Below are 113,024 nucleotides of genomic sequence, written 5' to 3'. Positions count from 1 at the left end.
GAGAACGGCAAGGAATTCGCCGCCCGGTACGCCGAGGCGGTGTTCACCGCGCAGCAGACCTTCGAGGAGGCCCTCGCCTTCTACCAGGACCTCAAGGCGCGCGTGCGGAGTGCCGGCCGCGACCCGGGCAGGGTGCTGATCCTGCCCGGCATCGTGCCGGTGATCGGCGACACCGAGGCCGAAGCCCTGGAGCTGGAGGCCGGACTGGAGCGGCTGATCCTCCCCGAGTACGCCAGGCAGCAGCTGGCGAGGTTCCTCGGCCTCGATCCCGAACAGCTCGACCTGGACGCCGAGTTGCCGCCGAACCTGCCCGGCGAGGACGAGATCGAGGACTCCAAGAGCCGTTTCACCCTGATCGTGGAACTGGCCCGGCGCGAGAAGCTGACCGTTCGCCGGCTGATCGGACGGCTCGGCGGTGGACGCGGCCATCGGACCTTCGCCGGTACGGCGGTTCAGGTCGCGGACACCATCGAGCACTGGTTCACCAACGGCGCGGCGGACGGCTTCAACATCATGCCGGCCGTGCTGCCGTCCGGCCTCGAAGTGTTCGTCGACCGGGTGGTGCCGATCCTCCAGGAGCGCGGGCTGTTCCGCACCGAGTACACCGGCCGCACCCTGCGCGAGCACTACGGCCTGCCCCGGCCGGAGAACCGGATCACCGCCGCCGCACGGCAGCCGGCGGTCTCCCGGTGACGACTCCCCCGCTGCCGGCAGGGGCCTGACGGCCGCACCGGACGGCCCTGCCCGGGTGGCCGTCCTGCCCGGGTGGCCGTCCGGTGCCGCCGGAATCTCCGTCCGCCGTCCTGCCACGACAGATGGCCCGAAGCCGGCCGGGTTCCTGCCAAGCGGTGCCGATCCGCGTCTGCCTCGTGCGGGAAGACCGCCCGGCCACCTCCCGTGCCGCACCCGGTGGGCCGAGGCCCGCACATCCGGTCAGGCCGTCGTCATGGCGGATTCGATGCTGCGGTGCCGGGCGGCGCCGTGCGCGAAATCGGGTACCGCTGACGTGCCCTCGCGCAGGTCGTCCAGGAACTGCTGGTAGGCGTGAGCGACCGCGTAGACCGGCGCGTCGGCTCGGGGGTCCAGTTGCGGGACGCGAACGTACGATTCCGGCACCGTCAGGGGGGCGAGTCCGGGGGACGTTCCGCGGCCGCCTTCGAGGGTGACCGGGCTGAGCTGGAGATGACCGACCGGGGCGGTGAGGACGAGGTCGCCCTCGGTGCCGTTGATCTCCCAGCGGAAGTTGGTGCCCCGCGACATGCCTCCGCGGTAGTGGAAGGTGACCACCGCGCCGCCCGGCAGCCGTCCCGAGGCCACCACCTGGTCCGCGGCGGTCATGGGCACGGGCTGTCCGCTCTCGGTGTCCACGGCCGACGTACGCCGCGACGCCAGGTGGATCCGCAGTTCCTCGGGCTCTCCCAGGACGGACGCGAGACCGTCGAGGGTATGGCTGAAGGGAATGGTCAGCAGTGTCGCGCCGCTGGCGGCGTCGAGCACATAGTGATCACCGGGGCCGACGGTGGCGCCCCAGGCACCGCCGGAACCGACGACCGTCGTGGACAGCACCTCCCCCACGTAGCCGTCGGCCACGAGATCCCGTGCACGGGCGAGGGCCGGGTGCGACCGCGCCTGGAGTCCGACGACGGTCGGCACGGCGCGGCGGCGCGCTTGCCGCGCCATGTCCTCGGCCTCCGCGAGCCCGTTGCCCAGCGGCCACTCGCACAGCACGCTCTTGCCCGCGCTCAGCGCCGCCCGCACCAGTTCCCGGTGGTGCGGCACCTTCACCGCCACGACCACGAGGTCCACCTCGTCGCAGGCGGCCAGTTCGGCCGCCGTCCCGAAGGTGCGAGAGACACCGTGCCTCTGCCCGGAGAGCTCCGCCGACTCTTTCGAACTCGTGCTCAGGGCCTTCAACTCGTAACCCGCGACGGCGCGCAGAGCCGGCAGGTGAGATCGCTCGGCCCAACTACCGTGCGCCCCGAGTCCGATGATCCCCACTCCGATCGGCTTCTCGGACCGGACCAGCTCGGTGAGCAGTGATGTGGATGTGTTCACGATTTTCAGCCTGTCCTCTGTGCAGATGGAACCGGCGCCCCTCACAGGGGCAGGAGACCCGCGCCCGGTGGGTGCGGGATCGGAGTGCGTGGGATCGGAGTGCGTGGGATCGCAGTGCGTGGGCCGGCGGGTGACGCCGCAGATGGGCGTGAGGGACACGGTGGTGTCGCAGGCGCCCCGGAACTTCTGGCCCGTTTCACCGGGCATGCCGACGGAGACCATGTCGGTGGAGGCCGCGAAGTCCGGCCGGCCGTCGGCGGTCAGTTCCGTGCGCTGACAGACGGATTCGGGGCGCGCTCGCTGTCCAGCAGAGCCATCAGGGGTGCGGCGTAGCGGGTTCCAGCCACTGCATCGGCCGGGACGGCCTCGTCGATCGTGCGGAGGTCCGCGTCGGTCAGGGCGACGTCGGCCGCGGCCAGGGCCTCCGCGATGCGGTGGGGTCGGCGGGCGCCCAGGATGCCCACGATGGTGCCGCGCTCACGGCTCTGGGCGATGACCCAGGCGGTGGCGAGTTGCGCCACGCTGATGCCGCGCGCGTCGGCGAGCGGTCGCAGCCGTTCGACGAGGGTGAGGTTCGTGGCGAGGTTGTCGGGGTGGAAGCGGGGCAGCCAGTGGGCGCGCGGGTCGTCTCCGGCGGGTTGCCGGTGGGCGCCGGTGAGCAGGCCGTGTGCGAGGATCCCGTAGGCGGTGACGCCGATCCCCAGCTCGCGGCAGGTGTCCAGGATGCCGTTGGCCTCGGGATCACGGCTGAACAGGGAGTATTCGATCTGCACATCGCAGATCGGGTGCACGGCGTGGGCACGGCGGATGGTCTCAGGCCCCACCTCGGAGAGCCCGACGTGCCGCACGTACCCGGCCTGGACCAGCTCGGAGATGGCGCCGACCGTGTCCTCGATCGGGGTGTCGGGGGCGAGGCGGGCGGGGCGGTAGATGTCGACGTGGTCGGTGCCGAGGCGGCGCAGCGAGTAGGCGAGCGCGTTCTTCACGTGGGCGGGGCGGCCCTCGATGCCGACGAAGGATCCGTCGGGGCCGCGCAGACCGCCGAACTTGACACTCAGCAGCGCCTTTTCGCGATCGCCGGCGCGCAGGGCGCGGCGGATGAGGTCCTCGTTGTGACCCATGCCGTAGAAGTCGGCGGTGTCGAGGAGGGTGACGCCCGCGTCGAGGGCCGCGTGGATCGTGGCGATGGCGTCGGCATCGTCGGCGGGGGCGGTGTGGTCGGACATGCCGGCGCAGCCCAGCGCGAGAGTGGGGACCTGCGGGCCGCCGGTTCCGAGGGGTCGGGTTTGCACGGTGCCTCCTGCGGGGCGAGATGGGTGGACGCGACCGACAGGGGGCTGCTGAGGGCGCATCCACCTGTTAGCGTTGACATCTCAACACTAAGAAGAGGCGCGTTGATATGTCAACATCCAATGGAGGGGCCGCCGCACCGGACGAGGCCGTGACCGACGCCGCGTACGAGCCCGTCGACTTCTGGAGCGCCTTCAAGCGCGCCCACGAGGTCGTCCGAGCCCGCGTGATCGCGGACACCGCCGAGGCGGCGGGCCTGTCCGAACCGGACCTGACGATCCTCGCCAACCTCAACAAGGCGGGAGGCAGCCTGCGCCAGAGCGAGCTCGCCGCGTCACTCGGCTGGGACCGCACCCGCATCTCCCACCAGCTCACCCGCATGGGCAAGCGCGGACTCGTCGCCCGCGAACGCGCCGGCGGTGTCACCGTCACCCTCACCGACACCGGACGCGCGGCCATCACCGCCGTACACCCCGGCCTGGACACCGCCGTACGCCGCCACCTCACCGACAGGCTCTCCGCGCAGGAGATCGAAACGCTGAGTTCCCTGTTCCGCCGGCTGTAGGCGCCGGAACAGGGCCGGCCCGGCCAACGGCTCCGTCTCACATGCGCCGGCGACGGAGGGCACGTCAGCCGCGCGTGGACGTCGTGATCCGGTCGGCATCCCGTGGACGGTCGACGACCTGCCGCGAACCGCCGTGCCCGCCGCCGGTCCCGCTCCCGCAGAGTCCCGGCCGCACTGTCGGGACGGCGCTGTCGGGACGGCATGTCAGAATCCCGCGTGTGGTCGAGAACACGGGGATGAACACCTATCAGCGGTTGGCCGTCCGGCTGCACGAGCTCGGCATGATCACCCGTCGGAAGGCGGACGAGGCGGTCACGTGCACCGCCGACTGGGGCGAGCCCCGACCGGACCGGCGCAGCGAGGGGCTGGCCGGGGTACTCGAGGTGTGCGAGGTGGCCCTGCAGGTCCACGGCGAGGACGTCGACTTCGCGGAGGACGCCTACACCGGTATCCTCGAAAGCGCGGAGCGGATGACCGGCGGTGCGGTGACCGTCACAGACGTGGGGCTGGTCGGTGCGATCGGCTCGCCCCGGACCCTCGGCTTCAAGGTCAACGGCGAGCCGAAGTCCTGGTGGATCGAGCAGGAGTCCGACGACTACCTCGACCTGGACGCCGTTCGGGAGGGCATCCGCGACCTCGTCCCGGGCGGTGGCGACCCCCGGGTCTTCCACCGCGTCCCCGGCAGGGGCGTCTGCGCCGACGACCACTACCTGCTGGCCACCCCCGGGCAGGCGGCGGCGCTGCGCGACGCGGAAGATTTCAAGTCCAGTGAGACGGTCGTGAGGCTATGAGGTTTGTGGTGCGGGCTCGCGGCGCTTGGCGGGGTCGTTGATCCACGCCGTCGGCGGGATCTCGGGTGGTCTGGGGCGGCGGCCGAAGCGTTCGGGGTGGTGTGCGTAGGCCTGGGCGAGGGTGACGGCCCGCTGGTCGCGGATCTCCTCGGCGGTGCCGAAGTGGACGCTGGCGGGCGTGTGAAGTGCGATGCCCGAGTGCCGGTGTTCGTGGTTGTAGTACGAGATGAAGGCGTCGAACCATTCGCGGGCGTGGGCCAGGGAGTCGAACCGCTCGGGATAGTCGGCCATGTACTTGGTGGTCTTGAACTGTGCCTCGCTGTAGGGGTTGTCGTTGGAGACCCTGGGGCGTGAGTGGCTCCGGGTGACGCCGAGATCGATCAGCAGCTGGGAGACCTTCTTGGAGGTCATGGAGGTGCCGCGGTCGGCGTGCACGGTCTCGGGGACGATGCCGTTGCGCGCGATGGTCTCGCGGATCAGCTCCTCGGCCCGTTCGGCTGATTCGGCCGCCTCGACGGTGTGGCCGACGATGTAGCGGCTGAAGATGTCGATGATGACGTAGGCGTGGTACCAGATGCCCTTGCCGGGGCCGGCTGCTTTGGTGATGTCCCAGGTGAACACCTGGGATGGGCCGTCGGCGACGAGTTCGGGCACTGTCTTGGCCGGGTGGGTGGCCTGGCGGCGGCGCTCACCGGACTGCCCCCGTTCGCGCAGGATCCGGTACATCGTGGAGACCGAGCAGTGGTAGCGCCCGGTGTCCAGTTCACGGGCCCAGATCTGCGCGGGCGGCAGCTCGGCGTACTCGGGGCTGTTCATCAACGCCAGTACCGCATCACGCTCTTCGGCTGTCAGGGCCGACGGCTGGACCTGCGGGGACCTGGGCTGGCGCGCGGGCGGCGGCTTCAGCCTGCGGTAGTGGGTGGCCCGGGAGCGGCCGGTCAGCCGGCACGCTGCCGTGATGCCCAGCTCGTGTTCGACGGCGGTGAAGGCCTCGTCCACGACGGGATCGGCGGCGTGCCTCAGTCCGCGCTCTCGGAGATCATTTCCAAGAGCGCCGACGCTTTTCCCAGGACCTCCAATGCGGCCTTGTTCCGGGCGAGTTCCTTCTCCAGCCGTTCCACCTGCCGGCGCAGTTTCTCGTTCTCGGCCTCGGCGGCGGACTTCTTCGGGCGGACCGGGCTCGTGCGGCGGTCGGCCAGGTTTTCCAGGGCGCCGGCATCGCGCGCGGCCCGCCATTCGGTGACGTGGGAGTGGTACAGGCGCTCGCGGCGCAGGACCGCACCCTTCTCACCCTCGGGCGCGGCGTCGTACTCGGCGACGATCCGCAGCTTGTACTCGGGGCTGAACGTGCGGCGCTTCGGCTTGGGAGCCGGGCTGGCAGCGGACGGATTGGTGCTGGTCATCAGGGGTGGAACTCCTACTCGGGGCCCTCTCAGGCTAACCCGACAAAGCGGGATGTCTCACCCAAGGCTGACAGAGAGGGACGGGTTCGGCCTGCGCATCGAGGTCCGCGGCCCGGACGGGCTGCCCGTCCACGAGCGGTAGCCCTGCCAGGTCCGGGCCGCGGCGGAGCGGGTGGTCAGCACGACGGAGTCGGCGGCGTTACCGGTGGCGCAGATCTCGGCCCGGCCGGCACGGCGTACTCCCGTCGGCCCGCTGCCCGTCCGCTCGCTGCTCACCACTGCCGCACCTGGTGCACGATGCCGACCGCGGCGGCGGTGAGCGGGACGGCGAGCAGTGTGCCGAGCAGCCCGCCGAGCGAGGCACCCGTCACGATGGCCAGCAGCACCACCGCCGGGTGCAGCCGCACCGTCCGGCTCTGGACCGCCGGCTGCAGCACCGCCCCCTCCACGGCCTGCACGGCCAGCACGATCACGAACGCCCACAGCGCCTCCGCCAGGCCCCCGTCCGCGAACGCCACCACCACCGCGGTCAGCCCCGACAGGAACGCGCCCGCGTACGGCACGTACGCCCCGACGAACACCAGCGCGCCCAGACCCAGCGCGTGCGGCACCCCGAGGATCGTCAGGCCCACCACGATGAACACCGCGTCGATACCCGCGATGATCGTCGTCCCGCGCATGAAACCGGACATCGCGCCGTACCCGGTCCGGGCCACCGCGACCACCCGCTCCCCCTGGCCCGCAGGCGCCGCCCGCCGCAGACCCTCCACCAGCAGCGGACGGTCCCGCAGCAGGAAGAACGCCAGCGCCAGCGTCAACACCCCGCACGCCAGCACCTGCGCGGCCAGACCCACCCCGCTCAGCACGCCCGACACGATCCCCTTGCCCAGGCTCTCCCCGAGCTGCTCCACCCCGCTCGCGGCCCCCCGGACCGCCTGCGCCAGCGGATCCGTCCCGGACGCCCGGTCCGCGGCCGCCCGCAACGAGGCGGTCAGTCCTGACGCCGCGTCCGAGATCAACCGCACCACCACCCACAGCGCGGCCCCCACCACCACGACCAGCACCAGGCACCCGGCCGCCGCCGCGGCGGCCCGCGGCAGCCCGCGCACCGTCAGCCGCCGACTGATCGGCTCCACCAGCGCGGTGATCAGCACCGCGATCAGCAGTGGCAGCACCGCCGCCCGCAGCAGCACGCACAGCGCGACGACCAGCGCCACCACCGCGGCCGCCACCAGCACCGCCGTCCCCCACCGCGAAGCGGCCCCCAGCCGCGGCCCCTCCTCGGCACCTTCCCGGTCGAAGTCCATCCAGGTCCGCCCTTCCCCACGCGACAGCGCGGCAGCGCGACAGCGCACGTTGCGGCAATCCTCCCCCGCCACCGTCCGCCCGAGGCCGCCCTGCAGCCCCGCCCGCCCCGATTCACCTGCTCGGCGCACCCCCCGACGGCACGGACACCGCCACCGGCCGCACCGCCGTCCTCGACCGCGCCCTCGTAACCCGGTCCCCAGGCCGTGGTCCACGACATCTGCCGGCAGTTCGGACTCCCCGCCGAGCGGAAGGACCTGCTCCACGCCGCGTTCGAGACCCGTGGAAGCACCTCTGTTCGGCCGTGGACACCGACGGCGACGGCGCCGTGGACTGCACCGGGTCCGACTCCGTGCCTGCGGGCTTCGACTTGTTCGCGTGCGCTCCCGCTCCCCGGGAAACGTCACACCCCGTCAAGACCGGCAGCCGCCGGGCCGCTTTTCAGGAGCAGCTCTCGCACGGCCGTGCCGAACGGTGCGCGGACAGGGCCGCAGGCGATCCCGTCGGATCCACCCGGGCCCCGGCAGGTCACCGCCCACCACCGGCACGGCCGCCCAGCCGGACGACCGTGAGATCGAACTGGCCGTACCCGTCCTCCCAGCCCGCGACCGGTTCACACCCCGCGTCCTTCGGGCCGCCCGCCATGGCATCGCCGGAGAGCGGCATCAGGCCCTCGTCGCCGTCGGTGCAGAAGTACCCGATGTGGGTGCGGAGTCCGGTGTGGCCGATGACGGCCAGCGCCTCCTCCCACTCCTCGCCGGGCTGCGCCGTGAAGGGCACCAGGTTCTCGGGTCCGTGGCCGGTGTCGAGAGCGGTCCGCAGGGCGTCGAGGAGGGTGCCGTCGGAGGCGAGCCGGGGGCAGTACACGCTCCACGTCCCGGCCAGGGCGGGAGCGGCGAGATCGACGCCGTACCGCGCCACCAGCGGAGCGAGATCGGCGCCCCGGACGAGCCCCCGCCCGGAGCCGACGGCGTCGAGGGCGGCGGCGAAGTCCCGGGGAAGCGCCGCACCCGCGCCCTCGGGCGGCGGGAACTCGAAGAGCGATCCGCGCGCGTCGAAGACCGGGGTCCGGTCGGACTCGTCGAACAGGCAGCAGTCCCAGACGACCGGTTCGGCGCCGCTCAGGGCGGCCGGGCTCACCCAGAGGGCATCCTGCCGGAAGCCGGTCTCGTACAGCAGATTGCCGCCGACGCAGGCGGCGTAGACCGCGTCGGGGTCGTACTCCCGCAGGGGGCGGCCGAGCAGAACGGCGAAGGCGTCGGCCAGCTGCCGGTTCCAGTCGCCCTCCCCGGACGTCCGGGGCCCCGAAGGGGAGGACCGCGCGTCCGGGGGGACAGAGGGGCCGTGTGACATGGCGTCACTGTAGTACCGCCCTCCGACGGCCCGACCGGGCAACCGGACCGAACCGGAGCAGGCCCGGATCCGGGGCCGCGAAGCAGAAATCCCAGGCCGGCAACCCCGAACCGCACCGCACCGGTCAAAGATCAAGCTGGAGCCGGCGATACTTCGGGCCCTTGTACTTCGGGTCCTTGTACTTCGGGTCCTCCGGGAAGGGCACACGAACGTACTTGCCCCGCTGAGGCGCACAGGCGCCGATCGTCGCGTAGTTGCGCTGTGCCTCGGCAAGGCTCAGCGGCCCGTTCGGACCTCGTCACGGTCGTGCTCGTCCTGCCCGTCGTCCTCCCAACAGCACACCGGGCACGTCTCGTTCACCCCGCGTGTTTCCAAGGTCGGGCAGCCGCAGCACGGGCAGGCGTACGGGCCGTTCTCCGGCCCGAGCACGATGTCGAACCTCTGCGGGTCAGCGCCCTTGTCGTCGCTGGTCACGCCGCCACAGGCAGCAGCACTCACTGACAACCAGCACGGTCGGAGGTTAACGCCAGGCCAGCCGGGTCATGAGATGCGCCTTGGAGTAGTAACCAACTAGCTTTCCTGGCAGTTCTGTTGCTCTTCCAGGAACAACGCCTGCCTCTCATGCTGCACCCGGTGGGCCGCGATCAGGTCCCGGTACCACCCGTACGACGCCTTCGGCGTCCGGCGCTGCGTCTCGAAGTCGACGTGCACCAGGCCGAAGCGCTGGCTGAAGCCCTCGGCCCATTCGTAGTTGTCGAGGAGCGACCAGGTGCAGTACCCGCGGACGTCGACGCCTTCGGCAGCGGCTGCGGCGAGGGCGTCGAGGTGGCCGGCGAGGTAGGCAATCCGGTCCGGGTCGTCGACGGTGCCGTCCGGGCCGACCTCGTCGGCGACGGAACAGCCGTTCTCGGTGATGGTGATCGGCGGAAGTGCGGTGCCATAGCGGTCGCGGAGACCGACGAGGAGTTCGCGCAGGCCGTCGGGGACGACCGGCCAGCCGAACGCGGTGCGGGGGACGCCCTCGATCTCGGCCTCGGCGAACGGGAGACCGGGCTCGGTCGGGGCGGCGATGCGGGTGGGGTTGTAGTAGTTGACGCCGAGGCCGTCGAGGCCGGGGCCGGCGATGAGGTCGAGGTCGCCCGGGTGCACCGTGCCGCCGAGGTCGGCCGTGAGGCCGAAGGCCGACAGGTCGGGGTAGCGGCCGAGGAGGATCGGGTCGGTGAACAGGCGGTTGTGCAGGGCGTCGTAGGCCTCGGCGGCGGCGAGGTCCGCGGGCGCCTCGGTGGCCGGCCGGACGGGGGTCAGGTTGTTCGCGATCATCACGTCCAGGCCGCGCTCGCGCAGCACCGCGGCCGCCAGCCCGTGGCCGAGCAACTGGTGGTGGGCGGCCGGCAGGGCGTCCAGCATGAGGACACGGCCGGGTGCGTGGATGCCGAGGGCGTAGCCGTACACCATGTGCACGAAGGGCTCGTTGAGGGTGATCCAGGCGGGCACGCGGTCGCCGAGCCGGTCCGCTACCACCTCGGTGTACTCGGCGAACCGGTACGCCGTGTCGCGGTTCAGCCAGCCGCCGCCCGCGTCGGAGCCGCCGGTCGACGGGGCTTCCAGGGCCTGCGGGAGGTCCCAGTGGAAGAGGGTGGGCAGCGGGGTGATCCCGGCCGCCAGGAGGTCGTCCACCAGCCGGTCGTAGAAGGCGAGTCCGGCCGGGTTGACCGGTCCGGTGCCGGTGGGCCGGATGCGGGGCCAGGCGATGGAGAAGCGGTAGGTGTCGAGGCCGAGGCCGCGCATCAGCGCGATGTCCTCGGGGTGGCGGTGGTAGTGGTCGCAGGCCACTGCTCCGGTGTCGCCGTCGCGGACGGTGCCGGGGCGGGCCGCGAACACGTCCCACACGGAGGGCCCGCGCCCGTCCTCGTCCACCGCGCCCTCGATCTGGTAGGCGGCAGTGGAGACTCCCCAGCGGAATCCCACCGGGAGGTCGAGTCGGTTCGGCATGGTCTGACTCCCTGCTCACGACGGTGATGAATGAGAGCGCGAAAACCCGAGGAGGGCTCATATTAGTGCGCTGCCGTCGAAACACCAGGTGCAGGCCCTCGCCCCCTGGCGGATGCCGAAAGACGATCACCCTCCACGAGGGGCGGCTTCGATCGGACGGGCCACCGTCGCACCGGGCCGGGCCCGCCAAAGCTCTGCGCCAGGCCAGTTATTGGAGCAGGCGGCGAGGTCTGCGAGCGGCAGCGCCCGGCGCCCCTCCCGGAGAAGGAAGGGCCGGGGGGTGCCGTCGTCAGTGGAACTCGACGAAGGGCCGCTCCGCGAAGTCGGCGATACCGACCTCGAACCCGGGGCCGGCCAGTACCCGGTGAACGAACTCGGTGGACGAACTCGGTGGACGAACTCGGTGGACGAACTCGGTGGACGAACTCGGTGGACGAACTCGGTGGACGAACTCGGTGGACGACATCCGGACCTCCTGCCGGCCCTCCCCCTCCGGGCGGAGGGCGATCGGCCACCGCGCCGGATCACCACCGCCGGATCACCATCGCCGGCGAGCCGGAAGCACCCGCTCGCCGTGGTGGTGTCGCCCCACGGGAACAGCCCCTTCCCCCGGGACGTACAGCGCGTACGACCCGATGTCCGCCGGACACGGGGAGATCACCGTGATGCGGCGGCCCCGCCGCGCAACCGACGGGACATCGGGGGCGACAGGAATCTGACGTACCGTCAACTTCGTTTTCACCAGCGGCCATGACGCCGGCCACGGCACTGCTCTCCGGCCTCAAGGACCGCCACCCCTGGCGGAGTTCACGTGATCACGAATCGGTCGCCGCGACGGTGAGCCGTGCACGGTTGCCGGATTCCGTGCGGGCGGCGACGCGCATCCGATGATCCGTGGACGATTCGTCGCCGCCCGGGTGACGGAGGTGCGCGCCGGGCGGTGGGCGCCTGCCGGAGAGCGGCGCCGCCGGGGCGGCCGAGGGCGTCGTACCGCCCTGGCATGTCCAGGGTGGAACCGAGGCGCAGCGGCCCGGCAAACCATTGACGCTCCCGGTGACACGCCGTAGGGTCGCGGCCCAGTGGACGCCGGTCGGTGATCCCGGACGGGGCGGAACGCCGCCGAACTCCGGGTCGCCGTCCCTCGCCGGGCAGTCCACGGGGGTGTCATCTGCCGTGTCCGTGTGCCGGGTTCACCGGTCCGTGACGGCTGCCGCGTCTCCCTCCACGCCGTCCGCCACCTAGCGGATCCCTCGGCGTAGTCCGGCGTCCCATGAGCAAACCCACTCAGCAAGGGATGTACCGGTGACCCGATTCTCGCGGCCCACGGCTGTTGCCGTGGGCGTGGTCTGTGCAGTGCTGCTCTCCGGTTGCGGGTCGGGCTTCCTGGGGTCCGGATCGACTCTCACGGTCGTCATCGGCGTGGACGGGCCGCTGACCGGCAAGCTCGCCGACCTCGGCCTCGGCATCCGCAACTCCGCCGAGCTCGCGGTCGCCAAGGCCAACGCCAAGAAGACCGTGCCGGGCGTGACGTTCGTGCTGGACGCGAAGGACGACCAGGCCGACGAGGCGACCGCGCTCGCCAACGGTCAGGCGTTCGTCGCCGACGGCCGGGTGATGGGCGTCGTCGGGCCGCTGACCTCGTCCGGCGCCCTCGCGATGGCCCCGGTGCTCTCCAGAGCCGGCCTCGCCGTGATCTCCCCGTCCAACACCTCGCCCGCGCTGACCTGGGGCGCCGACTACCGCGCCAACGGGAAGAAGCGCCAGTACGCCACCTACTTCCGCACGGTCACCACCGACGCCGTCCAGGGCCCGCTGCTCGCCCGGTACGCGTACAAGCGGCTGGAGGCCCGTCGCGCGGCCGTCATCAGCGACAAGAAGGCCTACGGCAGCAACCTCGCCGCGGAGTTCGCGACGGCCTTCGAGGAGGTCGGCGGCAACGTGGCGTTCCGGACCACCGTGCAGTCCGGCACCACGGACTTCACGAAGCTGGCCACGCAGGTCGCGGCGGCCCATCCCGACATCGTGTACTACGGCGGCGAGCACCCCGAGGGCGGACCGCTGTCCGCGGCGCTCAAGGCGGCCGGTGTGAAGGTGCCGCTGGCAGGTGGGGACGGCCTGCACACCGACGGGTACGTCAAGGCCGCCGGTGCGTCGTCCGAGGGCGACATCGCCAGCCAGCCCGGCATCTCGGTCGAGGGCCTCGCCTCCGCCTTCGCCTACCTCGACGCCTACGGCCAGGCCGGTCTCAAGGAGGAACCGGGCCCGTTCGGCCCGTACGCCTACGACTCCACCTGGGCGCTGATCCAGGCGGTCGGCCGTGTCAGGCAGGCGCAGCCGGACCTGTCGGGGCCGGAGTTGCGCACCGCCGTGGCGGACGCCCTCCAGCAGGTGTCCTTCTTCGGGGTCACCGGCGACGTGGCCTTCGACGAGTACGGTGACACCCGCAACCAGGTCGCCTCGATCTACCAGGTCAAGAAGGGCGCCTGGTCGGCCGTCGTCCCGTTCGGCCGGCTCCGCGACTTCTGACCGGGCGGACCGCTCGCGGCGGGCTGCGACGGCGGGCACGCGGCACGGCACTGGCCGCTCCCCCGCGGATCACCGGGACGGGGACGGGCGGCGGCCGTCCCCGTCCCGGTGATTCGCGCCGCGAACTCCGGATGGGGCAGAGTGAGGTCATGAACGCGCAGACGGGGAGCGGTGGTCGGCGCCCGCACGGCCCGGCCCGTCGCATGCCCGTGCAGCAGCGGAGCCAGGAGCGGTACGAGCGGCTGCTGGACGCGTGCGCGGGTCTGCTCGACGAGGCGGGCCCGGCCGCGCTCACGACGAAGGAGGTCGCGCAGCGCGCGCACGTGCCGATCGGCACCCTCTACCAGTTCTTCTCCGGCAAGGAGAGCCTCTTCTCGGCGCTCGCCGAGCGGAACCTCACGCACTACCTCGACCGGCTCGCCGTGCACCTCGACGCGGCGGCGCCGGTCGGCGTGCCGGCCTTCGTCGAGCTGGCCGTGGAGGAGTTCGTCGCCATGAAGCGCGACGTGCCCGGCTTCGGGCAGATCGACTTCGGCCTGGTGACGGCGGCCCCCGCGGTCCTGGACGACCGCCCGGACGCACCGCCCGGCGAGGAGCACGGCGAGGAGCCCCGCGAGGAGCCCGACGGCCTGCACCTGCTGGACCGGCGGCTCGACAACAACGCGGCGGTGGCCGTGCGGATCAGCGCCCTGGGCGGCGACCTCTTCGCCCGGCCCGGGTGGGGACTCGCCCTGCGGGTGGCGCTGGAGTCGGCGGACGCCGTGCTGAAGCTGGCCTTCCGGGCCGACCCGGCGGGAGACCCGGCGCTGATCGCGGAGTGCAAGCGCCTGCTGTGCGGCTACCTCGCCGAACACCCGGCATCCTGACCTCCCACGGACACCCCGGGCCCGCACCGCCCGACGCACCCCGGCCCCACGCACCGGGTCGGACGCACACCACTGCACGCACCCCGCCCGACGCACCGGGCAGGACGCACCCAGCCGCACGCACCGGGCAGGACAAAAGCGGGCCGCACAAAGGCGGATGCCCACCCCGCGGCTGCGGGGTGGGCATCCTTCCGGGTCCTCGGTGTCAGGAGGCGAAGACCTGGAACTCGGAGAGCTGACCGGCAGGCCAGCCCGTGTTACCGGTGAAGCTCAGCCGCACGAAGCGGGTGGGGGTCGCCGGCAGGGTGATGGTCACCGTGTTGCCGGTGGCCGGGTTGAAGGTGTAGCCGGCCGAGCCGACGAGGGTGGAGAAGGTGTTGCCGTCCGTGGAGCCCTGCACCGCGAGGGTCTCGGTGCGGGTGGCCCAGGAGCTCGCCGGGGGGAGCTTCAGGGTGACCTTGGAGAGCGGCAGCGCGCAGCCGAGGTCGACCTGCAGGGTCTGCGGGAAGGCGTTGTTGGCGCTCTCCCAGTAGGTGTCGGCGTTGCCGTCGACGACGTTGCCCGCACCGTAGTTCTGGGTGGAGCTGGAGGAGGTCGCCGGCTTGCCCTGGGCGATGTTGCCGGTGCCCGGGTTGCAGGTGGGGGTGGTGGTGGGGCTGGGGCTCGGGGTCGGCGAGCTGGTGCTGCCGGCGCCGAGGAAGACCTGCAGCTCGGAGAACTGCGCGGCGGGCCAGGCGGTGTTGCCGGTCACGCTGATCCGCAGGTAGCGGGTCGAGTTGGTCGGCAGGGTGATGGTGGCGGTGTTGCCGGTGGCCGGGTCGAAGGTGTAACCGGCCGAGCCGACGAGGGTGGAGAAGGTGTTGCCGTCCGTGGAGCCCTGCACCGCGAGGGTCTCGGTGCGGGTGTTCCACGCCGTGGCCGGCGGGAGCTTCAGGGTGACCTTGGAGAGGCTCACCGCGCAGCCGAGGTCGACCTGTGCCCACTGCGGGAAGGCGTTGTTGGCGCTCTCCCAGTAGGTGTCGGCGTTGCCGTCGACGAGGTTGGCCGCGGTGTAGCTCTGGTTGGAGCTGGAGGAGGTCGCCGTGCGGCCCTGTGCGACGTTGCCGGTGCCGGTGGGGCAGGTGGGCGTGGGCGAGCCGGACGGGGAGGGCGACGGGGAGGGCGAGGAGGACTGCGACGGGCTCGGCGAGGGGCTGGAGGTGCCCGGGTTCGACGGCACGCCGTTGTAGGTCCAGATCGGGTTCGGCCAGGTGCCGGAGCAGGTCGAGCCGGTGAGGCCGGAGTTGCCGCCGCCGTCGGTGATGACGAAGCCGCTGCCCACGCAGTTGTGGATCGGGGTGGCGGACTGGCCGATGTTGGTGGCCTTCACGTTGGTGAACTTCATGGTGGCGGCGGCCTGGGCCTGGACGGCGTAGGTGCCGGCACCGTTGATGTTCACGTTGGTGAAGTTGATGCCGCTGGCCGGGCCCTCGATCGTCTGGATGGCCTCGTAGGAGGAGTCCAGGATGTCGGTGTCGGTGATGTTGATCGTGGCGCCGGAGATGGCCTCGTTCAGACCGGAGAACCAGACGGCGCCGACGCCGAACTGCCAGTTGAAGTCGGAGTTTCCGGTGCGGATCAGGGTGTTGCGGGCGGCGGTGATGGTGCCGGCGACGGCGGTGCCGCTGCCGGAGTTGACGCCCGGGTAGCGGTTGGCGATGTGCAGGCCGCCGCCGTTGGAGATGGTGTCCGACATGACGTTGTCGGAGATGGTGAAGTCGCGGCCGCCGTAGGTGACGATGTTGTTCGCCAGGATGGGCAGGACGACGGTGTTGTGGGTGAAGCTGTCGTTGGTGTTCGGCTTGTTCTCGGGCCAGGAGGCGAGGCCGTCGTCACCGGTGTTGCGGACGAAGGTGTTGGTGACCGTCGAGTTGGTGACGCCGGTGTGGAAGTTCACACCGTCCGCGGTCTGGTCGAGGATCCGGCTGTTCTTGATGGTGAGGCGGTCCATCGGACCGTCCATCCAGGCGCCGACCTTGGTGTGCTGCAGCCACAGGTTGTCGATGGTGGAGTTGGACATGGCGCCGCCGATGGCGTTGACCTGGTCCTCGTCGACGCGCTCGCGGATGTCGCCGATGATGGCGAAGTCCTTGAGGTTGACGTTGGTGCTGCCGCCGTTGTTGACGTACTTGCCGTAGATGCCGGCCGCGTTGGCGCGGTTGTTCGGGTCGCGGCCGCCGAGCACGGAGTACCAGGGGCCGGCGCCGACGAGGGTGACCTTGTCGACGACGACGTGGCTGTACAGGGTGAAGTTGCCCTGCGGGATGTAGACGGTCTTGCCCTGCGCCGCACCGGCGTTGACCGCCGCCTGGAACTTCGCGGTGGAGTCGGTGGCGCCGGTGGGGTCGGCCCCGAAGTCGGCGACCACGTCGAGCGCGCCGGCCGGCTTGGCGATCGGTGCGGCGACGTTCTCGAAGTCGGCCAGGTCGATGGTGAAGGTCGGCGACTGCGAGGTCGAGGAGACCTGGAGGCGGATCTTGGTGCCGGCCGGGTAGGTCTGGCCGAGCAGCGTGCGGGTCTCGTCGTAGAAGTGGTGCGGGTTGTTGTCGCCCGGGTTGTTGTTGAACGGGTAACCACCGTAGTACCAGCTGTACTTCGAGGTGACCGGCACGCTCTTGACCGTGCTGCCGTTGACCTGCAGGTCGATCGAGGCGTCGCGGCCCTTGCCGTCCGGGGAGTCCGGCAGGCTGTACCGGAAGTCGACGGAGTTGGCGGGCTGCGTCAGCGTGAACTCGACGTACTGGCCCGTGCCGCTGAGGGCGACGGCCTGGCGGCCGGACGCCTCGGAGGGCAGGTTGCCGTACTTGCGGTCCGGCCCGATGACGGTGCCGTTGGTGGCGGCGTACTCCGCCTCCTGCTCCACGAACGGCACGGTGGCGCCGCGGCCGGGAACGCTGAGCGGGGAGAGTGCGGGGACGCCCGCGGCGTGCGCGGCGCCGGCGTTGGCGAGCACGGCGGTCAGCAGGCCGACGGTGCCCAGGGCGGTCGCGGTCAGGGCCGCGACGGTACGGGTACCACGCGTGGTGGGGGGTCGTTGCATCTGCGGATGCACATCCTTGCCGGGTCGTGGGGGTGGCTCCGGGGTGGAGGAAGTGCCCGGCACGGGTGTTGCGCTGACGCTTCGCCAGAGTGACGCGCAGGTTTCCGTCGGGCGTGGTGAGACTACGAGGACGGGTCGCACGAAGTCCATACCCCTGCGCAAAATCCGTATTGAAACCTGCAAGTTATCGTCGACATCGAAGTAACAAGACGATCACTGGCCCCCCATTGCGCCCGCCCCGGGCACACCGCAGAGTGGAAGCACAGCTCAGCGCCGGACTCCCCCCGAGGAGCGTGATCATGCAGGCCACCGTAGGCGACCAGCTCCACATCCACGGCAAGACCGTCGGCATGGTGGACCGCAAGGGCGAGATCGTCGAGGTGCGCGGCACCGACGGCCAGCCGCCCTACCTGGTCCACTTCGAGGACGGCCACGAAGGGCTGGTCTATCCCGGCCCGGACTGCGTCGTCGAGCACCAGCAGGAACGCCGCTGAGGTAGGTGCCACCGCTGCCGGGCCCCCTGGCCCACCTGTCCCCACTGCTGGACGACTACGGCTACCCGGCCGTGGGTCTGCTCGTGCTGCTCGACAGCGGCGGCATCCCCGTGCCCGGCCAGACCATCCTGGTGCTGGCCGCCGTCTACGCGGGCACCGGCCGGATGTCGATCACGGGCGTCGTCGCCGTGGCGGTCGTCGCCGCGGTCGTCGGCGACTGCCTGGGCTACCTCGTGGGCCGGACCGGCGGCCGTTCCTTCGTCGACCGTTGGGGCCGCTACGCGGGCCTCACGCCCGCCCGCGCGGAGCGCGCCGAGGGCTTCTTCACCCGCAACGGCGGCAAGGTCGTGACCGTCGCCCGCTTCGTCGACGGGCTCCGCCAGACCAACGGCATCATCGCGGGCACCACCGGCATGCCGTGGCGACGCTTCATGCCCGCCAACATCGCGGGGGCCGTGCTCTGGGTGGGCGTCTGGGCGGCCCTCGGGTACGTCCTGGGCGACAACATCGGGCCGCTGTACGAGCGGGCGGTGCGCTACCAGGTCTACCTGCTGGCCGCGCTCGCCGCGCTGGTCGCGGCGCTGGTGGTGCGGGCCGTCGCGCGACGGCGCCGCACCCTCCGGGACGGTCACCTCCGGGACGGTCAGCGCAGCGGCACGACCTCGAAGGAGGACGCGTAGCGCGTGCCGAGGCGCTCGCCGGCCATCCGGCCGAAGGTGCCCAGGAAGCCCGCGGCGTCCGCCATGTCGCCGCCGAGCCCGTCGAGGTAGGCGCGGTGCGCCTTCAGGGAGGCCACTCCGGCGTCGAAGAAGTCCGTGGTGTCGACCGCGTGGGCGGCGTCCGGCGAGCCCGCCGCCCAGACCGCGCGGACGCCGTCCCACGGCTCGTGGCCCTCCTCGGTGAGCTCCCGGAAGACCCAGCGGTTGCCCGCGTCGCGGACGGCGTCCAGGGTGGCCCGGCCGACCGCGATGTGATCGGCCTGGTTGGGCCAACTCCCGCCGTACGTCTCACGGAAGTTGGTCGTGATCACGATCTCCGGCCGGTGCCGGCGGACGGCCCTGGCGATGTCGCGGCGCAGCGGCAGGCCGTACTCCACGACGCCGTCCGGGTGGCCGAGGAACTCGACGGTGTCGACGCCGACCAGGGCCGCGGAGGTGATCTGCTCCTCCTCGCGGACGCGCCGGCACGTCTCGGGGTCGATCCCGTCGATGCCGGCCTCGCCGCTGGTGGCCATCACGTAGACGATCCGCTTGCCCTGGGACGTCCAGCGGGCGACGGCCGCGGCGGCGCCGTACTCCATGTCGTCGGGGTGGGCCACGACGGCGAGGGCGGTCAGCCAGTCCTCGCCGAGCGGTTCGTACGGGGTCGGTGCCTGGTCCGCCATGATCAGTCAGCGCTCCGGATCGAGTAGTTGAAGTCGGTGTGGCCGTAGTGCCCCATCAGTTTCAGCCAGAACGGCATCAGCATCTCGGTGCCACGCGCGGCGTCGATCCCGCCGAGGTCGAGAACGTCCGCGGACGCCCAGCCGAACTGCTCCAGCACGCCGCGCACCAGGGTCTTCGCCCCGTGGTCGTCGCCGGCGACGAACAGCTGGTGCGGGCCGGGCACCCGGCCGGGGTCGACCATCAGCGGGGCGGAGAGGGTGTTGAGCGCCTTGACCACCCTGGCCTCGGGGAACTCCCGCTGGATCTGCTCGCCGATGCTGTCGGTGTTGACCGGGCTGAGGCTGACGTCGCCGGTCGCGGAGAACACCAGCGGGTTGGAGACGTCGACGACGACCTTGCCCGCCAGGTTGTCGGCACCCGCGAGTCGCAGGGCCTGGAGGGAGACGGTGCCACCGGTGGCGTTGACGATCACCTCGCCGAAGGCGGCGGCCTCCTCGAAGGTGCCGGCGTGGCCCTGCGGTCCGGCCTGCTCGGCCCAGGAGAGGGCCGCCGGGTTGTCCCTGGTGCGTGAGCCCAGGGTGACCTCGTGCCCCACGGCGACGAGTTTCGTCGCCAGGGTGCGGCCGACGGTGCCTGTGCCGATGATCCCGAATCGCATCGTTCTTCTCCCGTTCAGGAATCGCTGCCGGATGTGTCCGCGCTGGTGCGGGGGGCCTCGCTCGCGGCGCCGGGCCGGCCGAGCACGCAGAACTCGTTGCCCTCCGGGTCGGCCAGGACGACCCACCCGGCGGCCCGCTGGCCGACGTCGGCCCGGCGGGCGCCGAGTGCCAGCAGGCGGTCGACCTCGGCCTGCTGGTCGTCGGGGCGGAAGTCCAGGTGGAGGCGGTTCTTGAGCTGTTTGCGCTCCGGCACGAAGACGAAGAGCAGGCCGGGCGTGCGGTCCGGGGCGGAACGGATCTCGGCCTCGTCGACGTCCACGTCGACGACCGTCCAGCCCAGCGCCGCGGCCCACCATCGGGCGAGTGCCTCCGGATCGGCGGCGTCCACGACGACCTGCTCCCATTCCAGTGCCATGATCGCACCCTACCTCCGGGGAGCTGACGGGACATCACCTCGGTGGGCGCCTCTCGCGGCCGGTCCGGGCCGCCGGTCACGGACGGGCTCCGCCCCGCGGTCCGTCGCCGCCGGAACAGGGCGGCGGTGACGGACGGCGGGGCGGGACGGCAGGGGCGCGGCTACTCGACGGTGACGCTCTTGGCGAGGTTGCGCGGCTTGTCGACGTCGCGGCCGAGGGCGACCGCGGCGTGGTAGGCGAGCAGTTGCAGCGGGATGTTGAGGAGCAGCGGGTCGAGCTCGGGCTCGCTCTTCGGCACGAGGATGCAGTGGTCGGCGAGCTTGGCGTCGGGTGCCCGGTGGGCGATGGCGAGGACGCGGCCGGAGCGGGCCTTGATCTCGCCGAGGGTGGTGAGGTTCTTGTCGAGGAGTTCGTCGTCGGGCACGAGGGCGACGGTCGGCAGCTCGGGGCTGATCAGTGCGAGCGGGCCGTGCTTGAGCTCGCTGGCGGGGTACGCCTCGGCGTGGACGTAGCTGATCTCCTTGAGCTTCTGGGCGCCCTCGCGGGCGACCGGGTAGCCGCGGACGCGTCCGATGAACATCATGCCGGTGTTGTCGGCGTACTCGGCGGCGAGCTTCGCGATCTCGTCCTGCTGTTCGAGGATCTGCCGGATGTGGCCGGGCAGTGCCTTGAGGGCGGCGACGATGCGGCGGCCGTCGGCGGGCGAGAGGTCGTGGATGCGGCCGAAGTGCAGGGCCAGCAGGGCGAAGGCGATCACGGTGGAGGTGAAGGCCTTGGTGGAGGCGACCGAGATCTCGGGGCCGGCGTGCAGGTACATGCCGCCGTCGCACTCGCGGGCGATGGCGCTGCCGACGGTGTTCACGACGCCGAGGACGCGGCCGCCCTTGCGCTTGATCTCCTGGACGGCGGCCAGGGTGTCGTAGGTCTCGCCGGACTGGCTGACCGCGATGTAGAGGGTGTCGGCCTCGATGACCGGGTTGCGGTAGCGGAACTCGGAGGCGGGCTCGCTGTGTGCGGGGATGCGGGCGAGCTCCTCGATCAGCTGGGCGCCCATCTCGCCGGCGTAGTAGGCGGAGCCGCAGCCGAGGATCTTGACGCGGCGGATCTCGCGCAGCTCGCGGGCGTCGAGGTTGAGGCCGCCGAGGTGGGCGGTGGCGAAGCGCTCGTCGAGCCGGCCGGAGAGGGTGCGCTCGACGGCGGCGGGCTGCTCGTGGATCTCCTTGAGCAGGTAGTGCTCGTAGCCGCCGGTGTCGTACGCGCCGACCTCCCAGTCGACGGTGGACGGCTGGCGGGTGACGGTGCGGGCGTCCTCGGTGAAGGTGCTGAAGCCGTCGGCGCGGACGACGGCGAGCTCGCCGTCCTCCAGGTGGACGACCTGGCGGGTGTAGCGCACCAGCGCGGAGACGTCGGAGGCGGCGAACATCTCCTTCTCGCCGAGGCCGAGCACGATCGGGCTGCCGTTGCGGGCGACGACGATGCGGTCGGGCTGGCGGGCGTCGACGACGGCGATGCCGTAGGTGCCGACGATGTGCTTGAGGGCGGCGCGGACGGCGTCCTCCAGCTCGACGCCGTCGACGGCGTGCGCGGAGACGAGGTGGGCGAGCACCTCGGTGTCGGTCTCGGAGGTGAAGACGGCGCCCTCGGCGGTGAGCTTGGCGCGCAGCTCGTCGGCGTTCTCGATGATGCCGTTGTGGACGACGGCGATGCCGCCGGCGTTGTCCGTGTGCGGGTGGGCGTTGGCGTCGCTGGGCTCGCCGTGGGTCGCCCAGCGGGTGTGGCCGATGCCGGTGGTGCCCTTGAAGCGGGCGGGCACGGCGGCCGCGAGGTCGGCCACGCGGCCCTTGACCTTGCAGACCTTCAGTGCGCCCGGCTTGCCGGTGACGGCGACGCCGGCCGAGTCGTAGCCGCGGTACTCCAGTCGCTGCAGGCCTTCCAGGAGGAAGGCGGTGGCGTCCTTGGGGCCGATGTAGGCCACGATTCCGCACATAGGGGTGGGACTCCTTCGGTTGCGCGCTGCGGGTGGGCCGCCTCAGCCGTACACGATGCGGCGCAGCTGCCGGGTGGACAGCTCGGGTGCCGCGACGCGCCGGGACGCCAGTTCGGCGCCGAGGCGGGCGAAGATCCGCTCGTTGGTCAGGCCGCGTGCCTGCAGCTCGCCGTGGCGGCGGCGGACGTACTCCTCGGTGGTCTCCGAGAAGTACGCGAGCACCTCCGCCACGACCCGCGCGGCCTCGCCCGGCCCGAGCGGGCTGGTGCGGGTGAGGTGCGCGAGGAGGTCTTCGTGAGGGTGGGGTGAGGCAGGCACGAGTGGGGAGCCTATGCGCGGGTCGGCCGGAAACCCAAGATTCCTGCCCGAAATCGGGCAGGTGATCCGGCATTCGGCGCACCGGCGGCGCGGGGGCACGGACGCGCGGGGCCGGGCGGCGGCGTTGCGGCGGCCCGCGGGCGGTCGGCGGACGCGGTGTGAGACGGTGGGGCCGGCGTGTCGGCGCGGGGGGCCGTTCCGCCGTCCGGGTGCCGCGTGCGTCCGGCGGCGCCGACACATCACCGTTCGGCGGCAGCCGGTCCGTGCATTCGGCCGTGCCGCCGTCAGGATGGGTGGAGCCACCCGTCCGTCGCCGACCACCGGGGGATTCACGCATGCAACCGCGGCTCTTCGCGATCGTCACCGCCGTCCTGCTCGCCGTGCTCGGCCTGGGAGCGGTCTCGGTGACCGAGTGGACGCCCCCGGGGGCGGCCGCCGCGGTCGGCGCCCCGGCGACGACCCAGGCCGCTCCCGGCGCGGCGGCCGCCGTCTCCGCCTCCCCCACCGGTGATCCCGCGGTCTGGACGCGCTCCACGCTGCGCAACAAGCTGATGGCCGAGATGGACGCCACCGACCCCGGCATCGCCCTGGCGGACCTGGACAGGATCAGCAAGGACAAGCCGTACACCGTGCGGTTCTGCCACCCGATCGCGCACGAGCTCGGCCACGCGGCGGTCAAGCGCTACCACGAGGACTTCCAGAAGGTCATCTCGTTCCCGCACGAGACCTGCGCCGCGGGCTACCTGCACGGCGCGGTCGAGGAGATGCTCGCGGCGTCGAAGAAGCCGAAGGAGGACATCCTCACGCTGTGCGCCCCGGCCAACAAGGGCCCGTGCATCCACGGCGTCGGGCACGGCATCATGTTCGTCACCAAGCAGGACATCCCGGCCGCCCGCGACCTGTGCAGCAAGTTCCCCACCACCAGCCGCCGGATCACCTGCTCCGAGGGCGTGTTCATGCAGCTCTTCGCGCCGGACGAGGAGGACGAGAAGGCCAAGGCGAACCTGCCCGCCGACAAGCTCGCCGCCGACCCCCTCTACCCGTGCCCCGAGCAGCCGGCGCTCTTCCAGTCCGCCTGCTTCTTCTACGCGCCGACCTTCTACCTGAGCTCGCACGACTACGCCCACCACCCGGAGGCCTTCGCGGGCGCCCTGAAGTGGTGCCTCAACGCCCAGGCGAGCGGCGGCGGGCCCGACTGCAGCCGCGGCGCCGGCTCCCGGATCATGAAGTACAACCTCGACCGCCCCGACTGGGCCGCCCAGCAGTGCGCCACCGCCGCCGACGTCTGGCAGCGCAAGGCGTGCGCCCAGGGACTGGTGAGCTACTGGACGGTCAACTACACCGAGTCCGGTGCCGCCGCGAAGCTCTGCAAGCAGATCACCGACGCCGAGATCGCCGGGTACTGCCGGTCCGCGGGCGGCCTGTCCGCCACCCTGGACTAGACGGGCCCGCGGACCGGCCGGGGGGACCGGAGGCGTACGATCTGCACGCAGGTGCGCCGAGGACGTCGTGCCCGGTCTCCCCCGTCACTCCGCTGGAGCGCTCCACCATGACGTCCGACGACTTCCGTACCGCCGCCCGCGCCACCGCCGACCTGGTCGCCGACTACCTCGACGGGCTGCCCGGCCGGCCGGTCTGGCAGCCGATGCCGGTCGCCGACCGGCAGGCCCTGCTCGACCTGCCGCTGCCCGAGGAGGGCGCCCCGCTGGACGCCCTGCTGAAGACCATCGGCGAGCAGGTCATGCCCGCCCCGATGGGCAACGGCAACCCGCGCTTCTTCGGCTGGGTCAACTCCGCCCCGCAGCCCGCCGGGGTGCTCGCCACCCTCGCCGCCGCGGCGATGAACCCCAGCTCGGCCGGCGGCGACCACGCCGACGTGCACCTGGAGCGGGCCGTGGTCCGCTGGATCGCCGAGCTCGTCGGCTTCCCCCACCCGGCCGGCGGCGGCCTGCTCACCTCCGGCACCTCGATGGCCACCATCGTCTGCGTCGCCGCCGCCCGGAACCGCGCGGCCCGCCGCGCCGGCGTCGACGTCCGCACGGAGGGCGTCGCCGCGCTGCCGCCGATGGTCGGCTACGTCACCGGCGAGACCCACTCCTGCGTCCGCAAGGCCTGGGAGCTGCTCGGCCTGGGCAGCCGGCACCTGCGCACCGTCGCCGCCGACGGCGAGGGCCGCCTCGACCTCGGCGCCCTGGCGGACGCCGTCGCCGAGGACCGCGCCGCCGGGCGGCTGCCGTTCCTCGTCGTCGCCTCCGCCGGCACCGTCGGCACCGGCGCCGTCGACCCGTTCGGCCCGATCGCCGACCTCGCCGGACGCGAGGGCCTGTGGCTGCACGTCGACGGCGCGTACGGCGCCTTCGGCGTGCTCGACCCGGCCATCGCCCACCGGTACGCGGGCATGGACCGCGCCGACTCGCTCGCCCTCGACCCGCACAAGTGGCTCGGCGTGCCGGTCGACTGCGGCTGCGCGCTCGTCCGCGACACCGAGGAGCTGCGCGGCACGTTCAGCCTCGTCCCCTCCTACCTGCGCGACGAGGCGGCCGGGTCGCTCGGCTGGTTCTCCGAGTACGGCACCGAGCAGACCCGGCCCTTCCGCTCGCTGAAGGTGTGGGCGTCGATCGCGCACCGCGGCCGGGCCGGGGTCGCCGCCGACATCGCGCACACCACGGCGCTCGCCCGCCGGCTCGGCGAGCTCGTCGACGCCGCCCCCGACCTGGAGCTGCTCGCCCCGGTGGAGACCTCCATCGTGGCGTTCCGCTACCGCCCGGCCGGGCTGGACGCGGCCGGGACCGACCGCGTCAACCGCGAGCTGCCCGTCGCCGTGCAGCTGCGCGGACGGGTGTTCGTCACCGGCGCGGTGCTCCGCGGACACGAGATGCTCCGCGCCTGCCTCCTGAACGCCACCACCACCGAGGACGACGTCCGCCTGCTGCTGGACGAAGTGCGCGCGGCCGGAGCGGAGCTGACGGACCGTCCGGGCACCGACCGCCGGGACTGACCTGCCCTGATCATGTCAGGTCCCGGAATGCGGAGACATTTACCGACAGGTCACGGGAGATTCGTGATCGCGAAACACCGGCACGACACGATGTGTGCATGGACGATCTCACAGTCACCACGACCACCGGCCCCTCCCGCGCCCAGCGGCGCGCCGTCCGCACCCACCGCTGGCGCCGGGAGACCGTCGAACTCGCGGCGGTCTTCCTCGCCGTCGCCACCGCCGACCTCGTCGCCAACGTCGTCGTGCACGGCCACGACGGCCCGGTGGTGCTCGTCGTGTCCGCCGTCGCACTGTTCGCCACCGCGGTGTTCCACGGATGGTGGGCACACCGGCGGCCGCACGGACCTCCCGCCCCCGGCACGCACGCCCCACCCGGCGAGGAGCCCGTGAGCGGCCCCCTCGACGGACTGGAGGCGACCGTCCTGTGGCGGGTGCGCACCACCGTCGAGGACTCCCCCGGCAGCCTGGCCCGGGTCTGCACGGCGCTGGCCGGGCTGCGGGTCAACATCATCTCGATGCAGTCGCACCCGCTGCCGTCCGGCGCCGTCGACGAGTTCTTCGTCCGCGCACCGGAGGCCCTCGACCGGGCCGAGCTGACCCGCGCGGTCGCCGCCGCCGGCGGCCACGACATCTGGACCGACCGGGCCGACGCCCACGAACTCGTCGACGCGCCCACGCACGTCCTCGCCCTCGCCACCCGCACCGCCCTGGACGCCGCCGAGCTGCCCGTCGCCCTGCGGCAGCTCTTCGGCCGCTGCACGATCCGGCAGTACCCGGACCGCGGCCGCTCCACCCCGGCCGGCGTCGACGGCCACGTCATGCGCCTGCCCGTCCCCGGCGGTGACCTCGTCGAACTCACCCGGCCGCACCTGCCCTTCACGCCGACCGAGTTCGCCCGCGGCCAGGCCCTCGTCGAACTCGACAGCCTGCTCGGCCCCCGGGTGCCCAAGGTCGAGGCCCGGCTGGCCCGGTCCGCCGGCGCCGACCTGACCGTGCGCCGCGCCGAGCCCGCCGACCGGCAGGCCGCCCTGGAGATGCACCACCGCTGCTCCCCCGAGACCCTGCGCAAGCGCTACCACGGTCCCGTCGGCGACGCCGACCGGTACCTCCACCACCTGCTCGACCCCCGGCACGGCCAGACCCTCGCCGTCGAGGCCGCCGACGGGCGGATCGTCGCCCTCGCCCACCTCATGTGGGACGACGAGGGCGCCGAGGTGGCGCTGCTCGTCGAGGACGCCTGGCAGCGCCAGGGCCTCGGCGTCGACCTGCTGCGCCGGATGGCCGCGCTCGCCCTGGAGTCGCAGGTGCAGACGGTCTACGCCGTCACGCACTCCTCCAACACCGGGCTGATCTCGACCATGCGCAAGCTCTCCGCCCCCCTCGACTACCAGGTCGAGGACGGCACCCTGGTGATCACCGCGCACCTCGCGGAGGCGGCCGACAAGCTGCCGACCCCCTGGACCACCCGCCCCGGCCGCTGACCGCACCCGGCCCGCACCCCCGGACCCGCGCGCTCCGCCCCACCGCGCTCCGGGCCCGCACCCCGACCTCAGCCGACCGACCGTCGCCGGCCCGGCCGCTCCCCGAGCGGCCGGGCCGGTGGCGTGCGTCACGGACGGACCGTCACCGCCCGGCCGACGACCCGCCCCGGGACCGGGGAGGGCCCCGAACGGCCCCCGTGCGGCGGGTTCCGGCAGGCGGCGCGGGGGTCCGGCGCTCAAAGCGTGCACAAGGAGTGGGTAGGCTGGCCCACGTCCCCGCCGTCCGAAGGTCACCACAACCCGGGCGGTGCCGCAGCAAGGAGGAACCACTGAGCATGGCAGGCACCGATTCGGAAGCCACGGCCGCACGCGACGCCTCGCTGCCCGCCCGCGCCAAGATCGCCGTGACGGCCGGGAAGATGGCCGCCGCGCTCTCCCAGAAGGCCGGCCGGGGCAGCGGCTCGGTGATCGGCGGCAAGATCGCGCTCAAGCTCGACCCCGATCTGCTCGCCACGCTCTCCGAGCACCTCGACGTCGTGCTCGTCAGCGCCACCAACGGCAAGACCACCACGACCCGCCTGATCGCCGAGGCGCTGCGCGCCGTCGGCCCGGTCGTGTCGAACGCCCTGGGCGCCAACATGCCGGCCGGCATCACCGCCGCCCTGGCCGGCGGCTCCGACGCCCGTTTCGGCGTCATCGAGGTCGACGAGAAGTACCTCGCGATGGTCGCCCGGGACACCCGCCCGAAGGCCATAGCGCTGCTGAACCTCTCGCGCGACCAGCTGGACCGCGCCGCCGAGACCCGCATGATGGCCGAGAAGTGGCGCGAGGGCCTGAAGGACAGCGACGCCGTGATCGTGGCCAACGCCGACGACCCGCTGGTGACCTGGGCCGCCTCCTCCTGCAAGAAGGTGGTCTGGGTGGCCGCCGGGCAGGCGTGGAAGGAGGACGCCTGGTCGTGCCCGTCCTGCGGCGGCGTGATGCAGCGGCCCGGCGACGACTGGTTCTGCTCGCAGTGCGGCTTCCGCCGTCCGAACCCGCACTGGGCGCTCCAGGGCACCCACGTCATCGACCCGCACCGCGGCGCCTGGCCCATCCAGCTGCAGCTGCCCGGCCGCGCCAACCTCGCCAACGCCACCAGCTCCGCCGCGGTCGCCGCGGTCTTCGGGGTCGCCCCGCAGGTCGCCCTCCAGCGGATGCAGACCGTCGCCGCCGTCGCCGGCCGCTACGACGTGGTGCAGTACCGCGGCCGGGAGGTCCGCCTGCTGCTCGCCAAGAACCCCGCGGGCTGGCTGGAGACCTTCACCCTCATCGACGGTCCGCCCGCACCGGTCATCCTCTCCGTCAACGCGCTCGACGCGGACGGCACCGACACCTCCTGGCTGTGGGACGTCGACTACGAGCGCCTCGCCGGCCACCCGATCTTCGTGATGGGCCAGCGCAAGCTCGACCTCGCGGTGCGCCTGGAGGTCGCCGGGCTGCAGTTCCAGGTGGTCGACACGCTGGAGCAGGCCGTCCTGGCCGCGCCCCCGGGCCGGATCGAGGCCATCGCGAACTACACCGCGTTCCAGCAGCTGCGCAAGGCGGTGACCGTCTGATGGCGCAGCCCACCGAGCCGCAGCCCCCGCAGCAGCAGTCGTACGGAAGGCCTTCGAGGATGAGTGAGAGCAGCCTGCGCCTGGTGTGGGTCTACCCCGACCTGCTGAGCACCTACGGTGACCGCGGCAACGCGCTCGTCGTCGAGCGCCGGGCCCGCCAGCGCGGCCTCGGGGTCACCCGGATCGACGTCCGCTCCGACCAGGCGGTGCCGACCAGCGGCGACATCTACCTGATCGGCGGCGGCGAGGACCGTCCGCAGCGCCTGGCCGCGGAGCGGCTGCGCAACGACGGCGGGCTCGTCCGGGCCTCCGAGAACGGCGCGATCATCTTCTCGGTCTGCGCCGGCTACCAGATCCTCGGGCACGAGTTCATCAACGACCTCGGCGAGCGCGAGGCGGGCCTCGGCCTGCTCGACGTCCGGACGGTCCGCGGCGAGGGCGCCCGCTGCGTCGGCGACGTGCTCGCCGACGTCGACCCGCAGCTCGGCCTGCCGCAGCTGACCGGGTTCGAGAACCACCAGGGCGTGACGGAGCTCGGCGCGGGCGTGAAGCCGTTCGCGAGCGTGAAGGTCGGGCGCGGCAACGGTACCGGTGACGGCACCGAGGGCGCGTACCGCGACACCGTCTTCGGCACCTACCTGCACGGCCCGGTGATGGCCCGCAACCCCGCGGTCGCCGACATGCTGCTCAAGCTGGCGCTCGACGTGAACGCGCTGCCGCCGGCCGACACCACGTGGTACGACGCGCTCCGTGCGGAGCGGATCGCCGCCACCAGCCAGCCCGCCTGACCACCCGAGGGTGCCGGGCTGACCACCGCGAGGGTGCCCGGCTGACCGCATGGCGGTCAGCCGGTGCCCCGCGGGCGGATTGCATAAGAGAATAGGAACGCTGGACGCACCACCCTCCTCGGCGTCCGGCTGCAGTTTTGCGCGGACGCGTCGACGATGCCGCTCCCGCTCGGCTCCTGCCCGGCCGGACGCAGGGACCGTATGCTGTGCCTCAGGTCGCCCCAGGTCGATGACGTCCGACGGCGACCGGCCCGCGGTGGCGACACCGCGGTGGTAGTCCGGCCTCCGGTTCTTCCCCCCAGCCTGGCGGCTGGGAGGTGCCCCCAGGGGAGTTGCAAAGCAATGCGTATTGGTGTCCTGACCAGCGGCGGTGACTGCCCCGGCCTGAACGCGGTGATCCGTTCCGTGGTCCACCGGGGGGTGGTCGACCACGGCGACGAGATCATCGGTTTCCAGGACGGCTGGCGCGGCCTCCTCGAAGGCGCGCACCGCCCGCTCACCCTCGACTCGGTGAGCGGCATCCTCGCTCAGGGCGGCACGATCCTCGGTTCCTCGCGCGTGCAGCCGAGCCACCTGCGGGACGGCGTGGAACGCGCCAAGCAGCACTGCAAGGACCTCGGCATCGACGCGATCATCCCGATCGGCGGCGAGGGCACGCTCAAGGCGGCCAAGCTGATGAGCGACGGCGGCCTGCCGGTCGTCGGTGTGCCGAAGACCATCGACAACGACATCGCGTGCACCGACGTCACCTTCGGCTTCGACACCGCCGTCTCGGTGGCCACCGACGCGCTCGACCGCCTGAAGACGACCGCCGAGTCGCACCAGCGGGTCATGGTCGTCGAGGTCATGGGCCGCCACACCGGCTGGATCGCGCTGAACGCGGGCATGGCCGCCGGCGCCCACGCCATCGTGGTGCCGGAGCGCCCGTTCCACATCGACAAGCTGACCGAGGTCGTGCGCGAGCGCTTCGACCGCCACAAGAAGTTCGCCATCGTCGTCTGCGCCGAAGGTGCCAAGCCCGAGCCCGGCAGCATGCCGTGGGAGGAGGGCACCAAGGACATGTACGGCCACGAGCGGTTCACCGGCATCGCCACCCAGCTCTCCCGCGAGCTGGAGCACCGCCTCGGCAAGGAGGCGCGTCCGGTGATCCTGGGCCACACCCAGCGCGGCGGCACCCCGACCGCGTACGACCGGGTGCTGGCCACCCGCTTCGGCTGGCACGCGGTGGAGGCGGCGCACAAGGGTGCGTTCGGGCACATCACCGCGCTGCAGGGCACGGACATCAAGCTGGTGCCGCTGGCCGAGGCCGTGGCCGAGCTGAAGACGGTGCCGCAGGAGCGCTACGTCGAGGCCGAGACGGTCATCTGAGCGCCGCCGTACGACAGGACCCCGTCCGCGCTGCCGTGGACGGGGTTCTTTTCGCCCGCCTTTCTTGACCGATCGATCCAGATAGAGGTACGGTCTTCCCATGGCAAGGACCAAGGAGTTCGATCCGGACGCGGCGCTGCAGGCAGCCGTCGAGCTGTTCTGGGAGCGCGGCTACGAGGCGACCTCGATGGCCGACCTCACGGAGCGCCTCGGCCTCGGGCGCGCCAGCCTCTACGCCACCTTCGGCAGCAAGCACGAACTGTTCCTGCGGTCGCTCGACCGCTACCGCGAGAACACCGACGCCACCCTGCTCACCGAGCTGTCGCAGCCCGGCCCGGCCCTGGCCGCCGTACGGGGCGTGGTGCGGCGCTTCGCCGACGAAGCACTGCGCGAGCAGCGGCTGCGCGGCTGCCTGGTCACCAACACCGCCACCGAACTCGCCGCGCACGACAGGGACGCCGCCCGACGGGTCCGCGCCAGCTGGGACTACCTGGAGACGCTCACCGCCGGCGCGCTCACCCGGGCCCAGGCCCAGGGCGAACTGGGCCCCGAGAAGGAGCCGCAGGCCCTCGCCCGGCTGCTGCTCACGGTGATGCAGGGCATCCGGGTGGTCGGCAAGGCCGGCGACGACCCGCGGCGGATCACCGACGCCACCCGGCTCGCCCTGTCCCTGCTGGACTGAGCGGCGCCGCCGCACCGCCCGCGCGACCGCCCCGGCGGTCCTCGCGAAAATCCCTGCGCGGATCCTCGCATGACCATATAATGGAACGAACGGTACAGAAAGAGGGGGACCATCATGACCGCCAACGCCATCGCTCCGACGTCCACCGCCCGCCCGCCACGCACCACCGCCGGCTTCGCCCTGCTGGGGACCGTCCAGGCGACCCTGATCTTCACCCTGATGGCGATCTCCGTACCGCTGCCCGACATCGGCCGCGAGTTCGGCCTCGACCACAGCGACCTCGTCCTCCTCAACGCCGCCTACGGACTCTCCTTCGCCGCCCTCCTCCTGCTCGGCGGCCGCCTCACCGACCGCTACGGCGGCCGCCGCGTGCTCACCGGCGGACTCGTCGTGCTCGGCCTCGCCTCCGCCGCCGCCCCCTTCGCCCCCGGCTTCACCGCCCTGCTGCTCCTGCGGTTCCTGCAGGGCGTCGGCGCGGCCCTCGTCGCCCCGGCCGGCATGGCCGTGCTGCGGGCCCTGCTGCCCAGCGCCGCCGAGTACGGCCGGGCCATGGCCACCTGGGGCGGGCTCTCCGTGCTCGGCGCCACCACCGGCAACCTCGCCTCCGGTGCCGTCGCCGACTGGCTCTCCTGGCGGTGGATGTTCGTCGTGCCGGTGATCGTCACCGCCGCCGCCCTCGTCCTCGCCCCGCGCCTCCTGCCCGCCGACCCGCCCCGCGAGCGGCGCCCCGCCCTCGACCTGCCCGGCGCCGTGCTCGCCACCGCCGGCACCGTGCTCGTCAGCTACGGCCTGGTGCTGACCGAGACCGGCGGCTGGGTGCCGCCGTTCGCCGCCGGCCTCCTGCTGCTCGTCGCCTTCGTCCTGCGGGAGCGCCGCGCCGCCGAACCGCTGCTGCCCCTCGGCTTCCTCCGCGGCGGCCGCCGCCTCCTCGGCCTCGGCGCCACCCTGCTCAGCGCCGGCGGCACCGCCACCGTCTTCCTGCTCATGACCCTGCACCTCCAGCAGGACCTCGGCTGGACCCCCCTCGCCACCTCCGGCGCCTTCCTCCCGTACGCCGCCGCCCTGCTCGCCGGCGGCCGGTTCGCCGGGCCGCTCGTCGGCCGGTTCGGCCCGCGGACCGTCACCGTCGCCGGGCTCGCCACCGGCGCGGCCGGCCTCCTCGCCCTCGCCGGCCTCGACACCCACACCGCCTACCTGCCGGGCCTGCTGCCCGGGCTGCTCCTGCTGCCCTTCGGCGCCGCCCTCGCCTTCGCCGGTGCGGCCGTGCTCGCCACCGACGGCGTGCCCGAGGCGCAGATCGGCCTGGCCGGCGGCGTCCTCAACACCGCGATGGAGCTCGGCCCGACCGTGCTCCTCACCGCCCTGCTCACGGTCGGGTCCGGCGGATCCGCCCTCGGCGCGGCCGCGGCCCTCTTCGCCCTCACCGCCCTGGCCGGCGGCCTCACCGCCCGCCGCGGCTGACCCGCCCGGGCGGCGGGGCACCCGGACCACCCGGGCACCCCGCCGCCCGACCCCGCGGCACACCCGCGGGCCGACCCCGCAGCCCACCGCCCGCAGCCCACTCCCACAGCCCCGTCCACGAAGTCACAGCGCCACCCGCACCGAGCACAGGAGCACCACCATGACGTCCCAGCGCTTCGCCGGCCGCACCGCCCTCGTCACCGGGGGCGGCAGCGGCCTCGGCCGTGCCATCGCCCTGGCCTTCGCCGCCGAAGGAGCCGCGGTCGCCGTGGCCGGACGCACCCCGGCCACCCTCGCCGAGACCGCCGCGATGATCCGGGCGGCCGGGGGCACGGCGGAGGCGATCGCCACGGACACCACGGACGCCGTGCGCACCACCGCGCTCGTCGCCGACACGGTCGGCCGGCTCGGCGCCCTGGACGTCGCCGTCAACAACGCCGGCATCCTGCGCGGCGGCCGCCCGTTCGCCGACCAGAACCCCGACGACTGGCGGGCCCTGCTGGAGACCAACGTGCTCGGCACCGTCCTCGCCATGCAGGCGCAGATCTCCCACATGCGGGCGCACGGCGGCGGCGCGATCGTCAACGTCTCGTCCAACATCGGCGCCCACACCCGGCTCCCCGGCCTGGCGGGCTACGCCGCGAGCAAGGCCGCCGTCTCCGCCCTCACCCGGGCCGCCGCACTCGACCACATCCGCGACGGCGTGCGGATCAACGCCGTCAGCCCCGGCGCCTCCGACACCGCGATGTCGCTGCGGCCCGGCGAGGGCCCCACCGAGCGCGCCGCCCGCATGAAGGAGCAGTCGCCGCTCGGCCGGGTCTCCAGCACCGCCGAGGTCGCCGCCGCCGTGCTCTACCTCGCCTCCGCCGACGCGGCGTCGGTGGTGGGCACCGACCTCGTCGTCGACGGCGGCGCCTCCGCCTGACACGCCGTCCGCCGGCGCCCCTGCGCGGCGGGCCCCGGGCATACCGTACGGAGGTGGCCCGGGGCACGCCCGGACCGGTGAACGTGCGAGCAGGAGGGAGCACCCGATGGAGATCCTCGCCTACGGCGTGCAGGCCGACGAGCGACCGATGCTGAGCGAGGCCTTCGAGGGCCGACACGACCTCCGCATGCTCGACGTCTTCCTCACCGAGGACACCGCCCCGCTCGCGGAGGGCGTGCCGGTGGTGAGCAGCAGCGTCAACGCGGTGCTCGACCGGGCCGCGCTGACCCGGCTCGCCGCGGGCGGCACCCGGCTCGTCACCCAGCGGTCCACCGGATTCAACAACATCGACCTGGACGCCGCCCGCGAGCTCGGCCTCACCGTCGCCCGGGTCTCGTACTACTCGCCCTACGCGGTGGCCGAGCACGCCTGGGCGCTGGCGCTCGCCGTGAACCGCAGGATCACCCGGGCCGCGAGCCGGGCCCGCGAGTTCGACTTCCGGCTGGACGGCCTGCTCGGCCGGGACGTGCACGGCATGACCGTCGGTGTCATCGGCACCGGCAAGATCGGCGAGTGCTTCGCCCGGATCGCGCACGGCTTCGGCACCGAGCTGCTGGGCTGGGACATCGCGCGGAACCAGGACTGCCTCGACCTCGGCATGACGTACGTCGACCGGGACGAGCTGCTCGCCCGCAGCGACCTCGTCAGCCTGCACGTGCCGCTGCTGCCCGACACCGAGCACCTCATCGACGGCCCCGCCCTCGCCCGGATGAAGCCCGACGCCCTGCTGGTGAACTCCAGTCGGGGCGGGCTCGTCGACAGCGCCGCCCTGGTGGAGGCGCTCCGCGCCGGCCGGCTCTCCGGGGTCGGACTCGACGTGTACGAGGAGGAGACCGGCGTGTTCTTCACCGACCGGTCGGTCCGCGGCATCACCGACGACGTGCTGGCCCGGCTGATGAGCTTCCCGCAGGTGCTCGTGACCTCGCACCAGGCGTACTTCACCCGTACCGCGGTCGGGCAGATCATCGGGGCGACCGTCCGCAACGTCGACGACTTCGCGGCGGGGCGCAGCAACGAGAACACCCTGGTGGCCGGCAAGGACGGCGGCCGCTGACCGGCACGCCCTCCCGCGGCGAACGGGCCCGGCCCGACGACGGCCGGACGACGGCCGGGCGCGCGACGGGCGCGGGACGGACGCGGGACGGACGCAGGACGGACGGGCGACCGGCAGCGGGCCGTCGGGGACGGCCGGGGGGCGGCTGCCGGCGGCCCGTGGGCGCCGCCTAGTCTGGCCGAAGCAAAACGGACGAAACCGGACCGGCCCGCGGCGGGCACGGGCGGTGCCAGGGAAAGCAGGACGCGCCGATGGGCGACGGCATGACGGGGATGCACCACCACGGGGGGACGCTGGGCCCGTACACCCCCTCCGCGGCCCTGCAGTGGTCGCCCGACTGGCCCTTCCTGATCGGCGCGGTGCTCGCCCTGGCCCTGTACACGGCCGCCGCGGTGCGGCTGTGGCGGCGCGGCGACCGCTGGCCGGTGGGCCGGCTGGTCGCCTGGACGCTCGGCACCGGCACCCTCGTGCTGGTCACCTGTACCGGTCTCAACGACTACGGCATGGTGCTGTTCAGCGCCCACATGATCCAGCACATGGTGCTGTCGATGTTCACGCCGATCCTGCTGCTGCTCGGCGCCCCCATCACCCTGGCGCTGCGCGCGCTGCGGCCCGCCGGCCGGGGCAACGGCAAGGGCCCGCGCGAGCTGCTGGTGGCACTGCTGCAGAGCCGGTACGTGCGGGTGGTCTCGCATCCGGGGTTCACGATCCCGCTGTTCATCGCGAGCCTGTACGCGCTGTACTTCTCGCCGCTGTTCGACTTCCTCATGCAGTACCGGCTCGGGCACCTGGCGATGATGGTGCACTTCCTGGCCGTCGGCCTGCTGTTCTTCTGGCCGATCATGGGTGTCGACCCGGGCCCGCACCGGCCGGGCTTCGTGATGCGCATCCTGGAGCTGTTCATGGGGATGCCCTTCCACGCGTTCTTCGGCGTGGCGGTCATGATGGCGACCGGTCAGCTGGTCACGACGTTCGGCGCCGCCACCGCCCCGCCCGGCACCCACCTGCTGGACGACCAGAAGATCGCCGGCGGCATCACCTGGGCGTTCGGCGAGATCCCGACCGCCATCGTGCTCATCGCGCTGACCCTGCAGTGGGCGCGCTCCGAGGAGCGGCAGGCCCGCCGTGCCGACCGGGCCGCCGACCGCGACGGCGACGCCGAGCTCGTCGCGTACAACGCGTACCTGGCCTCGCTCGACCGGCGCGGCCGTGCCGCGGACGCCGGCTGACGCCGCCCGCGGACGACCCGCGCGAGCCCCGGCCGGAGGTACCGGCCGGGGCTCGCGGCGTTCCGTCAGCCGCCCAGGAGGACGGGGCCGAGGCCCGCGAGGCGGTCCGGGTCGGCGATGACGTCGATCCCGGCCACCCGGCCCCGCGCGACGGTGAACGCCAGCAGCGACACCGGACGGCCGTCGACCAGCGCGAGCAGACCGGGACTGCCGTTGACGAGCACGTGCCGCCGCTCCGACCGGGCCGCCTGCCGGAAGCGAAGCGCCTGCGAGGCCACCGCGGCCGCGCCCCGCACCACCCGCAGCCCGCCGGGCACCGTGCCGTCGTCCGCGCGCAGCACGACGTCCGGGTCGAGCACCGCCAGCAGCGCCTCGAAGTCGCCGCCGCGGGACGCCGCCAGGAAGGCGTCGACGACCTCCCGGCGGCGCACCGGGTCGGGCTCGGGTGCGGGGCCCGAGCCCCGCACCCGGCGCCGGGCCCGGCTGGCCAGCTGGCGGGAGGCCGCCGGGGTGCGGCCCACGATCGGCGCGATCTCCTCGAACGGCACGGCGAACATGTCGTGCAGCACGAACGCCAGCCGCTCCGCGGGGGCGAGGGTCTCCAGCACGACGAGCAGGGCCAGGCCGACGGAGTCCGCCAGCAGCGCCTGCTGCTCGGGGTCGGCGGCGCCGTCGGCCCGGCCGACGACCGGATCGGGCAGGTGCTCCCCCACCGGGTCCTCCCGGCGCGAGCGGCGGGAGCGCAGCATGTCCAGGCAGACCCGGCCGACGACGGTGGTGAGCCAGCCGCCCAGGTTGTCCACGGCGGCGGCGTCCGAGCGGCTGAGCCGCAGCCACGACTCCTGCACCGCGTCGTCGGCCTCGCCGAGCGAGCCGAGCATCCGGTAGGCCACCGCGCGCAGGTGTCCGCGGTGGGCCTCGAAGCCCTCCGCCAGAAGGTCGTCGTCCATCGGTCCCGTCCTCCGTGGTGTCCGTCCGTCGCGTCCGTCCGTCGCGTCCGTCCGTCGTCACCCTGACGTACGGGGTACCGGCGATGTGACGGCGGCCGCGGCTCAGCCGATGCCCTGGCGGTCGGGTTCGAGTGCGAAGGCCCGCTCGGCGGGATCGGTGACGTGCTCCTCCACGGCCCGCTGCAGCAGGGCGCGCTGGACGAGCAGCGGGGCGCGCCGGGCCTCCGGCGCGATCCGCAGCAGGTCACCGAGCGCGGCGACCAGGCGGCGGGTCACCTGCGGCTGGTCGGCGCCGCAGAGCCGGATCTCGGTGAAGGCCAGCTCGACCGTCCGCGGCCACTCGGGCACCGGCTGCACCAGCCGGACGTCACCCGCGGCGTCACGGTGCCGCAGCTCGCCGATCTCGTACGGGGCGAGCAGCGCGAGCAGCTGGTGGATCCGGTCGACGGCCTGCACCGCCGTCGTCGGGTCGTTGACCGCCGGGGAGAGCGCCCGGATCGCGATGTCGACGAGCTGCCGGAAGCCGAAGCTGAGGTCCTGGTGCATCGTGCGGTCGACACCGATGCTCAGCGCCGCGGCGACCCGGCGCGGCCGCGGCGCGGTGCCGCCCGCCACCAGGACGGTGGGCGTGCCCGGCGCGATGAAGTCGCCGATCCGGGGCACCAGGTGGAACACCGCGCCGTTCCGGCGGGCCAGCCGGACGAGCCGGGTGATGTCGATGCCGCGGAGCACCCCGGGGTGGCCCTCGTGCGGCAGCTGGACGGCCGCCCCGTCCGGCGGCAGCAGCCCCGCCGCCGGGCCCGTCGCCGGGCCGAGCAGGCGGTAGCCCGCGAGCACCGACAGCGACTCGCGGGTGACCCGGTCGATCACGTGCGGCACCCGCAGCAGCCGCAGCGTCGCCTGCACGTACAGCACGAAGAGGCCGAGGCTGAGGAACACCAGCAGCAGCGCGACCAGCGTGGACGCGACCGGCACGGAGATCACCAGGGCCGGATCGTCGGTGTCCTCGTAGCCGAGCTGCACCAGCAGGGTGAAGACGAACGTGGCCAGGCAGGAGGCGAACGTCGCCTTGGTGAGCCGGCTGCGCACGTACAGGCGCAGCACCCGGGGGCTGAACTGGCTGGCCGCCATCTGCAGGGACACCAGCGAGATCGAGAAGACCACGCCGATGAAGGTGAGCATCGCCGAACTGACGGTGGAGACGATGCTCTGCGCGGCGGTGGTGAAGTTGACCAGGTCGTCGGCGGACCCGGTCTCCCGGACGGTCACCCGGACGGCCTGCTCGTCGAGCCACAGCGTGACGCCGGCGAGCAGGACCGCACCGGCGCAGCCGAGCAGCGGCGCGAACCAGAACGCCTCCCGCAGGTACTCCCGCAGTGGTGACAGCGGCCGCAGCCGGCCACGGTGGCGGGCGGGTGCGGGCCGACTGTCCGTCATCCCCTCAGGCTAGGGCGTGTCCGACAGTTCGCGGCGGATCAGCGCGCGGCGTCGGGCGCCCGGCCGGGCGTGCCGGCGGATCGTCCTCGTACCGGGTCGTACTCGGGCGATTCGCCGGTGCGTCCAGCCGGGATGCCCGGCGTCGCGCGCCCGTCGGGAATGGTCAGACACGCCCTGGGAGCGCCGCCCCGCGGGTGTCGTCCGGGCTGCGCCGGTCCGGTGCCGGAGCAGCGCCGGGGCCGGGCGCGCCGTCCAGCAGCCGGCGCAGCACGAGCGCGTCGGGGGCGAGGGCGGCGAGCAGGGTGGCGTCCGGGCCGGGCAGGGCGAGCAGGGCGGCGTCGGCGCCGTCCGGCGGCGGGGGCGGTGCGGGGAGGCCGACCGTCAGGAGCTGGCCGGTGCTGCGGTGCGGGCCGAGCACGGCGGCGCCGTCCCAGCCGGGGGCGCCGTGGCCGAGGTCGGTCTGCTGGTCGAGCAGCGCACGGCCGGCCCGGCGGACGGTGAGGCGGGAGGTGAGGCGCCCGGGCGGGGCGCCGCGCGTCCAGTCGTGGTGGCGGCCGAGCACCTGCTCCTCGCGGTACCGCAGGCGGGCCCCGGCGGCGAGCGTGATCACGGTGGTGAGGATGAGGTGGCTGCCGGACGCGGCGACGACCGGCTCGGGCCGCCAGTCGAGCTCGGCGTCCTCGCCGACGTCCAGGTGCACCTCGTAGCGGGCCGGGCCGGGGTCGGCGCCCGGCAGGCTGACGGTGGCGGCGGCACTGGTGACGGTGAGGACGGCACCGGGCAGCACCTCGGCGTGCAGGGCCAGCCGGTCGCCGCCGAGCGGCGCGGCCATCGAGCCGATCACGCAGACGTGCGCGGAGCGGGCGTCGCCGCGGGTACGGCGCAGGGCGAGCGGGCCGGCGCCCCGGAGGACGGGGAGCGCGGTGCCCCCGCGTCCGTCCGGGGCGGCGGTGATGCGGGCGGCGGCCTGCAGGGCCGCGGTGTGCAGGGCCGGGGTGTGCAGGGCCACGGTGTGCAGGCCGCTCTCGCGCGGGGCGGCTGCGCCGGGGGCGGCCGGACCACGGGTGCCCGGCGCGGCCGCGGGCGGGGCGGCGGTCACCGGGCGGCGAGCCGTTCGGGGGCCCAGGCGGCGAGGCACTCCCGGACCCACGCCGTGACGGGGGCGATGCCGTCGGGCGCGGTGAGGGCGGTGAAGACGGTCGGCAGGTCGCCGCGCTGCGCCCTGGCGTCGCGGGCCATCACCGCCAGGTCGGCGCCGACGAGCGGCGCTAGGTCGGTCTTGTTGATCACCAGGAGGTCGGAGGTGGAGACGCCGGGCCCGCCCTTGCGGGGGATCTTGTCGCCGCCCGAGACGTCGATGACGAAGATCTGGTGGTCGACCAGGCCGCGGCTGAACGTCGCGGTGAGGTTGTCGCCGCCGGACTCGACGAGCACGAGGTCGAGCGGGCCCACCGCCTCCTCCAGCTCCTCGACGGCCTCCAGGTTGGCGGAGATGTCGTCGCGGATCGCGGTGTGCGGGCAGCAGCCGGTCTCGACGGCGGTGATCCGCTCCGCCGGCAGGACGGCGTTGCGCAGCAGGAACTCGGCGTCCTCGGTGGTGTAGATGTCGTTGGTGACGACGGCGAGGGAGAGCTCCTCGCGCAGCGCGCGGCAGAGCGCGGCGACGGTGGCGGTCTTGCCGGAGCCGACGGGCCCTCCGAGGCCGATCCGCAGGGCCCGGCGCGGGCCGTGCGGGTGCGGGTGCGGGGCGGGCTCGGCGAAGGTGTGGCGGGCGGGGGCGTCGTAAGGGTCGACGTGGTCACGATGCAAAGAGACGCACCTTCCAGGAGCTGTGCTGCTCGGCATACACGTCGAGCAGGGGGGAGGAGGCGGCGGGCAGCTCACCGCGGCGGGCCGCTTCCGCCGCGGCGCCGGCGACGGCGTCGAGCTGCGGGGCGAGCCGGGCGAGCACGGCGGCCACCTGGTACGGGTCGAGGCCGAGCAGCCGGACACAGGCGGTGGCCGGTCCGTTGACGCTCTCGTACACGGCGACGGCGGCCGCCTCGGCCGGGGTGAGGCCGGCGGCGAGGGCGGTGGTGCCGAGGGCGACGGGCTGGTGGGCGCCGCGGGGGTGGGCGGCGCGCAGGCGGTCGAGGGCCGGGTGGGGCCAGGCCGCGAGGGCGGCGCGCAGCACCTGGCGGCCGAGGCGGCGGCTGGTGGCGCGCTGGGCGGGCGAGGGGGTGCGGGCGTCGGCGGCCTCGTCGAGGGCGGCGAGGTCGGCGCCGTCGTCGGCGGCCGCGGCGGCGAGTGCCGCCGTGGTGAGGCCGGTGGTGTGGAGCCGTCCGGTGAGGAAGGCGGCCAGGGTGCCGGCGTCGTGCACCCGTCCGGCCCGGACGGCGGCCTCGGCCCCACCGGAGTGGGCGTGGCCGCCGGCCGGGAACCGCCCGTCGGCGAGGAGCAGCATCGCGGCGTTCATCAGAAGAGGAAGTACCGCTGGGCGAGCGGGAGTTCGGCGACGGGTGCGGGGGTGACGGTCTCTCCGTCGATGGTGACGGTGAAGGTGTCCGGGTCGACCCGGACGTCGGGGCGGGCGGTGTTGTTGACCATGTCGTCCTTGGTGACCCCGCGGGTCGACCGGATCGCCCTGAACTGCTTTCCGAGGCCGAGGCGTTCGGGCAGGCGGTCGTCGATGGCGGCCTGTGCGGTGAAGTTGAAGGAGTTGGCGGCGGGCGCGCGGCCGATGGCGCCGAACATCGGTCGGGGCATGACGGGCTGGGGGGTGGGGATGGAGGCGTTGGCGTCGCCCATCTGGCCCCAGGCGATCTGCCCGCCCTTGACGACGAGGTCCGGCTTGACGCCGAAGAAGGCCGGGGTCCACAGCACCAGGTCGGCGAGCTTGCCCGGCTCGACCGAGCCGATCTCGTGGTCGAGGCCCTGCGCGACGGCCGGGTTGAGGGTGTACTTCGCGACGTACCGGCGGGCGCGCGCGTTGTCGGCGCGGCCGTCGCCGGGCAGGCTGCCGCGGCGGTTCTTCATGACGTGCGCGGTCTGCCAGGTGCGCATCACGACCTCGCCGATGCGGCCCATGGCCTGGGAGTCGGAGCTGATGATCGAGATGGCGCCGAGGTCGTGCAGGATGTCCTCGGCCGCGATGGTGGAGGGGCGGATCCGGGACTCGGCGAAGGCGAGGTCCTCGGGCACGTGCGGGCTGAGGTGGTGGCAGACCATCAGCATGTCGAGGTGCTCGTCGACGGTGTTGACGGTGTGCGGGCGGGTCGGGTTGGTGGAGCTGGGCAGCACGTTGGGCTGCGAGACCACGGTGATGATGTCGGGTGCGTGCCCGCCGCCGGCCCCCTCCGTGTGGTACGCGTGGATGCCTCGGCCGGCGATCGCGGCGAGGGTGTCCGCGACGAACCCGGCCTCGTTCAACGTGTCGGTGTGGATGGCGAGTTGGGCGCCGGTCTCGTCGCAGACCCGCAGGCAGGCGTCGATCGCGGCGGGCGTGGCGCCCCAGTCCTCGTGAATCTTGAAGCCGAGCGCACCGGCCCGCAACTGGTCGTGCATGGACGCCGTGTTGACGGTGTTGCCCTTGCCGAGCAGGCCGATGTTGAGCGGCAGGTCGTCCATCGCGGCGAACATCCGGGCCAGGTGCCAGCTGCCGGGCGTGATGGTCGTCGCCTTCGTGCCCTCCGCCGGGCCGGTGCCGCCGCCGATCAGCGTGGTGATGCCGGACGACAGCGCCTCGTCGGCGAGTTGGGGGCAGATGAAGTGCACGTGGGCGTCGATGGCCCCGGCGGTGAGGATCCGCCCGTTGCCGGAGATCACCTCGGTCTCGGGGCCGATGACCAGCTCGGGGTGCACGCCGTCCATGGTCTCCGGGTTGCCGGCCTTGCCGAGCGCGGTGATCCGGCCGTCGCGGATGCCGACGTCGGCCTTGACCACCCCCCAGTGGTCGAGCACGACGGCGCCCGTGATCACCGTGTCGGGCGCGCCCTCGGCGCGGCTCGTCCGGGCCTGGCCCATCGACTCGCGGATCACCTTGCCGCCGCCGAACACCGCCTCGTCACCGCCGCGGCTGCGGTCCTCCTCGACCTCGATGAGGAGGTTGGTGTCGGCCAGCCGGATCCGGTCGCCGGTGGTGGGGCCGTACAGGTCGGCGTAGCGCTCGCGGGTCAGCCGCAGGGCGTGGCGGTCAGGCATGGAGCGCTCCTCCGGTCTCCCCGCGCAGGCCGTGCACCTCGCGCAGGCCGCCGATCGGCACCAGCTCGACCTCCGCCGGGATGCCCGGCTCGAAGCGGACGGCGGTGCCTGCGGGGATGTTCAGGCGCAGGCCGTACGCGGCCGCGCGGTCGAAGTCGAGGCCGGGGTTGGCCTCGGCGAAGTGGTAGTGCGAGCCGACCTGGATCGGGCGGTCGGCTCCGTTGACGGCCGTCAGCCGGGTCACCGGGAGGCCCTCGTTGAGGCCGATGTCGCCCTCTCCGTAGAGGACTTCGCCGGGCACGATGCCGACCGGCTCGACCTGCTCGACCTGCTCGACCTGCTCGACCTGCTCGACCGGGACAGCCCGGACGGCCGGGACGACCGGGACGACCGCGCCGGGGGGCCGGGCCGTCACAGGATCGGCCCGTGCACGGTGACGAGCTTGGTGCCGTCCGGGAAGGTGGCCTCCACCTGCACGTCCGGGATCATCTCGGGGATGCCGTCCATGACGTCCTCCCGGGTGAGCACCTTCCGTCCGGACTCCATGAGTTCGGCGACCGTACGGCCGTCGCGGGCGCCCTCCAGCACGTGCGAGGTGATCAGGGCGACCGCCTCCGGATGGTTGAGCCGCAGGCCGCGGGCCCGCCGCGAGCGGGCGACGTCGGCGGCGACGTGGATGAGCAGGCGTTCCTGCTCGTGGGGGGACAGTTTCATCGGTGCGCACCTCGGGGTGGGAGGTCGGACGGTGGCGAGGGGGCCATTCGATCCACACTTTGTTGTAGGCGGATTACGCCGGACTTTCGCAGCGGTAACCGCGCTGGCCGAGCCCGGGTTACGCGCGTCAACGCGGCAGCCGCGGACGGCCGGGCAGGGCCGCGGCAGGGGCAGGGCAGGGCAGGGGCAGGGCCGCGGTGGGGGAGCCAGGGCCGCCAGGGTGCGGGCCGGGACTCACAGCCGGACACGTGCCGCCACCGGCAGGTGGTCGCTGCCGGTCCGCGGGAGGGTCCACCCGGCCACGGGCGTGACGGCCCGGCCCAGCACCTGGTCGATCCGGGCCAGCGGCAGGGCCGCGGGCCAGCTGAGGCCCACACCCTGACGGCCCGTGGTGAGCCGGGAGAACACCGGGGCGAGCCCGCGGTCGTCCCGGCCGCCGTTGAGATCGCCCAGCAGCAGGACGCGCCGCTCCGGCTCCGCGGCGAGGAGCGCGCCGAGCTTCGCCGCGCTGCTGTCGCGCCGCGCCGTGGCGAACCCGCCCGTCGCCGTGATGCGCACCGAGGGCAGGTGGGCGACGTACACGGCCAGGTCGCCGCGGGGGGTGCGGGCGGTGGCCCGGACACCGCGCTGCCAGGTCGCGGGTACGCCGGCGGGCCGGAGATCGAGCGGGCGGACGTCCGCCAGCGGGTACCGCGACCAGAGGCCGACCGTGCCGGACCGGGCCCGGTACGGGTACGCCGCGCCGAGGATCCGCCCGTAGCGGGCGGCCGCGGGTTCCACCAGTTCCTCGACGGCCACGAGATCGGCACCCGACGCGACGAGCGCGGCGGCCGTACCCGCCGGATCGGTGTTCTCCTCGGCGACGTTGTGCTGCACCACCGTCAGATCGCCCGCCCGCCGGTCGCCCCCGGGCAGCCGGGGCCCGAACACGCCCGCCCACACGGCGGCCGGCAGCAGCACCGACACCGCCGCGAACCGCGAACGCCGGACGAGCGCCACCACCGCGAGCACCGGCACCGCGAGGCCGATCCACGGCAGGAACGCCTCCAGCAGACTGCCCGGCCGCGGCCCCGCGTCGGGCACCAGGCGGTGTCCGGCCAGCAGCAGCGCGACCGCGCAGGCCGTACCCGTCACGACGGGCGCGCGTACCCGCCACCGGCCGTCCGCCACTCCGCCGCCCTTCTGTCGGTGCCCGCTGCCGGTCCGCCGTCGGGTCCGTCGCCGAGCCCGGTGCCGGGTCAGGTGCCGGGACCGTTACCCGCGACGGCGTCCTCCGGCGGCCGGCCGGGGCCGTCCGGCGCCGTTCCGTCCGGGGGACGCCGTGACCGGGCCTGACGGTTCCGCGTACTGCCGGCCTGGCCCGAACCGCTCCTGACCGGTCATGATGGCGGCCGGCGGACAACCGCCCGGGCAGGGGCCGCCGGTCGCGGCCCGTCCCGGCACGGACGGAAGGAGAGGCGTCGTGCTCGCCGCGATCGGCCTGGACGAGGGCGCCGAACGGCTCTACACCGACCTCGTGGTGCACGGGTCCGGCACGCCCGCCGAGCTCGCCGCACGCTGTGCCACGGGCGAGGACGAGACCCTGGCCGCGCTCGACGCCCTCCAGCGGCACGCCCTGATCGCACCGCAGCACGACGGCAGCACCCGCTTCGCGGCGGCGCCCCCGACGGTCGCGCTGGAGGCCCTGCTCACCGGGCGCCGGCACGCCCTGGACCAGGCCGAACTCGCCGTGGCGGCCCTCGCGGAGGCGTACCGCACCAGCGGCGCGGACGGCGGCCACCGCGACCTGGTGGAGGTGGTCTCCGGCAGTGCCGCGATCAGCCATCGCGTCGCCCAGCTCCAGCTCGGTGCGGTGGACGAACTGCTGGCGCTCGTCACGGGCCGCCACCAGGTCGTGCGGGCCGACGCGACCGGGGCGGAGACGGACGCGGTCACCCGCGGCGTCAGGTACCGCGTGGTGATGGAACGGCAGACGCTCGACGAGCCGGGCGCGGCGGAGGCCCTCTTCGAGGCGATGGACCGGGAGCAGCAGGTGCGCGTCGCCGACCGCGTGCCGACGAAGCTGATCGTCGCCGACCGGTCCGCCGCGCTCGTCCCGCTGACCGACCCCGGTGACGGCGCCCAACCGGTCGCACTGGTCGTCCGGGCACCGGCCCTGGTCGGCGTGCTGACGGTGCTGTTCGAGCACACCTGGGAGTGGGCGCACCCGCTCACCGCGGACGACGGCGCGCTCGCCGTGGGCGCGGCCCCGGCCGGCGAACCGGACACCGTGGACCGCCGGATCCTCGCCCTGCTGCTGGCCGGCGCCACCGACCAGGCCGTCGCCAACCAACTGCGGCTGGGCCTGCGCACGGTGCAGCGGAGGATCAGCCGTCTGATGGCGCTGGCCCGCGCCGAGACGCGCATCCAGCTCGGCTGGCAGGCCCACCGCAGGGGCTGGGTGACGGACCGGACGCCGGACGGCTGACCGCGCCGACGGCCCGCGTCGACACCCCGGGTGGGGGTTCCCAGGCGGGGTTCCCGGGCGGAGGTTCCCACGCCGACGCCCCCGCGCCGACGCCCCTGGGGCCGCGGCGGACCGGGCCGCGGCCGTGCACTCGCGCGTTCGGCTGCGCTTGGCGGTCGCTTCGTCCGCGGTTCACCGTTCGGTCCGCCCCGGGCGCCTAGGGTGCCGTGCGGCAGTCACGGCATCCCGGTCAGGAGTCCACATGACACAGCGTCCGCTCGGTGACGGTTCCTCACGGCGTACCTTCCTGCGGGCGACCGGGGCCGTCGGCCTCGGCGCCTCCGCCCTGGCCGCGGCGGGAGCCGCGACCCCCGCCCACGCCGGGGACGCCGACGGCACCGACGCCCGGCGTGCCGCCGGCACCCGGTCGCCGGTCCGCACCGGCACCGGGCTCGACCGGCTGCCCCACCCGCTGGTGGTCGCCCACCGCGGCGCGAGCGGGTACCGGCCCGAGCACACGATCGGCGCGTACGAACTGGCGCTGGAGCTGGGCGCGGACGTCATCGAGCAGGACCTCGTGCCCACCAGGGACGGTCACCTGGTCGTACGCCACGAGAACAACATCGCCGAGACGACGGACGTCGCCGACCACGCCGGGTTCGCCGCCCGCCGCACCACGAAGACCATCGACGGCGTGGCGCTCACCGGCTGGTTCACCGAGGACTTCACCCTCGCCGAGCTGCGCACCCTGCGCGCGAAGGAGCGGCTGCCGCAGCAGCGCCAGCGCAACACCCTGTACGACGCGCGCTGGCCGGTGCCGACCTTCCGTGAGGTCGCGGAGTTCGCCCGCAAGCGGGCGCGCAGCCTCGGCCGCGACGTCTGGCTCTACCCGGAGACCAAGCACCCGAGCTACTTCCGGTCGATCGGGCTGCCCCTGGAGGAGCGCCTCGCCGACGAGCTGAAGCGAGCCGGGCTGGCGGGCCGCAACGGCCGGGCGATCCTGCAGTCGTTCGAGCCGAGCAGCCTCCAGCGGCTCGCGAAGCTGGTCGACAACCCGCGCGTGCAGCTGCTGAGCGGCGCGACCAGCCGCCCGTACGACTTCGAACTCGCCGGTGACCGCCGCACGGTGGCCGATCTGGTGACCCCGGACGGACTGCGCTGGATCTCCTCCTTCGCCCAGGGCCTCGGACCGACGACCGCGCTGATCCTGCCGACGGACGCCGCGGGCAAGTTGCTCGCCCCGACCACGCTGGTGGCGGACGCCCACCGGGCCGGGCTGGTGCTGCACCCGTACACCGTGCGCAACGAGAACGGCTTCCTGCCGCTCGACTTCCGCCGCGGCAGTGACCCGAACGCCTACGGCGACGCGATCGGCTGGGCCCGCCGCCTGTACGACGAGGGCGTGGACGGCTTCTTCACCGACAACACGGACACCTCGGTGCTGGCCCGCGGCGACTTCTGGGCCGCACACGGCGTGGGCTGACGCACGGCCGGGGTGCGGACGGGCCCTCCGCCCGTCCGCACCCCGGCACCTGCCACCCCTGCCACCCTGCCGCCCCCGGCACCTGCCACCCCTGCCACCCTGCCGCCCCCGGCACCTACCGCCCCTGCCGCCTGCCGCCTGCCGCCTGCCGCCTGGACAGGATTATGCCGATCGGTCTACATTGGCCACCATGGGAGCCAAGGGCGAGGAGACGCGGGCCCGGCTGGTGCAGGCGACCCGCGCGCTGATCGAGGCGCAGGGCTACTACGGCACCGGCCTCAACCAGGTGCTGGCCGCCAGCGGTGCACCGCGCGGCTCGCTCTACTTCCACTTCCCCCTGGGCAAGGACGAGATGGTCGCGCTGGCCCTCGTCGAGGCGGGCGAGGACGTGGGCGCGCTGATCGCCGGCATGACCGGCGGCGACCTCGGCCCGGCCGAGGTGGTACGCGGCCTGCTGGACATCCTCGGCGACCGCATGGCGGAATCCGACTACGCCACGGGCTGCCCCATCGCCACCGTCGCGCTCGAAACGGCGGCCGGCCACGAGGAGCTGCGCACGGTCTGCGCGGCGGCGTACGACACCTGGCAGCTGGCCCTGACCCGGATGCTGGTGCGACACGGGCACGACCGCGCGGACGCCGACGCCACGGCGGGCGCGGTGCTGGCCCTCGTCGAGGGCGCCCTGCTGCTCGCCCGGGTGCGGCACAGCCGGACCCCGCTCGACCAGGCCGCCCGCGCGGCCGACATCCTGCTCGGGGCGACCGCACCGGCCCGCTGACCGAGCACCCCCACGACCACCCACATCCGGACCACCCACACCTGGACCACCGCACCCGAATCACCCGGCCCGCGGACCTTCGGCAGCAAAAAATATGCAGACCGGTCCACACAATCACCGTACGGAGACCCCATGCCCAGCCCCGCCCCGCTCCCGTCCGCCCACCCATCGCCCGCTCCGCGGCCGACCACGCTGCTCCTCGGCGCCGACGGATTCCTCGGCCGCTGGCTCGCCCTCGACCTCCTGCGCGGCGGCCACCCCGTCGCCGCCGGGCTCCGCGGCGGCGGCGCCCGCGACACGGCGCTGCGCACGTGGCTCACCGCGCACGGCGCCGACACCACCGCGCTGACCACCGTCGACGCCGACGTCAGCCGCCCGGGCCTCGGCCTCTCCGCGGCCGACGAGGACCTCCTCGGCGAGGTCCGCGACGTCGTCAACCTCGCGGCCCGCTACGCCTTCGGCCTCTCCCGCGCCGAGGCCCGCGCGGCCAACCTCGACGGCGCCGTCCATCCGCTGCGGTGGGCCTCGGGCCGTCCGGCGCTGCGCCGCGTGGTGCACCTGTCGGGTTACCGGGTGGGCCGTTCCGCCGGGCTCCGGCACCCGTTGCCGCCGTCCGACGCGGACCGCCTCTACCGCGAACTCGGCGCGTACGAGGCCTCGAAGACCGAGGGTGACATCGCCGTGCGCACCCTGGCGCCGGAGCTCGGCGTGCCGCTGACCGTCGTCAATCCGGGTGCGGTGATCGGGCATTCGCGCACCGGCGAGGCCGGCCAGTACCTCGGGCTGGCCACGCTGGTCGAGCAGTTGTGGACGGGTCGCCTCCCCGCACTCGCGGGCAGTCGGCGCACGGTCGTGCCGGTGGTCGCGGTGGACCACCTCGCCGCGTTCCTCGCCGCCGCGCCCGTGCACGACACCGCCGCCGTGCAGGTGCACACCGTGCTCGACCCGGCCACTCCCCCGCTGCCGGAGCTGGTGGCGATCGCGGCCCGGCGCCTGGGCGTCCGCGCACCGCGGCTGCTGCTGCCCGTCGGACTCGTCCGGAGGCTGCCGCGGGCGCTGACCGGGGTGGAGCCGGAGACGCTCTCCTTCCTGTCCGAGGACGTCTACGACACGGAGTCGGCCGAGCTGCTGGCCGCGGCCGCCGGCCTGGCGCACCCGCCGGTCGAGCGGCTCGTCGGCGACTGGGCGGCGCGGCTGGTCGCCGACCGGTTCCCGGGTGCGGCGCCGGCGGGCCGCCCGGAGTCGGCGTCCGTCGCCGGACAGTAGTGTTCCGGCCGAGTTCACCGCATGCCCGTCCGACGTCTTGCAGGCCGTGCCGGCCGCCGAGTTGACTGCACGACATCTCGTCACTCGACGCGTTCACGACATAGCTTCACACCCTCACGGAGCTTCCATGCCCCTGTCGTCCTCCGCCGGCCTGCGCCGTCTGCTCACCGTCTGTGCCACCGCCTGCACCACCGCCGCCCTGCTCGGCCCGCTCGCCGCCACCCCGGCGGGCGCGGCCGCGGTCGGCCCCGCGGCCACCGTCACGGCCGGCGCCACGGCCGGTGCCACGACCACTGCCGCCGCCACCGTGCCGGCGCTCGACGTGCTGTCGTACAACGTCTTCCTGATGAGCACCTCCCTCTACCCCAACTGGGGCCAGCGCCACCGCGCCGAGGCCATCGCCACGGCCGGTTTCTTCCAGGGCCACGACGTGGTGGTCCTCCAGGAGGCGTTCGACAACGCGACCTCGGACGCGCTCGCCGCCCGGGCCTCCGCCGCCTACCCCTTCCGTACGCCGGTGGTCGGCCGCTCGACCTCCGGATGGGACGCCACCTCGGGCAGCTACAGCTCCGTCACCCCGGAGGACGGCGGCGTGATGCTGCTCAGCCGGTGGCCGATCCTCCACAAGGAGCAGTACGTCTTCCAGGACGCCTGCGGCGCCGACCGGTGGTCGAACAAGGGCTTCGTCCACGCCGTGCTCGACGTGAACGGCGTCCGCACCCACGTGGTCGGCACCCACCTGCAGTCCACCGACAGCGGGTGCGGCAGCGGCGAGGCCGCCGCCGTCCGGGCGGCGCAGCTCACCGCGATGCGGGCGTTCCTCGACGCCGAGCGGATCCCGGCGGACGAGCCGATCGTGGTCGCCGGCGACCTCAACATCGACGCGCACGGCAGCGAGTACCCGGCGCTGCTCGCCAACGGCAACCTCGCCCCGGCCACCTCCCGCACCGGATGGCCGCACTCCTTCGACACCGTCGACAACTCCGTCGCGGCCTACCGGTACCCGGGCGAGCCGAAGGAGGACCTCGATTTTGTCCTCTACCGGGCCGACCACGCCCGCCCGCAGCAGTACACCAACGAGGTCGTGCGCTTCCACAGCGCTCCCTGGACGGTGAGCAGCTGGGGGCGCAGCTACACCTACACCGACCTCTCCGACCACTACCCGCTCGCCGCGCGCTGACGGTCCCGCCTGCGCCGACCCGCCCGAGGTGGCTCCCGGGCCGCACCCGGGCGGGTCCACTCGGGTCGGCGCAGGTCCGGCCGAGGGTGCGCCCGGGTCCGGCCGGGTCCGGCCGGAGGTGCGCCCGGGCGGCGCCGAGGGTGCGCCCGGCCGGGCCCCCGTGCGCGTGGCGGCAACACCCTGCGGGCGATCCGGGGCAGGGTGAGAGGAAGCCGATCCGATCAGAGGAGTGTGCAGCCATGGCCATCGCAACCGTCAACCCGGCCACCGGGGAGACTGTGGAGACCTTCACCGCGTACGACGGCGATGCGGTGGAGCAGCGGCTGGCCCTGGCCGAGTCGGCGTTCCGCACGTACCGGACGACGGGCTTCGCGGAGCGGGCCGTCCTGCTGCGCCGTGCCGCGGACGTGCTGGACGCCGAGCAGGAGGACCTCGCGCGCACGATGACGGTGGAGATGGGCAAGCCCGTCGGGGCGGCGCGGGCGGAGGTCGCCAAGTGCGCGAAGGCGATGCGCTGGTACGCGGACCGCGCGCCCGGGATGCTCGCCGACGAGCACCCGGCGGACGAGGACGTCGCGGACTCCGGCGCGGGCTCGGTGTTCGTGCGCTACCGCCCGGTGGGTGTGGTGCTGGCCGTGATGCCGTGGAACTTCCCGCTGTGGCAGGTGGTGCGGTTCGCCGCTCCGGCGCTGATGGCGGGCAACGTCGGTCTGCTCAAGCACGCGTCGAACGTGCCCCGGACCGCGCTCGCGCTGGAGCGGGTCTTCCGGCACGCCGGGTTCCCTCCGGGCTGTTTCCAGACGCTGCTGGTCGGTTCGGGCGCCGTGGAGGACGTCGTCCGCGACGACCGGGTGGCCGCGGTGACGCTGACCGGCAGCGAGGGGGCCGGCCGGTCGGTGGGGGCGATCGCGGGTGACGCGATCAAGAAGTCGGTGCTGGAGCTGGGCGGCAGCGACCCGTTCCTCGTGCTGCCCTCGGCCGATCTGGAGGGCGCGGTGAAGTGGGCGGTGACCGCCCGTACGCAGAACAACGGGCAGTCGTGCATCGCGGCGAAGCGCTTCATCGTGCATGCCGACGTGTACGCGGCGTTCACCTCGGCGTTCGCCGACCGGATGCGGGCGTTGCGCGTCGGCGACCCGCTGGCGGAGGAGACCGAGATCGGCCCGCTGGCGACGGCCCAGGGGCGGACGGACCTGGAGGAGCTCGTCGACGACGCGGTGGCGCACGGCGCGGTCGTGGAGTGCGGCGGCTCCCGGCCGAAGGACCTGCCGGAGCACCTGGACGGCGGCTGGTACTACCTGCCCACCGTGCTGAGCGGCATCACAGCGGCGATGCGCATCCACCGCGAGGAGGCGTTCGGACCGGTCGCCACGGTGTACCGGGTGGGGAGCCTGGAGGAGGCCGTGGCGATCGCCAACGACACGCCGTTCGGGCTGAGTTCGAACGTCTGGACGACCGACCCGGAGGAGCAGGAGCTCTGCGTCCGCGACATCGAGGCGGGCGGGGTCTTCTTCAACGGCATGACCGCCTCGCACCCGGCGTTCCCGTTCGGCGGCGTCAAGCGCTCCGGGTACGGCCGGGAGCTCTCCGCGCACGGCATCCGGGAGTTCTGCAACATCACCACCGTCTGGCGCGGGCGCTGACGGCGCCGTAGGCCACTCCGTGCCGGTCCGGGGCCGGTCCGGGGCCGGTCCGGGGCCGGGTCGGCCCCGGCACGGCACGCCGGGTGCGGTCCGGACGGCGGGTGCGGGGCCGGCCCGGGCTCAGGCCATCCGGTAGGTGTTCATGGCGCGCTGGCCGAAGAAGCGGCCGAGGAGCGCGACCGCGGTGATCGCCCACACCAGCGAGCAGAACGCGGTCATCCAGTTGGACGTCACCTGCACCATGCACATCAGCAGGCCCAGTGAGAGCGACACCAGGAAGATGACCGCCGACATGCTGGTGCCGAGGATCCAGTTGCGGAACCGGGTCGCCCGGCCCGGCCTGGACGGCCCGGCCCCGTTGCCGGCCCGCGCCTCGGCGGACCGCGACCCGGTGGCCGGTGACCCGGTGGACTGCGGCGCCGCACCGGTCCGTGCGCTGCGGGGCGTGGGTGTGGGTTCCATCGGCGTGCTCCTTCCAGCGGCCGTCCCCCCGTCCTCCACTGTCGCACTCGGCCGTCCCGGCGGCAGGGCGGCGCAGGCGGTTTCCGCCCGGGCGGCGACCGGGTACCTGCGCAGACGTGCTGATCCGCCCCATGCTGGCGACGCCGAGCGGGCGCCGCGTGTTCGATCCCGGATGGCTGCTGGAGCGCAAGCTGGACGGCGTCCGCGCCGTCGCCGAGCGTGACGGCGACCGTGTCCGCCTGGTGTCGCGCTCCGGCCGGCCGATGGAGGGCGGCTACCCCGAGCTGGTGGCCGCCCTCGCGGCGCAGCCCGTCCCGCGGTTCGCGGTCGACGGCGAGATCGTCGCGTTCGACGAGGCGGGCCGGACGAGCTTCGCCCGGCTGCAGCGCCGCATGCAGTTGCGCGACCCGCGGCGGGCCGCGGCGAGCGGGGTCCGGGTGTCGTACTTCCTCTTCGACCTGACCGCGCTGATGGGCCACGACACCACCGGCCTCACCCTGCTGGAGCGCAAGCAACTCCTCCGCGAGTCGATCGACTTCGACGATCCGCTCCGCTTCGCCGAGCACGTCCGCGCGGACGGCCCGGTCCCGCTCGCCGAGGCCTGCGCCCGCGGCTGGGAGGGTCTGGTCGCGAAGCGGGCGGACAGCCGGTACGTGCCGCGGCGCTCGCCGGACTGGCTGAAGCTGCCGTGCACGGTGGGGCAGGAGCTGGTGATCGGCGGGTTCACCGACCCCGGTGGCCGGAGGGCCGGCTTCGGCGCCCTGCTGGTCGGGCACTACCGGGACGGCCTGCTGCGGTACGCCGGCAAGGTCGGCACCGGCTTCGACACCGAGGGCCTGCACCGGCTGCGCGCGGAGCTCGACGCCCTGGCCCGGCCCGACCCGCCGTTCGCCGACCCGCCGGAGGAGGAGCCCCGGGCGCACTGGGTGCGGCCGCGCCTGGTGGCGCGGGTCGCGTTCACCGAGTGGACCCGCGACGGGCGGCTGCGCGCCCCGCGCTTCGAGGGGCTGCGCACCGACAAGCGAGCCGAGGACGTGGTGCGCGAGGACCCGCCGGAACCGCCCCCGCACTGAGCGCACCGCGCAGGACCGCGCCGCCGTCCCGGGCCGTCCCGCGCCCGGCCACGGCACGCACCGCCCGCACCGCCCACGGCACGCCCTCCCCGGGGCCACACAAGGCCCGGCCGCGGCACGCCCCCCCCCGGGGGGGGCCGTCCCGGGCCGCACCGGCGTACATGTCACCCCGTCATCTCCGAAGCCGGGAAAGAACATCGCCGAATCCGACATTTCCGCCGATTGATGCGCGGATTGATCCACCCATTCAGGTCGGGCACGCCCCGGCCTGAATCACGCGATTGATCTGGACACGACCAAGATGCTCCGCAGACGCAGCACCGACCGCCCGCCGCGCGATCACCCACCACATCGCCTGGCCAGAGCCATGGGAGCTCTGCCCCCAGATGCCCCTCGTGGCACCGAAAGGGATGGACCGCCCGATTTGTCGGGAGGTGTCGTGAGGGGGGGTGCGCACCCAATCCATTCGTGACCATCACGAAACATATGCCTGCTAACCTTTCGCTCGCCATTCACCTCAAGTTTCCCGACAGGTAACGATGAATTTCGAAGAGAAGACCGCTGTGCGCACTGTGGCCGTGGTCCTCGGAGGTGGGGTGGGCCAGCGAATCGGCCTTCCGCTTCCGAAGCAGTTCGTCAAGGTCGCCGGGAAGCCGATCATCGAGCACACCCTCGAAGTCTTCGAGTCGTCGCCCCACGTCGACGAGATCATCGTGGTGATGACGGCCGGCCACATCGCGGCCACCGAGGAGATCGTCCGTCGCGGTGGCTTCTCCAAGGTCACCCAGGTCGTCCAGGGCGGGGCCACCCGCAACGACTCGACCGTCCGCGCCCTGGAGGCCATCGGCGACCAGGAGTGCAACGTCCTCTTCCACGACGCCGTACGGCCCTTCGTCACCCACGCGATCATCGGCGACTGCGCCGAGGCACTCGCCGAGCACGAGGCTGTCGACGTCGTCATCCCCTCGGCCGACACCATCGTGGTCGCCGACCGGGACGTGCTGAGCAGCATCCCCGACCGCTCCACCCTGCGCCGGGGCCAGACCCCGCAGGGGTTCCGGGCCTCCACGATCCGCCGTGCCTACAAGGTCGCCTCCGAGGACCCGGACTTCGCGGCCACCGACGACTGCGGTGTCGTGCTGCGCTACCTCCCCGAGGTGCCGATCGCCCTCGTGCACGGCGACGAGCAGAACATGAAGGTCACCGAGCCCGTCGACCTGTTCATCGCCGACAAGCTCTTCCAGCTGGTCTCCCGCACCGCCCCCGCGCACGGCGACGACAGCGCCTACGAGCAGGGCCTGCGCGACAAGACGATCGTCGTCTTCGGCGGCAGCTACGGCATCGGCGCCGACATAGCCGACCTGGCGGAGCAGCACGGCGCGAAGGTCTTCCGCTTCAGCCGCAGCATGAACGGCGTCGACGTCGCCGAACCCGCCGCCGTGGAGCGTGCGCTGGCCGAGACGCACGCCGCCACCGGCCGGATCGACTACGTCATCAACACCGCGGGCGTGCTGCGGATCGGCGCCCTGGCCGAGACCGACCACACCGCGATCGACGAGGCCATCCGCGTCAACTACCTGGCGCCCGTGCACATCGCCCGGTCCTCCTTCCCGTACCTGAGCCGGACGCAGGGGCAGCTGCTGCTCTTCACCTCCAGCTCGTACACCCGCGGGCGCGCCGACTACAGCCTCTACTCCTCCTCCAAGGCCGCCGTGGTCAACCTCACCCAGGCCCTGGCCGAGGAGTGGGCCCCGCACCGCGTGCGGGTCAACTGCGTCAACCCCGAGCGCACCCGCACGCCGATGCGCGAGCGCGCGTTCGGCGCGGAGCCGAGCGACTCGCTGCTGGAGTCCGCGACCGTCGCCCGCACCTCGGTCGACACCCTGGTGTCGGAGCTGACCGGCCACGTCATCGACGTGCGGCGCGAGGACCCCACGCTCACCGGCACGGCCGCCGTGCTGGCGTCGGACGGCCTCCGGCAGGCCGCCTCGTGATCCGTCGTCTCCGCGCCGTCCTGCGCATCCGCACCGGGTCCGGCTTCCTGCTGGCGCTGGTGTTCGGCGTCGCGTTCGCGGCGATCCCGGTGTGCGCGCTGCTGCCCTCGCTGTGGGGCTTCGTCGCCGCCTCGGCCGTCACCTACGTGGCCGACGAGTGGCTGCACAGCCGCGAGCCCGAGTTCATCGGCCGCATGGCGCAGCTGCGTCTGAACCGCATCCTGCGCTTCCTGGCGCGCACGGCGATGCTGCTGGTGCTCGCCGACCGCCTGGACGCCCCCGACGCGCTCGTCATCACCGGGCTGATCATGTGTGCCGTGCAGTCCGCGCTGCTGATGCTGTACACGGCGGTGCACCGCAGCATCCGGCTGGGGCGCGTGCTGCCCGTCGTGGTGCGCAACCTGCACCTGAGCTCCGTCGAGATCCCCAAGAGCCCGCCGAAGTTCCTCTACGACCGCTACCTGCGCAAGGTCCTGCACCTCGACCTGCCGATGCACGCGGGCCTGCTGGCCGGCCTGGCCACCGGCGTCTGGCGGATCACCGAGGCCGGGTACGTGCTGAGCGTGCTGCTGCCGGCGCTGATGCTGCTCGCCCTGCTCGGCCAGTTCCGCCGGGCCCGGCGGATGCCGCGCCGCGAGCAGATCATCGAGGCGGTGAACCTCGAACTCGACCGGTACCGCCCCCAGGTGGTGCTCTACTTCAGCTTCGCCGCGGTGTCCCAGGACTTCATGTACCAGGTGAACATGTGGATCGAGACCCTGGAGCGGCTGGACCTGCGACCGCTGATCGTGCTCCGTGAGCGCGGCGCGTTCCGCTTCCTGAGCCGTACGCACCTGCCGGTCGTGTGCGTGCCCAAGGCCGACGACCTCGCCGAGCTCGAGATGCCGCACCTGCGCGTCGTGCTGTACCCGGGCAACGCGGGCAAGAACGTGCACATGCTGCGCGTCGCCGAGGCGAAGCACGTCTTCATCGGCCACGGCGACAGCGACAAGCTCGCCTCCAGCAACCGCGTCAGCAAGGTCTTCGACGAGATCTGGGTGGCCGGCCGGGCCGGCCGCGACCGGTACCAGCGGGTGCGCCACGCGATCAGCAACGACAGCATCGTCGAGGTGGGCCGGCCGCAGCTCGCGCCGATCCGCATGCACGTCGAGCACGTGCCGGGCCCGCGGCCGGTCGTGCTGTACGCCCCCACCTGGGAGGGCTGGAGCGACGACGACTGCCACACCTCGCTCATCCCGATGGGCGTGCGGCTCGTCAGGATGCTCCTCGCGCAGGACGTCCGCGTCATCTACAAGCCGCACCCGCTGACCGGCCGCCGCTCGGCGAAGGCCGCCGCGGCGGACGAGGCGATCCGCACCCTGCTGCGCACCGACAACCGCAAACGCGACGCCAGGGCCACCGCCGCCGCGGTGGCCGCCTCGAAGCCCGGACTCCTGGCCGTGCAGGCCCGGCTGGACGAGCTGTCGGGCCGGTTCCGTACGGGCGACGACGCCGAGCAGACCCGCACCGCGCACGTCGCCACGGACGCCGGCGCCGACGAGTGGCACGCGCTGCACGCCGAGTGGCACCGCATCTTCTGGGAGTCCCGCGGTCCGGTCCGCCACAACGTCATCCTCAAGACGCTGCCGACGCTCTACGAGTGCTTCAACCAGGCGGACATCCTGATCAGCGACGTGTCCAGCGTGGTCGCCGACTTCGTGGCGAGCCTCAAGCCGTACGTCCTGACCAACGCGGAGAACCTGCCCGACGAGGAGTTCCGCGCGGCGTACACGACCGCCGGCGGGGCCTACCTCCTCGACCGCGAGTGCACCCGCCTGCCGTCGATCCTCGACTCGGTGCGCGCGCCGTGGCAGGACCCCGCGGTGCAGCACCGGCGGTCGCTGAAGGAGTACGTGCTCGGGCCGGACCACCCCACCTCGATGGAGCGGTTCAACGCCGCCGTCAACACCCTCGCGGGCAAGGCGGAGGTCGAGCAGTGGGAGCAGGGGCTGGACGGCCCCCTCACCCGGCACTGGGCCGACCCGGAGGAGCACGTCACGGGCGGCGCCGCGTTCGGCTGGTTCCAGCGCGACCGCGACCCGGCGTACTTCGACTGGTAGCGGCCCCGCGCGATCCCGCCGCCGACGGCGGCCCACCGCCCGGCCGCCCCGCGCCCGCACCCGCTGCGGTGCCGAGGCGGCCGCGGCCCGCGCCCCCGCGTCCTGCGCCGCACCCGGAGCCGGGTGCGACGGGCAGGCGCATCCCCGGAGGAGAGAAGAAGATGACGGTCAGGGTCAGCGTGATCGTTCCCGTGTACAACTGCGGGTCGGGCTACTGGCCCGCCCTGGAGTCGCTGCGCGCGCAGACGATGGCGCGGTCCGACTTCGAAGTGATCTTCGTCGACGACGGGTCCACCGACTCCACCGTGCAGTCGCTGCGCGGCGACACCGCCTTCGACCGGTGGATCCGCATCGTGGAGACCGAGCACACCGGAGGTCCGGGCCGGCCGCGCAACCTCGGCGTCGACGCGGCGCAGGGCGAGTTCGTGTTCTTCCTGGACGACGACGACCACCTGGCGCCGGAGGCGCTGGAGCGGATGTACGCCCAGGCCGTGCGCACCGGGGCCGACATCGTCGTGCCGCGGACGGCGGGCCACGGGCGGTCCGCCCCGCGCGAGGCCACCGCGGCCCCGCTGGAGGGCGGGCACCTCCTCACGCACCCCGTCCTGCTGCGGTCGATGACGGCGCTCAAGCTGTTCCGCCGTTCGCTGCTGCTCGACCACGGGCTCCGGTTCCCGGAGGGCCGGGTGCCGCTGGAGGACCACATCTTCACCCTGCAGGCGTACCTGGCGGCCCGCCGGGTGAGCGTCGTGCACGACTACACCTGCTACCACTGGGTGCGGCGCGAGCAGCCGACGCCGCCGCCGCACGCCGGCACCGGCATCGCCGAGTACTGCCGGTCGGTCGCCACGCTCTTCGGCATCATCCGGCGGGCCGTTCCGCCGGGCCCCCTGCAGGACGCGCTGATCGCCCGCTGGTACCAGGTGAAGGTGCTCAACCGGCTGGACGAGCGGGTCGTCGCGCAGGCCGACGCCGCGTTCCGCAAGACCCACCGGGCGCTCCTCGACCTGGTGCGGCAGGAGGTGCCGCCGACCGTCGACGCCCACCTCCCGGCCGCACTGCGGGTCCGCTCGGCGGTGCTGCGTTCCGGCACCGCGGAGCACGTCCGCGCGCTGGCCCGGCACGAGGCGGGGGTCACGCACCACACCCGGGTCGAGGCCGTGGGGTGGAGCGGCGGACGGTTCACGCTGATGACGACCACCGACCTGGTCCGGCAGGGCCGGGACGGGACGGTGCAGCCGGTGCGCTTCGTCGTCGACGGGCCGCGCATGCGCTGGGACCTGCCCGCCGCGCTGCTGGCCCTGCCGGACGTGGCCGCCGCCGCCGACGTCACGGAGGCGCTGGCGTCCACGGACCTGCGGGCGTACGCGCGGCTGCGGGCCGACAACACGGACGTGTACCTGCCCGGGCAGCACCGGCTGGTGAGCATCCCGCTGGGCCGCAACGCGGAGGGGCTGCCGACGGTCTCCGTCCGCGTGGAGGCGACGTCCGAGCTCGACCCGGCCGCGGCCGACCACGGGCGGGCCGTCACGGGGCTGTGGGACTTCAACGTCCTGGTGGAGACCTGCGGGTGGAGCCGGGCGCGCCGGATCGGCGACAACCGCAGCCCGGTCGCGGACGGCCTGCTGCGTCCCGCGTTCCTGGCGGACGGCACGTTCGCGGCGCCGTACTGGACGAAGACCGGCAACCTCAGCGTGCGGATCGCCCCGGCGGCGCCCACCGGCCTCCGGCAGGCGGTCCGGGAGCCGGACCGGTCGGCCGCACGGGAGACCGGGGGCACGGTCACGGCCCGGGTGCCGGTCGAACTCGCGCCGCTGGAGCGGCCCGTCCCCGTGGTGGTCGCCCTGCTCGCGGAGCCCGCACCCGCGGTGCACGTCGCCGGGCGGGTCACGCCGCTGGGCGGACCCGAGCTCGCCGCGCTGGAGTTCGCCGTCCCGGCCGACGCCCTGACGGCGGGCACCGCGACGGCCTGGGAGGTCCACGTCCGCCCGGAGGGCTGCACCAAGCCGGCCGCGCTCGGCCTGACGCTGCGCCACCACGGCGCGGGGCGCTGGTCGGTGGACGGGGTGCGCCCGTGACCGTCCCGGTGGACCGGCGACGGCGGGCCCTCCTGGCGTTCGGCGCGCTCGGCGCGGCGGGCGGGGTCGGGCTGGGTGCGGCGTACGCGTCCCGGCGCGAGCCCGCCCCCGCGCCCGCCGACGGCGGCCCGTTCGACGTCGACGGGCCCTCCGGCGCGCTGTTCCGCGAGGCGGAGCTGGCGGGCACCGGCACCGTCATGCAGTCGTTCTCCTTCGACAACGACAACCGGTGGGTCGTCGCCGCACAGATCCGCGACCGTGCCGAGGGCGACCTCCGGCTGTCGCGGCTCACCCTCGACGGCGACCTCGACGGCGAGATGATGCTGTACGGCTTCGGCCACGGCGGCCAGATCGGGGTCGTGTCGGACGGCACCGCCAGCGAGGTCTGGCTGGAGGCCGCCCCCCGCACCGAGGGCGACGCCGCCTGGGGCACCCGGGTGGCCCGGGTGCGGTTCGCGGACGGCGACGAGGCCGACGCCACGTCGGACACCGTCGAGGAGTTCGACCTCGTGCCCGGTGCGAGCCGGACGACGTGCACGGTCGACTCCCGCCACCGGCGCCTGGCCGTGCGGTTCACCCTCGACGGCGAGGAGCGCTTCCGCGTCTACGACCTCGACCACGTCACGGGCGGCGGCCGCACCCCGGCCGTCGACGTGCCCGCCCCGCGGCGGCACGCGACCACGGCGAACCCCACGCCGTACTCCCAGGGGTTCGCGCTCTTCGGCCGGTACCTCTACACGCTCGAAGGCGGCCCCTACGGCACCGCCGACTCGGAGGCCCCGACCGGCAACACGTACGTGACCTGCACCGACCTGTCGGTGCGCGGCGGACGGGTGGTGGCCTCCCGTCACCTCACCGACGCCGCCGACCTGCCGTTCCGCGAGCCCGAGGGTATGGCCGTCCTGCTTCCCGGCGGCGACGCCCGTCACGGGCCGCGGCTCGCGTTCGGTCTGGCCTCCATCCGGGACGGCAAGACCAGACTGGCCAGCATCTACTACAAGGACACCCGTTGACCACGCGTTCCCCCGCAGACCCGTCCCTGCCCCTCGCGGACCTGATGTCCGCCGCCGTCCCCGCGCCCGGCGGCGGCCCGGACGGCGGCGACCGGCCGGAGCCCGCCCCGCGCCGGGCGCGCCGCCGCCGGCGCAGGCCGCTGCTGATCGCGCTCGCACTGCTGTGCGTGCTGCTGGTCGCGGGTGCGGGGACCGCCTGGTGGACGGTGCACGGGCTGGAGTCCAACATCGGCCACGAGGACGGCGTGTTCGACCGCACGGCCCTGCCGGACGCCGGTCCGCGGCCCGAGGCCGACGCGGCGGCGGGCAGGGCCGTGAACATCCTGCTGGTCGGCTCGGACTCGCGCGGCCCGGCGTCCACCGGCAGCGAGGCCGACGCCGACTTCGAGTCGCAGCGCGGCAACCGCACCGACACGATGATGCTGCTGCACATCCCGTCGGACCGTTCGGCGATCCACGCGGTGTCGATCCCCCGCGACTCGTGGGTGCCGATCCCCGGCCACGGCGAGGCCAAGATCAACGCGGCCTTCTCCTGGGGCGGCCCGCGGCTGCTCGTCGCCACCGTCGAGGGCCTCACCGGCGTCAGGGTCGACCACTACGTCGCCGTGGACTTCGACGGCTTCAAGGCCATGGTCGACACCCTCGACGGCGTCGACGTGACGCTGAAGCAGGCCGCCCACGACCCCTCCCAGAACGTCGACTTCGCCGCCGGCGTGAACCACCTCGACGGCGCACGCGCCCTGCAGTTCGTCCGCCAGCGCCACGGGCTCGCCCGCGGCGACTTCGACCGCGTCGTCCGCCAGCAGCAGCTGCTCGCCGCGATCGCCGGCAAGACCCTCGACGACGGCGTCCTCTCCCACCCGCTGCGCACCCGCAGCCTGCTCGACTCGATGACGCGGACGATGACCGTCGACAGCGGGTTCGGCCTCACCGAGATGCTCGGCCTCGCGAGCAGCCTGAAGGACGTGCGGACCTCCCGGCTCGACTTCCGCACGGTGCCCACCACCGGCACGGGATGGAAGGGGAAGCAGAGCGTCGTCCTGCTCGACTCCGCACGGTCGGCCGAGCTCTTCGCCGCGATCCGCAAGGACACCACCTGGCCCGCCCCGGCCAAGGGCGAGACCTGGAAGCCCTGACGCTCCGCCCGCCGCTCCGCCTCCTCCCGAAAGCCGCGCCGCCCTCGCGCTCCCCGCTCCGCCCGCCACACGGACGACCGGCCCGGCATGCGGCCGCCCGCAGCCCGGCCTACGGTGCATCGGGAGGGGGCGCAACCGAGCGAGAGGTGAAAGACGGTCATGGCAGGAAAGTTCGAGCTGTACGTCGACGAGTCGGGCAACCACCGTTTCCGCCTGAAGGCGAGCAATGGCACGGTCGTCGTCACCGGCGACCCGCAGGAGTCTCGCGAGCAGTGCCTGAAGAGCATCGAGTCGCTGCGCAAGCTCGCACCGTACGCGCAGCTCGCGGAGCCGGCCGGCGCGCAGGGCTGAGCCCGACGCACACGGACGGGCCGGTCACCCCTCGGGGCGGCCGGCCCGTCCGTGTGCGTCGCACCGGCCCCGGCAGGCCGCATGGGATCTCCCCGAAAGCCTCACACCTGGCACCTGTCGGGCGTTCGGGTGCCGTGCGTAGGGTCCTGAGCAAGGTCGCGCCGACCCGCGCGAGAACCGAACCGGAAGATCCAGACGATCCCATGGACTACTGCGCACCGTGCCGCCGCCACCTCAACGGCGCACTGTCGTGCCCCGGGTGCGGAGCGCCCGCGGGCGCGCAGCCCCTGGACGCCACGACCGTGCTGCCCGCCGCCACCCCGTACGCGTCCACCGCCGCCGACCGGCGCGGCCGGCGCTCCCGCCGCGGCCGGCCGACCGGCCGGCGCCGGGCCGCCCTGCTGACCGCAGCCGGCCTCGCCCTGGGCGGGGCGGGCGTGCTGGCCCTGGCGGCACCCGACGGCAGTGGTGCGGCCCGCCCCGACACCGTGCCCGTGGAGGCGACGGTGCCGACCGCCGGCAGCACCCCCTCCGCCGCACCGGCCACCACCTCGGCGGCGCCCCCGCCCTCGGCCCCGGCCCCGGCCCGGAGCTCCCGGCCGGCCCCCTCCCGCTCCGCCACGTCGGCCCCCTCCTCCGCGCGGCCGTCCGCCACCACCGGCGTCCCCAGCCCGGCACCGACCGCCACGGCCAGTGCGACACCCGGCCGTTCCCCCGGCCACAGCCCGTCGGCGAGCTGCAAGCCGGTGCTCTTCTGGTGCACCTGAGCGGCCCCGCCCGGCGCTGACCGCGGCCCGCTCCGCGGAACCGCGCGTACGCTGCGGAGTGTCCTGGTTGCCGTCCGCACCGTCGGTGTGCGGACCACCGAAGGGGGCACGGTATGGGCGCGGCAGGCACCGGTTCCGATCCGCTGGCGGCAGCGGGCGTGCTCTTCCGGGACGACACCGGACGGCTGATGATCGTCCGGGCGGTGTACGAGGCCGAGCACCCCGTCGAGGTGCCGGGCGGCGGCTGGGAGACGGCCGACGCCACCCCGCGCGACACCGCCGTCCGCGAACTGCTGGAGGAGATGGGGCTGCGCCCCGAACTCCGCGCACTGGCCTGCGTCGACTGGTCGCTCGGCAACCGGCGCCCGCCGATCGTCTCCTTCCTCTACTGGGCGACCGCGCCCGGCGCCGACGAGCTGGCCACGGTCCGCCTCCAGGAGGACGAGCTCGGCGGCTACGCCTTCGTGACACCCGACCAGGCCGCGTCCGCGCTGCCGCCGAACCTCTCCCGCCGTGTCATGGCCTGCCTGCGGACGCCCGCCGGGACGGGCCCCGTCGAGCTGGAGGACAGCCTGCCCGCCGGGCAGAGCGCCGCCCTGCTGCCGCCCGGCCCCGTCCCGGCGTACACCAAGGCCGCCGGGCTGGCCCTCGCGGGCGGCGACCGCCCGCCCGTCGTCCCGCCGCTCGACCACGACACCTACATCGCCACCCGGCCGCGGATCCGCGCCGAGGCCGAGGTGCTGACCACCGGCCCGGACGGCCGCGCGCTCGTCGCCCGCACCACCGTCGCGGCCGACCGCGAGACCCCGCGCGGGGCCGCCGCGCGCCTGCTGGGCACCGCCTCGGGCGGCCCGCCGCCCGGCCGCCTGCTGGGCCTGGACTGGCTGCCGGGCGGCACCGGCCGCACCCGGCTCGTGTTCGTCTTCGACGGCGGTCCGGCAGGTCCGGCAGGTCCGGCAGGTCCGGCCAACGGTGCCGTACCCGCGACCGGGGCACGGGCCGCCGCCTGCCTGGCGCGCCGAGGGTCCGCCCGTGGCCCGATCGAGCTGGTCGACGGCGTGGCTCCGCACGGATCGGCATGACGCCGACAAGCGGGGGCGTCACAATGGACCGGCCAGTACCGCCGCGCCGAGGAGGTTCCGTGGTCCACGAGATCGGGTCCGTGCTGACCGGCCGCCGGGTGGAGGCCGTGACGGCGACCGGCCGGCTGACGGTGACGCTCTCCGGCGGCGTCGTCGTGACGGTGGAGAACGACTTCCGGCTGCGTACGACCGCCGACGTCGAACACTTCTACCCCGGCCTGACCCTGCCGCCGTCGGGTGCGCTCGCCGCCCTGGTCGGCGCCCACGTCGACGGCGCCTCCGTGACCCGCTCGGGCGGCCTGGAGCTCGCCCTCGACCGGGGCCGCACGCTCTCCGTGCCGCCGGACACCGCCGGGCCCGGCAGCCCCGGGGCCTGGCGGGTGTCCGGCCCGCAGGGGCCGCTGTTCACCGCCGAACCCGGCGGCTACCTGGCGGTCTGAGCACCGGGCGCCCCGCGCCCGGCACTCGGACCGCTGCGGGCCGACCCCACCGCGGGCCGACCACACCGCAGGACCACCGCAGCCCCCACCGCAGCCCCCGCCGCAGCCCTCACCGCAGGTCGAAGACGAGCCTCGCCGCCACCGTGCCGGCGAGCACCTCCGCGAAGCAGGTGTTGACCTCCTCCAGCCGCCGCGACTCCCGCATCACGCGGGTCCGGCCCAGCGCGTGCAGGCGGAACACCTCCGCGAGGTCCTGCCGGGTGCCGACGATCGACCCCACCACCCGGGTGCCGTTCAGGACGGTCTCGAAGACCGGGAGCTCCAGCGTGCCGCCCGCCGGCAGCGCGACCAGCACCAGCGTGCCGCCGCGGCGCAGCGCGCCGTACGCCGCCCGGAAGGACTCGTTGCTGACCGCCAGCGCGATCGCGGAGTCCACTCCGCCGAGGCGCTGCACCTCCGCGGCGACGTCCGTGCCGCGGGCGTCGACGACGTGGTCGGCGCCGAGCTCGCGGGCGAGGGCGAGCTTCTCGTCGGTGACGTCGACGGCGACGGTCTCGGCACCCGCGAGGCGGGCGTACTGCAGGGCGAGGTGCCCGAGGCCGCCGATGCCGGAGACCAGCACGCGGCTGCCCGGCCGTGCCCCGCCGACCCGCACGGCCTTGTAGGTGGTGACCCCCGCGCAGGAGAGCGGGGCGGCGTCGAGCGGGTCGATGCCGTCCGGCACCGGCACCACGTAGTCGCCGTGCGCGAGCGCGTACTCCGCGTACGCGCCGTCCACCGAGTAGCCGGAGTTGTGCTGCTCCGTGCAGAGGGTCTCCCAGCCCGAGACGCAGTGGTCGCAGCGGCCGCAGGCGTCGGCGAGCCAGGGGACGGCGACGCGTTCGCCGACGCGTACGTGCCGCACCAGCGCACCGGCCTCCTCGACGACACCCACGCCCTCGTGGCCGGGGACGAACGGCGGGGACGGCCTGACCGGCCAGTCGCCGCGCGCCGCGTGGATGTCGGTGTGGCACAGCCCGGAGGCCTCGATGCGCACGCGCACCTGGTGCGGCGCGGGCTCGGGAAGGGGACGGTCCTCGATGGTGAGCGGCGCGGTGAAGTCACGCACGACGGCGGCCTTCATGGGGACGTCCTTCCGGTCGGGGGCGACGAGGGACGGCGGCGGGCGGCCGCGGGGTCGGCTCCGGGGGAGGCGGGTGAGGAGCGGGGCACGGGCGCCGCCGGGGTGCCGGCCGGGTGCGACGCGGGCGCGTCCGCCGCGGCAGGGCCCGGCGCGTACGGCGGTCGACCGGCCGACCCACGCTAACCCGGACGGCGGCGCACCGCATGCGGGGAACCCGCAGGCCGGGGTACCGGCGACCCGGTCCCACTGCCTAGGATGACGCGCGTTCAATCCCGGCCGACCGGCCGGGCGGGGGATCGAGGGGGAAGCGTGTTCGGAATCATCAGACCCTGTCGGCACAGCCTGTCCGAAGGGCTGCGCACCGCCTGGACGGCCCACCTGTGCGGCCTGTGCCTGGCCCTGCGTGACGACCACGGGCAGCTCGCCCGGTCGGCGACCAACTACGACGGCCTGGTGATCTCCGTCCTCGTCGAGGCGCAGAGCCCCCGGTCGGCGGGCGGGCGGCGGACGGCCGGGCCGTGCCCGCTGCGCGGGATGCGGACGGCGGAGGTGGCCAGGGGCGAGGGAGCGCGGCTGGCCGCGGCGGTGTCGCTGGCGCTGGCGTCGGTGAAGATGCGCGACCACGTGCTCGACGCGGACGGGGTGTTCGCCCGCCGGCCGGTCGCCGCGGGCGCACGGGCGGTGGCCCGCCGGTGGGACCGGCAGAGCGCGGGCGGCGGCGCGGGCCTCGGCTTCGACACCGCCGTGCTGCTCGACGCGGCGTCCCGGCAGGACGGGTTGGAGCGTTCGGCGGTGGCGGGGTCGTCCGTCCTGCTGGTGACCGAGCCCACGGAGACGGCCACGGCCGCGGCGTTCGCGCACACCGCCGTCCTCGCGGGGCGGCCCTCCCACGCCGGGCCGCTCGCCGAGGCGGGCCGCCTCTTCGGCCGGCTCGCGCACCTGGTGGACGCCGCGGAGGACCAGCAGGCCGACGCGGCAGCCGGGTTGTGGAACCCGCTGACCGCGACCGGTACGTCGCGGGCCGAGGCGGAGCGCCTCTGCCGGGACGCGGTGCACGGCATCCGACTGGCCCTGAAGGACGTCGAGTTCACCGACCGCGCGCTGGTGCACCGGCTGCTGGCCCACGAGACCGGGCTCGCGGTCGACCGGGTGTTCGGGCACGGCGCGGGCTGCGCGGTCGCGTCCGGCCCGTCCGGCGCCCACGGCCCGCACCCGGGCGGGCCGTTGACCGACGAACCGCCCACTCCCCCGCCGCCGCAGCGCCGTTCGCCGCTGGTCGGCTGCGCGGTGTGGGCGGCGATGGCCTGCACGTGCCAACTGCTCTGCTGCGACCACGACGACCCGTTCTCGCGGCAGCGCCGGGAGGGCTTCTGCCAGCGCAACTGCGAGTGCAGCGACTGCTGCGACGGGTGCGACTGCTGCGGCGAGGGCTGCAACTGCTGCGGTGACGGCTGCTGCGACGGCTGCGACTGCTGCGCGTGCGACTGCAGTTGCTGACGTCCGGCCCCGGCCCCGGCATCCACCCGGCACCCGCCCGGGGCCGGGGCCGGTGACCGGGGGCGCCGGGCGGACGGCGGGAAGGCCGCCGGGCGCCGACCCGCGGCACGGCTAGGATCGCCGCCCATGGCGACCTTCGTGCACCTCACCCAGGCGGCGTCCGCACCGCGGATCCGGCGGGCCGGCATCCGCGCGGAGAGCCGCGGCCGGGCGGACTCCCGCGACGGCGTGTTCTGCTTCCCCGTCCTGCGCTCCTGGACGCTGACCCACCAGTGGCTGCGCGAGCTCGCCCGGCATGGCACCCGCGGCGGCATGGTCGCCGTGCAGATCCGGCTGCCCGACACGGAGCCGGTGACCGTCGGCCACTACGGCCGGCAGCCGCGCGAGGTGACCGCCGCCGAGGCCGTCCGGATCCTCGCGGCGATGGACGACCCGCGCGGCTGGGAGGTCTTCGTGCCGCGGGCGGTGACCGCCCGCGAGGTGCACCGCGTCCGCGCGGTGCCGCAGGTCGCCGGCTGGCGGTACATGCCGAACGCGCACGGCCGGGTGCCGTGCACCTGCGACGGCTGCCGGGTCCGCGGCGAGTACGGCTCGCGCCGGCTGCGCGAGCGCCGCCCGCACGAGCTGGACGGGCCGCCGCCCCCGCCGCGGGTCCTGCTCGGACGGCTCGCCGCCGCGGGCACGCACGGCGACCCGGCCGAACTCCGCGAGGTGCTTCGCTGGTTCGCGAGGCGCCGACGCGGACCGGTGGACGCCGTCGCGCCGCTGGCCGGCCATCCCGACCCCGCGGTCCGGGAGGCCCTCGCCTGGGCGGTGGGCCGCTGGTCCACGCCGGGCGCCGCCGAACTGACCGACGTCCTGGCGGCCGACCCCGCGCCGGACGTCCGGGAGGCTGCCGCGTACTGGCGCGAGGAGCGGGCGGAGCTCCGCCGGAGGACCGGCCGCACGGGCTGACGCCGCCCCTCGCGCCGCCCCTCGCGCCGCTCCTGGAACCCACCCGGCAGCCACCCGGCGCGCGGCGCGGTGACGCCGGTGCTCGACGGGCCGGCCCGCGCGCCGGTGGGGTGACCCCGGGGAGGTGAGGCCGTGCCGACGGGTGCTGAACGGCTGTCAGGGGGCCCTCTCCACCGGCTTGACCTCCTCGGCTATGCTGCGCCCCGACCGGGCGCAGGATGCGTCCGAACTGCGGCGATGGGGTGGGAAGCACCATGATGGGACCGGCACACGCGCTCTCGGGCGCGACGGCCTGGCTGGCCGCTGGGGCGGCCGCGTACACCCTGGACCGGCCGATGCCGTGGCCGGTGCTGCTCGCGGGTGCCCTGATATGCGCGGGCGCGGCGCTGGCCCCCGACCTCGACCACAAGGCGGCGACGGTGTCGCGGGCTTTCGGCCCGCTGTCGCGTGCCCTGTGCGAGGTGATCGACAAGCTCGGTGCGGCGACGTACAAGGCGACGCGCGGCAAGGGCGACCCGCGGCGCAACGGCGGTCACCGCACGCTGACGCACACCTGGTTGTGGGCGGCGCTGTCGGGCGCGGTGGCGGCCGGCTTCTCCGCGTACGGCGGGCGCTGGGGTGTGCTGGTGGTGCTGTTCATCCACATGGTGCTGGCCGTCGAGGGCCTGCTGTGGCGCCAGGCCCGGATGTCGAGCGACATCCTGGTGTGGCTGCTGGGTGCGACGAGCGCGTGGACGCTGGCGAGCGTGCTCGACAAGGCGGGCAACGGCTCGAACTGGCTGTTCGACCAGCCGGGCCAGGAGTACCTGTGGATCGGCCTGCCGGTGGCGCTCGGCTCCCTGGTGCACTGCCTGGGCGACGCACTGACGGTGTCGGGCTGCCCGGTGCTGTGGCCGATCCCGATCGGGCGCCGGCGCTGGTACCCGCTGGGCCCGCCGAAGATGATGCGGTTCCGCGCCGGCAGCTGGGTGGAGATCAAGGTCCTGATGCCGGTCTTCATGGGGCTGGGCGCGCTCGGCGCGGTGGCGGCACTCGGCTTCATCGGCTGACTCCGGCTGACTCCGGCCGACCCGACGGCCACCCGCCGCTGCCCCGGACGTCCCCGCCGACGCGGTGTCAGGTCCTGGGCGGCAGCGGGTGGAGGGTGACCTCGGCGAGCCGTCCCCCGGTGATCCGCACGGTCATGTAGGTGCGGTGCGGCCGGCGGCGCCGGTCGGTGGGCGAGCCGGGGTTGAGCAGCCGCAGGCCGCCGGGGGCGGTGGTGTCCCACGGGATGTGGCTGTGGCCGAAGACGAGCACGTCGAGGTCCGGGTAGCGGTCGGCGCAGCGCTGTTCGCGGCCGCGGGCGGGCCCGGTCTCGTGGACGACGCCGAGGCGCAGCCCGTCGAGGTCGGCGCGGGCGGTCACGGGGAGCCGGGCGCGGAGGTCCGGTCCGTCGTTGTTGCCGTGGACGGCCAGCAGGCGGCGGGCCCGGGCCTCCAGGAGGTCGAGGGTGGCGGTGTCGGTCCAGTCGCCGGCGTGCACCACGAGGTCGGCGGTGTCGACGGCGGCGAGCAGGCCGTCGGGCAGCCCGCGGGCGCGGTCGGGCACGTGGGTGTCGGAGACGAGGACGAGGTGCACGTCCGCAGTCTGCCGTCCGGCGCGCCGCACCGGGCGGCGGCTCGCCCTTCCGCCGGCGCCGCTCCGGACGCTACTGTCGGGTAACCGAGTCCGTCCGCCCCGGAGGTGCAGTGATGCCCGGCCGCCCCCTGTCCGCCCGTCTCCTCGGCGGCCTGCTCGTAGCCGCCGGCGCGGCGCACTTCGCCGCCCCCCGGACGTTCGACGCGATCGTGCCGCGTTCGCTGCCGGGCTCGCGCCGCTCCTGGACGTACGCGAGCGGGGTCGCGGAGCTCGCGGTCGGCGCGGCCGTGCTGGCCCCGCGGACGCGGGCGGTCGGCGCACTCGCGGCGGCGGGCCTGTTCACGGCGGTGTTCCCGGCGAACGTGAAGATGGCGTACGACTGGCGCAACCGCCCCGAGCCGTGGCGCACGGCCGCGGTCGCCCGGCTGCCGCTCCAGGTGCCGCTGGTGCTGTGGGCGCTGCGGGTGCGGCGCACCGCCTGAACCACCGCCCCACCGCGGTCGACCATGGCCGACAGCGGCCGACCGGCCCGGGCACGCGGTTCCGGCAGGCAGCAGCTCGGCCCAGGGCCCAGAGCCCAGAGCCCAGAGCCCAGGCTTCAAAATACAGGGTTCAGGGCTCAGGGCTCAGGGCACGACGGTGACCGGCCACCGGCCGGCCTTGACCAGCCGGATGGCGACCGACCCGATGATCCGGTGCCCGGCCTGCTCGGAGGCGCCGACCACGACGGCGTCGGCCTTGAGCTCGTCGGCCGCCCGCACCAGCCCGGTGTACGGGTCGCCGGGGAAGGTGACGAACTGCCAGCGCACCCGGTGGATCCCGCGGAGCCGCTCGGCCCCGGCGTGGATCTCGGCGAGCAGTTCGTCGGCGACGGCCCTGGTGGCCTCGGCGACGGGGAGGCCGAAGGCGGCCGCGGCGCCGAGGACGGGCTGCACGAAGACGACGGCCAGCAGGGCGTTCTGCCGCTGGGCGAGGCCGGCGGCGTACGCGACGGCTCGCCAGGACGCCTCTGAGCCGTCCGCCCCCGCGACGATCACCCTGGGCCCGTCGGTGCCGCGTTCGAAGCCCGCACCGGACGCGGGCAGCGGGCCGACCGACATCTCCTCGCTCACGGCACGAGGGTATCCCCGCCGCGACGGCGACTCCGGGCGGGGGGCGGTCAGCCGTCCGCCGCCGCGAGCGCCTCGGCGACGGTTCCGTAGACGCGCAGCACCTCCTCGACGCCGGCGAGGGAGAGCAGCCCGGCGACGGCCGGCCCGGCGGCGGCGAGCACGAACGAGCCGCCGAGCGTCTCGATCACCGAGCGGGCGCCCAGGAGCAGGTCCAGCCCGGCGGTGTCGCAGAAGGTCAGGGCGCTGCAGTCGACGACCAGCAGGCCGGGCGCGGTCGCGACGGCCTGTTCGAGGGCGCCGCGCAGGGGGCCCTCGCCGTCGCGGTCGAGTTCGCCCTCCGGCCGGACGACCACGCCGTGCGCCGACCGCTGCACCACCACGGTCAGCTGCCCGCCATCCCCTGCCATCTCGCACTCCTCGCACCCGGCCCCGCGCCCCTCCACGATAGGTCGGCCGGGCCGGCGTGGCCCCGCGGGAGGAGCTATCCCGAATTCGGGATAGCATCCCGAATATGAGATCCGATTCGACGGACCTGCGCCTCGCGGCCCGCCTCGCCGAACTCCGCACCGGGCAGGGCTGGTCGCTGGACGAGCTCGCGCTGCGCGCCGACGTCAGCCGCTCCACCCTGTCCCGCCTGGAGCGCGCCGAGATCAGCCCGACCGCCGCCGTGCTGGGCCGGCTCTGCCGCGCGTACGGGCGGACGATGTCCCACCTGCTGGCCGAGGTGGAGGAGGGGCTCGGCGGCCCGGTCCGCGTCGGCGAGCAGCCGGTGTGGACGGATCCGGACTCCGGGTTCGTCCGCCGTTCGCTCTCCCCGCCGCTCGCCGGGATGCGCGGCGAACTCGTGGAGGGCGTCCTTCCGCCGGACGCCCGGATCGCCTACGACGGCCCGTCGGTCGCCGGGCTGGAGCAGCACCTGTGGCTGCTCTCCGGGCGGCTGGAGCTGACCGTCCAGGACACCACCCACCGTCTGGACGCCGGCGACTGCCTGCGCTTCCGCCTCTGGGGGCGGTCGGCGTTCCACTGCCCCGGGCCGGAGCCGGCCCGGTACGTCCTGGCCCTGATCCTGCCGTGACGACACCCCCGCAAGGAGCGTGACCCGTGCCCGCACCCGAACGCCTCACCGCATCAGGGCTGGAGGCGGCCGCCCCGGCCCTCGCCGGGCTGCTGCTGGACGCCGTCCGCGGTGGCGCCTCCGTCGGCTTCCCGGCCGGGCTGACCCCCGAGGCCGCGACCGCCTGGTGGCGCGGCCGGGCCCCGGCCGTCGCCGAGGGCCGGCTGCTCGTCTGGTCGGCCGGGGAGACCGGCCGTCCGACGGGCACGGTCAGCCTGGCGCTGGAGCAGTTGCCGAACGGTGCGCACCGCGCCGAGGTCTCGAAGCTGCTGGTGCACAGCGGGGCCCGGGGCCGGGGCCTGGGCCGCGCGCTGCTCGCGGTGGCCGAGCGGGCGGCCGCCGCGCACGGCCGCACCCTGCTCCTCCTCGACACGGAGACCGGCAGCGGAGCCGAGCACCTGTACCGCTCCGCGGGCTGGACGCCGCTGGGCACGGTGCCCGGCTACGCGACCGACCCGGGCGGCACCCTGCGCGGCAGCACGTTCTTCTTCAAGCACCTCGCCACCGGCCCCTGACCACCCGCCGGGGCCGGGCACGGCGGACGGCCCCTCCCGCCGCGTCCGCCGGGACGCCGCGGGAGGGGCCGTAGGGCGACGGCCGGAGGTCAGGCCCGGCCGGCCGCCTGCTGGGTGCGGCGCGACAGCGAGTCGATGACGACCGCCGCGAGCAGCACCGCACCGGTGATCATGAACTGGAGGGCGTTGCTCAGGCCCTGGATGTTCATGCCGGACTGGATCGAGCCGATCACCAGCGCGCCGAGCAGCGCCGACCACGTCTTGCCGCGGCCGCCGAAGAGGCTGGTGCCGCCGATGACGGCCGCCGCGATGGCGTTCATCAGCAGGTTGCCGCCGCCGGACGTCTGACTGGCCGACTGGATCTGGGCGGCGAGGAAGAGACCGCCGACGGCCGCCATGGTCGACGTGATCATGAAGACCGAGATCCGGATCCACGACACGTTGATACCGGCGCGCCGGGCGCCCTCGATGTTGCCCCCGAGCGCGAAGATCTGCCGCCCGTAGGTGGTGCGCCGGAGGACGAAGTCGAGCACGATGATGAAGATCAGGAAGATCAGCAGCGCCAGCGGCAGACCCTTGTACTGGTTGAGGGTGTACGCCGCGAGGAACGCCACGATCGCGATCAGCCCGGTGCGCACGCCGATGTCCATCATCGGCCGGGACGGCACGCCCGCGGCCTGCCGCCGCCGCGCGTCGTACAGCGAGGCGCCGAGGAAGAGCAGCACGCCGGCCAGGGCCGCGCCGTAGGCCGCGGCCTGCTGGCCGTAGATGGTGGAGTAGAGCCTGGAGACGATGTCCGTGCCGGGCAGGTTGATCGTGCCCTGGCTGCCGAGGATCTGCAGCATCAGGCCGTTCCAGCCGAGGTTGCCCGCCAGGGTGACGACGAAGGCCGGCACGCCGACCTTCGCGAAGAAGAACCCCTGGATCAGACCGACGACGGCGCCGCCGGCGAGCGCGCACAGCAGCGCCACCCACTGGTTGACGCCGTTGGTGACGCTCATGACGGCGAAGATCGCGGCACAGAGGCCGCTGACCGAGCCGACGGACAGGTCGATCTCGCCGAGCAGCAGCACGAACACCACGCCGATGGCGATCATGCCCGTGCCGACGATCTGCTGCGAGAGGTTGGAGAGGTTCTGCGCCGACAGGAAGCTGGAGTTGAGGCTGCCGAAGACCGCCCAGATGATGATCAGGGCGACGATGACGGGCAGCGATCCCAGGTCGCCGCTGCTGATGCGGCGGCGGAACTCCTGGACGTATCCGCCCAGGCCCTGCTGCCGGACGATCAGGCGCGGGTCGACCACCGGGGTGGCGGCCGCCGCCACCTCGACGGGGGCGTTGACACCGCCCTTGGGCATGCTGTCCTCGGGCAGCGGACCGCGTTCGTGTCCTTCTCGGCCGGGTCCGCCGGTGGGGTCGTCGGTCACTGCTGTCCCTCCTGTCCACGGTCTCTGCGACGGGTCACGGCGTTGTCCGTGGCACCGGTGATGGCGGAGATGATCTCCTCCTGGCTGGTGCCGTCGCGCTCGAAGACACCGTTGTTGCGGCCGAGGCGCAGCACCGCGACCTTGTCGGAGACCGCCATGACGTCGGCCATGTTGTGGCTGATGAGGATGACGCCGAGGCCGCGGTCGCGCAGGCGCTCGACGAGGTCGAGCACCTGGGCGGTCTGCTCGACGCCGAGGGCGGCGGTGGGTTCGTCGAGGATGACGACCTTGGGGTCGCCGACCAGGGCGCGGGCGATCGCGACCGTCTGGCGCTGGCCGCCGGAGAGGGACGCGATCGGGATCCGCACGCTCGGGATGCGGATGGAGAGGGTGCTGAGCAGTTCGCGCGAGCGCTTCTCCATCGCGACCTCGTCGAGGATCGCCATCCTCTTGATCTCGCGGCCGAGGAAGAGGTTGGCCACCACGTCCAGGTTGTCGCAGAGCGCGAGGTCCTGGTAGACGGTGGCGACGCCGAGCTGCTGGGCGTCCTGCGGGCGGTGGATGCTCGCCGACTTGCCCTCCCACTCGATGACGCCGTCGTCGGGCACGTAGACACCCGCGATCGCCTTGACCAGGGTGGACTTGCCGGCACCGTTGTCACCGACGAGGGCGACGACCTCTCCGGCTCGCACCTCCAGTTCGACGTCGGTCAGTGCCTGCACGGCACCGAACCGCTTGGAGACCCCGCGCAACGCCAGGACGGGTGGGCCTTCCACGGAACATCAACTCCTTCTGGGTCGACCAGTTCGGGGGGCGGTTACTGGAGGCCCGCCTCCTTGCACGCGGCCGCGTAGTCGGCGGTGCAGATCTGCGCGACGGTGTAGAGGCCGTCCTTGACCACGGTGTCGTTGATGTTGTCCTTGGTGAGCACGATGGGCGTGATGAGGTTGGCCGGGACCTTCTGGCCGCTGCCGCTGGTGGCGGTGGTCGGGACGTCGGTCGGCGTGAGCGAGGTGCCGTTGGCGAACGCCGCGACGATCTTCGCGGTGGCCTCGGCCTCGGGGCCGTACGGCTTGTAGATCGACATGGTCTGGGTGCCGACGAGGATGCGCTGGACACCGTCGAGCTGGGCGTCCTGGCCGGTCAGCGGGACGCTGACGTTGGCGGCCTTGAGGGCGGTCGCGGCACCGGCGGCCATGCCGTCGTTGGCGGAGTAGACGCCGACCAGGTTGGGTGCGCCGATCGCGGTGATGCCGGCGGCGGTCTCCTGGTTGGCGGTCACCGGGTCCCAGTTGGGGGTGTCGTACTCCTTGCCGATCTTCAGCTTGCCGTCGATCGCGCTGTGCGCGCCGGCCTTGAACTGGCCGGCGTTGGGGTCGGTCGGCGAGCCGTTGATCATGATGATCGAGCCCTTGCTCGCGTTGTCGCCGACCGCCGACACGAGGGCCTCGCCCTGGAGCTGCCCGACCTTGTAGTTGTCGAACGAGACGTAGGCGTCGACCGGACCCTGGGCCAGGCGGTCGTAGGCGATGACCTTGGCGCCGGCGTCGTGGGCCTTCTGCACGGAGGCCTGGATGGACTTGGAGTCGACCGCGTCGAGGACGAGGATGGTGTTGCCCTTGGTGAGGGCGGTGTCCACCTGGGTCTGCTGGAGCGTCGCGTCCTGGTTGGCGTTGTAGTAGTCGATCTGCGCGTTGGGCACGAGCTTCTTGATGTTCGACTCGAGCAGCGGCTTGTCGAACTGCTCGTAGCGGGTGGTCTTGGACTCGGGGAGCAGCAGACCGACCTTCACGGTGCCGCCGGCTGCGGCGGACCCGGACGACGTGGAACCGGTCGACTCCTTGGCACTTCCGCAGGCGGCCATGCCGAGACCGACGGAGGCCGCCGTGGCGGCGATGACGAGCTGACGGACAACGAGCTTCACTGGACAGCCTCTCACTCGATCTCACCCCCGGCTCCGAGTCTGCGAGCGTTCCACCGGTGCCGCGACACCGGCTGGGCCAATGTGCCCCGCAAGATCGCCCGTTCGGCCGTACCCGCCGCGGGCCGCGGGTCGGGCGGCCCGCCCTCGGCGGACCTGCACCGGAGATTCACCGGGCGTCGACCAGTGGTCCAGACCAATGCCCTATGCTGACGGTGCACGGTCATGAGGTAGCGCTACGGTACGGGCCAGTGGGGGTCTGCTCGGCATGCCTGGACAACGGACGACGCGCCGCCCGGCGGCGTACCTGGACATCGCGAACGATCTCGGCGAGGGCATCAGGGCGGGGAGACTGCCCGCCGGGCGGAACCTGCCCTCCGAACGCCAGCTCGCCGCCGCCTACGGGGTGAACCGCCAGACGGTGCGCTCCGCCCTGCAGCACCTGAGGGCCCAGGGCTGCGTGGCCGGCGACCGCCTCGGCACGTACGTGCTGGCGGAGCGCGACGGGCGCACCGTGCGGCCCTCGCTGAGCCGGGCGCCCGCGCACGGGTTCCCCGGCTCGCTGCTCGGCACCGCCCGGGCGGTCGACGGCCGCGGCCGGCTGCTGCGCCGGTCGCCGGAGCCCTGGGCCGCGGCCGCCCTGGAACTCCCGGTCGGGCGAGCGGCCCTGACCTACGAGCACCGGCTGCAGGACCCCGACGGGCGGCCCCTGCAGGACGCCGCCTGCTGGTTCGCCCCCGCGCTGGTGATGCTGCTGCCCCAGCTCGGACGGGCCGCCTTCGCCCTCGACGAGAGCCGCGAGGAGGAGGACGCCGGCGCCCGGCTCGGCGACCTCTACGTGTGGGCCGCCATGGCCGGACTGCGGCTGCGGGCCGCCGACACCGTCCACCTCGCCCGGGCGGCCGGCACCCGCACCCCGCCCGCCCGGCTGGAGGTCCGGCGCACCGTCGCCGACCAGCACGGGCGGCCCCTCGTCGGCACGGTCTTCCGGATCAGCGACGAGGACGTCGAACTCCGGTACGCCGACAGCCAGGCGATCCTGGCCGGCGAACGGCCGCCGCGCCCGACCGCCGGGGCGTACCGGATCGGCGAACCCGACCGCGCGGTGCTGCAGTCGTGGGCCTCGCCCAACGCGCCGGACCGCGGGCTCGCCCTGCGCGCCCGGATCGTGCTGGCCTGCGAACGAGCCTCCGCCACGGAGGCGGCACGACGGCTCGGGCACTCCGCGGAGCTGGTCGCCGCCTGGCGCGACCGCTACCGCGCGGGCGGCCTGCTCGCCCTGGAGTCGTCGCCGCGCGGCGCCCGGCCGCCGCACTGACGCCGGGCACCGGGCACCGCACGCCGCACGCCGGGCACCACGCCCCGGACACCGGGCACCGGCGTCAGAACAGGCCGCCCGCCGCCGGGCGGTGCAGCCGGACGAGGGCGTCGACCGCCTCGCCCGCCGTGCCGTGCCCGTCGGGGGCGGGAACGGCGCGGCGCACCCGCTCGGCACGGACGGTCTCCAGGCCGAGGCCGTCGAGGTCGGCGAGCACGTCCTCCGGGGTGAAGAGCACCCGGGCGTCCTGCGGGCCGCCGACGCCCTCCGTGAGGTTGGAGGTGTCGTGGCCGACGACGAGCAGCGTGCCGCGCGGCGCCAGCGAGGCCGCGGCCAGGCGCAGCAGGGTGCGCCGGTCGGCGGCGGGCAGGTGGAGGTAGACGACGAGCACGAGGTCGAAGCCGTCCCGGACCGGCGGGTGGGTGAGGACGTCCGCCTCGACCCAGGCGATCCGGTCGGCGGTGTCCGCGGACAGGCCGGAGGCGAGGGCGCGGCCGCGCTCCAGGGCGACCTGGGAGAAGTCGACGGCGACGGCCTGCCAGCCGCGGCCGACCAGCCAGATGCTGTTGCGACCCTCCCCCGCGGCGAGGTCCAGGGCGCGGCCCGGAGCCAGATCCTCGCACTCGCGGACCACCCAGCGGTTGGGGGCGGCGCCCCAGACCGGATCCTCCGCGCGGTAGCGGTCGTCCCATGCCTGACTGTCCATCGGTGGCCTCCCGGGCGTCGGAGTCTCCGAGCGTACGCGCGACCGCGGTATGACCTTGGTAACCCCGGCCGGGGCCGGCGGCGCCGACGGGTGGCGGCGGGACGCCCGTCCACCGGCACGGAGGGCAGACGAACGATCGTTCCGCCACCGGGCGTGCGGGGCTCCGCGGCACTCCCCGCGGGCGGGGGAAGCACCCTGGTCACGGGAGGGTTCCGGTCCCCCGTCTGACGGTCCGAAAGGTTGTTAGGTTAGGCTTTCTTGCCCTACTGTCTGCGTGCTGGAAGCCCGTCCCCGCTCACTCGGAGTGCGCCATGTCTGCCCGCCGCCGTTCGACCGCCGCGACCCTCCTGATCCTCGCCGTCGCCGGGGCCGCGCTGGCCGGTTGCTCCACGAAGGACGAGGCCGCCTCGGCCGACGCGGTCCGGGTCGACGCCTCGGACGACGCCTGCGCGCTCTCGAAGACGACCTTCCCGGCCGGCGCCGTCGAGTTCGCCGTGCACAACAAGGGCTCCAAGAGCACCGAGGTCTACGTCTACGCCGCCGGCGACAAGATCGTCACCGAGCGTGAGAACATCGGCCCCGGCACCAGGGTCACCATCCACGCCGAGATCAAGGCCGGCGCGTACGAGGTCGCCTGCAAGCCCGGCATGACCGGCGACGGCATCCGCCAGAAGATCACCGTCACCGGCGCCGGCGACGCCGCCGCCCCCAAGGCCGACGCCCGCCTGGAGGCCGCGGTCACCGCCTACCGCACCTACGCGCAGGAGCAGGCCGACGCCACGATCCCGGTCGTCGAGCAGTTCGCCGCCGCGATCAGGGCCGGCGACACGGAGAAGGCCAGGTCGCTGTTCGCACCGTCCCGCGTGGGCTGGGAGCGCACCGAGCCGATCGCCGAGAGCTTCGGCGACATCGACCCGAAGACCGACGTCCGCGAGGACGGCCTGGAGCCCGGCCAGACCTGGACGGGCTGGCACCGCCTGGAGAAGTCCCTCTTCGCCGACAACCGGATCGGCGACGAGGAGAAGACCCTCGCCGACCAGCTGGTCACCGACCTGAAGGACTGGCAGAAGCGCGTCCCGACCGCGGAGATCACCCCGACCTCCATGGCCAACGGCGCCAAGGAACTCCTCGACGAGGTCGCCACCGGCAAGGTCACCGGCGAGGAGGACCGCTACTCGCACACCGACCTGTCGGACTTCGCGGGCAACGTCGAGGGCGCCGAGAAGGCCTACGAGCTGCTGAAGCCCGTCGTCGCCGAGAAGGACGCCGCGCTGGCCGCCACCCTGGACACCGAGTTCGCCGCGATCAGGACCCTGCTCGCGAAGTACAAGCAGGGCGACGTCTACACCTCGTACGACAAGGTCGGCGAGCCGGAGCGCAAGGTCTTCGCGACCGCGGTCAACGCCCTGGGCGAGCCGCTGTCGAAGCTGGCCGCCGCGGTCGTCGCCAAGTAACCCGGCACCCCGCACCCGCGCCCCGCCGTGGCGGCCCACCCGGCCGCCACGGCACCCGCAGAGTCAGGACGAAGGACACGCCCGTGGACGCCGAAACGCCCGAGCCGACCGCCCAGGACACCACCCCCCGGGACACCGCCGTCGAGGCGGCCGCCCCCAGCCGCCGGGCCGTGATCGGCTGGGCCGGAGCGGGCCTGGCGCTCGGCGCCGCAGCGGCCGGCTCGGTCGCCGCCGCCACGATGCACGAGGCCGGCCCCGCCGCGCCGGGCATCGACTCCACCGTCGACATCCCGTTCTACGGCGACCACCAGGCGGGCATCGCCACGCCCGTCCAGGACCGCCTGCACTTCGCCGCCTTCGACGTCACCACCACGGACCGCGCGGCCCTGGTGAAGATGCTGAAGGAGTGGACGAAGGCCGCCGCCGCGATGACCGGCGGCCGCGAGGTCGGCACTGGCGCCACGGGCGGCATCCCCGAGGCGCCGCCGGACGACACCGGCGAGGCGCTCGACCTGCCCGCCTCCCGCCTCACCCTGACGATCGGCTTCGGCCCGACCCTCTTCGAGAAGGACGGCGTCGACCGCTTCGGCCTCAGGGCGCGGCGGCCCGAGGCCCTCGTCGACCTGCCGAAGTTCCCCGGCGACCGGCTGGAGCCCGGCCGCACCGGCGGCGACATCTGCGTGCAGGCCTGCGCGGACGACCCGCAGGTCGCCGTGCACGCCATCCGCAACCTCGCCCGGATCGGCATGGGCGTGGTGAACGTCCGCTGGTCGCAGCTCGGCTTCGGCAAGACCTCCTCGACCACCCCCGAGGCGCAGACCCCGCGCAACCTCATGGGCTTCAAGGACGGCACCCACAACATCGCCGGCACCGACGACGCGGCACTCGCCGCGCACGTGTGGGCCGCCGCCGGCGAGGGCCCCGAGTGGATGACCGGCGGCTCGTACCTCGTCTCCCGCCGGATCCGCATGACGATCGAGACGTGGGACCGCACCGCGCTGCAGGAGCAGGAGGACGTGTTCGGCCGCAGCAAGGGCGAGGGCGCCCCGGTCGGCAAGCAGAAGGAGCGGGACACCCCGGACCTGTCCGCGATGAAGAAGGACGCCCACGTCCGCCTCGCGCACCCGGACAGCAACGACGGGCTGATGATCCTGCGCCGGGGCTTCTCCTTCACCGACGGCACGGACGGCCTGGGCCGCCTCGACGCCGGCCTGTTCTTCCTCGCGTACCAGCGCGACACCCGCAAGGCGTTCGTGCCGCTGCAGGCGCGGCTGGCCGCGAACGACGCGCTCAACGAGTACATCGTGCACGTCGGCTCCGGGCACTTCGCGTGCCCGCCCGGCATCCGCAAGCCCGGCGAGTGGTGGGGCCAGGCCCTCTTCGGCTGAGCCCCGACCCTGCCCTCGTACCACCTCCACCCCCGGGAGCCCCTGTGTTCGGCAACTACCTGATCGGACTGCGCGAAGGCCTCGAAGCCAGCCTCGTCGTCTGCATCCTGATCGCCTACCTCGTCAAGACCGGGCGGCGCGACCGCCTCGCCCCGGTGTGGGCGGGCATCGCGGCGGCCGTCGTGCTGAGCATGGCGTTCGGCGCGGTGCTGCAGTACGGGTCGACCCAGCTGAGCTTCGAGGCGCAGGAGGCGCTCGGCGGCTCGCTGTCGATCATCGCCGTCGGCCTGGTCACCTGGATGGTCTTCTGGATGCGGCGCACCGCGCGGCACCTGAAGGCCGAGCTGCACGGCAAGCTCGACGCGGCACTGGCGATGGGCACCTTCGCCCTCGTCCTCACCGCGTTCCTCGCCGTGGGCCGCGAGGGCCTGGAGACCGCGCTGTTCATCTGGACGGCCGTGCAGGCCACCAGCGACGGCGTCCGGCCGCTCGTCGGCGCCGCACTCGGCCTGCTCACCGCCGTCCTGCTCGGCTGGCTGTTCTACCGCGGCGCGCTGAGGATCAACCTCGCGAAGTTCTTCACCTGGACGGGCGCGATGCTCGTCGTCGTCGCCGCCGGCGTCCTCGCGTACGGCGTGCACGACCTGCAGGAGGCCGGCTGGATCCCCGGCCTGCACGCCCAGCCCTTCGACATCTCCGGTGCCGTCCCGAAGGACAGCTGGTACGGCACCCTGCTCAAGGGCGTCTTCAACTTCCAGCCCGACCCGAGCTGGCTTCAGGTGGTCGCCTGGGCCGCGTACCTCGTGCCGACGCTGGCGCTGTTCCTGTGGCAGCCGGGCGGCTCCGCACCGAAGCCCGCCGCCCCCGCGCAGACCTCCCCCGCCGCGGGGAAGCCCTCCGCCTGAGCCCGGCCCGACGGGCCTGCACCCCCACCTGAGCCCGGCCCGACGGGCCTGCACCCCCACCTGAGCCCGGCCCGACGGGCCTGCACTCCCTCAGGGGTGCAGGCCCGTCGGCATGTCCCGGGCTAGCGGTCGAGGAGGACCAGCGAGCGGCCGCCGCGGCCGGCGGCCATCCGCTCGAACGCTTCCGGGATGTCCTCCAGGCCGATCCGGTCGGTGACGAGCGCGTCGAGGTCGAGGCGGCCGGACCGGATGTGGCCGGCGATCTCCGGTACCGACTCGACCGGGTCGCAGTTGCCGTACACGCAGGCGGTCAGCGTGCGGGCGTAGTGGAAGAGCTCCAGCGCGGAGAAGGAGACCATGTCCTGCTTGCCGCCGATGCCGACCACCGTCGCCCGGCCACCGCGCCGGGTCGCGGACCAGGCGGAACGGATGGCGTCACCGCGGCCGACGCACTCGAAGGCGTGGTCGGCGCCGCGGCCGCCGGTGATCTCCCGGACGGCCTTCGGCGTGCTGTCGTCGGCGAGCAGGAAGTCGGTCGCGCCGTGCAGGCGCGCCAGCTCCTCCTTCTCCGGGGAGACGTCGACGGCGATCACCCTGACGGCACCGGCGATCCGGGCGGACTGCAGGACCGTCAGGCCGATGCCGCCGAGGCCGTAGACCACGACGGACTCCCCCGCCCGCACCCGGGCCGCGTTGTGCACGGCGCCGTATCCGGTGAGCACCGCGCAGCCGAGCAGGGCGGCGGAGTCCAGCGGCACCCCGGCGGGCAGCGGCAGGACGGCGCGCTGGTCGACGACGGTCTCCTCGGCGAACGCCCCGACGCCGAGCCCGGGGTGCAGGCCGGTGCCGTCGGGCAGGGCGGCGTACAGCCCGGTGGAGGCTGCGGCGGCGTTCTCGCACAGCCACGGCTCGTCGGCCGCGCAGCAGGCGCAGGAGCGGCAGGCGGGTGCCCAGTTGAGCACCACGGCATCGCCCGGCCGGACGCCGGTGACGCCCTCGCCGACCGACGCGACGGTGCCGGCGCCCTCGTGGCCGAGCACCAGCGGCACGGCGGCCCGCAGCATGCCGCGGGTCATGGAGAGGTCGGAGTGGCAGACGCCGGCGGCGGTCAGCCGGACCCGTACCTGGCCGGGGCCGGGCTCGGGGAGGTCGATGTCGACGATTTCGAGCGGGGCCCCGGCGGAGCGCAGGACGACGGCACGGACCATGGCGGTCACCTCGGTGGTCTCGGTGGTCTTCGGGAGAGGTCTTGGGGAGGGTCGTCGGGAGGGTCTTGGGGAGGGAGGCGGCCCGGCCGGGCCCGGAGCGGTCGGAATCGGACCCGGCCGGAGCGGTCGGAGCGGTCAGAACTGGAGGGACTTGGTCTGCAGGAACTCCTCCAGGCCGTACCGGCCGAGCTCGCGGCCCACGCCGGAGTTCTTGTAGCCGCCGAACGGCGCGAGCGGGTTGAAGCGGCCGCCGTTGATGTCGACCTGGCCGGTGTCCATGCGGCGTGCGAAGGCGGCGGCGGTCTCGTCGTCGGCGGCCCAGACGGCCCCCGCGAGGCCGTACTCGGTGCCGTTGGCGATCTCCAGGGCGTGGGCCTCGTCGCGGTAGGGGAGCACCACGAGCACCGGCCCGAAGATCTCCTCCTGGGCGGCGGCGGAGTCCGGGTCGACGTCGGCCAGCACGGTGGGGCGGACGTAGTAGCCGCGCTCCAGGCCCTCGGGCTGCTCGGGGCCGCCGGCGACCAGCCGGGCACCGCCCTCGACGGCGCCGGTGATGTAGCCGCGGACGCGCTCGCGCTGGCGGGCGCTGACCAGCGGGCCCAGGCGGGTGGCCGGGTCGGCCGGGTCGCCGGGGGTGTACTTGGCCGCGGCGGAGGCGGCGATCGCGAGGGCCTCCTCGTACTGGTCGCGGTGGACGAGGAGGCGGGTCCACGCGGTGCAGGTCTGGCCGGTGTTGGCGAAGACGTTGGCGATGTTGACGTTGACCGCGCGGGCGAGGTCGGCGCCGGGCAGCACCACGTTGGCCGACTTGCCGCCGAGTTCCAGGGCGACCCGCTTGATGCCGCGTCCGGCGCTCTCGCCGATGGCGCGGCCGACGGCGGTCGACCCGGTGAAGGAGACCAGGTCGATGCCGGGGTGGTCGGCGAGTGCGGCGCCGACCACCGTGCCGAGGCCGGTGACCATGTTGAACACCCCGGGCGGGAGGTCCGCGCCGTCGACGATCCGGGCGAAGAGCCGGGCCACCAGGGGCGTCTCCTCGGACGGCTTCAGCACCACGGTGCAGCCCGCGGCGAGCGCCGGGACGACCTTGGCGACGATCAGGTGCAGCGGGTAGTTCCACGGTGTGACCGCGGCGACGACGCCCGCGGGCTCGCTGTAGACCGTGGAGTTGCCGACCTTCTCCTCGAAGGCGTACGAGGCCAGCACGTCGAGGTAGGCCGTGGCGACGGCGATGGGGGTGCCCGCCTGGACGGCGTCGGCGAAGCCGATCGGGGTGCCGAGCTCGGCGGTGACGGTGGTGGCGATCTCGGCGCGGTGCGCGACCAGCCCGTCGCGGAGCCGGGTGAGAGCGGCGAGCCGTTCCTCGCGGGTGGTGGCGGCCCAGCCGGGGGCGGCGGCCCGGGCCGCGGCGACGGCGGCGTCCACGTCGGCGCGGGTGCCCGCGGGGACGGCGGCCAGCGGCTGTTCGGTCGCCGGGTCGATCACCTCGATGGTGTCCGGGCCGGTGGCCGGCCGCCATGTGCCGCCGATGTAGTGGTCCGCGTAGTGCTGCACCCGATGCTCCTCGCTGTCCGCCCCGACTTTAACTAGCAGTGATAGTTAAGTGGCGCGGGGGCGGCCGGCGCAAGAGACCCGACAGGACCGCCCGCAGGGTGCGACCAACACCACACCCAGCCCGGCCCCGCACCTTCCCCCCGCCGCACCCGGCCGCCGCCCGGGCGGCGGTCCGCCCCGCACCCCCGGCGGTAGGGTGTGGTCGCATGGACGCTCGAACAGCCCGCACCGATCCCGCTCCCCCACGGTCGGCGGCCCGCGAGCGACTCCTCACGACGGCCTCCGAACTCTTCTACTCCGAGGGCGTCCAGGCCGTCGGGGTCGACCGGCTGATCGCCGCCGCCGGCGTCACCAAGGCCACCTTCTACCGCCACTTCCCCGGCAAGGACGCCCTCGTCCTCGCCTACCTCGACACCCGCGACCGCATGGTCCGCGAGCGGCTCGCCGAAGCGGCCGCCGCCGCACCCGACCCGCGCGGCACCCTCGCCGTGCTGGTCGAGGCCCTTTCCGCCGAGGTGTGCGGGCCGGGCTTCCGCGGCTGCCCCTTCATCAACGCCGCCGCCGAGTACCCGGACCCCGCACACCCCGTACGGCTCCTGGTCGCCGCGCACCGCCGCTGGTTCCTCGACGCCCTCACCGGCCTGCTCACCGCCTGCGGCCACCCGGACCCGGCGGCCGGCGCCGGCACGCTCCTCCTGCTGCGCGACGGCGCGATGGTCGGCGGGTACCTCGACGGCCCCGGCACCCGCACCCGGATCGCGCAGGCCGCGACGGCCCTGGTCGGACCGCTGCCCCCGGTCGCCTGACATCCCGACCGGCCGCGCCCACCCCGGCACCGCCCCGGCACGTCCCGCGCCGACCCCGAAGCCGGACCCGGACCCGGAGTCGGACTTGGAGTCGGACCCGGTGCCGTCGCTCGCACCGGACGCCCGGTGCCGGCCCGCCGCGACCGGGCGCTAGGGTGCTGCCACCCACCCCCAGGAAGGCCGTGCGATGTCCGACCCGACCGACGACGCCCACCCCGCCGGCCGCCCCGCCGGCCACCGGCCGGACACCCGCCTGCGCGTCGCCGTGCTCGGCGCGGGCAGCATCGGCTGCCACCTCGGCGGGCTGCTGGCGTCCGTCGCCGACGTCACCCTGATCGGCCGCCCGGCCGCGATGGACGAGCTGCGCACCCACGGCCTGACCCTCACCGGCGGCGGCCGGGCGACCCTCACCGTGCCGGCCGACCGGCTGCACCTGGCGACCGCGCCCGACGCCGTCGAGGGCGCCGACCTCGTGCTGGTGACGGTCAAGTCGGCCGCCACCGCGGAGGCCGCCGCGTCCGTCGCCGACCGGCTCGGGCCGCGGACCGCCGTGGTCAGCTTCCAGAACGGCCTGCACAACCCCGCCGCGATCCGCGCCGCGGTCGGCGACCGCCCGGTGATCGCCGGCATGGTGCCCTACAACGTGCTGCAGACCGGGCCCGGCGTCTTCCACCAGGGCTCCGGCGGGACGCTGATGACGGACGACCAGCCGGCCGGCGCCCCGCTCGCGGCCGCGGCCCGGGCCGCGGGCCTCGCCCTCGAACAGCGCGCCGACATGCGCGAGGTGCAGCACGGCAAGCTGCTGATGAACCTCAACAACGCCGTCAACGCGCTCTCCGGGCTGCCCCTGCGCGAGGAGCTCGGCCACCGCGCCTACCGGCGCTGCCTGGCGCTCTGCCAGCGCGAGGCGCTCGCCGCCATGCGCGCCGACGGGGTGCGGCCGGCCCGGCTCGGCGCGCTGCCGACGGCACTCCTGCCCCGCCTGCTGGCGCTGCCCGACGGCGTCTTCCGGCGGCTGGCCGCGGCGACGCTGCGGGTCGACGCCGAGGCCAGGTCGTCGACCTGGGAAGACCTGCGGCGCGGGCGGCGTACCGAGATCGACAGCCTGCAGGGCGAGGTCGTCGCCATGGCGGCGCGGCACGGCCTGGCCGCGCCCGCCAACGCCCGCCTGATCGAGCTGGTGCGCGCCGCGGAGGCCGCGGGCCCGGAGCGGCTGCCCGCCCTGGGCGGCGCGGAGCTGCTGGCCGAGCTGACGGCCGCCACGGCGGCGCACCGCCGCCGGGGCCTGTCCGACGATCCCCGCCGCGCGCGCGGCGTCGCGCGCTGATCCGACGCGAACCGTCCGACAGGAACCGGACCCCCCGAATACGAGTCCAGGATGCGCATTCGATAGGCTCGCCGACGTGAGGCTGACCAAGAGCACCGACATCGCCCTGCGCATCGCCATGCGGCTGGCCGTGCTGGACGAGGCGTCCAACCCGACCACCCGCGAGGTCGCGGCGGCCGTGGACGTGCCGTTCACGCACGCGGCGAAGGTGGTCAGCCGATTGCAGCGCCTCGGCGTCGTGGAGGCCCGGCGGGGGCGCAGCGGCGGCCTGGCGCTCACGCTCGCCGGGCGCACCGGTTCGCTCGGCGCCCTGCTGCGCGAACTGGAGGGCGTGGGCGACGTGGTGGGCTGCGAGGACGATCCGCCGTGTCCGCTGCGGGCGGCCTGTCGGCTGCGCGGTGTGCTGCGGCAGGCACAGGAGGCGTTCTACGCGGTGCTCGACCCGCTGTCGGTCGAGGACCTGGTGGCGTCGCCGACCGGCCCGGTGCTGCTCGGGCTGTCGGCCCGCCCGCCGCACTGAGCACTCCGGGCACGACTCCTGCCGCAACTCCTGCCGCAGTGCGGCCGTCGGGCTGCGGCAGTCATCAAAATACGAAGATCATTTACCTATTAGGAGTTCACGCGATGCTCTCCCCGCAGAACGCGCCGGTCGTCGAAGCCACGCTGCCGGTCGTCGGCGCCGCCGTCGGCGACATCACCGAGCGCTTCTACGAGCGGCTCTTCGCCGCCCACCCGGAACTGCTGCGCGACCTCTTCAACCGCGGCAACCAGGCGAACGGCAGCCAGCAGCAGGCCCTCGCCGGGTCGATAGCCGCCTTCGCCTCCGCCCTCGTCGCCCACCCGGACCAGCGGCCGGACGGCATGCTCGCCCGGATCGCCCACAAGCACGCCTCGCTCGGCGTCGCCCCGGAGCTCTACCCGGTCGTCCACGAACACCTCTTCGCCGCGATCGTCGACGTGCTGGGCGAGGCCGTCACCCCGGAGGTCGCGGCCGCGTGGGACGAGGTGTACTGGCTGATGGCCAACGCCCTGATCGCCCTGGAGAAGGGCCTGTACGCGGCCGCGGGCAGCGCACCCGGCGCACCGCGCCGCCCGTACACGGTGGTGGCACGGCTGCTGGAGACCTCCGACGTCGCCACCTTCCTGGTGCGCCCGGCCGACGGCGGGCCGGTGCCGGCCGTCCGGCCCGGCCAGTACGTCTCCGTGCAGGTCGAACTGCCCGACGGAGCACGGCAGATCCGCCAGTACAGCCTCTCCGGACAGCCCGACGGCGCCCTGCAGTTCTCGGTCAAGCGGGTGGCCGGCACCCCGGACGGCGAGGTCTCCGACCACCTGCACGCGCACGTCACCGCGGGCGACGTGCTGCTGCTGAGCCCGCCGTTCGGCGACGTCACCCTCGACGACGGCGACGGCCCGGTGCTGCTCGCCTCGGCCGGCATCGGGTGCACCCCGATGATCGGCATGCTCGCCCACCTCGCCGCCACCGGCTCCGGGCGGCGCGTCACGGCCGTGCACGGCGACCGCGACGAGCTCTCCCACGCCTTCCGCGCCGAGCTGCACCAGCTCGTCGCGAAGCTCCCCGGTGCCGAGGCGCACGTCTTCTACGAGCGGCCGCTCGGCGACCACCCGGCCGACCGGACCGGGCTGGTCGGCCTCTCGACCGTCGACGTGCCGGCCGGCACCACCGCGTACCTCTGCGGCCCGCTGCCGTTCCTGCGCGCGGTGCGCGGCGAGCTGATCGCGGCGGGCGTCCGGCCGGCGGACGTGCACTACGAGGTGTTCGGCCCCGACCTGTGGCTCGGCGCGGACGCCTGACCCCGGCCGTACCCGCCCGGCGCCCGGCGCCCGGGCATCGGGCATCGGCCGTCGGGCTCAGCCGCCGAGGCGGCCCTCCAGCTGGCCCAGCAACTCGGCGAGCCGCGCCGCGAGTTCGTCGTGGCGGTCACCGGTGAGCCCGGCCAGCGCGACACGCTCGAACGCCAGCTGGTCGGGCAGGATCCGGTCGACCAGTTCCTGCCCGTCGGCGGTGAGCCGCACGTGGGCGACCCGGCGGTCCCGGGTGTCGGCGCGCCGCTCGACCAGCCCGCGGTCCTGCAGCAGGCGCAGGCGCTTGGTGACGGCGGCGCCGGAGGAGAAGGTCTCCCGGGCGAGCTCTCCGGGCGTCAGCTCGTGGCCGGTGCGGCGCAGTGCGCCGAGCAGGTCGAACTCGGCGCGGTTGAGGCCCGCACGCCGCAGCGGGGCGTCCTCGGCCTGCTGGAGCAGTGCGGCGCAGCGGTTGATCCGTCCGATGATCTCCATCGGGCCGGTGTCGAGGCCGGGGTGGACGCTCCGCCACTGCCCGACCACCGCGGAGACCGTGTCGATGTGGGCCGGCTGCGTCACCGTGTCGTCCCCTCCCGGGCCGGCGGGCCCTGCAGTCGTACCGTCGCTGCGAGCGTACGGTGTCCGGCACGTTCCTCGGCGACCACCTGCTGTTCGGGCAGTGCACGCTGCCACCACTCACCGGTGGCGGCGTCGGCGGCGGTGCGCAGGTCGACGAGGGCGCCGGTGAGGGTACGGCGGGCCGCGGCGAGCGTGGCCGGCTGGAGGGCGGGAGCCGGGCCGGTGAGCAGGCGGTCGGCGGCGGTGCGGGCGCCGGCGGCGGCGGTGAGGGCGTGTTCGAGCCGGGCGCCGGCCCGGCGGTTGGTGACGAGCAGCACGGCGACCAGGCCGGCGAGCGCGCCGGTGAGGGTGTCGGCGACCCGGTCGGTGATGAGCTCGCCGGTCTGCTGGGTGCGGCCGAACTCGGTGACGAGCAGCGCCATGGGGGTGACGCAGACGCTGCCGAGCCAGTAGTTGCGCGCGATCAGCGCCTCGGCGCCGAAGCCCGCGGCGAGGCAGCACAGGACGAGCGGGACGGCGCCCTGACGGGCGATCGGCGCGACGGCGGCGAACAGCAGCACGCCGAGGAGGTTGCCGACCACGCGCTGGAGCGTGCGGTTCCAGGTGAGGGTGAGGTTGACCTGGTACAGCGAGGCGGCGGTGACGATCGCCCAGGAGGGGCGGCCGACGCCGAGCGCGGCGGCGGCCCAGCCCGCCAGGGCGCAGCCGAGGAAGGTGCGGGTGGCGATCGGCAGGAGCGGGGAGCCGGGCCCGAGGGCGCGCAGCGGAGAGCGGGCGGGCCTGGCATGTCCGGCGAACTCTGCGGCGAGGCCGAGGAGTTCGTCCTCGCCGCCGCCGGTGGCCGGCACGGGGCGGCCGGTGCGCAGCGTACGGGCGTGCGCGGTGAGGGCGGCGGCGGGCAGGCGGGTGGCCCGGGTGTCGTGGCCGTCGGCGAGGGCGTTCTCGGCGTGCACGACCAGGCGGGCGAGGGACGCGCGGTCGGGGGACGCCCGGTCGGGGGTGCGGGGGCCCGCGGCGAGCAGGCACTGCCAGGCGGAGTGGACGGCGGCGGCGAGGCCGGCGCGGTGGCGGTCGCGGGCCGGGGCGTCCGTGGCGAGGGTGAGGGCGGCGGCCGCGTCGAGGGCGCGGGCGACGGCGTACCGCTCGGGGCCGTCGCGGCGGACGAGGGCGGGGGCGAGGCAGACCAGCCAGGCGAGGGCGCCGGCCGCGGCGGTGAGGGCGAGCCGGCCGGGGATCCGGTCGGCCGTGATCGGGGCGAAGAGGGTGGCGGAGCTGACGAAGGCGAGGATCACGTGGCCGGGCGGGCCTGTCCGGGTGGCGTCGCAGAGGGCCTTCTGCACCGCGGCGAGCAGGGCGCCGATCGCGACGAGCAGGACGACGGAGGTGGTGAGCGCGGCGGCGGCCATGGCGGCGGCGCTGCCGGCGAGCATGCCGAGCACGACTCCGCCGACGGCGCGGCTGCGGGCGCGGTAGGGCAGGTGGTGGCCGTAGAGCGCGCAGAGCGAGCCGGCCGTGGTGGCGGTGGCGAGGTCGAGGCGGCCTGCGGCGAGGAGTGCGCCGTCGGGGATCGCGGTGGCGACGACGACGCTGAGGGCGGGCTTGAACCAGATGTCGGACGGCCGGCCGAGTCTGAGCGCCGCCACGACCGGGAGGGGTCGGACGCGGTGGGCGGCGAGGGGGCTCGGTGCGGTGCTCACAGGGAAAGTTTAGCAAGTGTTTTACCCGTGAATGATTTGTCCTGCGGCGCCGCCTCCCCGCAGCACCGCCGGCCCGCCCGCCCGGGTGCCCAACGCCGCGCGCTGATCCGCCGCGAATCGCCGGACACGCCCTAGCGTGGGCCCATGGCCGACGCCGCACCGCCCGCCGACCCCGGACACCCCCACCCCGGACGCCCCGACCCCACGCCGCCGGACGACCGGCTCTCGGTCTTCCGCGCCCCGGTCGTGCTCGTGGTGCTGCTGGCCGCCGCGGCCGCGCTCTTCGCCGGCTCGTACTGCGTCGCGATGGCCAACCCCACGCCCCACCGGCTGCCGGTCGCCGTGGTGGGCAGCTCACCGCGCGGCCCCCAGCTCGTCGACGAGCTGGAGAAGCGCCTCGACTCGGCGCTCCAGGTGCACGTCTACCCCGACGACGCGTCCGCCGGGCAGGCCGTCGACGAACAGCGGGTGTTCGCCGTCCTGCGGCTGCGGGAACGCAGCGCCGTGCTGGGCCTGGTGCCGGCCGCGGGCGCCTCGACGGCCCGGGTGCTGGCCGTCGCCGGACCCCCGGCCGGGCAGGCCGCCGGGCTGCCGGTCGCCGTGACGGACATCCGCCCGCTGCAGTCGACCGACCCGCAGGGCCTCGCCGTCTTCTACATCTCCCTGGCCGCGGTCATCATCGGCTTCGTCGGCGCCGTGCAGCTCAGCGTGCACGCCCGCGCCCTCGACCCGCCGGAGCGGATCGCCTTCACGGCGGCGTACGCGGTGCTGGGAGGCTTCGCCGTCGCCGCCACCGTCGACTGGGGCCTCGGGGTGCTCGACCTGCCGTTCGCCGAGTCGTGGGGCATCCTCACGCTGACGATGTGCACCACCGGCATGGTCTTCACGATGTTCAACACCCTCATCGGGCGCTGGGCGATCCTTCCGACGTGGGGGCTCATGGTGCTGCTGGGCAACCCGTCGTCGGGCGGCGCGGTCTCCTGGCCGCTGCTGCCGCAGCCGCTCGGGCTGATCGGGCGGTGGCTGCCGCCGGGCGCCTCGGTCAACGCGCAGCACACCGCGATCTACTTCCGCCAGGACCAGTACGCCTTCCCGTACCTCGTGCTGCTGGGGTGGCTGGCGCTGAGCACCGCGGTCTTCTGGCTGTGGCAGGACCGCCACCCCGGCGGGCGCTCCGCCGCGGCGGCCGCCACCGGGACGGCCCCCGCCGGCACCTGACGCGGGCCGCCGCCCCGCAGTCGGCCGGGGCGGTGGCCGCGGGCACCCCGGCCCGGGCGTTGTGCATGGCACATATGGAATGCACCATGCACATGCGCTTCACTGGACCCTTCCGATCCGTGGACGAGGGAGGAGAGCCGTGCTCCAGGGGATCACCGACGTCGAACGCGAGCTCATGCTGGTCGGCCGCCACCAGGCCATCGGCGCCCTGCGCGCCGTCCCCACCGGCCGCCTGGAGCGCAGCGCCTACACCCTGCTCAGCCGCATCGAGGCGGAGGGCCCGATGTCGATCGGCCAGCTCGCCGAGGCCTTCTCGCTCGACACCTCGACCGTCAACCGGCAGACCGGCGCCATGCTGCGCAACGGCCTCGTGGAGCGCATCCCCGATCCCGACGGCGGCATCGCCCGCAAGCTCCGCATCACCGAGGACGGGCTGCGCCGCCTCCACGACGACCGGGACCGGTCCCTCGCGGGCCTGGCCTCCGTGATGGCCGACTGGCCCGCCGAGGAGGTCGCGGCCCTCGCCCGCGCCCTCACCCGCCTGAACACCAGCATCGAACGCGTCGAGGGCCGCAGCTGGCCGCGCCCCACCGACGGCCCCGCCCCCACCAATGGCCCCGCCCACGACGCGACTCCGACCCCGGCCCCGGCCCCGGCCCCCACCGGCGGGCTCCGGCACGCGCGATAGGCTCGCCGTCCATGGACACCGCGACCGCCCTGTGGGGTTTCGCCCTGCTCGTGGGCCTGCTGACGATCACCCCGGGCCTCGACACCGCCCTCATCCTGCGCACCGCCGTCCTCGGCCGGCGCCGCCGCGCGTGGGGCGTCGTCCTCGGGATCCAGACCGGCACCCTGGCGTGGGGCGTGCTCGCCTCGGCCGGCGCGACGGCCGTCCTGACCGCCTCCCACCTGGCGTACGAGGTGCTGCGGTGGGCCGGTGCGGCGTACCTCGTGTGGATGGGCGGCCGGATGCTGCGCGACTCGTGGCGCCGCTCCCCCGCGGCCGCTCCCGAGGCCGACACCGGGGCGGACGGCCGCGCCGACGGCCCTGCCCCGGCCGCCGGGAGCGGTGACGGCCTCCTCGCCGGCTGGCGCCGCGGAGCGCTCACCAACCTGCTCAACCCCAAGGTGGGCGTCTTCTACGTGGCCCTGCTGCCGCAGTTCATCCCGCCCGGCGCGCCGCACCTGGCCTTCGGCACGCTGCTGACCTGCGAACACATCGCGCTCGGCCTGGCGTGGTCCGCGGTGCTGGTGGCGTTCGCGCGGGCCGTCCGGCACTGGCTGGCCGGCGACCGGGCCCGCTGGGTGCTCGACCGCGTCACCGGCGGGGTCGTCGCGGCGTTCGGCGTGCGCCTGGCGGTCGGCGACTGACACCGGTGCGCCCGCGGCGGGCGGGCGGCCGGGGCCGCCTGTCGGTGGCGCCTGGTGGGATGGTCCGGGGCACGACGGTCGGGAGGTCCGGGGACGTGGACACGCACAGGGCACCGTGGCGGTGCACCGGGCTGCAGTGGCAGGACGGGCGGCCGGTGCTCGGCGCCGTACGGGGTGCGCTCCGGCACGAACGGGTGGTGGAGGCCGGTACGGCGGTCAGCTGGCAGGTGCGGGGGCCGCGCCTGTGCTCGGGCCCGTGGCTGAGCGGCGAGCCGGAGCGCCGGCCGTGCCCGCACCACGCCGAGATCGAGCCCGCGGGCGGCGCGGTGCTGTGCGCGCCCTGCCAGACCGTCGACGGCGGCCTGGCCCTCGCGCGCGACCAGATCCTCGACGACGGCCGCACCTACCTCCTCTACCTCGCGTGGTTCGGCGGCGACCTGCTCAAGGTCGGGCTGACGGGCGAGCACCGCGGCCGCGCCCGGCTGCTGGAGCAGGGCGCGCCGGTCTTCACCTTCGTGGCGCGCGGGCCGCTGCCCGCCGTCCGCCGCGCGGAGCTGACGGTCTCCGGGTCGGGTCTCGCCCGGGAGCGGTTCGGGGCCCGGGCCAAGGCCGCGCAGTGGTGGCACCTGCCCGCGGCGGCGGAGCGCGCCGCCACCGTCGCCGAGGCCCGGGTGGCGGTGCTGGCGGTGCTCGCCGGGCACCCGGTGGAGACGTTCGCCGACGGGCCGGTGGTCGACCAGGTGGCGCTGTTCGGTCTCACGGCGGGCCCGCCGCCGGCGTACCGCGAGGTGGTGGCGCTGGCCGACGGCGCGACGGTCTCCGGCACGCTGCGGCCGCCGATCGGGCGCCGGCTCTTCCTCGACCCGCCGGACGGCGGCGAGCCGCTGCTGCTGGACGCCCTGCGGCTGACCGGCTGGGGCCTGGCGGCGGCCCCGCCCGGACCGTGCAGCGGCGTCGAGCTGCGGGAGCACCGGCGCCCGCCCGCACCGGACGTCCAGCACGCGCTGTTCTGACGGACGGCCCCGGCTGGCGCGCGCTCCCGCCCGCAGGCATCCGCCGCAGCCCGCAACCCGGCGGTGCGGCCCCGCGGGCGGGCGCCCCGGCGGCGGGGGTCTTGCCCGCAGGCTACCGCTCGGTAATGCTTGCTGACAGACCGTCTGACAGAGGAGCCGCATGCCCGCCGAGGTCACCTTCCCGCTCCCCGCCCCGCACGGCCCGCGCACCGCCACCGTGCGCTACCACCGCGAGGGCACCGGCAGCCCGCTCCTGCTGCTGCACGGCATCGGCCACCACTGGCAGGGCTGGCAGCCCGTGCTGCCCGCCCTCGCCGCCCGGCACGACGTCGTCGCCGTCGACCTCCCCGGCTTCGGCACCTCCCCCGCCCTGCCCGACGGCGTCCCGTACGACCTGGAGGCCGTCGTCCCCGCCCTCGGCGCGCTGTGCGCCGCCCTCGGCCTGGACCGGCCGCACGTGGCCGGCAACTCGCTCGGCGGCCTGCTCGCCCTCGGCCTCGGCCGCGCCGGGCTGGCCCGCTCGGTCACCGCGCTCGCCCCGGCCGGCTTCTGGTCCGAGGCCGAACGCCGCTACGCCTTCGCCGTCCTCGGCGGCATGCGGTTCGGCGCCCGGCTCCTGCCGCAGCCCGCCGTCGAACGTCTCGCCCGTTCCACCGCCGGCCGGGCCCTGCTCGTCAGCAGCATCTACGCCCGGCCGGGCCGCCGCTCCGCGGAGGGCGCCGCCGAGGAGACCCGGGCGCTGCGCGGCGCCACCGGCTTCGCGCCCACCCTCGCCGCCGGGCGCCGGGTGCGCTGGGCCGGCGACCTCGGGGGCGTGCCCGTCACCGTCGCCTGGGGCACCCGCGACCGCATCCTGCTGCGCCGGCAGGGTGTCCGGGCCCTGGAGCAGTTGCCCGGCGCCCGGCTCGTCCGGCTCCCCGGCTGCGGCCACGTGCCGATGAGCGACGATCCGGCGCTGGTCGGCCGGGTGATCCTCGACACCTGCGCGTCCGGCACCGCCGCCCCCGCCTGACCGCGGCCCGCATTCCCGCTCCGCGGGTGGCGAGAATCACGCTCTGCAACGGCTCACCTACGGTGGCGTAGGTCACTTCACAGGGTGAAACATGCACCACATGCCTGATCTCCTGGAGCCCTTTGACCCCACCTCCTACGTCGCTCTCGGCGATTCGTTCACCGAGGGCCTCAACGACCCCGGCCCGGACGGCCGGTTCGCCGGCTGGGCCGACCGCCTCGCCGGGATGCTCGCCGCCGGCCACCCGGACCGCGAGTTCCGCTACGCCAACCTCGCGGTGCGCGGCCGCCTGCTCGACCAGGTCGTCGCCGAGCAGGTGCCCGAGGTACGGCGCATCCGCCCCGACCTGGTGACCTTCTGCGCGGGCGGCAACGACATCCTGCGCCCCGGCAGCGACCCGGACGAGGTCGCCGAGCGCTTCGAGGCCGCCGTGGTGGAGCTGCTCGCGCACGCCGGCACGGTGCTCGTCTGCACCGGCTTCGACACCCGTACCGTGCCCGTCCTGCGCCACCTGCGCGGCAAGATCGCCACGTACAACGGCCACCTGCGGGCCGTCGCCGACCGCCACGGCCTGCGGGTCGCCGACCTGTGGTCGCTGCGCTCGGTGCACGACCGCCGCGCCTGGAGCGACGACCGGCTGCACCTCTCCCCCGAGGGGCACCAGCGGGTCGCCCTGCTCGCCGCCCGCGCGCTCGGTCTGCCCGTCGAGGGCGACCCGGAGGCCCCGTGGCCGCGGCGCCCGGAGCCCAGCTCGGCCGAGCAGCGCCGAGAGAACCTCCAGTGGGCGCGCGCGTACCTCATCCCGTGGGTCGGCCGCCGCCTGCGCGGCGAGTCGTCCGGCGACCACGTCGAGGCCAAGCGCCCCGACCTGCTGCCGCTCTGAGCGCACCCGGCCCGGCGCCGCCGCGCGCCGGGCCGGCCCGCTCGGCCCGTCCGGAGGCGGCCCGCCGTGCCCGTCCGGGATCGACACCGCGCACACCCGCCGGGTTTCGGCGCGCCGCGGAGCGGCATACGGTCGGTCGTACGGATCCCCGTCCGCAGGAGGCAGCCATGGCCGACAGTTTCGCCGTCGACGTGACCCGCATCAGCCGCGAGGCCCACCGCACGATGGCCGTGGACGCCGCGGACGCGCCCCGGCTCGACGAGGAGCGCGTGATCAGCGTGCTCAACGACGTCGTCGCCACCGAGGTCGTCGGCTGGCTGCGCTACACCCGCGACGCGGTCGCCGCCCGGGGCGCGGGCGACACGCGCGCCGCCGCCCTGCTCTCGGACCGCGCCGAGCGGGGCATGCGCCACGCGGTGTCCGCGGCGGACCGCATCGTGGAGCTGGGCGGGCACGCCAACTTCGACCCCGACACCCTCGCCCAGCGCGCGCACACCGACTACTCCGTGCCGGGCGGCGCGGCCCTCCACGCGACGATCGCCCGCAACCTGCGGGCCGAGCACATCGTCCTCGCCTCGTACGAGGAGATCGCCGGCTGGCTGGGCGAGCGCGACCCGGCGAGCCGGACGCTGCTGGAGTCGCTCGCGGAGGACGTCCGCGCCACCACCGACGCACTGGCCGCGCTGCTCGGCGACCGCTCCGTCCCGCCCGCCTGACCATCCGCCCGGAGATCCGCCCGGCCCCCGACCCCCTTGCCCGCGGCCGGTCACGACTCGTAGCCCGCGCGACCCCCTCGCCCGCGGCGGCGGCCGGTCACGACTCGTAGCGCGCGACCTCCTCGACGCTGCGCACGGCCGCCTGGTCGGGGTCGTCACCGGCGTCGGCCCGCGCCCGGCGCTGGCGCAGCAGGTCCCAGCACTGGTCGAGTTCGGCCTCCAGCTCCCGCAGGCGGCGCTGCTCGCTCTCCGGGTCGATCCGCCCGTCCGCGAGCAGGTCACGCAGCTCCCGCTCGGCGGCCACCATCTCGCCGATCCGGTCGAGAATCCGCCGGTCCGTGCTCCCACTCGTCTGCGTGTCCACCGGGCACCTCCTCGTTCCCCAGCCTAGGAACGGGCGGAGCGGCGCGCGACCGCTGCCGGGCGGGCCGGCCGCGGTCCCGACGCCGCGTCAGGCGTCGCGGTGCCGGCCGCGCAGCGGGTCGGCGGCGTCGCGGCCGGTCAGACCGAGCAGCCTGGCCTGGTCTCCGGCGCCGGCGGGTACGCGGACGGGCGGGCCGAAGACGCCGGAGGAGGCCAGGTCGTCGGCGTACGGGGCGAGGGCGTCGAGGGCGAAGGCGACGGCCTCCGGGTCCATGGCCGGGTCCGCGCCGACGCCGACGGCGAGGTCCCAGGTGTGGACGATCGCGTCGACGGTCATCTCGCCGCAGTACTCGCGGGCGGGCCGCTCCCCGTAGGAGAGTCCGACGGTGCCGTCGAGGGCTCCGGGGGCGGCGAACGCCGCGCGGGCCCCGGCGGCGGCCGAGGCCCAGGAGGCGGGCGGGTCGTCGCCGAGCACGTCGCCGTCGAAGCGGTCGCCGATCTCGGCGATCGTCCGGCCCGCGAGCAGCGGCGGCACCCAGAGCTGCTCGGCGGCGAGGTGGTTGACCAGGTCGCGGACGGTCCACTCGGTGCACGGGGTGGCGGCCTGCCAGCTGCCGTCGGCCGCGGCGCGCCGCACGTGGCGGCCGAATTCGTCCTGCGCGGCGGCGTGCAGCCGCAGCAGCGTGTCGGTTCGCTCTGCCATGCCTCCAGCCTTCACCCGATCGACCGCCCCAGCACCCCGGGCCCGGCGGGTGCGGGCGCCTGCCGGGCGGGCATGATGGACGCCGTTCCGCCCCACGCGCCCAGGAGGTCGTGCCCCGTGCCGCACAGTCCGGTCACCGTCATCGGCGAGTGTGTCGCCGACGCCTTCACCGACGCCGCCCGCAGCGGTCCCGGCGAGCTGGCCCTGCGGGTGCACCCGGGCGGCGGGCCGGCGAACACGGCGGTGGCGCTGGCCCGGCTCGGCACGCCGGTGCGGTTCCGGGGGCGGCTGGCGGACGACGTCTTCGGGCGGCTCTTCCGGGCGCAGCTGGCGGGTTCGGGGGTCGACCTGTCGGGGTGCGTGGCGGCCGGGGAGCCGAGCACGCTGGCGGTCGCGCAGGTCGACGGGGAGGGCCGGGCGACGTACTCGTTCCACGCGGAGGGCACGGCGGACTGGCAGTGGTCGGCGGCGGAGCTGGACGCGGTGGACCTCGCGGGGTCGGTCTGTCTGCACACCGGGTCGCTGGCGCTGGCGCGTGAGCCGGGCGGCCGGGCGATCGAGGCGTACCTGGCGCGGGCCGGTGTCGCGGCGACGGTGTCGATCGATCCCAACGTCCGCCCGCTGCTGGTGGATCCGGCGGTGTACCGGGCGCGGCTGCCGCGGTGGTGCGCGCTCGCGGACATCCTGCGGCTGAGTGCGGACGACGTCGAGCACGTCTTCCCGGACGAGCCGGTGGAGGCCGTCGTCGACCGGTTCCACGCGGACGGTGTGCCGCTGGTGGTGGTCACCCTGGGCCCGGGCGGGGCGCTCGCGTCGCTGAACGGCGAGCGGATCACCGTGGCGGCCCGGCGGGTCGCGGTGGTCGACACGGTCGGTGCGGGGGACGCCTTCACCGCGGGGCTGCTGCACCATCTCGGCGGGCTCGGCCGGCTCGGCGGCCGGCCGGACCGGCTCACCTCGGCGGAGGTCGCCGAGGCGTGCCGGTACGCGGTCCGCGTGGCGGCGCTGACCTGCGCCGCGCCGGGCCCGAACCCGCCCTGGGCGGATCAGGTCTGACGCGGCGCGGGCCGGCCGGGCGGCGCGGCCTACTCGACGGGCGCCTTCTCGCGGAGCACCTCGACGAAGGCCCGCATCCACGCCGGGTGGTCGGGCCAGGCGCGGGCGGAGACGACGACGCCGTCGACGACGGCCTCGCTGTCGACGAAGGAGGCGCCGCCGGAGGTGACGTCGGGCTCCAGCGCGGGGTAGGCGGCGGTGGTGCGGCCGGCCAGGGTGCCGCCGACCAGGCTGATCAGCGGGCCGTGGCAGATCTGCGCGACCGGCTTGTCGGCCTGGAAGAAGTGCGCGGTGATCCGCTGCACGTCGGCGTTGTTGCGCAGGTACTCGGGCGCGCGGCCGCCGGGGATGACCAGCGCCACGTAGTCGGCGGGGTCGACGTCGGCGACGGCGAGGTCGGCCGGCCAGGTGTAGCCCGCCTTCTCGGTGTAGGTGTCGAAGCCGTCGACGAAGTCGTGCACGACGAACTGCAGGGTCTTCTTGGTGGGGGCGGCGATGTGCACCTCGTAGCCCTCCTCGCGCAGGCGCTGGTAGGGGTAGAACACCTCCAGCGACTCCGCCGCGTCACCGGTGACGATGAGGATCTTGGCTGCCATGTCCGGCGGTACCGCCCTTCGTTCGGCCCACCCGGTGTGAGCCCGGACACACACTGCCGCCTGACGGCCCGTCGGACAATGCGGCGCGCGAAGCACGCACCCCGTGCGCCGGGTGCGCCGTTGTGCGCCTCCTGTGCGACCGTGCGCCGGGTTGCGCCGCCCCGGGTGCGCCGCCCGGACGCGCTCCGCGAGCGGCCGGTCACCCCAGCGCCTAGCGTGCAGGTGAGTCGCGTCCCCGGCCCTGGAGGTAGCCATGCAGTGCTCGCAGATCGTGGGCTCCAGCACCGTCGCCAACCTGCGCGATCTAGGCGGTGTCGCGCTCTCCGGCAGCGGCCGCGTCCGCCCCGGGCTGGCCTTCCGCTCGGGCGGGCTCCACCGGCTGGACGTCCGCGCCGACCCGGCGTTCGCCGCGCTCGGCATCCGTACCGTCGTCGACCTGCGCACGGCCCGCGAGCGCGCCGTGCGGCCCGACCGGATGCCCGGCGGCGCGCACCTGCTGGTGGCGGACGTCCTCGCCGATCCGGCGGGCACCGGCACCGTCGCCCGGCTCGCCGCCGCCCTGGCCGACCCGCGGCTCGCCGAGCAGGAGTTCGGCGACGGGCGGGCGGCGACGGCGATGGCGGCCGACTACCGCGCGTTCGTGACGGCCGAGTCGGCCCGGCAGTCGTACCGTCACCTGCTCACCGCGCTCGCGCACCGCGACGGCGGCCCGGTGCTGTTCCACTGCACCGCCGGCAAGGACCGCACGGGCTGGGGCGCGGCGCTCGTCCTGCTGCTGCTCGGCGCGGACGAGTCCACGGTGACCGCCGAGTACCTCGCGGTCGGGGAGGCGGTGCGCGCCGAGTTCACCACGCTGGTGGCGGCCTTCACCGCCGCGGGCGGCGACCCGGAGATCGCGGACGCGGTGGTCGGGGTCCGCCCGGCCTACCTGCGGGCGGCGCTCCAGGCGGTCGCGGACGGCTGGGGCGACGTGGAGAGCTACGCCCGGGCGGGCCTCGGCCTCAAGGACGAGACCATCGGCCACCTGCGCGAGAACCTCGTCGCCTGACCGTCCTCGGCCGGGCGGCCCCGGGGGCGCTCAGACCGCGAAGGCCCGGGCGAGCAGGTCGTCCGCCGACCGGGTGTTGACGATCCGTTCCGGGCCGAGCCCGGCCCCGGCGGCCCGCGCGCAGCCGTACGCCTGCCAGTCGAGCTGGCCGGGTGCGTGGGCGTCGCTGTCGATGCTGAAGACGCAGCCGGCCTCGACGGCCCGCAGCAGCAGGCGGGTCGGCGGGTCGCGGCGCTCGGGGCGGCAGTTGATCTCGACGGCGGTGCCGGACTCCGCGCAGGCGGCGAAGACCGCGGCGGCGTCGAACTGCGACTCCGGGCGGGTGCGGCCGGTCACCAGGCGGCCGGTGCAGTGGCCGAGCACGTCGACGAGCGGGTTGCGGACGGCGGCGAGCAGGCGCCGGGTCATCGCGGCGCGCTCCATCCGCAGCTTGGAGTGGACGGAGGCGACGACGAGGTCGAGCCCGGCGAGCAGCTCGTCCTCCTGGTCGAGCGAGCCGTCGTCGAGGATGTCGCACTCGATGCCCGTGAGCAGCCGGAACGGCGCGAGCGTGCGGTTGAGGCCGGCGACGACGGCGAGTTGCTCGCGGAGACGTTCGGCGCTCAGACCGCTCGCGACGGTGAGCCGGGGCGAGTGGTCGGTGAGCACGGCCCACGCGTGGCCGAGGTCGCGGGCGGTGCGGGCCATCACCTCGATCGGGCTGCCGCCGTCGGACCAGTCCGAGTGCAGGTGGCAGTCGCCGCGGAGGGCGGCGCGCAACTCCTCGCCGCCCTCCGCGAGCGGGTCGGCGCGGGCCTCGACCTCGGCGAGGTAGCCGGGGGTGCGCCCGGCCGAGGCCTCGGCGATGACCTGCGCGGTCTTGGGGCCGACGCCGGGCAGCCGGGCGGCCGCCGCGGCGTCGACCGGGCCCGGGGGCAGGCCGTGCGCGGCCTCGGCCGCGGTGCGGAACGCCTTGGCCCGGTACGGCGAGGCGTCCTCGCGCTCCAGGAGGAAGGCGATGCGTTCGAGGGCGGCGACCGGCTCCATGCGCCCAGTGTGGGCGCACGGGCGGCGGTGCGCGTCCCGGGAAGGTGCGACGGGGCCCCTTGTTGACATCTCGTCTAACTGGTTCACTGCTCCCGTCGGTGCCCTCTCGCCCCCACCCGGAGCCCTCGATGCGTGACACCCCCGCCCGTCCGGTCCGCGAGCGCGCCCCGGCCCGCATCCCGGACCGCGAACAGAACGCCGCCCGGCTGCTGCGCGCCTCCGCCCGCCACTCCTACGACCCGGAGACCGAGATCGACTGGGCCGCCCCGATCGACCCGGACCTCTTCGCACTGCCCGCCCACCGGGTCGCCCTCTACGGCACACCGCTGTGGGAGTCGCTCGACGCCCGGCGGCAGGCGCAGCTGAGCGTGCACCAGCTGGCCTCGGTGACGTCCGCCGGCATCTGGTTCGAGCTGGTGCTGATGGAGGGCCTGATCCGGCACGTGTACGACGGCGACCTGACGACCCGGCACGCGCAGTACGCGCTCACCGAGGTCGCCGACGAGTGCCGCCACTCGACGATGTTCGCGCGCTACATCACCGCGACGGGCTACCCGTCGGCCCGGCCGACGCCGCAGGCGCACCGCCGCGGCAAGCTCCACTTCCTGCTGAACGACACCACGTTGACGTTCGCCGGGGCGGTCTTCGTCGAGGAGTTCACCGACGCGATGCAGCGCGAGATGGTGCGCGACGAGACCCTGCAGCCGCTGGCCCGCGCGGTGGCGCGGATCCACGTGATCGAGGAGGCCCGGCACATCGGCTACGCCCGGCCCGAGCTGGAGCGCCGCTGGGCGGCGATGGGCCCGGCCCGGCGGGCGGTGTTCCGGCGGGGCCTTCTGGTGCTGGCCCGGCTGGCCGTCGCGGAGCTCGTCCACCCGCGGGTCTACACGCTCGCCGGGCTCGACGCGCGGGCCGCCCGGCAGGCCGCCGCGGAGAACCCGCACTGGCGGCAGGCCCGGATCGACTGGGCCCGCAAGGCCGTGGAGTTCTTCACCGAGCTGGGGGTGATCGACCGCCGGACGGCCCCGCGCTGGCGGCGGGCCGGCCTGCTCGCCTGAGGCGCCGGCGGCGGCTCACGGCACGGCGCCGCCGGCCAGGGTGCCCAGGCCGTAGGTGACGGCCGAGGCGGCGGCGACGATCAGCAGCTGGCGCAGCGCGGTGCGGACGGCGCTGCGGCCCGAGCCGCGGCCGAGCGCGCCGCCGACGGCGAGCGAGGCGAGCGCGGTCGCCACGGCCGAGGCGGTCACCGCGGCGGCCCCCTCGGTGACGAACCACGGCACGAGCGGCACGAGCGCACCCACGGCGAAGAGCAGCAGCGAGCTCACCGCGGCCACCACCGGGGAGCCGGCGTCCTGGGCGCTCACGCCGAAGAGGATCCGCAGGCTGGTCCGGCGTGCCGACCGGCCCGCCGAGACCACGCCGCGGGTGGCGCGGGCGGCGGTCTCGGCGTCGAGTCCGCGCCGGCGCATGCTCTGCGCGAGGTGGGCCATCACGACCGGCGGCGACCGCCGCCAGGCGTCCCGGAGGGCGCCCTCCATGCCCTCGGCGACCTCGCGCTGGCCGCGGACGGACACCCATTCGCCGGCCGCCATCGAGAGTGCGCCGGCGATGAGGCTGGCGAGGCCGGAGAGCCGCACGGTCGCGGCGTCCACCGAGGCGCCGGCGATGCCGAGGATGAAGCAGAGGTTGGTGACGAGGCCGTCGTTGACGCCGAGGACGGCGGCGCGGATGCCGCCGCCGGCGACCCGGTCGGCCGTGCGGCCGAGTGCGTCGAGCTCGGCTTCGGCGGCCTCGTCGTCGCGGTCGGTGCGGGCGGCCGGGTCCCAGCCCGGGGCGATGCGGGCCCAGTCGGGGCCGGGGAGGGACATGCGCCCAGCGTAGGGCGGGGTGGCGGTGACGCTGGGGGACGGCCCGATCGCGGTGTGTCGTTGACGGGGAGTTCACCGGCGTGAAAACTATTGCTGCAAGTATCAGCAAGAGATTTCACCACTGGAGGGGGACCCACCATGCGCACCGTCCGACGCCTGCGCGCCGCCGCCCTGCTCGCCCTGCTGCCCGTCCTCGCCCTGGCGCCGTCCGCCGGCGCCGCCGACGCACGGACCGTCCCGGCCACCTTCGAGGTCGAGGCACCCGCGCAGTACGGCCAGAACCTCTACCTGACCGGGTCGGTCCCCGAGCTCGGCGGCTGGGAGCCGGTGCACGCCGTCGCACTCGACTCCACCGACGCCCTGCACTGGCGGGTCACCCTGCCGCTGCCCGCGGGCACCCGGTTCACGTACAAGTACCAGCTGCGCGACCCGAACGGCGGCCTGGTGTGGAGCCCCGGCGCGGACCGCACACTCGCCACCGGGTCCGAGCGGCCGATGATCGTGCACGACACCTGGGAGCCCGTCGAGGTCGCCTTCACCGAGCAGCGCCCGACCCTCTGGGGGCAGCGGGTGTACGTCGTCGGCGACCTGCCCGCGCTCGGCGGCTGGCGGCCGGACGCCGCGCTGCCGCTCTCGGCCGACGACCACCCCGCCTGGCGCACCGTCGTGCCGCTGCCGGCCGGCACAGCGTTCGCCTACAAGTACCTGGTCGAGGACGAGCAGGGCACCGTGCTGTGGGAGAGCGGCCCGAACCGCAGCCACACCACCGGCGCGTCCGGCACGGAGCAGCTCGCCGACACCTGGCGGTGACGCCCGCCGCCCGGCGGGGTGCGGAGGGGGGCCGGGGCGGCGCAGGATCGGAGAATGAGCGGCGACGGCACGGCACAGGCGATCCGCCTCGGCACGGCGCGGGGGCGCTGGGTGCTGCTGGCGACGGTCCTCGGCTCCGGCATGGCGATGCTGGACGGCACGGTGGTCAACGTGGCGCTGCCACGGATCGGCGAGGACCTGGACGCCTCGCTGGCCGCCCTCCAGTGGACGGTCAACGCCTACCTGCTGACCCTCGCCTCGCTCATCCTGCTGGGCGGCTCGCTCGGCGACCGGTACGGGCGGCGTCGGGTCTTCGTGATCGGCGTCGCCTGGTTCGCCGTGGCCTCCGCGGTCTGCGCGGCCGCGCCGACCATCGGCGTGCTGATCGCGGCACGCGCCCTGCAGGGCGTCGGCGGGGCACTGCTGACACCGGGGTCGCTGGCGATGCTCCAGGCGGTCTTCCACCCCGACGACCGGGCCGGCGCGGTGGGTTCGTGGTCGGGGCTGGGCGGCGTCGCGGCCGCGATCGGGCCGTTCCTCGGCGGCTGGCTGGTCGACGGGCCCGGCTGGCGCTGGATCTTCCTGCTCAACGTGCCGGTGGCGGCCGTGGTGGTGGCCGTGGCGGCCCGCCACGTGCCGGAGACCCGTGACCCGGTCCGGCCGGAGGGGTTCGACGTGCCGGGCGCCGTCCTCGCGGCCCTGGCGCTGGGCGGGGTGACGTACGCGCTCACCGACGGCTCCGCCGCCCTCGCGCCCGCGGCGGCCGGGCTGGGCGTGCTGTGCGCGGTCGCGTTCGTCCTGGTGGAGCGGCGGGCGGCGGCGCCGATGCTGCCGCTGGAGCTCTTCTCCTCGCGGCTGTTCACTTCGGTCAACCTGGTGACGCTCTGCGTCTACGGCGCCTTCAGCGGGATCTTCCTGCTGCTGACCGTGCAGCTCCAGGTCGTCTCCGGGTTCAGCCCGCTGACGGCGGGCGTGGCCCTGGTGCCGATCACCGTCCTGATGCTGGCCTTCTCGGCCCGCGCCGGACGCCTCGGCCGGGCGATCGGCCCGCGGCTGCCGCTCAGCCTCGGCCCGCTGATCTGCGCGGGCGGGGTGCTGCTGATGCTGCGCATCGGCCCGGGCGCCTCGTACTGGACGGACGTGCTGCCGGCCGTGACGGTGCTGGGCGCGGGCATGGCGCTGCTGGTCGCCCCGCTGACGGCGACCGTGCTCGCCGCGGTGGACGTCCGGCGGGCCGGCATCGCCAGCGGCGTCAACAACGCCGCGGCCCGCGCGGCCGGGCTGCTCGCGGTGGCGGCCCTGCCGGCCCTGGCGGGGCTGAGCGGCGACGCGTACCGGGTGCCCGCGGAGGTCGACGACGCGTTCGGCACGGCGATGCTGATCTGCGCGGGCCTGCTGGCGGCGGGCGGCCTGCTGGCGGCGGCCACCGTCCGCGGCGACGTGCTGGCGCCCGAGCCGGCGCGGGAGGTCGCCGAGCCGAGCTGCACGTGGCGCTGCGACACGACCACCCCGCCCATGGACCCGGGCCACCGGGTCGACCACCGGCACGCCCCGGAGCCGTGAGGGACGACGGGGGCGGCGCGCCGCGAGCGCACCGCCCCCGCACTCCCGTGCCGGCCTCGGCCGGTCCTACAGGATGTCGCCCGGGGCGTACTTCGCGGCCTCGGGGTGGGCGTCGGCCACGGCCTCGACCCGGCGGACGATCTCGGCGACCTGGGCGCCCGCCGCACCGGTGAAGGAGAGGCGGTCGGCGAGGAGCGCGTCCAGCGCGGCCCGGTCGAGCGGGATGCGCGCGTCGTCGGCGAGGCGGCCGAGCAGCGCGTTCTCGCGGGCGCCCTCGCGCATGGCGAGCGCGGAGGCCACCGCGTGCTCCTTGATGACCTCGTGCGCGGTCTCGCGGCCGACCCCGGCCCGCACCGCGCCCATCAGCACCTTGGTGGTGGCGAGGAACGGCAGGTAGCGGTCGAGCTCGGCCTCGATCACGGCGGGGAAGGCGCCGAACTCGTCGAGCACGGTCAGGAAGGTCTCCAGCAGGCCGTCGAACGCGAAGAACGCGTCCGGCAGGGCCACCCGGCGGACGACCGAGCAGGAGACGTCGCCCTCGTTCCACTGGTCGCCGCCGAGCTCGGCGGTCATCGACGCGTAGCCGCGCAGGATGACGGCGAGGCCGTTGACGCGCTCGCAGGAGCGGGTGTTCATCTTGTGCGGCATCGCCGACGAGCCGACCTGGCCGGCCTTGAAGCCCTCGGTGACCAGCTCGTGCCCGGCCATCAGGCGGATGGTCTTGGCCAGGCTGGACGGCGCCGCGGAGAGCTGGACGAGGGCGGTGACGACCTCGAAGTCGAGCGAGCGCGGGTAGACCTGGCCGACGCTGGTGAGGACGTTGTCGAAGCCGAGGTGGCCGGCGACCCGCTGCTCCAGCTCGGCGAGCTTGTCGGCGTCGCCGCCCAGCAGGTCGAGCATGTCCTGGGCGGTGCCGACCGGGCCCTTGATCCCGCGCAGCGGGTAGCGGCCGATCAGCTCCTCCAGGCGGGCGAACGCCACCAGGAGCTCGTCGGCGACGGTGGCGAACCGCTTGCCGAGGGTGGTCGCCTGCGCGGCGACGTTGTGCGAGCGGCCGGCCATGACCAGGTCGCCGTACTGCGCGGAGAGGCGGGCCAGGCGGACGAGGACGGAGACGGTGCGGTCGCGCACGTGCTCCAGGGACTGCCGGATCTGCAGCTGCTCGACGTTCTCCGTGAGGTCCCGGGACGTCATGCCCTTGTGGATCTGCTCGTGGCCCGCGAGGTCGCTGAACTCCTCGATCCGGGCCTTCACGTCGTGCCGGGTGACGCGCTCACGCGCGGCGATCGACTCCAGGTCGACCTGGTCGATGACGCGCTCGTAGTCGGCGACGGCGTCGGCGGGCACCTCGATGCCGAGGTCCTGCTGGGCCTTCAGGACGGCGAGCCACAGGTGGCGCTCGAGGACCACCTTGTGCTCGGGGGACCACAGCTGGGCCAGGGTCGCCGAGGCGTACCGGGAGGCCAGGACATTGGGGATCTGGGGCTTCGCGCTCACGCTTCGCAAGCCTAACAGTCCAGGTCGGCCGGGCCGTCCCCGGCCGGGGCGCAGGCCGGACCGTCCCGCCTACCGGACGGCCGGCACCGGCAGCACCCGGCGGCAGATGTCGGCCAGGGCGGTCCGCTGCTCGGGGTCGAGCCCGGCGAAGGCGTCGCGGGTGCGCACCATGTCGGCGCGGATGCGGTCCAGCACCTCGCGTCCCTGCCCGGTGATGCCGACGATCTTCACGCGGCGGTCGCCGGCGGCCGCCTCCCGGTGCGCCAGGCCGAGCGACTCCAGCCGGTCGACGATGCCGGTGACGTTGGAGGCGTCGCAGCCGAGCCGGCCGGCCAGGGCGCGCATCGGCACCGGCTCCTGCACCGCCTTCAGCGCCTTCGCCTGGGACGGGCTGAGCCCGTGCCCGGCGGCCGCGGCCGCGAAGTCCTGGAAGTACGCGGCGCCGACGGCCGCCACCGCCTCCATGAGGTCGGCGGCAGACGGTGCGGTGGTGGTCGCTGTCGTGCCCATGGGGGCAGGGTACGCCCGGATGCTTCACCGGCTCAAGCTTCGCCCCCGGCACGGGTCGCGCGCCTTCCCCGGCTCCGGCGGGAGGTCCCGTCACGGGCCCGGCCGGCAGGGGCGGTCAGAGCACCAGCTGGCCGAAGAGGTGGCGGAGTTCGGCGTCCGGGTCGGCGGTCAGCCCGGTGTGCACGGGCCCCGGCTGCAGCACGGCGCTGCGCGGCGCGGTCAGCCAGCGGAAGCGCTGCCCGGGGCTGTCGCCGGCTGCCGGTCCGGGCCCGTCGCCGCCGCCGCAGAGCGACTCCACGCCGTGCAGCGCCCGGCGCACCCCGGCGACGTCGGCGACCGGGTCGAGCGCCAGCAGCCTGCTCTGGTCGAGGTGGGTGCGGGCGCCCAGGTAGCCGCTCTGCCGGCAGTAGAGCAGCACCCCGACGTTGACGAACTCCCCGCGCTCGACCCGGGGGACGGCCCGCAGCACCGCGTACTCGTAGTCGTCCATCAGGCGGCCACCTCCGGGAGCCAGGCGCGGGGGCCCGCCAGACGGGCCGTCAGCCGGCTGCGGTACGCCGCGCGGACCGCGTCGGCGGAGTCGAAGCCGGGCTCGTCGGTGAGCCACACCTCGGGGATCGCGTCGACGGCCGCCTCGACGGCCGCCCCGGCCAGCGGGGCGAGTTCGGCGTCGGCGGCCCTGAGGTCGGGTCCGGCGGGCAGCAGCGCGTGGCCGGCCGCGTCGTACGGGCGGGTGACCCAGGCGGCGGCGCCGGCCCAGGCGTGGTGGAAGATCAGGCTGGCGCCGTGGTCGATCAGCCGCAGCCCGCCGGCCGCGACGAGCATGTTGGGGTTGCGCCAGGAGCGGTCGACGTTGCCGATCAGCGCGTCGAACCAGAGCACCCGGCCGGCGAGCAGCGGGTCGACCTCGAAGCAGAGCGGGTCGAAGTTGAGGGCGCCGCTGACGAAGGCCATGCCGAGGTTGGCGCCGCCGCTGGCCCGCATCTGCTCCTGGATCTGCGGCTCCGGCTCGCTGCGGGCCAGCACCGGGTCGAGGTCGAGCAGGACGAGTTCCGGCACGGGCAGCCCGAGGGCGCGCCCGAGTTCGCCGGCCAGCACCTCGGCGACCAGCGCCTTGCGGCCCTGGGCCGCGCCCGCCCACTTCAGGACGTACAGGCGGCGGTCGTCCGCCTCGACCAGGCCCGGCATCGAGCCGCCTTCTCGCAGTGGCGTCACGTACCGGACCGCCGTCACCTCGGGGAGCATCCGGCCAGCCTACCGACGGCGCCGGGGCCGCCGCGCCGCGCTGCGGTGGCAGCCCCCGTTGGTCCGTGCGAGTGTGGCGGGGCAGTTGTCCTGACACGCCACGGACCGGCACGTAAGGGATGGACGATGGAGCGACCCCGAATCCTCATCGTGGGCGCCGGCTTCGCCGGCCTGGAGTGCGCACGCCGTCTGGAGCGCAAGCTCGCACCGGCGGAGGCGGAGATCTCGCTGGTCACACCGTTCAGTTACCAGCTGTACCTGCCGCTGCTGCCGCACGTCGCCGCCGGGGTGCTGACCCCGCAGTCGGTCGCGGTGTCGCTGCGCCGGACGCTGCGCCGGACGCACATCGTGCCGGGCGGGGCGATCGGCGTGGACCCCCGGTCCAAGGTGGTCGTCATCCGCAAGATCACCGACGAGGTGGTCGCCCAGAAGTACGACTACCTGGTGCTGGCACCGGGCAGCGTCACCCGGACGTTCGACATCCCCGGGCTGAAGGACTACGCGCGGGGCATGAAGACGCTCGCCGAGGCGACGTACATCCGCGACCACGTGATCGCGCAGCTCGACCTCGCCTCCACCACGCTCGACCAGCGCGAACGCGAGTCGCGGCTGCAGTTCGTCGTGGTCGGCGGCGGCTACGCGGGCACCGAGACGGCGGCCTGCCTGCAGCGCCTGACCACCGCGGCGATCCGCCGCTACCCGCGGCTCGATCCGGGCCTGATCAAGTGGCACCTGATCGACATCGCGCCGAAGCTCATGCCCGAGCTCGGCGACAAGCTCGGCACGACGGCGCTGGAGATCCTGCGGGGCCGCGGCGTCGAGGTGTCGCTGGGCGTGTCGGTGGCCGAGGTCGGCGCGGAGAACGTGAAGTTCACCGACGGCCGGGTGCTGCCCAGCCGCACCCTGATCTGGACGGCGGGCGTCACGGCCAGCCCGCTCATCGCGACGCTCGACGCGGAGACCGTCCGCGGGCGGGTCGCGGTGACCGCGGAGATGCGGGTGCCGCAGTTCGACGGCGTGTTCGCCCTGGGCGACGCGGCCGCCGTGCCGGACCTCGCCAAGGGCGACGGCGCGGTCTGCCCGCCGACCGCCCAGCACTCGGCCCGCCAGGGCCGGGCGGCCGCCGACAACGTGGTCGCCGCGATGCGCAACCAGCCGCTGGAGCCCTACTACCACAAGGACCTCGGCCTGGTGGTGGACCTCGGCGGCCGGGACGCCGTCTCCAGGCCGGTCGGTGTCGAACTCCACGGCCTGCCGGCGCAGCTGGTGGCCCGCGGCTACCACCTGATGGCCATGCGCACCAACGCCGGCAAGTTCCGGGTCGGCGCGAACTGGCTGCTCAACGCGACCGCCGGGGACGACTTCGTCCGGACCGGCTTCCTCGCCCGGCAGCCCGCCCGGCTGGAGGACTTCGAGTACACCGACGCGTACCTGACGCGGGACCAGGTGCGGGAGCACGCCCGGTCGCTGCTGGCCCGCGGCTCCGCCACCTGACGGACCGCCGGGGTCACCCGCAGGGTGGATCCCGCCGCCGTCCGGCCCCCGGCGCTACCGCCCTGACCTGGGCGGTAGCGCCGACACGCGTCTTCCGTGATTGTCGGACCACAGGGGGTCACCCCCACTACCGTCCGGCGGCATGCGATCACTCTCCCTGCCACGCCGCCGTACCGTGCTCTCCGCCGCTGCCGTGGCCACCGCCGGAGCCGCGCTCGCCCGACCCTCCGCCGCCGCCGCGGCGCCCGCCGTCGACCTGCCCGGCGACGCGGCGGCCGCCGGGGAGATCCGCGAGGAGTTCGTCCACAGCTGGGAGGGGTACAAGCGGGCCGCCTGGGGCTACGACGAGGTCCGGCCGGTCTCCGGCGGCCGCAACGACTTCTTCGCGAGCGGCCGCACCTTCGGGCTGTCGATCGTGGAGGCCCTCGACACCCTGTGGCTGATGGAGCTGGACGACGAGGTCGCCCTCTCCGCGGACTGGATCGAGGAGCACCTCGATCCGGCGCAGGACGCCGACGTCCAGGTCTTCGAGGCCGTCATCCGCCTGGTCGGCGGACTGCTCGCGGGCCACCTGTGCACCGGGCGCACCGTCCTGCTCGACCGCTGCCGCGAGCTGGCGGACCGGCTGCTGCCGGCCTTCACCCGGTCCCCCACCGGCATGCCCTACCGGTACGTCAACCTGCGCAGCGGGGCGGTCGGCGGCAACACCAGCCCGCTCGCCGAGATCGGCTCCAACATCGTCGAGTTCGGCCTGCTCTCGCAGCTGACGGGCGACCAGAAGTACTGGGACGCCGCGAAGCGGGCGATGCGGGCGGTCTTCGACCGGCGCTCCGCGCTCGGCCTGCTCGGCACGACGCTCGACGTCGAGACCGGCCGCTGGACGGACACCACCTCCTGCGCCCCCAACCCGCCGGTCGACTCGTACTACGAGTACCTGTGGGCGGGCGCCGAGCTCTTCGGCGACCGCGAACTCGGCGACTGGTACCGGCTGCTGACCGATGCCGTGCTCCGTCACCAGCTGGAGGTGCAGGGCGGCTACACCTGGTACCGGCAGGTCGACTACGCCACCGGCCGCACGACCGGCCGCACCGCCTCCGAGCTCGGCTCGTTCTACCCGGGCCTGCTCGGCAAGGGCGGCGACATGGACGCCGCCGTCGCCTACTACGACACCTGGTCGATGCTGCTCGCCAACAACCCGGTGGTGCCGGAGGCGATCGACTACGGCAGCGCGAGCGTCCGCTCGGCCCGCAACGACCTGCGGCCCGAGTACGTCAACGCCGCCTACGACCTGTGGATGCTCACCGGGGAGCGGCGCTTCAAGGAGACCGCGTACACGTACTTCGCCGGGCTGCGCGAGCACCTGCGGGTGCCCGGGGGCTACACCGTCGCAGAGGACGTCACGGCGTCGCCCCTGCGGCGCGGCGACCTGACGCCGGGGTACTGGTTCGCCGAGAACCCGAAGTACCTCTACCTGATGTTCGCGGCGGCGCCGCGCTTCGACTACCGCTCGGGCCTGCTGTCGACGGAGGGCAAGCTGATGCGCGGCGCGGTGCGCTGACGGCGGGCCGACGGCCGCCGTCCCGGGGATCCGCCGTCCGGCGGGTGCTCCCCGGGGCGGCGGCCGTCGTGCTGCGCCCCCGCAATCCCCTTGGCCGCCCGCACACGCATCCGATACCATGCTAGCGCAAAATAAATTATGCACTAGTTCAAAGGACAGCCATGTCGGAGACCGCCTACCACCGCAGCGCGCGGACCACCCCGACCCGCTACCGCGACCGGGCGAGCTGGGAGAAGGAGGCCGTGCACGCCGTCCTCGACGCCACCTGGCTCTGCCACCTCGGCTTCGTCGCCGACGGCGCCCCCGTCGTCCTGCCCACCATCTACGCCCGGGTCGGCGACCGCCTCTACCTGCACGGCTCCACCGGCAGCCGCCCGCTGCGCGCCGCCGGGGCCGACGCCGGCCTGCCCGTCTGCGTCACCGTCACCCTCGTCGACGGCCTGGTGCTCACCCGCTCCGCGTTCAACCACTCCGTCAACTACCGCTCGGTGGTCGCCCACGGCACGGCCTTCCAGGTCACCGACGAGGCCGAGCTGGCCGTCGCCCTCGACGCGCTCGTCGACCAGGCGGTGCCCGGCCGCTCGGCGGAGGTCCGCCCGGCCAACGCCAGGGAGCTCGCCGCCACCGCGGTCGTCCGGCTCGACCTCGACGAGGTCTCGCTCAAGAGCCGGGCCGACGGGGCGGACGACGACGAGGCCGACCTCGCCCTCCCCTTCTGGTCGGGTGTCGTGCCGGTGCGGACGG

At 74.5% G+C, this 113,024-nt stretch carries 108 protein-coding genes and 3 pseudogenes (2 of these 111 running past the window's edge); 63 read left to right on the top strand and 48 right to left on the bottom strand.

The features are described 5' to 3' along the window. On the top strand, window positions 1–693 hold the 3' portion of the coding sequence (locus tag OG335_RS30810) for an LLM class flavin-dependent oxidoreductase (protein WP_405014407.1). The gene continues 666 nt to the left of window position 1, outside the view; 693 of the gene's 1,359 nt are visible here — the last part of the coding sequence; the start codon falls outside the window, past its left edge; the stop codon is at window positions 691–693. A gap of 240 nt (window positions 694–933) precedes the next feature. Here OG335_RS30810 and OG335_RS30805 read toward each other — a convergent pair whose 3' ends face one another. Both OG335_RS30805 and OG335_RS30800 read right to left on the bottom strand, forming a co-directional pair. Further along, entirely contained in the window at window positions 934–2,055 is a 1,122-nt protein-coding gene (locus tag OG335_RS30805; RefSeq protein ID WP_405014406.1) for a Gfo/Idh/MocA family protein, read from the bottom strand. Window positions 2,056–2,315: 260 nt separating this feature from the next. After that, window positions 2,316–3,347: an aldo/keto reductase gene (locus OG335_RS30800; RefSeq protein ID WP_405014405.1), complete on the bottom strand. Its 1,032-nt coding sequence runs from the start codon at window positions 3,345–3,347 to the stop codon at window positions 2,316–2,318. A 107-nt stretch (window positions 3,348–3,454) separates the two neighbouring features. Between OG335_RS30800 and OG335_RS30795 the strand changes: the two genes are divergently transcribed. Both OG335_RS30795 and OG335_RS30790 read left to right on the top strand, forming a co-directional pair. Further along, window positions 3,455–3,910 (top strand): MarR family winged helix-turn-helix transcriptional regulator, encoded by a 456-nt coding sequence (locus tag OG335_RS30795; RefSeq protein ID WP_405014404.1) that lies wholly within the window; start codon window positions 3,455–3,457, stop codon window positions 3,908–3,910. A 218-nt stretch (window positions 3,911–4,128) separates the two neighbouring features. Beyond that, window positions 4,129–4,701 (top strand): hypothetical protein, encoded by a 573-nt coding sequence (locus OG335_RS30790; protein ID WP_405014403.1) that lies wholly within the window; start codon window positions 4,129–4,131, stop codon window positions 4,699–4,701. On the opposite strand, the gene OG335_RS30785 is transcribed toward OG335_RS30790, so the two are convergent. The 8 genes and pseudogenes from OG335_RS30785 to OG335_RS30750 all read right to left on the bottom strand — a co-directional run bounded on the left by OG335_RS30785 (window position 4,696) and on the right by OG335_RS30750 (window position 11,220). Continuing rightward, on the bottom strand, window positions 4,696–5,700 hold the full coding sequence (locus OG335_RS30785) for an IS3 family transposase (RefSeq protein ID WP_405009724.1): 1,005 nt from the start codon (window positions 5,698–5,700) through the stop codon (window positions 4,696–4,698). The two genes, OG335_RS30790 and OG335_RS30785, sit on opposite strands and share 6 nt — an antisense overlap. 20 nt (window positions 5,701–5,720) lie before the next feature. After that, entirely contained in the window at window positions 5,721–6,104 is a 384-nt protein-coding gene (locus OG335_RS30780) for a transposase (RefSeq protein ID WP_405009723.1), read from the bottom strand. Between the two features lie 57 nt (window positions 6,105–6,161). Next, window positions 6,162–6,380, bottom strand: a complete 219-nt coding sequence (locus OG335_RS30775) for a hypothetical protein (RefSeq protein WP_405014402.1) — start codon at window positions 6,378–6,380, stop codon at window positions 6,162–6,164. Then, window positions 6,377–7,411, bottom strand: a complete 1,035-nt coding sequence (locus OG335_RS30770; RefSeq protein ID WP_405014401.1) for an AI-2E family transporter — start codon at window positions 7,409–7,411, stop codon at window positions 6,377–6,379. Before OG335_RS30770 ends, OG335_RS30775 begins: the two co-directional genes overlap by 4 nt. 526 nt (window positions 7,412–7,937) lie before the next feature. After that, entirely contained in the window at window positions 7,938–8,762 is an 825-nt protein-coding gene (locus OG335_RS30765) for a hypothetical protein (protein ID WP_405014400.1), read from the bottom strand. A 124-nt stretch (window positions 8,763–8,886) separates the two neighbouring features. Next, window positions 8,887–9,191 (bottom strand): annotated as a pseudogene (locus tag OG335_RS30760) (CPCC family cysteine-rich protein). 141 nt (window positions 9,192–9,332) lie between these two features. After that, window positions 9,333–10,754 carry a GH1 family beta-glucosidase gene (locus OG335_RS30755; RefSeq protein WP_405014399.1) on the bottom strand — a complete coding sequence of 474 codons (1,422 nt, stop codon included), beginning with the start codon at window positions 10,752–10,754 and terminating at the stop codon, window positions 9,333–9,335. A gap of 289 nt (window positions 10,755–11,043) precedes the next feature. After that, window positions 11,044–11,220, bottom strand: a complete 177-nt coding sequence (locus tag OG335_RS30750) for a hypothetical protein (RefSeq protein ID WP_405014398.1) — start codon at window positions 11,218–11,220, stop codon at window positions 11,044–11,046. A gap of 836 nt (window positions 11,221–12,056) precedes the next feature. On the opposite strand from OG335_RS30750, the gene OG335_RS30745 reads away from it, so the two are divergent. Both OG335_RS30745 and OG335_RS30740 read left to right on the top strand, forming a co-directional pair. After that, window positions 12,057–13,280: a branched-chain amino acid ABC transporter substrate-binding protein gene (locus OG335_RS30745; RefSeq protein ID WP_405014397.1), complete on the top strand. Its 1,224-nt coding sequence runs from the start codon at window positions 12,057–12,059 to the stop codon at window positions 13,278–13,280. 149 nt (window positions 13,281–13,429) lie between these two features. Then, window positions 13,430–14,146, top strand: coding sequence for a TetR family transcriptional regulator (locus OG335_RS30740; RefSeq protein WP_405014396.1), 717 nt, complete (start codon window positions 13,430–13,432; stop codon window positions 14,144–14,146). A gap of 205 nt (window positions 14,147–14,351) precedes the next feature. Here the strand turns inward: OG335_RS30740 and OG335_RS30735 are convergent. Both OG335_RS30735 and OG335_RS30730 read right to left on the bottom strand, forming a co-directional pair. After that, window positions 14,352–14,732: pseudogene (locus OG335_RS30735) on the bottom strand (discoidin domain-containing protein); the annotation flags it as partial. Window positions 14,733–14,843: 111 nt separating this feature from the next. Continuing rightward, window positions 14,844–17,225: pseudogene (locus OG335_RS30730) on the bottom strand (discoidin domain-containing protein); the annotation flags it as partial. A 299-nt stretch (window positions 17,226–17,524) separates the two neighbouring features. Between OG335_RS30730 and OG335_RS30725 the strand changes: the two are divergent. Both OG335_RS30725 and OG335_RS30720 read left to right on the top strand, forming a co-directional pair. Then, window positions 17,525–17,719 (top strand): DUF1918 domain-containing protein, encoded by a 195-nt coding sequence (locus OG335_RS30725; RefSeq protein WP_405014395.1) that lies wholly within the window; start codon window positions 17,525–17,527, stop codon window positions 17,717–17,719. A 5-nt stretch (window positions 17,720–17,724) separates the two neighbouring features. Continuing rightward, entirely contained in the window at window positions 17,725–18,399 is a 675-nt protein-coding gene (locus OG335_RS30720; RefSeq protein WP_405014394.1) for a DedA family protein, read from the top strand. On the opposite strand, the gene OG335_RS30715 is transcribed toward OG335_RS30720, so the two are convergent. From OG335_RS30715 to OG335_RS30695, 5 genes are all read right to left on the bottom strand, one after another. Next, window positions 18,363–19,103, bottom strand: coding sequence for a PIG-L deacetylase family protein (locus tag OG335_RS30715; RefSeq protein ID WP_405014393.1), 741 nt, complete (start codon window positions 19,101–19,103; stop codon window positions 18,363–18,365). The genes OG335_RS30720 and OG335_RS30715 overlap by 37 nt on opposite strands. A gap of 2 nt (window positions 19,104–19,105) precedes the next feature. Then, window positions 19,106–19,762 carry an NADPH-dependent F420 reductase gene (locus tag OG335_RS30710; RefSeq protein ID WP_405014392.1) on the bottom strand — a complete coding sequence of 219 codons (657 nt, stop codon included), beginning with the start codon at window positions 19,760–19,762 and terminating at the stop codon, window positions 19,106–19,108. Window positions 19,763–19,776: 14 nt separating this feature from the next. After that, window positions 19,777–20,178, bottom strand: coding sequence for a VOC family protein (locus OG335_RS30705; RefSeq protein ID WP_405014391.1), 402 nt, complete (start codon window positions 20,176–20,178; stop codon window positions 19,777–19,779). Between the two features lie 161 nt (window positions 20,179–20,339). Beyond that, on the bottom strand, window positions 20,340–22,166 hold the full coding sequence (glmS, locus tag OG335_RS30700) for a glutamine--fructose-6-phosphate transaminase (isomerizing) (RefSeq protein WP_405014390.1): 1,827 nt from the start codon (window positions 22,164–22,166) through the stop codon (window positions 20,340–20,342). Window positions 22,167–22,208: 42 nt separating this feature from the next. Further along, window positions 22,209–22,484 carry a hypothetical protein gene (locus tag OG335_RS30695; RefSeq protein WP_405014389.1) on the bottom strand — a complete coding sequence of 92 codons (276 nt, stop codon included), beginning with the start codon at window positions 22,482–22,484 and terminating at the stop codon, window positions 22,209–22,211. 335 nt (window positions 22,485–22,819) lie between these two features. Between OG335_RS30695 and OG335_RS30690 the strand changes: the two genes are divergently transcribed. From OG335_RS30690 to OG335_RS30640, 11 genes are all read left to right on the top strand, one after another. Continuing rightward, a complete protein-coding gene (locus OG335_RS30690) occupies window positions 22,820–23,926 on the top strand; it encodes a hypothetical protein (RefSeq protein ID WP_405014388.1) in 1,107 nt (368 codons plus the stop codon). A gap of 107 nt (window positions 23,927–24,033) precedes the next feature. Next, window positions 24,034–25,482 (top strand): pyridoxal phosphate-dependent decarboxylase family protein, encoded by a 1,449-nt coding sequence (locus OG335_RS30685; protein WP_405014387.1) that lies wholly within the window; start codon window positions 24,034–24,036, stop codon window positions 25,480–25,482. Window positions 25,483–25,580: 98 nt separating this feature from the next. After that, window positions 25,581–26,966: a GNAT family N-acetyltransferase gene (locus tag OG335_RS30680; RefSeq protein WP_405014386.1), complete on the top strand. Its 1,386-nt coding sequence runs from the start codon at window positions 25,581–25,583 to the stop codon at window positions 26,964–26,966. Window positions 26,967–27,301: 335 nt separating this feature from the next. Then, window positions 27,302–28,564 (top strand): MurT ligase domain-containing protein, encoded by a 1,263-nt coding sequence (locus OG335_RS30675; RefSeq protein ID WP_405014385.1) that lies wholly within the window; start codon window positions 27,302–27,304, stop codon window positions 28,562–28,564. Between the two features lie 59 nt (window positions 28,565–28,623). Further along, window positions 28,624–29,352 (top strand): type 1 glutamine amidotransferase, encoded by a 729-nt coding sequence (locus OG335_RS30670; protein ID WP_405014384.1) that lies wholly within the window; start codon window positions 28,624–28,626, stop codon window positions 29,350–29,352. Window positions 29,353–29,694: 342 nt separating this feature from the next. Then, complete coding sequence (locus OG335_RS30665; protein ID WP_405014383.1) at window positions 29,695–30,720, top strand: 6-phosphofructokinase; 1,026 nt, start codon at window positions 29,695–29,697, stop codon at window positions 30,718–30,720. 100 nt (window positions 30,721–30,820) lie between these two features. After that, entirely contained in the window at window positions 30,821–31,402 is a 582-nt protein-coding gene (locus tag OG335_RS30660) for a TetR/AcrR family transcriptional regulator (RefSeq protein WP_405014382.1), read from the top strand. Between the two features lie 114 nt (window positions 31,403–31,516). Further along, window positions 31,517–32,863, top strand: coding sequence for an MFS transporter (locus tag OG335_RS30655; protein ID WP_405014381.1), 1,347 nt, complete (start codon window positions 31,517–31,519; stop codon window positions 32,861–32,863). 160 nt (window positions 32,864–33,023) lie between these two features. Next, entirely contained in the window at window positions 33,024–33,788 is a 765-nt protein-coding gene (locus tag OG335_RS30650; protein WP_405014380.1) for an SDR family NAD(P)-dependent oxidoreductase, read from the top strand. Between the two features lie 106 nt (window positions 33,789–33,894). Then, window positions 33,895–34,902, top strand: coding sequence for a 2-hydroxyacid dehydrogenase (locus OG335_RS30645; RefSeq protein ID WP_405014379.1), 1,008 nt, complete (start codon window positions 33,895–33,897; stop codon window positions 34,900–34,902). Window positions 34,903–35,153: 251 nt separating this feature from the next. Continuing rightward, window positions 35,154–36,131, top strand: coding sequence for a cytochrome c oxidase assembly protein (locus OG335_RS30640; protein ID WP_405014378.1), 978 nt, complete (start codon window positions 35,154–35,156; stop codon window positions 36,129–36,131). A gap of 65 nt (window positions 36,132–36,196) precedes the next feature. On the opposite strand, the gene sigJ is transcribed toward OG335_RS30640, so the two are convergent. From sigJ to OG335_RS30595, 9 genes are all read right to left on the bottom strand, one after another. Next, window positions 36,197–37,081: an RNA polymerase sigma factor SigJ gene (sigJ, locus tag OG335_RS30635; RefSeq protein ID WP_405014377.1), complete on the bottom strand. Its 885-nt coding sequence runs from the start codon at window positions 37,079–37,081 to the stop codon at window positions 36,197–36,199. Between the two features lie 102 nt (window positions 37,082–37,183). Then, complete coding sequence (locus tag OG335_RS30630) at window positions 37,184–38,518, bottom strand: DUF2254 domain-containing protein (RefSeq protein WP_405014376.1); 1,335 nt, start codon at window positions 38,516–38,518, stop codon at window positions 37,184–37,186. 163 nt (window positions 38,519–38,681) lie between these two features. Further along, entirely contained in the window at window positions 38,682–39,617 is a 936-nt protein-coding gene (locus OG335_RS30625; protein ID WP_405014375.1) for an urease accessory protein UreD, read from the bottom strand. Then, on the bottom strand, window positions 39,614–40,327 hold the full coding sequence (gene ureG / locus OG335_RS30620; RefSeq protein WP_405014374.1) for an urease accessory protein UreG: 714 nt from the start codon (window positions 40,325–40,327) through the stop codon (window positions 39,614–39,616). Before ureG ends, OG335_RS30625 begins: the two co-directional genes overlap by 4 nt. Then, entirely contained in the window at window positions 40,317–40,976 is a 660-nt protein-coding gene (locus tag OG335_RS30615; protein WP_405015581.1) for an urease accessory protein UreF, read from the bottom strand. Before OG335_RS30615 ends, ureG begins: the two co-directional genes overlap by 11 nt. After that, on the bottom strand, window positions 40,973–42,697 hold the full coding sequence (locus OG335_RS30610) for an urease subunit alpha (RefSeq protein ID WP_405014373.1): 1,725 nt from the start codon (window positions 42,695–42,697) through the stop codon (window positions 40,973–40,975). The genes OG335_RS30615 and OG335_RS30610 overlap by 4 nt, the downstream gene beginning before the upstream one ends. After that, window positions 42,690–43,001, bottom strand: coding sequence for an urease subunit beta (locus OG335_RS30605; protein WP_405015580.1), 312 nt, complete (start codon window positions 42,999–43,001; stop codon window positions 42,690–42,692). The genes OG335_RS30610 and OG335_RS30605 overlap by 8 nt, the downstream gene beginning before the upstream one ends. Before the next feature lie 107 nt (window positions 43,002–43,108). Beyond that, a complete protein-coding gene (locus OG335_RS30600) occupies window positions 43,109–43,411 on the bottom strand; it encodes an urease subunit gamma (protein WP_405014372.1) in 303 nt (100 codons plus the stop codon). 234 nt (window positions 43,412–43,645) lie between these two features. Beyond that, window positions 43,646–44,545: an endonuclease/exonuclease/phosphatase family protein gene (locus tag OG335_RS30595; protein WP_405014371.1), complete on the bottom strand. Its 900-nt coding sequence runs from the start codon at window positions 44,543–44,545 to the stop codon at window positions 43,646–43,648. 328 nt (window positions 44,546–44,873) lie between these two features. On the opposite strand from OG335_RS30595, the gene OG335_RS30590 reads away from it, so the two are divergent. The 6 genes from OG335_RS30590 to OG335_RS30565 all read left to right on the top strand — a co-directional run bounded on the left by OG335_RS30590 (window position 44,874) and on the right by OG335_RS30565 (window position 52,207). Beyond that, window positions 44,874–45,878 carry a helix-turn-helix transcriptional regulator gene (locus OG335_RS30590; RefSeq protein WP_405014370.1) on the top strand — a complete coding sequence of 335 codons (1,005 nt, stop codon included), beginning with the start codon at window positions 44,874–44,876 and terminating at the stop codon, window positions 45,876–45,878. Between the two features lie 241 nt (window positions 45,879–46,119). Further along, entirely contained in the window at window positions 46,120–47,340 is a 1,221-nt protein-coding gene (locus OG335_RS30585; protein WP_405014369.1) for a glycerophosphodiester phosphodiesterase, read from the top strand. Window positions 47,341–47,530: 190 nt separating this feature from the next. Then, entirely contained in the window at window positions 47,531–48,118 is a 588-nt protein-coding gene (locus OG335_RS30580) for a TetR/AcrR family transcriptional regulator (protein WP_405014368.1), read from the top strand. A 132-nt stretch (window positions 48,119–48,250) separates the two neighbouring features. Next, window positions 48,251–49,384 carry an SDR family oxidoreductase gene (locus OG335_RS30575; RefSeq protein WP_405014367.1) on the top strand — a complete coding sequence of 378 codons (1,134 nt, stop codon included), beginning with the start codon at window positions 48,251–48,253 and terminating at the stop codon, window positions 49,382–49,384. A 127-nt stretch (window positions 49,385–49,511) separates the two neighbouring features. After that, entirely contained in the window at window positions 49,512–50,564 is a 1,053-nt protein-coding gene (gene sph, locus OG335_RS30570; RefSeq protein WP_405014366.1) for a sphingomyelin phosphodiesterase, read from the top strand. 239 nt (window positions 50,565–50,803) lie between these two features. Continuing rightward, window positions 50,804–52,207 (top strand): NADP-dependent succinic semialdehyde dehydrogenase, encoded by a 1,404-nt coding sequence (locus OG335_RS30565; protein ID WP_405014365.1) that lies wholly within the window; start codon window positions 50,804–50,806, stop codon window positions 52,205–52,207. Window positions 52,208–52,327: 120 nt separating this feature from the next. Here OG335_RS30565 and OG335_RS30560 read toward each other — a convergent pair whose 3' ends face one another. Next, the gene (locus OG335_RS30560; RefSeq protein ID WP_405014364.1) at window positions 52,328–52,669 is read right to left on the bottom strand and encodes a hypothetical protein; all 342 of its coding nucleotides are present in this window, start codon (window positions 52,667–52,669) and stop codon (window positions 52,328–52,330) included. Window positions 52,670–52,785: 116 nt separating this feature from the next. On the opposite strand from OG335_RS30560, the gene ligD reads away from it, so the two are divergent. The 10 genes from ligD to OG335_RS30510 all read left to right on the top strand — a co-directional run bounded on the left by ligD (window position 52,786) and on the right by OG335_RS30510 (window position 64,702). Then, window positions 52,786–53,742 carry a non-homologous end-joining DNA ligase gene (gene ligD / locus OG335_RS30555; RefSeq protein WP_405014363.1) on the top strand — a complete coding sequence of 319 codons (957 nt, stop codon included), beginning with the start codon at window positions 52,786–52,788 and terminating at the stop codon, window positions 53,740–53,742. A gap of 539 nt (window positions 53,743–54,281) precedes the next feature. Further along, window positions 54,282–55,736, top strand: a complete 1,455-nt coding sequence (gene ispD, locus OG335_RS30550) for a 2-C-methyl-D-erythritol 4-phosphate cytidylyltransferase (RefSeq protein ID WP_405014362.1) — start codon at window positions 54,282–54,284, stop codon at window positions 55,734–55,736. Beyond that, entirely contained in the window at window positions 55,733–57,835 is a 2,103-nt protein-coding gene (locus tag OG335_RS30545; protein WP_405014361.1) for a hypothetical protein, read from the top strand. Before ispD ends, OG335_RS30545 begins: the two co-directional genes overlap by 4 nt. A 161-nt stretch (window positions 57,836–57,996) precedes the next feature. Then, on the top strand, window positions 57,997–59,913 hold the full coding sequence (locus OG335_RS30540) for a glycosyltransferase family 2 protein (protein WP_405014360.1): 1,917 nt from the start codon (window positions 57,997–57,999) through the stop codon (window positions 59,911–59,913). Beyond that, window positions 59,910–60,926 (top strand): hypothetical protein, encoded by a 1,017-nt coding sequence (locus OG335_RS30535; protein WP_405014359.1) that lies wholly within the window; start codon window positions 59,910–59,912, stop codon window positions 60,924–60,926. Before OG335_RS30540 ends, OG335_RS30535 begins: the two co-directional genes overlap by 4 nt. After that, window positions 60,923–62,062 (top strand): LCP family protein, encoded by a 1,140-nt coding sequence (locus OG335_RS30530; protein WP_405014358.1) that lies wholly within the window; start codon window positions 60,923–60,925, stop codon window positions 62,060–62,062. Before OG335_RS30535 ends, OG335_RS30530 begins: the two co-directional genes overlap by 4 nt. A 159-nt stretch (window positions 62,063–62,221) precedes the next feature. Beyond that, the gene (locus OG335_RS30525; RefSeq protein WP_405014357.1) at window positions 62,222–62,413 is read left to right on the top strand and encodes a YegP family protein; all 192 of its coding nucleotides are present in this window, start codon (window positions 62,222–62,224) and stop codon (window positions 62,411–62,413) included. A gap of 203 nt (window positions 62,414–62,616) precedes the next feature. After that, on the top strand, window positions 62,617–63,180 hold the full coding sequence (locus OG335_RS30520) for a hypothetical protein (protein WP_405014356.1): 564 nt from the start codon (window positions 62,617–62,619) through the stop codon (window positions 63,178–63,180). A gap of 113 nt (window positions 63,181–63,293) precedes the next feature. Beyond that, on the top strand, window positions 63,294–64,262 hold the full coding sequence (locus OG335_RS30515; RefSeq protein WP_405014355.1) for an NUDIX domain-containing protein: 969 nt from the start codon (window positions 63,294–63,296) through the stop codon (window positions 64,260–64,262). Window positions 64,263–64,321: 59 nt separating this feature from the next. Beyond that, window positions 64,322–64,702 (top strand): DUF6188 family protein, encoded by a 381-nt coding sequence (locus tag OG335_RS30510; protein ID WP_405014354.1) that lies wholly within the window; start codon window positions 64,322–64,324, stop codon window positions 64,700–64,702. A 109-nt stretch (window positions 64,703–64,811) separates the two neighbouring features. On the opposite strand, the gene OG335_RS30505 is transcribed toward OG335_RS30510, so the two are convergent. Further along, a complete protein-coding gene (locus tag OG335_RS30505) occupies window positions 64,812–65,825 on the bottom strand; it encodes a zinc-dependent alcohol dehydrogenase (RefSeq protein WP_405014353.1) in 1,014 nt (337 codons plus the stop codon). Window positions 65,826–66,134: 309 nt separating this feature from the next. On the opposite strand from OG335_RS30505, the gene OG335_RS30500 reads away from it, so the two are divergent. The 3 genes from OG335_RS30500 to OG335_RS30490 all read left to right on the top strand — a co-directional run bounded on the left by OG335_RS30500 (window position 66,135) and on the right by OG335_RS30490 (window position 69,325). Further along, complete coding sequence (locus OG335_RS30500) at window positions 66,135–67,322, top strand: DUF5685 family protein (protein WP_405014352.1); 1,188 nt, start codon at window positions 66,135–66,137, stop codon at window positions 67,320–67,322. 126 nt (window positions 67,323–67,448) lie between these two features. Continuing rightward, window positions 67,449–68,276 carry a HEAT repeat domain-containing protein gene (locus OG335_RS30495; RefSeq protein ID WP_405014351.1) on the top strand — a complete coding sequence of 276 codons (828 nt, stop codon included), beginning with the start codon at window positions 67,449–67,451 and terminating at the stop codon, window positions 68,274–68,276. Between the two features lie 254 nt (window positions 68,277–68,530). Next, window positions 68,531–69,325, top strand: a complete 795-nt coding sequence (locus OG335_RS30490; RefSeq protein ID WP_405014350.1) for a metal-dependent hydrolase — start codon at window positions 68,531–68,533, stop codon at window positions 69,323–69,325. Window positions 69,326–69,392: 67 nt separating this feature from the next. Here OG335_RS30490 and OG335_RS30485 read toward each other — a convergent pair whose 3' ends face one another. After that, on the bottom strand, window positions 69,393–69,896 hold the full coding sequence (locus OG335_RS30485) for a metallophosphoesterase family protein (RefSeq protein ID WP_405014349.1): 504 nt from the start codon (window positions 69,894–69,896) through the stop codon (window positions 69,393–69,395). 113 nt (window positions 69,897–70,009) lie between these two features. Between OG335_RS30485 and OG335_RS30480 the strand changes: the two genes are divergently transcribed. Then, window positions 70,010–70,378 (top strand): MauE/DoxX family redox-associated membrane protein, encoded by a 369-nt coding sequence (locus tag OG335_RS30480; protein WP_405014348.1) that lies wholly within the window; start codon window positions 70,010–70,012, stop codon window positions 70,376–70,378. A gap of 144 nt (window positions 70,379–70,522) precedes the next feature. On the opposite strand, the gene OG335_RS30475 is transcribed toward OG335_RS30480, so the two are convergent. Both OG335_RS30475 and OG335_RS30470 read right to left on the bottom strand, forming a co-directional pair. Further along, the gene (locus tag OG335_RS30475) at window positions 70,523–70,996 is read right to left on the bottom strand and encodes a universal stress protein (RefSeq protein ID WP_405015579.1); all 474 of its coding nucleotides are present in this window, start codon (window positions 70,994–70,996) and stop codon (window positions 70,523–70,525) included. Window positions 70,997–71,055: 59 nt separating this feature from the next. Continuing rightward, the gene (locus tag OG335_RS30470) at window positions 71,056–71,415 is read right to left on the bottom strand and encodes an STAS domain-containing protein (protein ID WP_405014347.1); all 360 of its coding nucleotides are present in this window, start codon (window positions 71,413–71,415) and stop codon (window positions 71,056–71,058) included. A gap of 104 nt (window positions 71,416–71,519) precedes the next feature. Between OG335_RS30470 and OG335_RS30465 the strand changes: the two genes are divergently transcribed. Both OG335_RS30465 and OG335_RS30460 read left to right on the top strand, forming a co-directional pair. Further along, a complete protein-coding gene (locus OG335_RS30465) occupies window positions 71,520–72,083 on the top strand; it encodes a helix-turn-helix domain-containing protein (protein ID WP_405014346.1) in 564 nt (187 codons plus the stop codon). Between the two features lie 26 nt (window positions 72,084–72,109). Then, window positions 72,110–72,637, top strand: coding sequence for a GNAT family N-acetyltransferase (locus OG335_RS30460; protein WP_405014345.1), 528 nt, complete (start codon window positions 72,110–72,112; stop codon window positions 72,635–72,637). 89 nt (window positions 72,638–72,726) lie between these two features. On the opposite strand, the gene OG335_RS30455 is transcribed toward OG335_RS30460, so the two are convergent. From OG335_RS30455 to OG335_RS30445, 3 genes are all read right to left on the bottom strand, one after another. Then, window positions 72,727–73,995 carry a sugar ABC transporter permease gene (locus OG335_RS30455; RefSeq protein ID WP_405015578.1) on the bottom strand — a complete coding sequence of 423 codons (1,269 nt, stop codon included), beginning with the start codon at window positions 73,993–73,995 and terminating at the stop codon, window positions 72,727–72,729. A gap of 65 nt (window positions 73,996–74,060) precedes the next feature. Next, window positions 74,061–74,840 carry an ATP-binding cassette domain-containing protein gene (locus tag OG335_RS30450; protein ID WP_405014344.1) on the bottom strand — a complete coding sequence of 260 codons (780 nt, stop codon included), beginning with the start codon at window positions 74,838–74,840 and terminating at the stop codon, window positions 74,061–74,063. Window positions 74,841–74,881: 41 nt separating this feature from the next. Next, a complete protein-coding gene (locus OG335_RS30445; RefSeq protein WP_405014343.1) occupies window positions 74,882–75,988 on the bottom strand; it encodes a substrate-binding domain-containing protein in 1,107 nt (368 codons plus the stop codon). A gap of 265 nt (window positions 75,989–76,253) precedes the next feature. Here OG335_RS30445 and OG335_RS30440 point away from each other — a divergent pair, with 265 nt between their 5' ends. Continuing rightward, window positions 76,254–77,303 (top strand): GntR family transcriptional regulator, encoded by a 1,050-nt coding sequence (locus OG335_RS30440; RefSeq protein ID WP_405014342.1) that lies wholly within the window; start codon window positions 76,254–76,256, stop codon window positions 77,301–77,303. A gap of 64 nt (window positions 77,304–77,367) precedes the next feature. Here OG335_RS30440 and OG335_RS30435 read toward each other — a convergent pair whose 3' ends face one another. Then, window positions 77,368–78,009, bottom strand: coding sequence for a class I SAM-dependent methyltransferase (locus tag OG335_RS30435; protein ID WP_405014341.1), 642 nt, complete (start codon window positions 78,007–78,009; stop codon window positions 77,368–77,370). 311 nt (window positions 78,010–78,320) lie between these two features. Between OG335_RS30435 and efeO the strand changes: the two genes are divergently transcribed. The 3 genes from efeO (at window position 78,321) to efeU (ending at window position 81,756) form a co-directional block, all read left to right on the top strand. Beyond that, a complete protein-coding gene (gene efeO / locus OG335_RS30430) occupies window positions 78,321–79,463 on the top strand; it encodes an iron uptake system protein EfeO (protein ID WP_405014340.1) in 1,143 nt (380 codons plus the stop codon). A gap of 83 nt (window positions 79,464–79,546) precedes the next feature. After that, window positions 79,547–80,851, top strand: coding sequence for an iron uptake transporter deferrochelatase/peroxidase subunit (efeB, locus tag OG335_RS30425; protein WP_405014339.1), 1,305 nt, complete (start codon window positions 79,547–79,549; stop codon window positions 80,849–80,851). A 44-nt stretch (window positions 80,852–80,895) separates the two neighbouring features. Continuing rightward, window positions 80,896–81,756 carry an iron uptake transporter permease EfeU gene (gene efeU / locus OG335_RS30420; RefSeq protein ID WP_405014338.1) on the top strand — a complete coding sequence of 287 codons (861 nt, stop codon included), beginning with the start codon at window positions 80,896–80,898 and terminating at the stop codon, window positions 81,754–81,756. A 122-nt stretch (window positions 81,757–81,878) separates the two neighbouring features. On the opposite strand, the gene OG335_RS30415 is transcribed toward efeU, so the two are convergent. Continuing rightward, entirely contained in the window at window positions 81,879–82,964 is a 1,086-nt protein-coding gene (locus tag OG335_RS30415; protein ID WP_405014337.1) for a Zn-dependent alcohol dehydrogenase, read from the bottom strand. 135 nt (window positions 82,965–83,099) lie between these two features. After that, entirely contained in the window at window positions 83,100–84,518 is a 1,419-nt protein-coding gene (locus tag OG335_RS30410; RefSeq protein WP_405014336.1) for an aldehyde dehydrogenase family protein, read from the bottom strand. A 206-nt stretch (window positions 84,519–84,724) separates the two neighbouring features. On the opposite strand from OG335_RS30410, the gene OG335_RS30405 reads away from it, so the two are divergent. The 4 genes from OG335_RS30405 to OG335_RS30390 all read left to right on the top strand — a co-directional run bounded on the left by OG335_RS30405 (window position 84,725) and on the right by OG335_RS30390 (window position 88,466). Beyond that, on the top strand, window positions 84,725–85,324 hold the full coding sequence (locus OG335_RS30405) for a TetR/AcrR family transcriptional regulator (protein ID WP_405014335.1): 600 nt from the start codon (window positions 84,725–84,727) through the stop codon (window positions 85,322–85,324). A 187-nt stretch (window positions 85,325–85,511) separates the two neighbouring features. Then, window positions 85,512–86,651, top strand: a complete 1,140-nt coding sequence (locus OG335_RS30400; protein WP_405014334.1) for a 2-dehydropantoate 2-reductase — start codon at window positions 85,512–85,514, stop codon at window positions 86,649–86,651. Between the two features lie 76 nt (window positions 86,652–86,727). Beyond that, window positions 86,728–87,171: an RrF2 family transcriptional regulator gene (locus tag OG335_RS30395; protein WP_405014333.1), complete on the top strand. Its 444-nt coding sequence runs from the start codon at window positions 86,728–86,730 to the stop codon at window positions 87,169–87,171. A 104-nt stretch (window positions 87,172–87,275) separates the two neighbouring features. After that, window positions 87,276–88,466 (top strand): globin domain-containing protein, encoded by a 1,191-nt coding sequence (locus OG335_RS30390; RefSeq protein WP_405014332.1) that lies wholly within the window; start codon window positions 87,276–87,278, stop codon window positions 88,464–88,466. 57 nt (window positions 88,467–88,523) lie between these two features. Here the strand turns inward: OG335_RS30390 and OG335_RS30385 are convergent, their stop codons facing one another. Together OG335_RS30385 and OG335_RS30380 are read right to left on the bottom strand one after the other, a co-directional pair. Then, complete coding sequence (locus OG335_RS30385; RefSeq protein WP_405014331.1) at window positions 88,524–89,033, bottom strand: MarR family winged helix-turn-helix transcriptional regulator; 510 nt, start codon at window positions 89,031–89,033, stop codon at window positions 88,524–88,526. After that, the gene (locus OG335_RS30380; RefSeq protein WP_405014330.1) at window positions 89,030–90,730 is read right to left on the bottom strand and encodes an FUSC family protein; all 1,701 of its coding nucleotides are present in this window, start codon (window positions 90,728–90,730) and stop codon (window positions 89,030–89,032) included. Before OG335_RS30380 ends, OG335_RS30385 begins: the two co-directional genes overlap by 4 nt. 144 nt (window positions 90,731–90,874) lie before the next feature. On the opposite strand from OG335_RS30380, the gene OG335_RS30375 reads away from it, so the two are divergent. From OG335_RS30375 to OG335_RS30345, 7 genes are all read left to right on the top strand, one after another. Further along, window positions 90,875–91,948 (top strand): ABC transporter permease, encoded by a 1,074-nt coding sequence (locus OG335_RS30375; protein WP_405014329.1) that lies wholly within the window; start codon window positions 90,875–90,877, stop codon window positions 91,946–91,948. A gap of 175 nt (window positions 91,949–92,123) precedes the next feature. Continuing rightward, window positions 92,124–92,636, top strand: coding sequence for a MarR family winged helix-turn-helix transcriptional regulator (locus tag OG335_RS30370; protein ID WP_405015577.1), 513 nt, complete (start codon window positions 92,124–92,126; stop codon window positions 92,634–92,636). A gap of 11 nt (window positions 92,637–92,647) precedes the next feature. Beyond that, window positions 92,648–93,319, top strand: coding sequence for a LysE family translocator (locus OG335_RS30365; protein ID WP_405014328.1), 672 nt, complete (start codon window positions 92,648–92,650; stop codon window positions 93,317–93,319). 95 nt (window positions 93,320–93,414) lie between these two features. Next, complete coding sequence (locus OG335_RS30360) at window positions 93,415–94,332, top strand: DUF2797 domain-containing protein (RefSeq protein ID WP_405014327.1); 918 nt, start codon at window positions 93,415–93,417, stop codon at window positions 94,330–94,332. 160 nt (window positions 94,333–94,492) lie between these two features. Next, window positions 94,493–95,344, top strand: coding sequence for an alpha/beta fold hydrolase (locus OG335_RS30355; protein ID WP_405014326.1), 852 nt, complete (start codon window positions 94,493–94,495; stop codon window positions 95,342–95,344). Window positions 95,345–95,444: 100 nt separating this feature from the next. After that, window positions 95,445–96,227 (top strand): SGNH/GDSL hydrolase family protein, encoded by a 783-nt coding sequence (locus tag OG335_RS30350; RefSeq protein ID WP_405014325.1) that lies wholly within the window; start codon window positions 95,445–95,447, stop codon window positions 96,225–96,227. Window positions 96,228–96,394: 167 nt separating this feature from the next. Next, entirely contained in the window at window positions 96,395–96,943 is a 549-nt protein-coding gene (locus OG335_RS30345) for a ferritin-like domain-containing protein (RefSeq protein WP_405014324.1), read from the top strand. A gap of 97 nt (window positions 96,944–97,040) precedes the next feature. Here the strand turns inward: OG335_RS30345 and OG335_RS30340 are convergent, their stop codons facing one another. Together OG335_RS30340 and OG335_RS30335 are read right to left on the bottom strand one after the other, a co-directional pair. After that, window positions 97,041–97,307 (bottom strand): DUF2630 family protein, encoded by a 267-nt coding sequence (locus OG335_RS30340; protein ID WP_405014323.1) that lies wholly within the window; start codon window positions 97,305–97,307, stop codon window positions 97,041–97,043. 87 nt (window positions 97,308–97,394) lie between these two features. Continuing rightward, window positions 97,395–98,009: a TIGR03086 family metal-binding protein gene (locus OG335_RS30335; protein ID WP_405014322.1), complete on the bottom strand. Its 615-nt coding sequence runs from the start codon at window positions 98,007–98,009 to the stop codon at window positions 97,395–97,397. A gap of 75 nt (window positions 98,010–98,084) precedes the next feature. Here OG335_RS30335 and OG335_RS30330 point away from each other — a divergent pair, with 75 nt between their 5' ends. Continuing rightward, window positions 98,085–99,065, top strand: a complete 981-nt coding sequence (locus OG335_RS30330) for a carbohydrate kinase (RefSeq protein ID WP_405014321.1) — start codon at window positions 98,085–98,087, stop codon at window positions 99,063–99,065. 29 nt (window positions 99,066–99,094) lie between these two features. On the opposite strand, the gene OG335_RS30325 is transcribed toward OG335_RS30330, so the two are convergent. Further along, on the bottom strand, window positions 99,095–99,661 hold the full coding sequence (locus OG335_RS30325; RefSeq protein WP_405014320.1) for a DJ-1/PfpI family protein: 567 nt from the start codon (window positions 99,659–99,661) through the stop codon (window positions 99,095–99,097). A gap of 253 nt (window positions 99,662–99,914) precedes the next feature. Here OG335_RS30325 and OG335_RS30320 point away from each other — a divergent pair, with 253 nt between their 5' ends. Continuing rightward, window positions 99,915–100,709 carry a tyrosine-protein phosphatase gene (locus OG335_RS30320; RefSeq protein ID WP_405014319.1) on the top strand — a complete coding sequence of 265 codons (795 nt, stop codon included), beginning with the start codon at window positions 99,915–99,917 and terminating at the stop codon, window positions 100,707–100,709. Window positions 100,710–100,739: 30 nt separating this feature from the next. On the opposite strand, the gene OG335_RS30315 is transcribed toward OG335_RS30320, so the two are convergent. Beyond that, the gene (locus OG335_RS30315; RefSeq protein ID WP_405014318.1) at window positions 100,740–101,735 is read right to left on the bottom strand and encodes a PHP domain-containing protein; all 996 of its coding nucleotides are present in this window, start codon (window positions 101,733–101,735) and stop codon (window positions 100,740–100,742) included. 128 nt (window positions 101,736–101,863) lie between these two features. On the opposite strand from OG335_RS30315, the gene OG335_RS30310 reads away from it, so the two are divergent. Next, window positions 101,864–102,793 (top strand): diiron oxygenase, encoded by a 930-nt coding sequence (locus tag OG335_RS30310; protein WP_405014317.1) that lies wholly within the window; start codon window positions 101,864–101,866, stop codon window positions 102,791–102,793. Window positions 102,794–102,808: 15 nt separating this feature from the next. On the opposite strand, the gene OG335_RS30305 is transcribed toward OG335_RS30310, so the two are convergent. After that, on the bottom strand, window positions 102,809–103,603 hold the full coding sequence (locus OG335_RS30305) for a VIT1/CCC1 transporter family protein (RefSeq protein WP_405014316.1): 795 nt from the start codon (window positions 103,601–103,603) through the stop codon (window positions 102,809–102,811). Between the two features lie 138 nt (window positions 103,604–103,741). Here OG335_RS30305 and OG335_RS30300 point away from each other — a divergent pair, with 138 nt between their 5' ends. Both OG335_RS30300 and OG335_RS30295 read left to right on the top strand, forming a co-directional pair. Beyond that, window positions 103,742–104,413, top strand: a complete 672-nt coding sequence (locus tag OG335_RS30300) for a carbohydrate-binding module family 20 domain-containing protein (RefSeq protein ID WP_405014315.1) — start codon at window positions 103,742–103,744, stop codon at window positions 104,411–104,413. Window positions 104,414–104,467: 54 nt separating this feature from the next. Beyond that, complete coding sequence (locus OG335_RS30295) at window positions 104,468–105,976, top strand: MFS transporter (RefSeq protein ID WP_405014314.1); 1,509 nt, start codon at window positions 104,468–104,470, stop codon at window positions 105,974–105,976. 66 nt (window positions 105,977–106,042) lie between these two features. Here the strand turns inward: OG335_RS30295 and purB are convergent, their stop codons facing one another. From purB to OG335_RS30275, 4 genes are all read right to left on the bottom strand, one after another. Further along, a complete protein-coding gene (gene purB / locus OG335_RS30290) occupies window positions 106,043–107,482 on the bottom strand; it encodes an adenylosuccinate lyase (RefSeq protein WP_405014313.1) in 1,440 nt (479 codons plus the stop codon). A 60-nt stretch (window positions 107,483–107,542) separates the two neighbouring features. Further along, on the bottom strand, window positions 107,543–107,983 hold the full coding sequence (locus OG335_RS30285; RefSeq protein ID WP_405014312.1) for a MarR family winged helix-turn-helix transcriptional regulator: 441 nt from the start codon (window positions 107,981–107,983) through the stop codon (window positions 107,543–107,545). Window positions 107,984–108,098: 115 nt separating this feature from the next. Then, window positions 108,099–108,473, bottom strand: coding sequence for a DUF3037 domain-containing protein (locus tag OG335_RS30280; protein WP_405014311.1), 375 nt, complete (start codon window positions 108,471–108,473; stop codon window positions 108,099–108,101). Beyond that, window positions 108,473–109,228 (bottom strand): HipA family kinase, encoded by a 756-nt coding sequence (locus OG335_RS30275; protein WP_405014310.1) that lies wholly within the window; start codon window positions 109,226–109,228, stop codon window positions 108,473–108,475. The genes OG335_RS30280 and OG335_RS30275 overlap by 1 nt, the downstream gene beginning before the upstream one ends. 126 nt (window positions 109,229–109,354) lie before the next feature. On the opposite strand from OG335_RS30275, the gene OG335_RS30270 reads away from it, so the two are divergent. The 3 genes from OG335_RS30270 to OG335_RS30260 all read left to right on the top strand — a co-directional run. Further along, on the top strand, window positions 109,355–110,722 hold the full coding sequence (locus tag OG335_RS30270) for an NAD(P)/FAD-dependent oxidoreductase (protein ID WP_405014309.1): 1,368 nt from the start codon (window positions 109,355–109,357) through the stop codon (window positions 110,720–110,722). Window positions 110,723–110,864: 142 nt separating this feature from the next. Next, window positions 110,865–112,280 carry a glycoside hydrolase family 47 protein gene (locus OG335_RS30265; RefSeq protein WP_405014308.1) on the top strand — a complete coding sequence of 472 codons (1,416 nt, stop codon included), beginning with the start codon at window positions 110,865–110,867 and terminating at the stop codon, window positions 112,278–112,280. A gap of 161 nt (window positions 112,281–112,441) precedes the next feature. Continuing rightward, window positions 112,442–113,024: the 5' portion of a pyridoxamine 5'-phosphate oxidase family protein gene (locus OG335_RS30260; protein WP_405014307.1), read on the top strand. It continues 89 nt past the right edge of the window; only the first 583 of its 672 coding nucleotides appear in the window; it begins with the start codon at window positions 112,442–112,444; its stop codon lies beyond the right edge, outside the window.

The organism is Kitasatospora sp. NBC_01539, assembly GCF_045040525.1.
Taxonomy (GTDB): domain Bacteria; phylum Actinomycetota; class Actinomycetes; order Streptomycetales; family Streptomycetaceae; genus Kitasatospora.
Note: the sequence above shows the minus strand (reverse complement) of the source record. Positions and strands in the feature narration are given on the sequence as shown.

Coding starts and splice junctions, on each gene's coding strand:
- OG335_RS30465 (WP_405014346.1), top strand. CDS start 71,520: ATGAGATCCGATTCGACGGACCTGCGCCTCGCGGCCCGCCTCGCCGAA.
- OG335_RS30585 (WP_405014369.1), top strand. CDS start 46,120: ATGACACAGCGTCCGCTCGGTGACGGTTCCTCACGGCGTACCTTCCTG.
- OG335_RS30515 (WP_405014355.1), top strand. CDS start 63,294: ATGGGCGCGGCAGGCACCGGTTCCGATCCGCTGGCGGCAGCGGGCGTG.
- ispD (WP_405014362.1), top strand. CDS start 54,282: ATGAATTTCGAAGAGAAGACCGCTGTGCGCACTGTGGCCGTGGTCCTC.
- efeO (WP_405014340.1), top strand. CDS start 78,321: ATGTCTGCCCGCCGCCGTTCGACCGCCGCGACCCTCCTGATCCTCGCC.
- OG335_RS30470 (WP_405014347.1), bottom strand. CDS start 71,415: ATGGCAGGGGATGGCGGGCAGCTGACCGTGGTGGTGCAGCGGTCGGCG.
- OG335_RS30765 (WP_405014400.1), bottom strand. CDS start 8,762: ATGTCACACGGCCCCTCTGTCCCCCCGGACGCGCGGTCCTCCCCTTCG.
- OG335_RS30710 (WP_405014392.1), bottom strand. CDS start 19,762: ATGCGATTCGGGATCATCGGCACAGGCACCGTCGGCCGCACCCTGGCG.
- OG335_RS30375 (WP_405014329.1), top strand. CDS start 90,875: ATGGCCGACGCCGCACCGCCCGCCGACCCCGGACACCCCCACCCCGGA.
- OG335_RS30350 (WP_405014325.1), top strand. CDS start 95,445: ATGCCTGATCTCCTGGAGCCCTTTGACCCCACCTCCTACGTCGCTCTC.
- OG335_RS30560 (WP_405014364.1), bottom strand. CDS start 52,669: ATGGAACCCACACCCACGCCCCGCAGCGCACGGACCGGTGCGGCGCCG.
- sigJ (WP_405014377.1), bottom strand. CDS start 37,081: ATGGACGACGACCTTCTGGCGGAGGGCTTCGAGGCCCACCGCGGACAC.
- OG335_RS30295 (WP_405014314.1), top strand. CDS start 104,468: ATGAGCGGCGACGGCACGGCACAGGCGATCCGCCTCGGCACGGCGCGG.
- OG335_RS30335 (WP_405014322.1), bottom strand. CDS start 98,009: ATGGCAGAGCGAACCGACACGCTGCTGCGGCTGCACGCCGCCGCGCAG.
- OG335_RS30580 (WP_405014368.1), top strand. CDS start 47,531: ATGGGAGCCAAGGGCGAGGAGACGCGGGCCCGGCTGGTGCAGGCGACC.
- OG335_RS30400 (WP_405014334.1), top strand. CDS start 85,512: ATGTCCGACCCGACCGACGACGCCCACCCCGCCGGCCGCCCCGCCGGC.
- OG335_RS30520 (WP_405014356.1), top strand. CDS start 62,617: ATGGACTACTGCGCACCGTGCCGCCGCCACCTCAACGGCGCACTGTCG.
- OG335_RS30280 (WP_405014311.1), bottom strand. CDS start 108,473: ATGGACGACTACGAGTACGCGGTGCTGCGGGCCGTCCCCCGGGTCGAG.
- OG335_RS30275 (WP_405014310.1), bottom strand. CDS start 109,228: ATGCTCCCCGAGGTGACGGCGGTCCGGTACGTGACGCCACTGCGAGAA.
- OG335_RS30690 (WP_405014388.1), top strand. CDS start 22,820: ATGCAACCGCGGCTCTTCGCGATCGTCACCGCCGTCCTGCTCGCCGTG.
- OG335_RS30670 (WP_405014384.1), top strand. CDS start 28,624: ATGAGTGAGAGCAGCCTGCGCCTGGTGTGGGTCTACCCCGACCTGCTG.
- OG335_RS30495 (WP_405014351.1), top strand. CDS start 67,449: ATGGCGACCTTCGTGCACCTCACCCAGGCGGCGTCCGCACCGCGGATC.
- OG335_RS30645 (WP_405014379.1), top strand. CDS start 33,895: ATGGAGATCCTCGCCTACGGCGTGCAGGCCGACGAGCGACCGATGCTG.
- OG335_RS30265 (WP_405014308.1), top strand. CDS start 110,865: ATGCGATCACTCTCCCTGCCACGCCGCCGTACCGTGCTCTCCGCCGCT.
- OG335_RS30565 (WP_405014365.1), top strand. CDS start 50,804: ATGGCCATCGCAACCGTCAACCCGGCCACCGGGGAGACTGTGGAGACC.
- OG335_RS30795 (WP_405014404.1), top strand. CDS start 3,455: ATGTCAACATCCAATGGAGGGGCCGCCGCACCGGACGAGGCCGTGACC.
- OG335_RS30370 (WP_405015577.1), top strand. CDS start 92,124: ATGCTGGTCGGCCGCCACCAGGCCATCGGCGCCCTGCGCGCCGTCCCC.
- OG335_RS30650 (WP_405014380.1), top strand. CDS start 33,024: ATGACGTCCCAGCGCTTCGCCGGCCGCACCGCCCTCGTCACCGGGGGC.
- OG335_RS30285 (WP_405014312.1), bottom strand. CDS start 107,983: ATGGGCACGACAGCGACCACCACCGCACCGTCTGCCGCCGACCTCATG.
- OG335_RS30475 (WP_405015579.1), bottom strand. CDS start 70,996: ATGTCGGTCGGCCCGCTGCCCGCGTCCGGTGCGGGCTTCGAACGCGGC.
- OG335_RS30440 (WP_405014342.1), top strand. CDS start 76,254: ATGCCTGGACAACGGACGACGCGCCGCCCGGCGGCGTACCTGGACATC.
- OG335_RS30780 (WP_405009723.1), bottom strand. CDS start 6,104: ATGACCAGCACCAATCCGTCCGCTGCCAGCCCGGCTCCCAAGCCGAAG.
- OG335_RS30435 (WP_405014341.1), bottom strand. CDS start 78,009: ATGGACAGTCAGGCATGGGACGACCGCTACCGCGCGGAGGATCCGGTC.
- OG335_RS30575 (WP_405014367.1), top strand. CDS start 48,251: ATGCCCAGCCCCGCCCCGCTCCCGTCCGCCCACCCATCGCCCGCTCCG.
- OG335_RS30715 (WP_405014393.1), bottom strand. CDS start 19,103: ATGGCGGACCAGGCACCGACCCCGTACGAACCGCTCGGCGAGGACTGG.
- OG335_RS30480 (WP_405014348.1), top strand. CDS start 70,010: ATGCCCGGCCGCCCCCTGTCCGCCCGTCTCCTCGGCGGCCTGCTCGTA.
- OG335_RS30705 (WP_405014391.1), bottom strand. CDS start 20,178: ATGGCACTGGAATGGGAGCAGGTCGTCGTGGACGCCGCCGATCCGGAG.
- OG335_RS30750 (WP_405014398.1), bottom strand. CDS start 11,220: ATGTCGTCCACCGAGTTCGTCCACCGAGTTCGTCCACCGAGTTCGTCC.
- OG335_RS30610 (WP_405014373.1), bottom strand. CDS start 42,697: ATGCCTGACCGCCACGCCCTGCGGCTGACCCGCGAGCGCTACGCCGAC.
- OG335_RS30540 (WP_405014360.1), top strand. CDS start 57,997: ATGACGGTCAGGGTCAGCGTGATCGTTCCCGTGTACAACTGCGGGTCG.
- OG335_RS30655 (WP_405014381.1), top strand. CDS start 31,517: ATGACCGCCAACGCCATCGCTCCGACGTCCACCGCCCGCCCGCCACGC.
- OG335_RS30685 (WP_405014387.1), top strand. CDS start 24,034: ATGACGTCCGACGACTTCCGTACCGCCGCCCGCGCCACCGCCGACCTG.
- OG335_RS30415 (WP_405014337.1), bottom strand. CDS start 82,964: ATGGTCCGTGCCGTCGTCCTGCGCTCCGCCGGGGCCCCGCTCGAAATC.
- glmS (WP_405014390.1), bottom strand. CDS start 22,166: ATGTGCGGAATCGTGGCCTACATCGGCCCCAAGGACGCCACCGCCTTC.
- OG335_RS30525 (WP_405014357.1), top strand. CDS start 62,222: ATGGCAGGAAAGTTCGAGCTGTACGTCGACGAGTCGGGCAACCACCGT.
- OG335_RS30320 (WP_405014319.1), top strand. CDS start 99,915: ATGCAGTGCTCGCAGATCGTGGGCTCCAGCACCGTCGCCAACCTGCGC.
- sph (WP_405014366.1), top strand. CDS start 49,512: ATGCCCCTGTCGTCCTCCGCCGGCCTGCGCCGTCTGCTCACCGTCTGT.
- OG335_RS30330 (WP_405014321.1), top strand. CDS start 98,085: ATGGACGCCGTTCCGCCCCACGCGCCCAGGAGGTCGTGCCCCGTGCCG.
- OG335_RS30600 (WP_405014372.1), bottom strand. CDS start 43,411: ATGAAACTGTCCCCCCACGAGCAGGAACGCCTGCTCATCCACGTCGCC.
- OG335_RS30770 (WP_405014401.1), bottom strand. CDS start 7,411: ATGGACTTCGACCGGGAAGGTGCCGAGGAGGGGCCGCGGCTGGGGGCC.
- OG335_RS30390 (WP_405014332.1), top strand. CDS start 87,276: ATGCTCTCCCCGCAGAACGCGCCGGTCGTCGAAGCCACGCTGCCGGTC.
- OG335_RS30505 (WP_405014353.1), bottom strand. CDS start 65,825: ATGAAGGCCGCCGTCGTGCGTGACTTCACCGCGCCGCTCACCATCGAG.
- OG335_RS30490 (WP_405014350.1), top strand. CDS start 68,531: ATGATGGGACCGGCACACGCGCTCTCGGGCGCGACGGCCTGGCTGGCC.
- OG335_RS30755 (WP_405014399.1), bottom strand. CDS start 10,754: ATGCCGAACCGACTCGACCTCCCGGTGGGATTCCGCTGGGGAGTCTCC.
- OG335_RS30310 (WP_405014317.1), top strand. CDS start 101,864: ATGCGTGACACCCCCGCCCGTCCGGTCCGCGAGCGCGCCCCGGCCCGC.
- OG335_RS30270 (WP_405014309.1), top strand. CDS start 109,355: ATGGAGCGACCCCGAATCCTCATCGTGGGCGCCGGCTTCGCCGGCCTG.
- OG335_RS30640 (WP_405014378.1), top strand. CDS start 35,154: ATGGGCGACGGCATGACGGGGATGCACCACCACGGGGGGACGCTGGGC.
- OG335_RS30405 (WP_405014335.1), top strand. CDS start 84,725: ATGGACGCTCGAACAGCCCGCACCGATCCCGCTCCCCCACGGTCGGCG.
- OG335_RS30665 (WP_405014383.1), top strand. CDS start 29,695: ATGCGTATTGGTGTCCTGACCAGCGGCGGTGACTGCCCCGGCCTGAAC.
- OG335_RS30325 (WP_405014320.1), bottom strand. CDS start 99,661: ATGGCAGCCAAGATCCTCATCGTCACCGGTGACGCGGCGGAGTCGCTG.
- OG335_RS30740 (WP_405014396.1), top strand. CDS start 13,430: ATGAACGCGCAGACGGGGAGCGGTGGTCGGCGCCCGCACGGCCCGGCC.
- OG335_RS30365 (WP_405014328.1), top strand. CDS start 92,648: ATGGACACCGCGACCGCCCTGTGGGGTTTCGCCCTGCTCGTGGGCCTG.
- OG335_RS30725 (WP_405014395.1), top strand. CDS start 17,525: ATGCAGGCCACCGTAGGCGACCAGCTCCACATCCACGGCAAGACCGTC.
- OG335_RS30630 (WP_405014376.1), bottom strand. CDS start 38,518: ATGACGGACAGTCGGCCCGCACCCGCCCGCCACCGTGGCCGGCTGCGG.
- OG335_RS30660 (WP_405014382.1), top strand. CDS start 30,821: ATGGCAAGGACCAAGGAGTTCGATCCGGACGCGGCGCTGCAGGCAGCC.
- OG335_RS30455 (WP_405015578.1), bottom strand. CDS start 73,995: ATGCCCAAGGGCGGTGTCAACGCCCCCGTCGAGGTGGCGGCGGCCGCC.
- OG335_RS30675 (WP_405014385.1), top strand. CDS start 27,302: ATGGCAGGCACCGATTCGGAAGCCACGGCCGCACGCGACGCCTCGCTG.
- OG335_RS30680 (WP_405014386.1), top strand. CDS start 25,581: ATGGACGATCTCACAGTCACCACGACCACCGGCCCCTCCCGCGCCCAG.
- OG335_RS30315 (WP_405014318.1), bottom strand. CDS start 101,735: ATGGAGCCGGTCGCCGCCCTCGAACGCATCGCCTTCCTCCTGGAGCGC.
- OG335_RS30300 (WP_405014315.1), top strand. CDS start 103,742: ATGCGCACCGTCCGACGCCTGCGCGCCGCCGCCCTGCTCGCCCTGCTG.
- OG335_RS30355 (WP_405014326.1), top strand. CDS start 94,493: ATGCCCGCCGAGGTCACCTTCCCGCTCCCCGCCCCGCACGGCCCGCGC.
- OG335_RS30305 (WP_405014316.1), bottom strand. CDS start 103,603: ATGTCCCTCCCCGGCCCCGACTGGGCCCGCATCGCCCCGGGCTGGGAC.
- OG335_RS30345 (WP_405014324.1), top strand. CDS start 96,395: ATGGCCGACAGTTTCGCCGTCGACGTGACCCGCATCAGCCGCGAGGCC.